The organism is Helicobacter sp. 23-1048, from assembly GCF_053654545.1.
The window spans coordinates 402589-517931 of the sequence record NZ_JBSIUT010000001.1; the positions used below are offsets into that span (position 1 = coordinate 402589).

111 protein-coding genes and 2 pseudogenes (2 of these 113 only partly in view) are annotated in these 115343 nt (G+C 39.9%); 51 read left to right on the forward strand and 62 right to left on the reverse strand.

The features are described from left to right. Together ACWIWK_RS02040 and aroQ are read right to left on the reverse strand one after the other, a co-directional pair. On the reverse strand, window positions 1–567 hold the 5' portion of the coding sequence (locus ACWIWK_RS02040; protein WP_454150369.1) for a M24 family metallopeptidase. It extends 492 nt beyond the left edge of the window; 567 of the gene's 1059 nt are visible here — the first part of the coding sequence; the start codon lies at window positions 565–567; its stop codon lies off the left edge, out of view. A 2-nt stretch (window positions 568–569) separates the two neighbouring features. After that, window positions 570–1058 (reverse strand): type II 3-dehydroquinate dehydratase, encoded by a 489-nt coding sequence (gene aroQ / locus ACWIWK_RS02045; RefSeq protein ID WP_454150371.1) that lies wholly within the window; start codon window positions 1056–1058, stop codon window positions 570–572. Between the two features lie 198 nt (window positions 1059–1256). Here aroQ and ACWIWK_RS02050 point away from each other — a divergent pair, with 198 nt between their 5' ends. Next, on the forward strand, window positions 1257–2243 hold the full coding sequence (locus ACWIWK_RS02050) for a CNNM domain-containing protein (protein WP_454150373.1): 987 nt from the start codon (window positions 1257–1259) through the stop codon (window positions 2241–2243). A 57-nt stretch (window positions 2244–2300) separates the two neighbouring features. Then, window positions 2301–3341 (forward strand): CNNM domain-containing protein, encoded by a 1041-nt coding sequence (locus tag ACWIWK_RS02055; RefSeq protein ID WP_454150375.1) that lies wholly within the window; start codon window positions 2301–2303, stop codon window positions 3339–3341. A 4-nt stretch (window positions 3342–3345) separates the two neighbouring features. Here ACWIWK_RS02055 and ACWIWK_RS02060 read toward each other — a convergent pair whose 3' ends face one another. Genes ACWIWK_RS02060 through gspM form a run of 3 tightly spaced genes read right to left on the reverse strand, consistent with a single transcriptional unit; the run spans window position 3346 to window position 5368 of the window. After that, window positions 3346–4419 carry a cation diffusion facilitator family transporter gene (locus ACWIWK_RS02060; protein ID WP_454150377.1) on the reverse strand — a complete coding sequence of 358 codons (1074 nt, stop codon included), beginning with the start codon at window positions 4417–4419 and terminating at the stop codon, window positions 3346–3348. Next, a complete protein-coding gene (locus tag ACWIWK_RS02065) occupies window positions 4419–4796 on the reverse strand; it encodes a hypothetical protein (protein ID WP_454150378.1) in 378 nt (125 codons plus the stop codon). Before ACWIWK_RS02065 ends, ACWIWK_RS02060 begins: the two co-directional genes overlap by 1 nt. 8 nt (window positions 4797–4804) lie before the next feature. Next, window positions 4805–5368, reverse strand: coding sequence for a type II secretion system protein GspM (gspM, locus tag ACWIWK_RS02070; protein WP_454150380.1), 564 nt, complete (start codon window positions 5366–5368; stop codon window positions 4805–4807). A gap of 247 nt (window positions 5369–5615) precedes the next feature. Between gspM and ccoN the strand changes: the two genes are divergently transcribed. The 13 genes from ccoN (at window position 5616) to ung (ending at window position 13543) form a co-directional block, all read left to right on the forward strand. Beyond that, the gene (ccoN, locus tag ACWIWK_RS02075; protein WP_454150381.1) at window positions 5616–7079 is read left to right on the forward strand and encodes a cytochrome-c oxidase, cbb3-type subunit I; all 1464 of its coding nucleotides are present in this window, start codon (window positions 5616–5618) and stop codon (window positions 7077–7079) included. A 17-nt stretch (window positions 7080–7096) separates the two neighbouring features. Beyond that, complete coding sequence (gene ccoO / locus ACWIWK_RS02080; protein ID WP_454150383.1) at window positions 7097–7816, forward strand: cytochrome-c oxidase, cbb3-type subunit II; 720 nt, start codon at window positions 7097–7099, stop codon at window positions 7814–7816. A 9-nt stretch (window positions 7817–7825) separates the two neighbouring features. Then, window positions 7826–8044, forward strand: coding sequence for a cytochrome c oxidase, cbb3-type, CcoQ subunit (locus ACWIWK_RS02085; RefSeq protein WP_454150385.1), 219 nt, complete (start codon window positions 7826–7828; stop codon window positions 8042–8044). A 13-nt stretch (window positions 8045–8057) separates the two neighbouring features. Then, window positions 8058–8939, forward strand: coding sequence for a cytochrome-c oxidase, cbb3-type subunit III (ccoP, locus tag ACWIWK_RS02090; RefSeq protein WP_454150386.1), 882 nt, complete (start codon window positions 8058–8060; stop codon window positions 8937–8939). A gap of 14 nt (window positions 8940–8953) precedes the next feature. After that, on the forward strand, window positions 8954–9157 hold the full coding sequence (locus tag ACWIWK_RS02095; RefSeq protein WP_454150388.1) for a DUF4006 family protein: 204 nt from the start codon (window positions 8954–8956) through the stop codon (window positions 9155–9157). 166 nt (window positions 9158–9323) lie between these two features. Beyond that, window positions 9324–10112, forward strand: a complete 789-nt coding sequence (locus tag ACWIWK_RS02100; protein ID WP_454150390.1) for a hypothetical protein — start codon at window positions 9324–9326, stop codon at window positions 10110–10112. A 9-nt stretch (window positions 10113–10121) separates the two neighbouring features. Then, a complete protein-coding gene (locus ACWIWK_RS02105; RefSeq protein WP_454150392.1) occupies window positions 10122–10739 on the forward strand; it encodes a hypothetical protein in 618 nt (205 codons plus the stop codon). Further along, window positions 10736–11056: a hypothetical protein gene (locus ACWIWK_RS02110; protein WP_454150394.1), complete on the forward strand. Its 321-nt coding sequence runs from the start codon at window positions 10736–10738 to the stop codon at window positions 11054–11056. Before ACWIWK_RS02105 ends, ACWIWK_RS02110 begins: the two co-directional genes overlap by 4 nt. Further along, entirely contained in the window at window positions 11056–11817 is a 762-nt protein-coding gene (locus ACWIWK_RS02115; RefSeq protein ID WP_454150396.1) for a hypothetical protein, read from the forward strand. The genes ACWIWK_RS02110 and ACWIWK_RS02115 overlap by 1 nt, the downstream gene beginning before the upstream one ends. A 13-nt stretch (window positions 11818–11830) precedes the next feature. Then, entirely contained in the window at window positions 11831–12211 is a 381-nt protein-coding gene (locus ACWIWK_RS02120) for a hypothetical protein (protein ID WP_454150398.1), read from the forward strand. Between the two features lie 63 nt (window positions 12212–12274). Continuing rightward, on the forward strand, window positions 12275–12505 hold the full coding sequence (locus ACWIWK_RS02125; protein ID WP_454150400.1) for a YdcH family protein: 231 nt from the start codon (window positions 12275–12277) through the stop codon (window positions 12503–12505). Between the two features lie 3 nt (window positions 12506–12508). After that, window positions 12509–12787, forward strand: a complete 279-nt coding sequence (gene gatC, locus ACWIWK_RS02130; protein WP_454150402.1) for an Asp-tRNA(Asn)/Glu-tRNA(Gln) amidotransferase subunit GatC — start codon at window positions 12509–12511, stop codon at window positions 12785–12787. A gap of 30 nt (window positions 12788–12817) precedes the next feature. Next, entirely contained in the window at window positions 12818–13543 is a 726-nt protein-coding gene (gene ung, locus ACWIWK_RS02135; protein ID WP_454150404.1) for a uracil-DNA glycosylase, read from the forward strand. 9 nt (window positions 13544–13552) lie between these two features. On the opposite strand, the gene mnmA is transcribed toward ung, so the two are convergent. Then, window positions 13553–14587 (reverse strand): tRNA 2-thiouridine(34) synthase MnmA, encoded by a 1035-nt coding sequence (gene mnmA / locus ACWIWK_RS02140; protein ID WP_454150406.1) that lies wholly within the window; start codon window positions 14585–14587, stop codon window positions 13553–13555. Window positions 14588–14759: 172 nt separating this feature from the next. Here mnmA and ACWIWK_RS02145 point away from each other — a divergent pair, with 172 nt between their 5' ends. From ACWIWK_RS02145 to infB, 8 genes are read left to right on the forward strand one after another with little or no spacing between them, the layout of a single operon-like run. Next, window positions 14760–15608: an ATP phosphoribosyltransferase regulatory subunit gene (locus ACWIWK_RS02145; protein ID WP_454150408.1), complete on the forward strand. Its 849-nt coding sequence runs from the start codon at window positions 14760–14762 to the stop codon at window positions 15606–15608. Window positions 15609–15617: 9 nt separating this feature from the next. Continuing rightward, entirely contained in the window at window positions 15618–16871 is a 1254-nt protein-coding gene (locus ACWIWK_RS02150; RefSeq protein WP_454150410.1) for an adenylosuccinate synthase, read from the forward strand. 23 nt (window positions 16872–16894) lie between these two features. Then, window positions 16895–17320 carry a flagellar FliJ family protein gene (locus ACWIWK_RS02155; protein ID WP_454150412.1) on the forward strand — a complete coding sequence of 142 codons (426 nt, stop codon included), beginning with the start codon at window positions 16895–16897 and terminating at the stop codon, window positions 17318–17320. Next, a complete protein-coding gene (locus ACWIWK_RS02160) occupies window positions 17317–18084 on the forward strand; it encodes a MotE family protein (RefSeq protein WP_454150414.1) in 768 nt (255 codons plus the stop codon). The genes ACWIWK_RS02155 and ACWIWK_RS02160 overlap by 4 nt, the downstream gene beginning before the upstream one ends. A 16-nt stretch (window positions 18085–18100) precedes the next feature. Next, complete coding sequence (locus tag ACWIWK_RS02165) at window positions 18101–18565, forward strand: tRNA threonylcarbamoyladenosine biosynthesis protein TsaB (RefSeq protein ID WP_454150416.1); 465 nt, start codon at window positions 18101–18103, stop codon at window positions 18563–18565. 15 nt (window positions 18566–18580) lie between these two features. Next, window positions 18581–19504, forward strand: a complete 924-nt coding sequence (gene thrB, locus ACWIWK_RS02170; protein WP_454150418.1) for a homoserine kinase — start codon at window positions 18581–18583, stop codon at window positions 19502–19504. Window positions 19505–19525: 21 nt separating this feature from the next. Beyond that, entirely contained in the window at window positions 19526–19756 is a 231-nt protein-coding gene (locus ACWIWK_RS02175; RefSeq protein WP_454150420.1) for a DUF448 domain-containing protein, read from the forward strand. Between the two features lie 36 nt (window positions 19757–19792). Continuing rightward, window positions 19793–22366, forward strand: a complete 2574-nt coding sequence (gene infB, locus ACWIWK_RS02180; RefSeq protein ID WP_454150422.1) for a translation initiation factor IF-2 — start codon at window positions 19793–19795, stop codon at window positions 22364–22366. Here infB and ACWIWK_RS02185 read toward each other — a convergent pair. From ACWIWK_RS02185 to ACWIWK_RS02225, 9 genes are all read right to left on the reverse strand, one after another. After that, entirely contained in the window at window positions 22363–23412 is a 1050-nt protein-coding gene (locus ACWIWK_RS02185) for a type II secretion system F family protein (protein ID WP_454150424.1), read from the reverse strand. The two genes, infB and ACWIWK_RS02185, sit on opposite strands and share 4 nt — an antisense overlap. A 12-nt stretch (window positions 23413–23424) precedes the next feature. Then, a complete protein-coding gene (locus ACWIWK_RS02190; RefSeq protein ID WP_454150425.1) occupies window positions 23425–24924 on the reverse strand; it encodes a GspE/PulE family protein in 1500 nt (499 codons plus the stop codon). Between the two features lie 6 nt (window positions 24925–24930). Beyond that, window positions 24931–26646 (reverse strand): pilus (MSHA type) biogenesis protein MshL, encoded by a 1716-nt coding sequence (gene mshL / locus ACWIWK_RS02195; RefSeq protein WP_454150427.1) that lies wholly within the window; start codon window positions 26644–26646, stop codon window positions 24931–24933. Between the two features lie 135 nt (window positions 26647–26781). Continuing rightward, the gene (locus ACWIWK_RS02200; protein ID WP_454150429.1) at window positions 26782–26994 is read right to left on the reverse strand and encodes a hypothetical protein; all 213 of its coding nucleotides are present in this window, start codon (window positions 26992–26994) and stop codon (window positions 26782–26784) included. A gap of 741 nt (window positions 26995–27735) precedes the next feature. After that, a complete protein-coding gene (pstB, locus tag ACWIWK_RS02205) occupies window positions 27736–28485 on the reverse strand; it encodes a phosphate ABC transporter ATP-binding protein PstB (RefSeq protein WP_454152007.1) in 750 nt (249 codons plus the stop codon). 16 nt (window positions 28486–28501) lie between these two features. Beyond that, a complete protein-coding gene (pstA, locus tag ACWIWK_RS02210; protein WP_454150431.1) occupies window positions 28502–29362 on the reverse strand; it encodes a phosphate ABC transporter permease PstA in 861 nt (286 codons plus the stop codon). 163 nt (window positions 29363–29525) lie between these two features. Next, a complete protein-coding gene (pstC, locus tag ACWIWK_RS02215) occupies window positions 29526–30470 on the reverse strand; it encodes a phosphate ABC transporter permease subunit PstC (RefSeq protein ID WP_454150433.1) in 945 nt (314 codons plus the stop codon). Window positions 30471–30479: 9 nt separating this feature from the next. Further along, complete coding sequence (locus ACWIWK_RS02220; RefSeq protein WP_454150435.1) at window positions 30480–30779, reverse strand: hypothetical protein; 300 nt, start codon at window positions 30777–30779, stop codon at window positions 30480–30482. Between the two features lie 4 nt (window positions 30780–30783). Beyond that, entirely contained in the window at window positions 30784–31677 is an 894-nt protein-coding gene (locus tag ACWIWK_RS02225) for a substrate-binding domain-containing protein (protein ID WP_454150437.1), read from the reverse strand. Window positions 31678–31943: 266 nt separating this feature from the next. On the opposite strand from ACWIWK_RS02225, the gene ACWIWK_RS02230 reads away from it, so the two are divergent. The 3 genes from ACWIWK_RS02230 (at window position 31944) to ACWIWK_RS02240 (ending at window position 36672) form a co-directional block, all read left to right on the forward strand. Beyond that, window positions 31944–32813 (forward strand): winged helix-turn-helix domain-containing protein, encoded by an 870-nt coding sequence (locus ACWIWK_RS02230; RefSeq protein WP_454150438.1) that lies wholly within the window; start codon window positions 31944–31946, stop codon window positions 32811–32813. Continuing rightward, entirely contained in the window at window positions 32755–34833 is a 2079-nt protein-coding gene (locus tag ACWIWK_RS02235; RefSeq protein WP_454150440.1) for an ATP-binding protein, read from the forward strand. The genes ACWIWK_RS02230 and ACWIWK_RS02235 overlap by 59 nt, the downstream gene beginning before the upstream one ends. Before the next feature lie 171 nt (window positions 34834–35004). Continuing rightward, entirely contained in the window at window positions 35005–36672 is a 1668-nt protein-coding gene (locus ACWIWK_RS02240) for a hypothetical protein (RefSeq protein ID WP_454150442.1), read from the forward strand. A gap of 92 nt (window positions 36673–36764) precedes the next feature. On the opposite strand, the gene ACWIWK_RS02245 is transcribed toward ACWIWK_RS02240, so the two are convergent. The 8 genes from ACWIWK_RS02245 to ACWIWK_RS02280 all read right to left on the reverse strand — a co-directional run bounded on the left by ACWIWK_RS02245 (window position 36765) and on the right by ACWIWK_RS02280 (window position 47366). Then, entirely contained in the window at window positions 36765–40592 is a 3828-nt protein-coding gene (locus tag ACWIWK_RS02245; RefSeq protein WP_454150444.1) for a type IIG restriction enzyme/methyltransferase, read from the reverse strand. A 141-nt stretch (window positions 40593–40733) separates the two neighbouring features. Further along, the gene (locus ACWIWK_RS02250) at window positions 40734–41546 is read right to left on the reverse strand and encodes an aldo/keto reductase (RefSeq protein ID WP_454150446.1); all 813 of its coding nucleotides are present in this window, start codon (window positions 41544–41546) and stop codon (window positions 40734–40736) included. Between the two features lie 165 nt (window positions 41547–41711). Beyond that, window positions 41712–43058: an MBL fold metallo-hydrolase gene (locus ACWIWK_RS02255; RefSeq protein ID WP_454150447.1), complete on the reverse strand. Its 1347-nt coding sequence runs from the start codon at window positions 43056–43058 to the stop codon at window positions 41712–41714. A gap of 35 nt (window positions 43059–43093) precedes the next feature. Then, entirely contained in the window at window positions 43094–43849 is a 756-nt protein-coding gene (locus ACWIWK_RS02260; protein WP_454150449.1) for an NAD(P)H-binding protein, read from the reverse strand. Between the two features lie 25 nt (window positions 43850–43874). Further along, entirely contained in the window at window positions 43875–45131 is a 1257-nt protein-coding gene (locus ACWIWK_RS02265; RefSeq protein ID WP_454150450.1) for an NAD(P)-dependent alcohol dehydrogenase, read from the reverse strand. 141 nt (window positions 45132–45272) lie between these two features. Further along, the gene (locus ACWIWK_RS02270; protein ID WP_454150452.1) at window positions 45273–46190 is read right to left on the reverse strand and encodes a carboxymuconolactone decarboxylase family protein; all 918 of its coding nucleotides are present in this window, start codon (window positions 46188–46190) and stop codon (window positions 45273–45275) included. Between the two features lie 98 nt (window positions 46191–46288). Then, the gene (locus ACWIWK_RS02275) at window positions 46289–46891 is read right to left on the reverse strand and encodes a sugar O-acetyltransferase (RefSeq protein ID WP_454150454.1); all 603 of its coding nucleotides are present in this window, start codon (window positions 46889–46891) and stop codon (window positions 46289–46291) included. A gap of 10 nt (window positions 46892–46901) precedes the next feature. Beyond that, entirely contained in the window at window positions 46902–47366 is a 465-nt protein-coding gene (locus ACWIWK_RS02280) for a cyclophilin-like fold protein (protein WP_454150456.1), read from the reverse strand. A 216-nt stretch (window positions 47367–47582) separates the two neighbouring features. Here ACWIWK_RS02280 and ACWIWK_RS02285 point away from each other — a divergent pair, with 216 nt between their 5' ends. Beyond that, a complete protein-coding gene (locus tag ACWIWK_RS02285; protein ID WP_454150457.1) occupies window positions 47583–48452 on the forward strand; it encodes a viperin family antiviral radical SAM protein in 870 nt (289 codons plus the stop codon). 11 nt (window positions 48453–48463) lie between these two features. Continuing rightward, complete coding sequence (locus ACWIWK_RS02290; RefSeq protein WP_454150459.1) at window positions 48464–49174, forward strand: NYN domain-containing protein; 711 nt, start codon at window positions 48464–48466, stop codon at window positions 49172–49174. A gap of 39 nt (window positions 49175–49213) precedes the next feature. On the opposite strand, the gene ACWIWK_RS02295 is transcribed toward ACWIWK_RS02290, so the two are convergent. The 4 genes from ACWIWK_RS02295 to ACWIWK_RS02310 form a co-directional block, all read right to left on the reverse strand. After that, window positions 49214–51979: an ankyrin repeat domain-containing protein gene (locus ACWIWK_RS02295; RefSeq protein ID WP_454150461.1), complete on the reverse strand. Its 2766-nt coding sequence runs from the start codon at window positions 51977–51979 to the stop codon at window positions 49214–49216. Between the two features lie 349 nt (window positions 51980–52328). Then, a complete protein-coding gene (locus ACWIWK_RS02300; RefSeq protein WP_454150463.1) occupies window positions 52329–52832 on the reverse strand; it encodes a flavodoxin in 504 nt (167 codons plus the stop codon). 181 nt (window positions 52833–53013) lie between these two features. After that, the gene (locus tag ACWIWK_RS02305) at window positions 53014–53445 is read right to left on the reverse strand and encodes a (R)-mandelonitrile lyase (protein ID WP_454152008.1); all 432 of its coding nucleotides are present in this window, start codon (window positions 53443–53445) and stop codon (window positions 53014–53016) included. An 87-nt stretch (window positions 53446–53532) separates the two neighbouring features. Then, a complete protein-coding gene (locus ACWIWK_RS02310; RefSeq protein WP_454150465.1) occupies window positions 53533–54558 on the reverse strand; it encodes an aldo/keto reductase in 1026 nt (341 codons plus the stop codon). A 575-nt stretch (window positions 54559–55133) separates the two neighbouring features. Here ACWIWK_RS02310 and ACWIWK_RS02315 point away from each other — a divergent pair. The 3 genes from ACWIWK_RS02315 (at window position 55134) to ACWIWK_RS02325 (ending at window position 57544) form a co-directional block, all read left to right on the forward strand. Then, the gene (locus ACWIWK_RS02315) at window positions 55134–56237 is read left to right on the forward strand and encodes a ComEC/Rec2 family competence protein (RefSeq protein ID WP_454150467.1); all 1104 of its coding nucleotides are present in this window, start codon (window positions 55134–55136) and stop codon (window positions 56235–56237) included. Further along, window positions 56230–56790 (forward strand): hypothetical protein, encoded by a 561-nt coding sequence (locus ACWIWK_RS02320; protein ID WP_454150468.1) that lies wholly within the window; start codon window positions 56230–56232, stop codon window positions 56788–56790. The genes ACWIWK_RS02315 and ACWIWK_RS02320 overlap by 8 nt, the downstream gene beginning before the upstream one ends. Before the next feature lie 67 nt (window positions 56791–56857). Further along, a complete protein-coding gene (locus tag ACWIWK_RS02325) occupies window positions 56858–57544 on the forward strand; it encodes an MT-A70 family methyltransferase (RefSeq protein WP_454150470.1) in 687 nt (228 codons plus the stop codon). On the opposite strand, the gene ACWIWK_RS02330 is transcribed toward ACWIWK_RS02325, so the two are convergent. Both ACWIWK_RS02330 and ACWIWK_RS02335 read right to left on the reverse strand, forming a co-directional pair. Continuing rightward, a complete protein-coding gene (locus tag ACWIWK_RS02330) occupies window positions 57541–58146 on the reverse strand; it encodes a MunI family type II restriction endonuclease (RefSeq protein WP_454150472.1) in 606 nt (201 codons plus the stop codon). The two genes, ACWIWK_RS02325 and ACWIWK_RS02330, sit on opposite strands and share 4 nt — an antisense overlap. After that, entirely contained in the window at window positions 58147–58362 is a 216-nt protein-coding gene (locus ACWIWK_RS02335) for a helix-turn-helix domain-containing protein (RefSeq protein ID WP_454150474.1), read from the reverse strand. Window positions 58363–58435: 73 nt separating this feature from the next. Between ACWIWK_RS02335 and ACWIWK_RS02340 the strand changes: the two genes are divergently transcribed. Continuing rightward, complete coding sequence (locus ACWIWK_RS02340) at window positions 58436–58561, forward strand: hypothetical protein (RefSeq protein ID WP_454150476.1); 126 nt, start codon at window positions 58436–58438, stop codon at window positions 58559–58561. A 256-nt stretch (window positions 58562–58817) separates the two neighbouring features. Here the strand turns inward: ACWIWK_RS02340 and ACWIWK_RS02345 are convergent, their stop codons facing one another. From ACWIWK_RS02345 to ACWIWK_RS02375, 7 genes are all read right to left on the reverse strand, one after another. Then, window positions 58818–59363 carry a ClbS/DfsB family four-helix bundle protein gene (locus ACWIWK_RS02345; protein WP_454150477.1) on the reverse strand — a complete coding sequence of 182 codons (546 nt, stop codon included), beginning with the start codon at window positions 59361–59363 and terminating at the stop codon, window positions 58818–58820. A gap of 121 nt (window positions 59364–59484) precedes the next feature. After that, window positions 59485–59913 (reverse strand): ribonuclease HI, encoded by a 429-nt coding sequence (gene rnhA, locus ACWIWK_RS02350; RefSeq protein ID WP_454150479.1) that lies wholly within the window; start codon window positions 59911–59913, stop codon window positions 59485–59487. Continuing rightward, window positions 59888–60994 carry a hypothetical protein gene (locus ACWIWK_RS02355; protein WP_454150481.1) on the reverse strand — a complete coding sequence of 369 codons (1107 nt, stop codon included), beginning with the start codon at window positions 60992–60994 and terminating at the stop codon, window positions 59888–59890. Before ACWIWK_RS02355 ends, rnhA begins: the two co-directional genes overlap by 26 nt. 43 nt (window positions 60995–61037) lie before the next feature. Next, complete coding sequence (locus ACWIWK_RS02360; protein ID WP_454150483.1) at window positions 61038–61871, reverse strand: peptidylprolyl isomerase; 834 nt, start codon at window positions 61869–61871, stop codon at window positions 61038–61040. A gap of 25 nt (window positions 61872–61896) precedes the next feature. Continuing rightward, entirely contained in the window at window positions 61897–62592 is a 696-nt protein-coding gene (locus tag ACWIWK_RS02365) for a CheB methylesterase domain-containing protein (RefSeq protein WP_454150485.1), read from the reverse strand. Window positions 62593–62601: 9 nt separating this feature from the next. Further along, a complete protein-coding gene (locus tag ACWIWK_RS02370; RefSeq protein WP_454150487.1) occupies window positions 62602–63441 on the reverse strand; it encodes a CheR family methyltransferase in 840 nt (279 codons plus the stop codon). A 55-nt stretch (window positions 63442–63496) separates the two neighbouring features. Further along, window positions 63497–64930 carry a Do family serine endopeptidase gene (locus ACWIWK_RS02375; RefSeq protein WP_454150489.1) on the reverse strand — a complete coding sequence of 478 codons (1434 nt, stop codon included), beginning with the start codon at window positions 64928–64930 and terminating at the stop codon, window positions 63497–63499. Between the two features lie 240 nt (window positions 64931–65170). On the opposite strand from ACWIWK_RS02375, the gene ACWIWK_RS02380 reads away from it, so the two are divergent. Then, window positions 65171–65998 carry a hypothetical protein gene (locus tag ACWIWK_RS02380; RefSeq protein WP_454150491.1) on the forward strand — a complete coding sequence of 276 codons (828 nt, stop codon included), beginning with the start codon at window positions 65171–65173 and terminating at the stop codon, window positions 65996–65998. 2 nt (window positions 65999–66000) lie between these two features. On the opposite strand, the gene ACWIWK_RS02385 is transcribed toward ACWIWK_RS02380, so the two are convergent. Together ACWIWK_RS02385 and tgt are read right to left on the reverse strand one after the other, a co-directional pair. Further along, complete coding sequence (locus ACWIWK_RS02385) at window positions 66001–66555, reverse strand: hypothetical protein (protein WP_454150493.1); 555 nt, start codon at window positions 66553–66555, stop codon at window positions 66001–66003. A gap of 70 nt (window positions 66556–66625) precedes the next feature. Further along, a complete protein-coding gene (tgt, locus tag ACWIWK_RS02390; RefSeq protein WP_454150494.1) occupies window positions 66626–67759 on the reverse strand; it encodes a tRNA guanosine(34) transglycosylase Tgt in 1134 nt (377 codons plus the stop codon). A 124-nt stretch (window positions 67760–67883) separates the two neighbouring features. Here tgt and ACWIWK_RS02395 point away from each other — a divergent pair, with 124 nt between their 5' ends. From ACWIWK_RS02395 to ACWIWK_RS02420, 6 genes are read left to right on the forward strand one after another with little or no spacing between them, the layout of a single operon-like run. Further along, window positions 67884–69374 (forward strand): TrkA C-terminal domain-containing protein, encoded by a 1491-nt coding sequence (locus tag ACWIWK_RS02395; RefSeq protein ID WP_454150496.1) that lies wholly within the window; start codon window positions 67884–67886, stop codon window positions 69372–69374. After that, a complete protein-coding gene (gene aroB, locus ACWIWK_RS02400) occupies window positions 69375–70433 on the forward strand; it encodes a 3-dehydroquinate synthase (RefSeq protein WP_454150498.1) in 1059 nt (352 codons plus the stop codon). It begins immediately after the preceding gene. A gap of 22 nt (window positions 70434–70455) precedes the next feature. After that, the gene (locus ACWIWK_RS02405; RefSeq protein WP_454150500.1) at window positions 70456–72183 is read left to right on the forward strand and encodes a mechanosensitive ion channel family protein; all 1728 of its coding nucleotides are present in this window, start codon (window positions 70456–70458) and stop codon (window positions 72181–72183) included. A gap of 46 nt (window positions 72184–72229) precedes the next feature. Beyond that, a complete protein-coding gene (locus ACWIWK_RS02410) occupies window positions 72230–73531 on the forward strand; it encodes a MiaB/RimO family radical SAM methylthiotransferase (protein ID WP_454150502.1) in 1302 nt (433 codons plus the stop codon). Continuing rightward, a complete protein-coding gene (locus tag ACWIWK_RS02415) occupies window positions 73494–75233 on the forward strand; it encodes an AAA family ATPase (RefSeq protein ID WP_454150504.1) in 1740 nt (579 codons plus the stop codon). The genes ACWIWK_RS02410 and ACWIWK_RS02415 overlap by 38 nt, the downstream gene beginning before the upstream one ends. Next, window positions 75214–75609 (forward strand): hypothetical protein, encoded by a 396-nt coding sequence (locus tag ACWIWK_RS02420; protein WP_454150506.1) that lies wholly within the window; start codon window positions 75214–75216, stop codon window positions 75607–75609. The genes ACWIWK_RS02415 and ACWIWK_RS02420 overlap by 20 nt, the downstream gene beginning before the upstream one ends. Window position 75610: 1 nt before the next feature. Here ACWIWK_RS02420 and ACWIWK_RS02425 read toward each other — a convergent pair whose 3' ends face one another. From ACWIWK_RS02425 to ACWIWK_RS02435, 3 genes are all read right to left on the reverse strand, one after another. Beyond that, complete coding sequence (locus ACWIWK_RS02425) at window positions 75611–76189, reverse strand: toxin-antitoxin system YwqK family antitoxin (protein WP_454150508.1); 579 nt, start codon at window positions 76187–76189, stop codon at window positions 75611–75613. Between the two features lie 84 nt (window positions 76190–76273). Continuing rightward, window positions 76274–78760 (reverse strand): hypothetical protein, encoded by a 2487-nt coding sequence (locus tag ACWIWK_RS02430; protein ID WP_454150510.1) that lies wholly within the window; start codon window positions 78758–78760, stop codon window positions 76274–76276. A 140-nt stretch (window positions 78761–78900) separates the two neighbouring features. Then, complete coding sequence (locus ACWIWK_RS02435) at window positions 78901–80109, reverse strand: tetrahydrodipicolinate N-succinyltransferase N-terminal domain-containing protein (RefSeq protein WP_454150512.1); 1209 nt, start codon at window positions 80107–80109, stop codon at window positions 78901–78903. Window positions 80110–80317: 208 nt separating this feature from the next. Between ACWIWK_RS02435 and ACWIWK_RS02440 the strand changes: the two genes are divergently transcribed. Further along, window positions 80318–80818 (forward strand): flavodoxin, encoded by a 501-nt coding sequence (locus ACWIWK_RS02440; protein ID WP_454150513.1) that lies wholly within the window; start codon window positions 80318–80320, stop codon window positions 80816–80818. Between the two features lie 60 nt (window positions 80819–80878). Here the strand turns inward: ACWIWK_RS02440 and ACWIWK_RS02445 are convergent, their stop codons facing one another. The 4 genes and pseudogenes from ACWIWK_RS02445 to ACWIWK_RS02460 all read right to left on the reverse strand — a co-directional run bounded on the left by ACWIWK_RS02445 (window position 80879) and on the right by ACWIWK_RS02460 (window position 86888). Then, window positions 80879–84001: an efflux RND transporter permease subunit gene (locus ACWIWK_RS02445; RefSeq protein ID WP_454150515.1), complete on the reverse strand. Its 3123-nt coding sequence runs from the start codon at window positions 83999–84001 to the stop codon at window positions 80879–80881. 166 nt (window positions 84002–84167) lie between these two features. Continuing rightward, window positions 84168–85583: a methyl-accepting chemotaxis protein gene (locus ACWIWK_RS02450; RefSeq protein ID WP_454152009.1), complete on the reverse strand. Its 1416-nt coding sequence runs from the start codon at window positions 85581–85583 to the stop codon at window positions 84168–84170. Window positions 85584–85586: 3 nt separating this feature from the next. Continuing rightward, a pseudogene (locus tag ACWIWK_RS02455) lies at window positions 85587–86201 on the reverse strand (PDC sensor domain-containing protein); the annotation flags it as partial. 99 nt (window positions 86202–86300) lie between these two features. Further along, a complete protein-coding gene (locus ACWIWK_RS02460; RefSeq protein WP_454152010.1) occupies window positions 86301–86888 on the reverse strand; it encodes an NAD(P)H-dependent oxidoreductase in 588 nt (195 codons plus the stop codon). Between the two features lie 156 nt (window positions 86889–87044). On the opposite strand from ACWIWK_RS02460, the gene ACWIWK_RS02465 reads away from it, so the two are divergent. From ACWIWK_RS02465 to groL, 5 genes and pseudogenes are all read left to right on the forward strand, one after another. Continuing rightward, the gene (locus tag ACWIWK_RS02465; protein ID WP_454150516.1) at window positions 87045–88328 is read left to right on the forward strand and encodes an NTP/NDP exchange transporter; all 1284 of its coding nucleotides are present in this window, start codon (window positions 87045–87047) and stop codon (window positions 88326–88328) included. Window positions 88329–88387: 59 nt separating this feature from the next. Further along, window positions 88388–88999 carry a nitroreductase family protein gene (locus ACWIWK_RS02470; RefSeq protein ID WP_454150518.1) on the forward strand — a complete coding sequence of 204 codons (612 nt, stop codon included), beginning with the start codon at window positions 88388–88390 and terminating at the stop codon, window positions 88997–88999. Between the two features lie 103 nt (window positions 89000–89102). Continuing rightward, window positions 89103–89270 carry a hypothetical protein gene (locus ACWIWK_RS02475; protein WP_454150520.1) on the forward strand — a complete coding sequence of 56 codons (168 nt, stop codon included), beginning with the start codon at window positions 89103–89105 and terminating at the stop codon, window positions 89268–89270. 224 nt (window positions 89271–89494) lie between these two features. Continuing rightward, window positions 89495–89761, forward strand: a pseudogene (gene groES / locus ACWIWK_RS02480) (co-chaperone GroES); the annotation flags it as partial. A 27-nt stretch (window positions 89762–89788) separates the two neighbouring features. Then, window positions 89789–91423 (forward strand): chaperonin GroEL, encoded by a 1635-nt coding sequence (gene groL, locus ACWIWK_RS02485; protein WP_454150521.1) that lies wholly within the window; start codon window positions 89789–89791, stop codon window positions 91421–91423. 88 nt (window positions 91424–91511) lie between these two features. Here the strand turns inward: groL and ACWIWK_RS02490 are convergent, their stop codons facing one another. The 14 genes from ACWIWK_RS02490 to ACWIWK_RS02555 all read right to left on the reverse strand — a co-directional run bounded on the left by ACWIWK_RS02490 (window position 91512) and on the right by ACWIWK_RS02555 (window position 105094). Continuing rightward, the gene (locus ACWIWK_RS02490) at window positions 91512–92048 is read right to left on the reverse strand and encodes an outer membrane beta-barrel protein (protein WP_454150523.1); all 537 of its coding nucleotides are present in this window, start codon (window positions 92046–92048) and stop codon (window positions 91512–91514) included. A gap of 358 nt (window positions 92049–92406) precedes the next feature. Next, window positions 92407–93033: an outer membrane protein gene (locus ACWIWK_RS02495; RefSeq protein ID WP_454150525.1), complete on the reverse strand. Its 627-nt coding sequence runs from the start codon at window positions 93031–93033 to the stop codon at window positions 92407–92409. Window positions 93034–93313: 280 nt separating this feature from the next. After that, window positions 93314–94279 carry a porphobilinogen synthase gene (gene hemB / locus ACWIWK_RS02500; protein ID WP_454150527.1) on the reverse strand — a complete coding sequence of 322 codons (966 nt, stop codon included), beginning with the start codon at window positions 94277–94279 and terminating at the stop codon, window positions 93314–93316. Between the two features lie 10 nt (window positions 94280–94289). Then, window positions 94290–95582, reverse strand: a complete 1293-nt coding sequence (locus ACWIWK_RS02505; RefSeq protein ID WP_454150529.1) for an ArsS family sensor histidine kinase — start codon at window positions 95580–95582, stop codon at window positions 94290–94292. A 93-nt stretch (window positions 95583–95675) separates the two neighbouring features. Continuing rightward, window positions 95676–96278 (reverse strand): energy transducer TonB, encoded by a 603-nt coding sequence (locus tag ACWIWK_RS02510; RefSeq protein WP_454150531.1) that lies wholly within the window; start codon window positions 96276–96278, stop codon window positions 95676–95678. Continuing rightward, window positions 96271–97056: an ABC transporter ATP-binding protein gene (locus tag ACWIWK_RS02515; protein ID WP_454150533.1), complete on the reverse strand. Its 786-nt coding sequence runs from the start codon at window positions 97054–97056 to the stop codon at window positions 96271–96273. The genes ACWIWK_RS02510 and ACWIWK_RS02515 overlap by 8 nt, the downstream gene beginning before the upstream one ends. A gap of 10 nt (window positions 97057–97066) precedes the next feature. Next, window positions 97067–98125 (reverse strand): FecCD family ABC transporter permease, encoded by a 1059-nt coding sequence (locus tag ACWIWK_RS02520; protein WP_454150535.1) that lies wholly within the window; start codon window positions 98123–98125, stop codon window positions 97067–97069. A gap of 8 nt (window positions 98126–98133) precedes the next feature. Beyond that, window positions 98134–98892 carry a class I SAM-dependent methyltransferase gene (locus tag ACWIWK_RS02525; protein ID WP_454150537.1) on the reverse strand — a complete coding sequence of 253 codons (759 nt, stop codon included), beginning with the start codon at window positions 98890–98892 and terminating at the stop codon, window positions 98134–98136. 8 nt (window positions 98893–98900) lie between these two features. Then, on the reverse strand, window positions 98901–99962 hold the full coding sequence (locus ACWIWK_RS02530) for an ABC transporter substrate-binding protein (RefSeq protein WP_454150539.1): 1062 nt from the start codon (window positions 99960–99962) through the stop codon (window positions 98901–98903). 124 nt (window positions 99963–100086) lie between these two features. Beyond that, window positions 100087–101964 carry a menaquinone biosynthesis decarboxylase gene (locus ACWIWK_RS02535; protein WP_454150541.1) on the reverse strand — a complete coding sequence of 626 codons (1878 nt, stop codon included), beginning with the start codon at window positions 101962–101964 and terminating at the stop codon, window positions 100087–100089. Next, window positions 101965–102435, reverse strand: coding sequence for a hypothetical protein (locus ACWIWK_RS02540; RefSeq protein WP_454150543.1), 471 nt, complete (start codon window positions 102433–102435; stop codon window positions 101965–101967). It lies immediately after the preceding gene. Beyond that, window positions 102425–102784: an AtpZ/AtpI family protein gene (locus ACWIWK_RS02545; RefSeq protein ID WP_454150545.1), complete on the reverse strand. Its 360-nt coding sequence runs from the start codon at window positions 102782–102784 to the stop codon at window positions 102425–102427. The genes ACWIWK_RS02540 and ACWIWK_RS02545 overlap by 11 nt, the downstream gene beginning before the upstream one ends. A gap of 2 nt (window positions 102785–102786) precedes the next feature. Beyond that, window positions 102787–104094: a glutamate-1-semialdehyde 2,1-aminomutase gene (gene hemL, locus ACWIWK_RS02550; RefSeq protein ID WP_454150547.1), complete on the reverse strand. Its 1308-nt coding sequence runs from the start codon at window positions 104092–104094 to the stop codon at window positions 102787–102789. Between the two features lie 79 nt (window positions 104095–104173). Then, a complete protein-coding gene (locus ACWIWK_RS02555) occupies window positions 104174–105094 on the reverse strand; it encodes a DMT family transporter (protein ID WP_454150549.1) in 921 nt (306 codons plus the stop codon). Window positions 105095–105218: 124 nt separating this feature from the next. Here ACWIWK_RS02555 and ACWIWK_RS02560 point away from each other — a divergent pair, with 124 nt between their 5' ends. After that, window positions 105219–105851: a LysE family translocator gene (locus ACWIWK_RS02560; RefSeq protein WP_454150552.1), complete on the forward strand. Its 633-nt coding sequence runs from the start codon at window positions 105219–105221 to the stop codon at window positions 105849–105851. A gap of 7 nt (window positions 105852–105858) precedes the next feature. On the opposite strand, the gene htpG is transcribed toward ACWIWK_RS02560, so the two are convergent. Beyond that, window positions 105859–107724 carry a molecular chaperone HtpG gene (htpG, locus tag ACWIWK_RS02565; protein ID WP_454150554.1) on the reverse strand — a complete coding sequence of 622 codons (1866 nt, stop codon included), beginning with the start codon at window positions 107722–107724 and terminating at the stop codon, window positions 105859–105861. A 262-nt stretch (window positions 107725–107986) separates the two neighbouring features. On the opposite strand from htpG, the gene ACWIWK_RS02570 reads away from it, so the two are divergent. Genes ACWIWK_RS02570 through ACWIWK_RS02580 form a run of 3 tightly spaced genes read left to right on the forward strand, consistent with a single transcriptional unit; the run spans window position 107987 to window position 112108 of the window. Further along, entirely contained in the window at window positions 107987–108160 is a 174-nt protein-coding gene (locus ACWIWK_RS02570) for a hypothetical protein (protein WP_454150556.1), read from the forward strand. Beyond that, entirely contained in the window at window positions 108096–110909 is a 2814-nt protein-coding gene (locus tag ACWIWK_RS02575; RefSeq protein ID WP_454150558.1) for a TonB-dependent receptor, read from the forward strand. The genes ACWIWK_RS02570 and ACWIWK_RS02575 overlap by 65 nt, the downstream gene beginning before the upstream one ends. A gap of 38 nt (window positions 110910–110947) precedes the next feature. Continuing rightward, window positions 110948–112108: a cytochrome-c peroxidase gene (locus ACWIWK_RS02580; protein ID WP_454150560.1), complete on the forward strand. Its 1161-nt coding sequence runs from the start codon at window positions 110948–110950 to the stop codon at window positions 112106–112108. A 34-nt stretch (window positions 112109–112142) separates the two neighbouring features. Here ACWIWK_RS02580 and ACWIWK_RS02585 read toward each other — a convergent pair whose 3' ends face one another. Next, the gene (locus ACWIWK_RS02585; protein ID WP_454150562.1) at window positions 112143–112904 is read right to left on the reverse strand and encodes a carbonic anhydrase; all 762 of its coding nucleotides are present in this window, start codon (window positions 112902–112904) and stop codon (window positions 112143–112145) included. Window positions 112905–113033: 129 nt separating this feature from the next. Next, window positions 113034–113711 (reverse strand): lysophospholipid acyltransferase family protein, encoded by a 678-nt coding sequence (locus ACWIWK_RS02590; protein WP_454150564.1) that lies wholly within the window; start codon window positions 113709–113711, stop codon window positions 113034–113036. A gap of 132 nt (window positions 113712–113843) precedes the next feature. Here ACWIWK_RS02590 and mqnE point away from each other — a divergent pair, with 132 nt between their 5' ends. Both mqnE and lpxC read left to right on the forward strand, forming a co-directional pair. Next, the gene (gene mqnE / locus ACWIWK_RS02595; protein WP_454150565.1) at window positions 113844–115010 is read left to right on the forward strand and encodes an aminofutalosine synthase MqnE; all 1167 of its coding nucleotides are present in this window, start codon (window positions 113844–113846) and stop codon (window positions 115008–115010) included. Between the two features lie 32 nt (window positions 115011–115042). Continuing rightward, window positions 115043–115343, forward strand: the beginning of a protein-coding gene (gene lpxC, locus ACWIWK_RS02600; RefSeq protein ID WP_454150567.1) for a UDP-3-O-acyl-N-acetylglucosamine deacetylase. 608 nt of this gene lie beyond the right edge of the window; 301 of the gene's 909 nt are visible here — the first part of the coding sequence; it begins with the start codon at window positions 115043–115045; the stop codon falls past the right edge of the window.

A 115343-nucleotide genomic window follows, 5' to 3' on the forward strand; every position in this document is an offset into this window, starting at 1 on the left:
GCCATTGGCATTGAGCGCGACAATGGGATTAAATGAGAGCTCATATTTTCCCTTATGGCTTAGGAACATTGAGGCAAAAAAGTGCATTTCGCGTTCGCTTAAATGGCGTTTTTTATCAAGCGATTTGGCGATAAACTCAAAAAACGCCCTAAAGGCGTGGCGGTTTAATTTTTGGGATTTAGCGATAAGGGCGATTTGCTCTTTATCTTTAATGATTCGGAGTTTTTGGTGGAAGTTTGGTGCAGGTTTTAGCTCACATTCGCTTGCACAAACCCCCGTATAAAGAAGCTTTGCAATGTAATTATAGAAGCTCAAACTCACCTCATTGGGGTTAAAATACAATTCCTTTATCCCCAATTTTTTTACCATATTGACAAAATCTGCACCCAATTCTTTGGATTCTACAACCTCTACACCTTTTTTTACACATTCCTTTGCTTCTGTGGCATAACGAGAATCTGTAATAAAAATCCGTATATCTCCCGCACGCAAGATAATGGCGTTATCACAACTAAAATTTGTTTCAAAATATTGAGCGTTTTCATCTTGGGTAAAGTAGTTTTGCACACTTATCCTTGATTGGTTTTGCTTTGTTGTTCTTGTTGGGCTTTTATCATAGCGATTTCGCTAAGGATTTGAAAAAGCGCGATAAGTCCTAAATGATACCCAAATGCACCAAATCCTGTAATCACACCCGCGCACACCCGCGCAGTAACACTTTTAGTGCGAAAATCCTCCCTAGCGTGAATATTGCTGATATGCACTTCCACCACAGGCACACCACAAGATGCGATAGCATCAGCGATGGCGATAGAAGTGTGAGAGTAGCCAGCTGGATTGATAATCACACCCGAATATTCTCCGCCTATGCACTCTTGGAGTTTATCAATAATTTCTCCTTCAAAGTTGCTTTGGAAAAATTCTATTTGCGCATTATTTTGTTGTGCTTGATTTTTTAGATTCTCGTGGATTTGTTCTAAAGTTACATTTCCATAAATGTGGGGTTCTCTATGTCCTAAAACATTGAGATTTGGACCTTGTAAAACTAAAATTTTCATTTTGTATTCTCCTAAAGGTGGCTTACAAACTCCCGCGCATTATAGCGTATTTTGCAAGCATTTGTGTATTTTTACACAAAAGGTATTTGTTGGAAAGAAAATTTTACGAAACAACAAAAATATTTTACAAATATAAGAGACTTTTAATTACAAATACTTTACAATAATTACAAATACTTTGGGATATTTGGAATCTAAATGGGCTTGCTAATTTTTTATTTTATACTCACGGTGTTTGTTTCTGCGACTTGTTCCGTGTTTGAGGCAGTGTTGTTTTCAGCTACTCCCTCATTTGTGGAATCTGCAGCCAAAAGGGGCAGAAGTGGCAAAATCCTACAACATTTAAAAGCAAATATTGATAATTCTGTGGGCGCAGTGCTTGTTATCAATATGTTTGCCAACACTATCGGGGCGGCAGCAGTGGGCGCGCAGTCTATGGAAGTGTTTGATGAGGAGTGGGCTGGAGTGGTGGCGATTATTATGACGCTTAGCATTTTGTATGTCGCAGAGATTATCCCAAAAACCTTATCCGCGCTGTATTGGAAAAAGCTCATTTTGCCTTGTTGTTATCCCTTAATAGTAATGTATTATATCGCCTTCCCATTTGTGTATATTTCGCGTGGGATTACATTTTTGTTTCGCAAGGATAATGTAACAAAAATGAGTCGCGATGAAATCCTCGCTCTAATGGAAATGGGGGAGAAAAGTGGCTCTCTTAGCGCACTTGAAATGGATGTGTTAGAGCATTTAATCTTGCAAAAAAATCTTTACACAAAAGATATTATGACTGATAAAAGTCTTGTTTTTAGCTTAGATTCTGATACGAGCCTAAAACAAGCCCTTGTAGAATCCAATAAGCGGACTTTTTCGCGTATCCCTCTTGTCTCTTATGATGAGCACGGCGCACAGAGCGTTTCTACACTTGCTCATCGCAAGCGCATTTTGCACGCTAATCTTAATGGCGAGGGCGAGCAACGATTGGATTGCATCGCCAAACCAATGCGCAAAGTTAAGGCAGATATGCCTGTGCTAGCTTTGCTTAGACTTTTTGTGATGAAGCGAGAACATTTGTTTGGCGTGGTGGAATCGAGTGCGACAGATTCTAATGGCGCGTTTGTGGGTGTAGTAAGTTTAGAAGATGCGATAAATGCCGTGCTTGGTGTGGGCGACTTGCAAAAGCATTAAGGAGATTGGCGTGAGAGTTTATAATGATAATTTTAGACGACAAGTGAGGTGCAAGCGATGACTTTGTTAATCATATATTGCTCGGTGGCAATCGTTTTTAGCTTCATTTGCTCTATTTTTGAATCAGTGTTTTTAACCACCACACAATCATTCGTAGAGAGTTATGCCAAAAAAAGCCCAAAAATTGGTGGATATTTAAAATACCAAAAGGCAAATATTGATGAGACAGAGGGCGCGATTTTGGTGCTTAATACCTTTGCGGTAACGGCGACAAGCACAGGCATAGGAATCGAGCTTGCCGAGCTTTATGGCGAGGAGTGGCAATTTATCGGGTCGAGTATTTTTGCGGTAGTAATGATTTATGTAACGGAGATTTTCCCAAAAACACTTGGTGCGATTTATTGGAAAAGACTTGTGCCTATTGTGTCGGTGTGCATTTATTATTTAAGCAAGGTAACCTTTCCATTTGTATATATAGCGAAGTTTCTTATGCGTGTGTTTTCGTTTGGGGCAAAAGATGGCACAAGCCGTGATGAAATCCTCGCGGCGAGTGAAATTGGCAATAAGGGCGGTGCACTTGGCAAGGTAGAGAGTGATATGGTGGGGAATCTGCTAGCATTGCAAAATATGCAAGTGGCGGATATTTTAACACCGCGCAAAGTCGTCTTTGCCCTGCGCTCTAATGACACCTTGCAAAAAGTTATCAACGAAAAGTATATTACGCCATATTCTTATATCCCTGTATTTGAGGAAGATAGCGAGTTTATTGTAGGCATTGTCTCGACACAAAAGATTCTCACTATCGCATTGGAAGGCGGGCAAAAAAGATTTGTGTCAGAGTTTATGGAATCTGTGGATATTGTGCCTGATGATTTAAGCGTAACAAAATTGCTTAATTTGTTTATGGTGAAGCGCGGGCGAATGTTTGTCGTGCAAGATAGATATGAGCAGTTTTTTGGAATCGTAACTTTTGAAGATGTGATTGAGGCGTTGCTTGGTGAAGAGATTGTCGATGAATTTGATGTGGCTAAAGATATGCAGGAGCTGGCAAAAGAGCGTCAAATTCGCAAAAAACATCAAACGCAAAAAAAATCATAGCAATCTACAACCATTTGGGGTTGGTGGTGAGGCTTACAGAGAGCCAGATTCTATAACTTGGAATCGCAAGGGTTGCCTCTATTTCCTCGCGAATGCTATCTAGGTGCGCCACAGGGACATTAAAGTCTTTGCCCACCAAAATATTTATCTCTATCATAAAGAATCTGCCTGATTTTGCCGTGTGTGTGTCATAATCACTAAAGCCATACCTTGCGCTCAAATGCTCCATAACCGCACTCACTTTTTCATCAAGCTCTTTTGGCGCGACCATTATTAAGTCTTTAAAGTTTGCGATGGCAATTTTAGTGGGGCTCACGCAAAGCAATACTGAAAGCACGCAAAGCAATGCGGGGTCAATGTATTTTGCGAGTGAGCGAGATTCTTTGAGGTTTGTTGTGTGTAGAATCTCAAGCGGATTAAAAAATACCCAAACCATACCAAAGGCGACAATCGCGCCAAGATAAAGCACACAATCAATTTGCCACTCAATATTATCCACCTTAATTAAATCAGATTCTAAGTGTTTGTATGCAATGTGTGTATAAATAAATAACGCCAAGCAAAAAACAAACGCACACACTCCATATATCGCCGCTCCGCCTACATCGACTTCATATCCACCACCAAATATGCTAGAAACCGAGCTTATAAAAGCAAACACGCACACAAAAATAAGCACCAATGATTTAAAAAGATTTACCATTGGCTCAAAGCGCACATAGCCGTATTGAAATATATCATCATCTTCTTTATAAATGTAGCGAGAGGTAATCACACTTAGCGCACCAAGCCCCACGCTTATAAGTGCGACAAAGCCATCAAAGATTATGGAGAGTGAGCTTATGACTATGCCAAAACCAATGCCAAAGATTGCTAGCACCAATGCGCTAAACATCGAAACTTTAAGCACTTTTTGTTCTTTTGTATTTTGCACTTTTGGACTGCTTGTCGCTTGCAAATGAGAATCTAAAGGGGTAAAATCCTTTTTTAGACGAATGGATTTGCCATAGTTTTTTACTCTGGCGAGTGTTTGGCTAAATGGTGTGCTGTGGGTTGATTGGGTGGAATCTTTAGCCATTACAGCCCGATTTGTTCTGAAATTTTGATACGCGCATTGTGCCCGTTTTTGTTAATAGTGATAGAATCTTGCGCAATATGCAAGATGACAAAATGTGGAGTTTGCCCGACAGGATACCAAGAGCCACTAATAAGAGCCCTTTTATTCATAATTGCCTCTAAAACCAACACGCTTGCTTTTTCTTGCTCATCATCATTATCTGCTATTGCTATTTCTTGCTTTGCAAAAGGATTGTGTGAGATAGTTTTTGGATTTTTGGTGTTTTGAAGTTTTTTACCCAAATCTTGCGCACACGCCTTATCACAAGCGATTTGCAAGTCTTCACAAAAACTCATACTAACGCACATCGCACTTGCTAGAAAAATTTTATACCACATTGTATTTCCTATATTCTCATATCTTGGATAAGCATTTCAAATATTAAAGAATCTTGCGCGCCAATCTCGATAAAATCAAGGCTCATATATTGTTTGCTTAGATTCTCAAGCGCAATAATAAACTTTGCCATATCGCCAAATTCGCCACTTCCTTTTAACACTATAATGCCAAGTGCTTCATTTTCAATTTGCACGGAGTGAATGCTAAGCGCGCTATTTTGGGCGAGCGTGATGATAGTCTCAAGATTCTCAAAAATGGTGTTGTTTGGTGTGTAGATGCTTTGTGCTAAGGATTGCAAGATTGCGTTAGATTCATTAAGTTTATCTATCATTAGAGTTTTGCTAGATTGGATAGAGCTTTGTGAGTGCAGAGCTTCGTTGTAGATATTTTGCAGAGCTTGGGTGTCCTCATTTGCTTGTGTTATAAGAATCTTGGTGTGCGTATTTCGCTCTTGCAGCGGGGTTATAAGATAAGCCAAACAAATACTAAAACACACCAAAAGCACGCAAATAAAAGCTAAGTGTTGTTCTCTTGGGCTTAAGAGTTGCCACTTGGTGTTAAAAAATTGCATTTTTACCCTTATGATAATTATAGAGTTTTGAGAATCCAGAGAGATTCTTTAATGGTTTTATTCCATAATTTTTATTATATTTTGATTTATGCAACAAAAAACATTCCATATTTTCATAATGTGTAGAGAAATTTTTACGCGTAGGACGAGGTTTTGTCTAATATTTCTAATATTTTTGATATTTTTCTATTTTACTTTTATAGAAAAAGTGCTACAATGCAAGGTTATCACAAATTAAGGAGTGGATATGCAGGAAAATGCTTTAGAATATGATTATTCCATAGCAAAGTTGTTTGTATTCTCTGTGCTTATTTTTGGGTTTGTGGGCTTGCTGATTGGTGTGATTATCGCCTTTCAACTTGCTATCCCTGAGCTCAATCACTTGGCTTCAGAGTATGGAATCTTTGGGCGGTTAAGACCATTACACACAAATGGGATTATTTATGGATTCACGCTTAGCGGTATCTGGGCGGCGTGGTATTATTTAGGGCAAAGAACACTTAAAATCAGCTACCTTGAGCACCCATTTTTGCGTGCTGTTGGACTTTTGCACTTTTGGGTGTATATCGTGCTAATGGCTTTAGCAGTGGTTTCGTTATTCGCAGGATTGACACAATCTAAAGAATACTCAGAGCTTGTATGGCAACTTGATATTATGGTGGTTGTCGTATGGGTGCTATGGGGCATTAGCCTTTTTGGTAGTATGGGAGTAAGACGCGAAAAGGTTATCTACATTTCGTTGTGGTATTTTATCGCTACATTTGTGGGAATCGCTACGCTCTACATATTTAATAACCTCGCTGTCCCAACAGCTCTTGTCGCTGGGGTTGGAAGTATTTTCCATTCTATCTCATTTTATGGTGGGACAAATGATGCGATGGTGCAATGGTGGTGGGGACACAATGCGGTGGCATTCGTCTTTACTTCGGGGATAATCGGGATTATTTATTACTTCCTTCCTAAAGAATCTGGACAAAGAGTATTCTCTTATAAACTTACGCTATTCTCATTTTGGGGACTTATGTTTATTTACATTTGGGCTGGCGGACACCATTTGATTTATTCTACTACGCCTGATTGGATTCAGACTTTGGGTTCGGTGTTTTCTGTGGTGCTTATTTTGCCTTCTTGGGGGACGGCAATCAATATGCTTCTAACAATGCGCGGGCAATGGCATCAAATTAAAGAATCTCCAATTATTAAATTACTCATTTTGGCTTCTACATTTTATATGCTTACCACGCTAGAGGGACCGATTCAATCTATCAAGTCTGTGAATGCGCTCGCGCACTTTACAGATTGGATTATCGGGCATGTGCACGATGCGGCACTTGGCTGGGTTGGATTCACTATCATTGTGGCGGTGTATCATATGGTGCCAAGAATCTGCAAGCGAGAGATTTACTCAAAAGGTCTTGTTGATTTCCAATTTTGGATAATGACCATAGGCATTATATTCTACTTCTCAAGTATGTGGATTGCAGGTATCACACAAGGTATGATGTGGAGAGCTTCAAATGAATATGGAAGCTTGATTTATAGCTTTATTGATACAGTGCGTGATATTGTGCCATATTTCTATATTCGCGCTATTGGCGGGACTTTATACTTGATTGGCTTTATTGTGTTTATCTATAATATTTTGATGACAATGACTTCAGGTAGAATCCTAGATAAAGAGCCGGCGAATGCTACGCCTATGGCAGCTTAAAATGAGGGAGGTTGAAGATGTTTAGTTTTTTAGAAAGAAATCCATTCTTTTTTACGCTTGCTTTTTTGGCGGTATTTGCTATCGCTGGGTTGGTGGAGATTCTTCCCGGTTTTGCTAAGACAGCGCGACCTATTGAGGGATTAAAGCCTTATAGTTTGCTTGAGACTGCTGGCAGACAAGTGTATATCAAGGAGGGTTGCTATAACTGCCACTCTCAGCTTGTGCGTCCATTTAGAGCAGAGACTGAACGATATGGAGCGATGAGCTTTAGCGGAGAATATGCGTATGATAGACCATTTCTTTGGGGTTCAAAGCGCACAGGTCCAGATTTACATAGAATCGGCGATAGAAAATCAAGCGATTGGCACGATGGACACATGTGGGAGCCTACTTCTCGTGTAGCTGGCTCGATAATGCCTTCATATAAGCATTTGTATAGCAAAAATGTTGATTTTGAGACAGCTTTTGCTGAGGCTTATACACAAAAAGTTGTTTTCAAAGTGCCTTATGACATTGAAGGTGGAGTGCAAATTGGCGCAGATGAGTATATCAAAGGACAGAGAGATACACTTGGCAAGGCGCAATCAATCTTTATGCAAGAGGCAGGAGTGGTTGTCGATGAAATGGTAAGTTCTGAGGTTAAGGAAGCATATAAAAATGGCGAGGTAAGAGAGATTGTCGCGTTGATTGCTTATATGAATAGTCTTAGCCAAAAACGCAGAACACCAAGCAAATAGGGGTTTGTTATGGATACACAAAGTGTTATTGTAGAGTTTATTACCAAGTATGCGAATGAACTTTATACAGGGATTTCTTGTCTTTTTGTGATTCTCTTGTATGGCTACATTTATCACTTGTATTCATCACAGGCAAAAGGCGAGAGAGATTATGAAAAATACGCAGACCTAGCTCTTAAAGATAATTTGAGTGATGCGCTCATAGAATCTAGAGAGACAAAAAAGTAAGGGAGGGAAGCAAATGCAATGGTTTAATTTAGGTGATAATGTAAATGCCCTAGCACTACTTGGTGCAGCGGTCATTTTGATACTAACGGTGGTAATTTTTGGTTTATATCTTAAAAAAATCAAAGATATGAAAAGCGAAGGCGAGGCGATAGACCACAACTGGGATGGAATCGGCGAATACACAAACGATATACCAATCGGTTGGGTAGCGTGCTTTATAGGTGTGCTTATTTGGGCATTTTGGTATTTTTTTGTGGGTTACCCACTAAAGAGCTTCTCACAAATCGGGCAGTATAACGCAGAAGTGCAAGAACATAATGCTACTTATGCGAGTAAATGGGATAGCCTTGATACCAATGAGCTAAAAGAAATGGGCAAGGGAATCTTTTTAGTCCAATGCGTGGAGTGCCACGGACCAAATGCTGATGGAATGGATAATAAAGCACAAAACCTTACCGCTTGGGGCAAAGAAGAAGGAATTGTTCGCACCATAAAAATGGGAAGCAAGGGACTTCTCAATGATGATGGAGATGAAATGGAAATGGCGGCACTTGATTTCATAGAAGACAAAGACGCTAAGGCTGTGGCGGCGTATATTATGCAAGAAATTTCTGCCATTAAAAAGACTAAGAATCCAGAGCTTGTAGAGCAAGGCAAGGTAGTGTATGAAGAAAATTGTGCATCTTGCCACTTTGCAGATGGCACAGGTAGAGTAGAGGGCGATATGATTGGAGCGGATTTGACCAAGTATGGCTCACAAACTTTCTTGCAAGAAGTGCTAAAGAGCGGAAAAAGAGGCAACATCGGTATAATGCCTTCTTATGATTATGCAAACTTTGCACCTAAGCAAGTAGAGGCACTCAATATATTCATTCAGTCGCTTGAAAGCGAATAATTAAGGAGGCTATGATGGATAAGTTATTTGGATTAAACGGATTGGCAGGATTTGCTTTGGCGGTTGTGGTATTGCTAAGTGTCGTTGCTTTTTTAGGGACTTGTGCGATTTTGACACAACAAGAGCAGGCGACAAATTTCTACAAAATAGAGAATCAAAGTGATATAAAAGAACGAGGCAACAATGTTGCTGACTTTTATAAAAATGTAAAGGAGTAACCTATGGGACTTAGTTTAATAGAAAAATTACTCGCTGCGCTCATTATTTTAATGATGCTCACAACGATTGCTATGCCATTTATTCCTGAGTTGTTTTTGCATTTAATCTAATACAGGTTGGGCTTTGAGAGTTATTTTGTTGGTGTTTTGCGCGTTTGGACTCTTCTTGAGTGCCAAAGATGCGCAACATAGATTGACTGATAGCTCTATGCGCCCTTTAGATTCTGCTGGATATGGGAATCTCGCTTCTTTAAGCAGGGATTTTACTCCAAACACACTTCCACATATTTTAAATGGCACCTCGATGCCTAGAGATGAGTATCTTATTGATGATGAGGGAGAGAGTAGCGAGTCTTTTGTCTTTAATCCTGACAACTTACTTGTGCCAAAGAGCGTGGATTTTGTGGAGCGATTAAGCGCGGAACTTTACCAAAAAACGGGTTTTGTGCTAAAAATTGCTCTTGTGCTTGACACAAACGCGACACTGCAAAAACTCCAAACACAATTTTTTGGTGATTTCCCACCAAGCGCAAACTATCAAGACAATGCACCCCAAGATTCTCAAGCGCGAAAGAATCTTACCAATTTGCTTTCTTTAAGTTTGCAAGAGCCCTATGCGTTATTTTTGTTTTTTGCCGATGAGAAAAAAATCGATATTATTCAAAGCCCCAAACTCTTTAATGATGAGTCGTTGTATTTTGAGTATATGGCACCGCTTTTACCACAAAAGGGCGAGGAGCTAGATTCTAAGCGTATTTCGGCGATTATGCTCAATGGATATAGCGAAGCGGCGGATTTGATTGCGAGTCATTATGATGTGAAGTTGGAGTTTAATATGCCACGAGATGAGAGTGGAAGCAGAGATTTTGTGAGGGTAAGTATGTATGTTATGTTGCTTATTTTGCTAGGCACGCTTGGATTTGTGTATATTACCTCAAGGTTTCGCTCAAAATAAAGGAAAAAAATGAACAAAAATTACTGGCCTATTGCTATTGTTGGGATTATTGTTTTTGGTATGGTGATTATTAGTGTGGGGGTGTGGATTGCTGTGAAAAATCCTGTGGTTGATGAGCGTATATTTGGCGAAAATAAGCGCGTGATTGATGAACATATCAACGATGTCCTTAGAGAACAACGATTTTTTGAGAATCTTGCTAGCGTGGCTTTTAGCACAGGTGGAGATACCATAGCGTTGCAAAATCCTTATGATAAGGCAAATACACCAAATATCTCAAACCACGCACCAGAGTTTTTTCGCATTCACCCCACAAATCCGTGCGTGATAGAGATTATTCCTAAACGCGTAGAGTTTAGCGATTTTGAGAGTGCGAGTGTGAAAGTGCATTTGAGCTCACTATCTGAAGGTTTTACAGATATGAGCACATTTAGCTTTGATGAGCAAAGTATTAGTGGGGCAACGCCCTTGTTGTATGGGTTTGTTCCTAATGATACCTTTTTGCTAAAAAGTGGCGTTTATACGATGGAAGTGAGCGTGCAACTCACCAAAAAGCCATTGCAAGGTGTCCCACACACGGACACACTCAATGCGTTTTTTACGACAAAGGTGGAGATTCTTAAATGAGGGTGCGCCATAGTCTTGCGTCTAAAGATTCTAAGAGCGGATTTGTTTTGATTGAGACTTTGCAAGGACTTGTTTTATGTGCTTTTGCTCTAAGTCTTTGCTTCGCGCTCGCACCATTTATGTCTCATAAGTTTGCCATTACACAAGCAAGTCTTGCAAGCGGTGCACTTTATCCACAAATCCTAAACACCCCATCGAGCAATTTGGAGCTTCATAGCGCAAATAAAACTTTTGTTTTCTCAAAACACACTTTAGAGAGGCAGGATTTGGCACTTCCTATTTCGCTTACTTATTTACACATTGTTTCTGTGCGCTAATGCAAAAATCTCGCCAAACCAAATCCATTTGTGCTATTTGTGCCTTACGCTCCCGCGCTTCACTCTCCATAGAAATGCTTTTTGCCATCATAATTTTTGGGGTTATAGGCGTTGTGTGTGCAAGTGTATCGCTAAATTTCACACGCTTTATCGCTCAAGGCTCACTTAGCAACGCCTTAGATTCTCACATCGCCATTTTGAAAATACAAAATTTGCTTGCTAAAAGTGTGGGACTTCATATCACACATAACGAGGCGCGTTTTTATATCCCAAATACGCAAAAACTCTTTGGTTATGGGGATAAAACCTTTAGCGAGGCAAAAATGGCAAACGGGACGCTTCTGCCAAGTATCCCGCTAAAAATCGCTCACATTAGCGATAAGACAGCGATATTTGCTTCTAGTGTGGCGCAACATACTTTTAGTGTTGATGAAAATATGTTGTTTGTGTGTGGAGATTCTGCAGGTGTGATGAGTGAGTTTATCACCCAAATTGTCGCAGTTAGTGCCGCTAAAAATGCTATTACGCTAAAATCCTCGCCACCAAAGAATTGCAAAATCGCCCTACCTTTAGAATCTCCACATTTTCATTTGAGCCATTCTCTTAACACACTTTGGCTAAATGGTGAAGTTTTGCTCAATGGAGTGAGTGATTTTAGTTTGACACTTTTGCCCTCAAATTTTTTGCACTTTAGATTCTGTGTTGCTCAAAAATGCTTTGAGGGTGGAAGTATCATTAACGCCCAAATCACAAGTTTATAACCAAAGGCATTAGATGGCACACAATCAATGGCACTGCACACACAAAAGGGCGTTTTCCACGCTTTATGGGGTATTTGTCCTTGTTTTTGTTTCTATGTGTGTGGGGTTTGTGGTGCTGTATTCACCTATTGCACCTATCGCTCATATTCACGCTAAGACACAGCTTGATTTGTATGAAAACTCCCTTTATGAAGCGACTTTAAACTGCTTAGACAATTTTGGTTTTGATGAGTGCAAGAATGTAGAATTTGTGTTTCCTCACAATTACACAGCCAAAGCAGTGATAAGCGACTATGATGGCGTGTATTTGCTTGATACTTTTGTAAGTTTGCAAAATCCCATTACCACCACACAACAAAGTATCATAAACCGACATATTGTGCTAAAAAAGTAGCGTTTTTATGATATTTTTTGCCAAAATATTTTACAATATGGTAAATTTTTTAAGGAGTGCGTAATGTTTCACGAATATAGAGATGAGGTAACCAAGCTAAAGACCAACAATGCACATTTTGCTAAGATTTTTGATGAGCACAATGAGCTTGATGATAGAATCACAAAGATTGAAAATGGCGAGGAAGTCCTCCAAGATATGGAGCTTGAAGTGTTAAAAAAACAAAAGTTACGGTTAAAAGATGAGGCGTATGCGATGATTTTAGCCTATCGCAAAGAACAAAAAGGCAACTAAAATATGCAAATCGATGACACACTGCTTGCTAAGTTAGAGCGATTGGGAATGCTTGAGATTAGCACGCAGAAAAAAGAGCAAGTCAAATCTCAGCTTAATGAGATTTTGAAGTTTGTAGAGAATCTCAACAATGTAGATGCCCTCTCTCAAACTCAAAAAGAGGATAAAAAAACTCCATTGCGTGCAGATGAAGCAGTGCAATCCCACATCGCAGCAGATGTCTTGGCGCATTCCCCGCACGCCAAAGATGGATTTTTTGTCGTGCCAAAAATTATTGAATAACCTCCATTGGTGTAAATAGAACCTAAACAAATGCGCTTAGATTCTATAAAATTACCCAATGAATGGAAAGAGTTGCTCCATAAAGAATTGCAAAGCGATGAATTTGAGCGCGTTAGAGCGCATTATTATCAAGCGTTGCAATCAGGCGCAACCATTTATCCACCACCAAGCCTTACTTTTAATGCTTTCAATCTCACGCTTCCTAAGGATATAAAAATCGTTATTTTAGGGCAAGACCCATATCACGGAAGTGTGCGGGTGCGTTTGTCTAGCGTAGATTCTCACAATGTTTGTGAAATCCCTCAAGCAATGGGATTATCTTTTAGTGTGCCAAAGCCTTTGCCTCCACCACCATCGCTTAAAAATATTTATAAAGAACTCGCTCAAAGCGTGGGCTTTAAGATTCCAACACACGGCGATTTAAGCGCGTGGGCAAGAAAGGGCGTATTTTTGCTTAATAGCATTTTAAGCGTGGAGGCACACAAGCCCACTTCACACAAGCATTTTGGTTGGGAGGGGTTTAGTGATAGCGTGATTAGCGCGATTTCGCTTCACTGCGATGGCGTTGTATTTTTGCTGTGGGGGAATTATGCTAAGAAAAAAGCCACGCTCATTGATGCAAGCAAACATTGTATCATTACCGCACCACACCCAAGTCCTTTGGCACAAGGATTTGTTGGCAGTGGAGTGTTTTTACAAGCAAATCAATACTTGTCTGCTACACAAGGCAGGGAGTTTGATTGGAGTGTAGAGTAATATGAGAATCTAAACAATCACACCACCACCAAGCACCACTTCTCCATCGTATGCCACTAATGCTTGTCCCTTTGCTACACCAAAGGCTGGTTCTTGGAGTTCTGCGGTGATAATATCATCTTCAAGGTGCAATGTTGCCTTTATAGGTTCGCTACGATAGCGGATTTTGACTTCGTATTCCCCGCCACTAAAGTCTTTTGGCAAGGAGCGATTTTGTGCTCTCACGCGCATTATTTTGAGTTCCTCTTTTGTGCCCGCGATAATTTCGTTGGTTTGTGGATTTATATCCATTACATAATGTGGTTCGTGTGCGCCAAAGACGCTAAATCCCCTGCGCTTTCCAATAGTGTATTGCATATAGCCTTTGTGTTCCCCGATTACTTCGCCTTTAGCGTTTTTGACTTTTCCTGTTTGCTCGACTTGTTCGTATTTTTTTAGTACATCAATATAATCACTTTCCACAAAACAAATTTCTTGGGAATCTTTATAAGTTTCAAGCGTGCCTAAAAATGGCAACATTTTTAGCGCAATGGGTTTAATATCGCTTTTTTTACGCCCACCAAGTGGAAAGATAATGGAATTTATAGAATCTTGACTGAGCGCGTAGAGAAAATAACTTTGGTCTTTGGTGGAGTCAAAGGCTTTTTGGATTCTCTTTATACCATTATAATCACAGATTCTCGCGTAATGCCCTGTGGCGATAAATTCCGCACCAAAGCCCTTTGCTTTTTCAAAAGCCAATCCAAATTTGATATGTGGATTACAAATAGCGCAGGGATTGGGTGTTTCTCCTCGCTTGTATGCCGCGATAAATTCCTCATATACGATTTGTTTAAACTCGCTTTGTGCCTCGATAATATGAAATTCTAACCCCAAATGTTTAGCGACTTTTTGGCAGTTTGCGATAAAGACTTGGTGTTTTGCCTCTTTGTCGTGCAATTTTAGATAAATGCCAATTACCTCATAGCCTTGCTCTTGCAATAAATGCGCACAATACGAGCTATCTACACCGCCACTCATTAAAAGTGCCACTTTTTTTTTCATTCATATTCCTTTGTTGTTTTAATGTTGTAGAGTTGCATTACAATAAATGGGCTTGGATTGTAAAATATTAAAGTAAATCTTGCTCGCCTAAAGCCTAAATCTTATAGCGCAAAGAGATTTTGTGCTATAATGCGAGATTTTGGAACAACAAAACAATAACAGGATAACTAAAATGATTTTAGAGCACGAGTTGCCTCAGGGTAGCAAGTTGTATTTTGGCAAATCCGCAAAGATTAAGCGCAATATAGAATCTTTAGCGGTAGAAATGCTACATAAAGAAGATTACAAAGAGATTGCTACGCCTACTTTTAGCTTTCTAAGCCATCAAGATGATTTTTCAAATCGCGATATGATTCGCATAAGTGGGGAGGAAAATCATCAAATTGTTTTGCGTTATGATAGCACCATTGATGCGATGCGCCTTATTACTAAGCGTATCGCACGAAGCTCAAGCCATAAAAAATGGTTTTATATCCAGCCTGTGTATGATTATCCCACCACAGAAATCCATCAAATTGGCGCGGAAAGTTTAGAATCTACATCGCTCACGCCCATTATTGAGCTTTCTACAAACATCATTAGCGCGTTTGATTTGCACCCTACTTTGCAAATTTGTAATCAAAAAATCCCCTTGCTCTGCGCTAAACACTTAAATGTGGATATTGAGTTTTTTAGCTCGCCAAATATAGAATCTATTGCCAAAAAGGCACATTTTCTCCAAGAGCTTGTAGAAGTGCATAGCAAACAAGACATTCAAAAGTGCCTTAACAATGTGCCAAATTTCCTTACCAATGAATTGCAATCAATGCTTGAGTGCGTGCAATCTTGCACTTATGAGCACATTATTTTTTCTCCATTGTTGTATGCGCCGGGAGGATATTATGAGGATTTGTTTTATAGAATGTTTTTAGATAACCAGATTCTTGTTATTGGTGGGCGTTATGTGATTTCAGATACGCCATCTTGTGGTTTTGCGATTTATACGGATAATGTCGTAGAGAATCTTTTAAAGATTGATTAGAGGTGAAGTATGGCAGATTTGGTTGTTGGGATTCAGTGGGGCGATGAGGGCAAGGGCAAGATTGTAGATTTGCTCGCTAAAGAATATGAATATGTCGTGCGCTGTGGTGGCGGGCATAATGCAGGGCACACTATCGTTTATAATGGCACAAAATACGCCCTACATTTAATGCCATCAGGGATTCTCTACCCACATTGTAAAAATATCATTGGCAATGGCGTGGTGATTAACCTTAAAGCACTTTGTGAAGAAATGGCAAATTTTGGAAGCATAGAGCAGTTACAAGGGAGATTGTTTATAAGTGATAAGGCGCATATCATTTTGCCTATTTATGAAGTGATTGATAAAGCAAAAGAGTCTTTTAAGCAAAAAGACGCTATTGGCACTACGGGTAAGGGCATAGGACCAGCCTATACGCAAAAAATCGCACGAAATGGCATTCGCGTCATTGATTTATACAATCCGCAAGTGTTACAAGCAAAAGTGCAAATTATCGTTAATGATTATGCGTTGTTGCAAGAAACATATAATTTTAGCTTGCCTAGCGTGGATAGCATTATGAAAGAATTGCGTGAGTATGCGCAAACAATTACCCCGCTTGTGAGCAACACCACCGAGCTTTTATGGGAGGCACAAGACCGTGGCGCAAAGATTCTGTGTGAAGGCGCACAGGGAAGTATGCTTGATGTAGAGCACGGCACTTATCCTTTTGTAACAAGCTCTAACACTTTGGCTTCAGGGGCGTGTAGTGGGAGCGGTCTTGCGCCAAAGGACTTAAAGCGCGTTATTGGGATTGTAAAGGCGTATTGCACGCGAGTTGGCAATGGGGCATTTCCAACCGAAGATTTGGGCGCAGATGGCGAGTATTTGCGCTCTAAGGGAGCAGAGTTTGGCACGACTACGGGGCGAGCGCGCCGTTGTGGGTGGTTTGATGCCTTAGCGGTGAAGTATGCTTGCAGGCTCAATGGTTGTGATGAACTTGCTGTGATGAAACTTGATGTTTTTGATGGGTTAGATTCTATTAAGGTTTGCACGGCATACCAACAAAATGGTAAGCACATTCACTCTATGCCCACAGATTTTAGCGATATTACTCCCGTCTATACAGAATTGCGCGGTTGGGATAGCGTGCAGGGCATTAGAGAGTTTAACAAACTTCCTAAAAATGCGAAAGAATATATTGCATTTTTAGAGAATCTTATCGGGGTAAAAATTTCATTTATCTCTACAAGTCCTGAGAGAGAAGATATTATTACAATCTAAACATTAAAAGATTTGGAGGCATAATGAGGACACCATACTCGCCATTAGTGGATATGAGAAAAACCGCACTCACCAACCACGAACATAAAATGATGCAAAATACTTTTGCTATCAATCAAACGCAGGGCAAAATTGATGCGCTTAATGCCGAAATCGCTATGATTAGATTCCCAGAATCTGGGGAATATAGCGCGTATAAAGCAATTTCTTATACGAAAAATACATTATTGCTTGAATTAGATTCTTTGCTTGGTGAGCTTGCTAATCTTAAGGCACAAACAAAAGTCCTGCAAGAAGAATACAGAGTGCTTAATATCGAATATGAAAAAATGCAATACCTTGAGACAAGGGAAATGGAGCGCAAAATGAAAAAACAAAAAAAATCACAGCAAAGAGCAAATGATGAAATGTCTATTTTACTGTATAGCAAAAAAGGGGGGATATTATGAGGTCTTATATCAAGCACATAGGATTATTAGGGATAGCGAGCGCAAGTGTCTTTGGCGCACCTGCAAATAACACAAACTTGCTTGATTGCAATATAATCTTTGAGCAACGCAAAGGTGAAATACGACAAGAATTGCAAGCCATTGATGAGCGACAACAAGCATTGCAAGTTTTGCAAAATGCCACCCAAGTCTTTTTAGACGAAAAGGCGCGCAAACTTCAAGCTCAAGAAAAAAATATTGATGAAAAAATCATCGAATTCCAAAAGGCAAAGGAATTCGCCCAAGCAGAGTTCAAAGCTCAAAGTGAGCAAGTAAGCCTTGATATGAAAGCAAGAGAAGAGTATGTCCAAGAGCTTATAGCGCGCAATGAGGAATTGTTAGAGAAGATTCAAAAAGTCAGCAATGATAAAGTTATCCAAACTTATATCCAAATGAAAGACGCCAAATCCGCTGCAATTATCTCGCAAATGAGCGAAGATGAGGCTGTGGAAATCCTCTCTAATATGGATTCTAAAGATATGGGAAAAATCCTTGCTAAAATGGACGACCAAAAAGCCGCAGCCATTACACAAAAAATACGCAACCCAAACGCTAAAAAGCCAGATGAGCTTCCAAAAAGCCCAGATGTGCCACAAATTGATATGAATGAAAATACAGATATTCCTAATGTAAGCACTTTGTCAAATGAATCAGAAAATGAGCAAGACAATGCAAATGAGCCCCAGCCCCAAGATTCTACGCAAGAAAATCCACAAGGACTCTAAACAATAAGGAATCATAATGGCAAGTTTGGTGTTAATAAGCATAAACTCTCCACTCATAGCAGGTTTGTATGAAAATAATACACTCATAAAACACTACGAAATACAAGGACACACAAGTGCCGCGCTAAATAGTCTTTTTGGCGATATTTTTGCGTCTCATATAATTATAGATTCTATCTTTTATGCCAAGGGACCGGGGCGATATAGCGCACTTAAAAGCACACATATTTTTTTACACACATTGAGCGTTATTAAAGGATACGCGCTTTTTAGCACTCAAAGTTTTTATTTTAATGATAATGCACCTATCCACGCTTTTGGGAAAAATTATTTTATGCAAGAAAATGGTAAAATCGTACTTAAGAGTGCGAGCGATAGCAATGTTTCTTTCGCACAAAATGGATTTTGTTTGCCAGCAGTGCTTAATCCACAAGATTTTGATAGGCAAAATGAACCACTTTATATTTTACCACCTGTGTGATTGTAGGGGGAGCGTATGTTAAAAATTATTGTGCCCGCCACAAGTGCGAATCTAGGACCGGGCTTTGATAGTTTGGGGTTAGCCTTAGGGTTGTATAACACGATTGAAATTACACCATCTGTGATTACGAGCGTGCAAATAACGGGCGAGGGCAAAAATTCTACACATTTAAGAACACACAATGTCTTTGTAAAAATTTTTAATCAAATTTTGGCGCGATATAATGTAAGGGCAGAATGCAAATTTTTATTTCATAACGAGATTCCTGTGGCGCGTGGGCTTGGTTCTAGTTCCGCAGTGATTGTTAGTGCGATTTATGCGGCTTTTTTGTTTATGAATCGTCCCATTGATAAGCAAGAGATTCTCAATATCGCCATAGAATATGAAAAACACCCAGACAATGTTACTCCCGCTGTATTTGGGGGATTTAATGTAGCGATTTTAGAATACAATGACCTTCCCAGAAGGACCAAAATCCAATTTAGACAAAATGTTGTCCATATTCACGCGCCTATTCCTAGCGAGATTCGCGCGGTGGTTGTCGTGCCTAATAAAAGTATGAATACCAAACTCTCAAGAAAAGCCCTTCCAAAACTCTACAATGCCAAAGATTGTGTGTTTAATCTCTCTCACGCTTCGCTTTTAAGTGCGGCGTTTCTCACGCACGATTGGGATAAACTCGCCATCGCAAGTCGCGATAAACTTCATCAAAACGCTAGAATGAAAAATTTTCCAATTTTGTTTAAGATTCAGAGCATTGCCTTGCAAAACGGCGCGCTTTTAAGCACATTAAGTGGTTCTGGCTCATCAATTTTAAGTATTTGCCACGCTCAATCAAGCAAACATTTAGCACAGATTCTCTCCCAGCATTTCCCTAAATACAAGGTTTTAGAGCTAGGCTTTGATAATGAGGGTGTGCGAAGAGTGCAAAAAGTGTAAATTTAGTAAGGTTTTGGTATAATGGCAAAACAAGTGCGAATGTGTGTGGTTTGTAAGACAAGATTTCATCAAAGCGAGCTCTGTCGATTGCAAGTAAAAAAGGACGCACAAAATCAATCCATTATAGGGTTTTTTAGTGGAGCGGGGCGGAGTTTTTATGTGTGTGAATCGTGCAAGGGCGCACCAAAAACACTTAAAAGTATTATGAAACGATTCAAAGCAATAAACGAAGATTTTAGCTTTGAGCGATAATGAAGTGCAATTTAGATTTGTAGGAGTAAAGAGAATATGGCAAAGGTTGAGAAGGTTCGATTAAGCGAAATCGGGCAAGAAGTTGGGAAAAGTGCCAAAGACGCATTTATAGCAGCAAAAGAACTAGAGATTGATGTAAAGACAGCTTCTTCTTCAGTTACCATTCAAGAGGCAGAGGTGATACTCAATTTTCTTATGACAGGAGAAAAGCCAGATTCACCCAAAGGAAAAGAATCACCAAAAACTCCCAAAAAATCTACGCCAAAAGAAAAAAAATCAACCAAAGACGAGGAGAGTAAAACCAAAAAAACACCTCCAAAAACGACAACCGCGCCAGCCCAAGAACAAGAAAGTGTAGAATCCAACCCCCAACAAGAGCAAAAGCAATCCCAAGAGAAGAGCTCGCGTCCCCCAACCCCGCTAGGGTTGCGTATCGTGCGTAGAAATCAAACACAAGAGGAGAGCCAACCAAAGCCAACCCCAAAGCCCAAGCAAAGTGTATTTATTAGTGCGCAAGAGCTTCTTAGGCAAACTGAAGATTCCCAAAATGCTACAAAAACCAAAAAGCCAAAGCCAAAATCTACTCCACAAAAGGCTCGCGATGGCGAACATACAATGGACATTAAAAGAGATATTGATTTTGAGCGCGATGAAGATGAGGAACAAAATGAAATTATGCTCCTTGATTTAAACGAACAACAACTGCGCGATGAAGATGAGGAAAATCGCATAAGGCAAGCCATCACTGATAGAGTGCAAGTGCATCGCAAAAGTCCGTGGATGAATGAGGGCTCTATACGAAGAGGAGGCAAAAAGCCTAAAAAATACACGCAAAAAGAAGAGAAAAAAGAGCTTCAAAGTGTGATTTCTATCCCGCAAGAAATCCGCGTGTATGAATTCGCCGAACGCTCGGGCAGAGAGCTTAAAGATGTGATAAAAGTGCTTTTTAATTTGGGTGTAATGGCGACAAAAAATGATTTTTTGGATAAAGATTCTATTGAAATTTTGGCAGAAGAGTTCAATATACAAATCAATATTATTGATGAAATGGCTGATTTGGTGGATATTTATGAGGAAAGTGCCACAGATTCTAACTTAAAAGAGCGACCTCCTGTGGTAAGCATTATGGGGCATGTAGACCACGGGAAAACTTCATTGCTTGATTATATCCGCAATTCTCGAATCGCAAGCAAGGAAGCAGGCGGGATAACCCAGCATATTGGCGCATATATGGTGGAAAAAAATGGCAAACATATTAGCTTTATCGACACGCCCGGACACGAAGCCTTTAGTAGTATGCGTGCAAGAGGTGCACAAGTAACCGACATTGCAATTATTGTCATTGCTGCTGATGATGGTGTCAAACCCCAAACTATTGAAGCACTCAACCACGCGAAATCTGCTGGAGTGCAGATTATCATCGCTATGAATAAAATGGATAAGCCAAATGTCAATCCAGATAAACTAAAAGCAGAATGCGCAGAGCTTGGATTTACACCCAATGATTGGGGTGGAGAATATGAATTTATCCCTATTTCTGCTAAGAGTGGCGAGGGTGTAGATTCTTTGCTTGAGACTATTTTAATCCAAGCCGAAGTGCTTGAGCTTCGTGCGAGATTTGAAGGAAGGGCGAAGGCTATCGTATTAGAGGGCAGTTTGGAAAAAGGAAGAGGTCCTGTGGCAAGTGTAATTGTCCAAAGTGGTGTGTTAAAAACGGGTGATTGTGTGGTGGCTGGCACTGCTTTTGGGAGAATCCGCGCGATGAGTGATGATATGGGCAAAACAATCACCACACTCACACCCTCAAGCGTGGCGCAAATTGTGGGATTATCAGAAGTGCCAAGTGCTGGGAGCGAGTTGATTGCGGTTGAGAGCGATGCGAAAGCACGCCAATACGCACAAAAACTTGCCTTATATTTGCGACAAAAAGAACTCAGCAAAAGCACAAAGGTTACTTTTGAAGAGCTTGGAGATATGGTGGCAAAGGGTTCGCTTAAGGCTCTGCCAATTATCATTAAAGCAGACACGCAAGGAAGCCTTGAGGCAATTAAAGCAAGCCTTGAAAAACTTAGTAATGATGAGGTGTATATCAATATCATTAGCGCAGGTGTGGGTGGGATTACCGAAAGTGATGTGAGCTTAGCAAGTGCGAGTGAAAATAGCTTTATACTAGGTTTTAATGTTCGTCCAACGGGTAGCGTAAAGGCAAAAGCAAAAGAACTTAGCGTAGAAGTAAAAACCTATTCTATCATTTATGCCCTTATTGAGGATATACAAGGGCTTATCTCTGGTATGATGAATCCAACTATCACAGAGGAAAACACAGGACAAGCCGAAGTCAAAGAAACCTTTACTATTCCAAAAGTTGGCACGGTGGCAGGTTGTATGGTGGTAGATGGTAAGATTGAACGCGGCATTAAAGTGCGCCTAATCCGTGATGGCGTGGTGGTGCATACAGGGCAAATTGCTTCACTTAAGCGATTCAAAGACGATGCCAAAGAAGTGGCTAAGGGTTATGAGTGTGGCATAATGCTAGAAAACTACAATGATGTAGCTGTGGGCGATGTGTTTGAAACATTTAGAGAAGTCGCTCACAAGCCCAAAATCTAAAATACATTTGCGCTCATATCCCACATCGGCACAAACACTCCTAATGCCAAAAGCACAATGAGCCCACCCATAAGAATACTAAGTAGTGGCTCTAGCATTTTTAAGGCATAGTCGGTTTGCTCGTTGATTTGTTCTTGGAGATTCTCATATACCTTTTTTAGCATAACGCTCAATTTAGCACTTTTTTCTCCAGCACTGATAAGAGCGATATTTATCCCATCTAGCAAGTCTAGCGCGACTATGGCTTGGCTTAGGCTTTGCCCGCTTTTAATGCGCTCTAGCACTTCTTTAAACCTTGCCTTTAGCGCGGTATTTTGGACAATGTCGCTTGATAAATTGAGGGCTTCATCAAGTGGCATTGCGCCCTGCAAGCAACAAAATAGCGAAAAGCAAAAACCTTGTGATTCTCGTAATTTATGGAGTTTGCCAAAAAACACCACGCGCAAAAAAATACTATCAAAAGCGAATCTTATATTTTCATTGCTTTTATATAAAGCACTTAAAATAGCTATCCCCCCACATAAAGCCACGCCAAACACTACCCCAAACACACTGAAAAAATCATACACCCAAAGCATTAGTCTTGTATAAATAGGCAAACTTACTCCAAGCTCTTCAAAGAGCATTACAAATGGCGGAATCACAAACCAAATAATGGCAAAAAATGCAAATATCATACTCACAAAAAGCATAAATGGATACATAAGTGCCTGCTTCGTTTTAGAAGCATTTTGTGCGCGTTTTTGGAAATAAATGCTTAGTGTATTGAGCACTACGGCTAGATTCCCACTTTTTTGCCCTATGCCGACAATCACACAGCTAAATTCACCAAAAACATTTTTATGGCGCAAGAGTGCTTCACCTAAGTTAAGCCCGCTTTTTACGCTTGTATGCAAATCTACAAGTATGCGCTCAAGCCTTTTGTTTTGACTTTGAATGGCACTAATGCAATCAAGTAGCGGGATACCAGATTCTATAAGCACGCTAAATTGGGTAAAAAATATATGCAAGTCTTTAGGAGTAATGCTTTGAAATCGCTCTAACATAGCTAGCCTGCCTTAGCACACTCTATAAATTTCATCAATACTACAAAGCCCCTCACTTAATACACGCTCAATGCTTTGCTTTAGGCTTATCATAGGGATTTTTCTGTGTTTATCTCCATTAAGAAATGCCTTAAACTCCTCACTTTGGGGGAGCACTTCACTAAGCAAAATTCTCCCACTAAACCCGCTATTATTGCAATACGGACACCCTCTAGCCCGAAAGAGTGTATCTGGCAGGGTGAGATGAGCACAAAGACTTGCGTATATTTGCTCGTTGTATTCATTATAAAAGTCTTTTTTGACTTCTATTTTGCAGTGGTGGCAGAGTTTGCGTGCCAATCGCTGTGAAATGAGAAGGAGCAAATTTTGTGATAAAGTCTCAATCCTCCCACCTAATGCTAAAATTCGCTCTAGCGCACCAAGCGTATCATTAGCGTGCAAAGTGGCAAAAATAAGATGTCCTGTGAGTGAGGCTTGCAATGCAGATTCTAGCGTTTGGGAATCACGGATTTCTCCTATCATCATTACATCGGGGTCTTGGCGTAATGCTCCGCGTAGAGCCTTTTGAAAACTGAAATTATATTCTTCATTAAGCAAGACTTGAATAAGTCCATCTATGCGGTATTCAATGGGGTCTTCAAGGGTGATGATTTTTTTGCTTTTATCGTTAATGCAATCAAGCATTGCATAGAGCGTGGTGCTTTTACCACAGCCTGTGGGACCTACGAGCAAAATAACACCGCTTGATTTATGCAGCTCTTTTTTAATAAGGTGCAATGATGGTGTATCAAAGCCAAGTTTATGGATTTGCAATCCCTTCGCACTCTTTGCTAAGATTCTAATCACTAGACTTTCTCCTCCAATATTTGGCATTGAAGAGAAGCGAAAGTCAAATTCTTCGTCATTAAAGACTTTAGAGAATCTCCCATCAAGAGAGCGTCTATTTTCACTCATATCAAGTTTGCACTCTAACTTTAATCTTGCAGAAAGCACGGCAAAGATTTCCTGCGATAGCTCAAAACTTTTTACCAAAATGCCATCAATGCGATTGCGAATGATGCCACCATTGGCGTTAAGTTCAATGTGAATGTCGCTAGAGTGTGATTGCAAGGCGTGCAACAAAATAAAATCAAGCAATTCTACAATTTCTTTGCTATTTTGTTCTGCGTTGTGTGGTTTGGGTATGGGGGTTGATGAGAGATTTGCAGGAGTATCTGTAAGCATTGCAAGCCTAGAGCGCAGATTCTTGCTTAGCACGATAAACTTTGCATAATCCCTCGCCTTTTGGTAAAAAAACAAAAAGTCCTTTATTTGCTCGCATTCAACGCGTAAATGTGGAAACTTCTTTTGCAAGTGAAATAAAATAGTTTGTTGTTTTTTTGCACTTGTGGAATCTAGCGCGATTTTTATGCTTGTCTCATCGATGCTATAAGCAAAACAGCGCATTTTATCGACAAAGCTAAATTCAAGCGCACCAAAGGCGTTAAAATCAATTTGTTCTAAAACTTTCATACACATTTATTCATCATTTGGCTCGTTTTCACGCGCTTCATTTTCAAGTGGCAATGGAGCAAATTCTTCATTATGCTGGGTTTGACTTATTGTAGAATCTATTTCTGTGGTTTCTTGCTTTGGAATAAGTGGAGTGAGGATTTGAAATCCATCTAACCCAGAATCTAGTGCGACCTTATCACTTGGATTCATAATTTTTGGCGAGATGACGATAACCATTTCTTTGGTGTTTTGCACATTTTTTCTCCAACTAAAGAAGTATTTTAATAGCGGAATTGAGCCTAAAATAGGAAGTTTTTTGGTGGTTTTTGTCTGTGTTTTATCAATGAGTCCGCCAAGCACGATTCGCTGTCCATCTTGGAGTGCGACAAGAGAAGAGAGGTGCTTGGTAGAGAGATTTGGCGGTGCAGATAGCGCGGTGGTTTGACTTTCTACCGAGCTGTCTTTTGTCTTGGTAATGGAGGGATTGATTTTTAAGATAATGCGATTGTTTTGAATGCTAGGCGTTACATCAAGCAAGATTCCAGCAAACACTGAAGGATAGGCTTGCGAGGCATTTTGCACAGAAGTGCCTTGAGTGGTGGTTTGATAAGTGGTGCTTTGAGAATAGCGCAATACACTCCCCACGCTAATGATAGCAGGTTGATTATTAAGGGTCAGCACTTTTGGATTAGAGACAGATTCTACTTTGCCATAAGTTTGTAAAAACTCTACAATACGCTCAATGCTTACCCCTTGAGAGAATATATTGATTGCATAGCCATTACCAGAATCGCTAAGCACGCCAGAGCTAGCACCATTTTCACTGCTTGGTGTAAGAGTGGAGAGATTTGTAAGGTTAAAAAACTGCTCCCAATCTATCCCATAAGTGCTTGAATCTGTGTGCTCGACATTAAAGATATTCACATCAATAAGCACTTGAGATTGCATTTTTACCGCTAAGGATTCTAAATACTTTTCCACCCTGCTTATTTGTGTAGAAGTGCCCGTGATAGTGAGAAGTCCAGCACCTTTGTTGATGATAATGTCTTTTTGTTGCTCGTTTGACTTTTGGATTGTAGGGATATACCAATCTCCGGGTCGATAGGCAATATTATAGATTTCATTCTCAAGTTCGCCCCAAAAGTCCATTTCATCAATGGAGTAGATTTTTGTCCCACTTTTGCCCGTGCTAAGAGTATGCCCTGCAGCCTTGTTAAGTGCCATTTTGTGCGCTTGAGAATCTTGGGGTAGCAATCCCGCATTTTGATAGTTTGAGTAGTTTGATAGGGTGTTATAGCTATTTAGGTTAGTTTGAGAATCTTGGGAGAAAAAGACATCAGTGTTACTTGAGCCTACACGCGCAGTGGAAATATAGTTAATCGCAAAGGTTTTGGTTTGCAATCCCCAAATCTTCACCACATTTTGGTTAAGCTCGTATTGTATATCGTTTTCTTTTAAAAGCACCTCCAGCACTTGCTCTAAGTTAGCTTTGTGGAATTTTAGTGCCATTTTTTTGGTGCTAAGGAGCTCAAGTGCTACATCTTGCGCATATACGATGCTCACACTGCATTCTGTGGCAATTTGGTGTAAAATTTTGGCTGGTTCGGTGTGTGCGCTTAGAGTAATATCGCAGGCAAAAGTATTTACAAAACATAAACTAACAATATTTATTGATTTTTTGAGAATCCATTTTAAACTATCGTGCGACAAAATCCCCTCCATTGGATTAAAGTTTTTCATTCTTAAAATCATTTATAAACAAAAAATATTCCAATTTCGTCCAAATTTATACAATATAAAATAATTTTGTAATTATATTTAGAGATTTTGGCTTTTTAAGATATGTGAGCAAATGCTTAAATATGGCAGACTTCTTTATAAAATGTCGCATTTCGCCACTTCGCAGACAAAAATCATCTCTTTGTGGTTTTTAAATTCTGTTTTGCCCGTGCTAAATGCTTTAAAATCAAATTCGTATTTGTGGGTTGTGCCGTGAGATTCTAAAATCTGTGTGATTTGCTCTAATGAAATTTTGTTTTGGCTTGAAGTTGATTTGGACGAATAAGTGTTATTATAAGTTACAAGCAAGATTTTGGCGCATTTGGCATTTTATCGCGTGAATTATTTTGCAAGCAGCATTAAATTGTTCCATAATGCTTTATTTGATGTCTATAATCTTACAAGGTTGGGAAATTCATCATTTACCACTTTTACAAAATAGTCTTTATTGTGCTATTGAAGTTATAGTCTATCCATTTTTTTGCAAACATTAAACGGCAAAATGACATTTAAAATTTAAAATTACGCAAATGATTTAAATTTAAGCAAAAATTAAGCAGGGGGGGGTAAAATATTCCTAGCATCTGTTAAATATGACAAATGCAAGATTATATGAAAGGAGAATACACTATGAAATACGATGTATTTTATCGTAGTGGTGGCAAAGGTGCTGGTTATCCTAGCACTACTGGCAACCCATCTGGTGGTGGTCGCGATAATGGACCAAGACCGGGTAAATAATTAAAACAACAATTAAGCAACATTTAAATGTTGCAGTGCGCATTATTTAGGATTAAGTAATGCGCTTAAAACATTATTTAGATACCTGACATATCTTAATTTTCCTCGTTCCAAAAATATCTCTATCCATTTCATGGAAAAGACTTTGCTCGATAACCCCACCAATCATTTCATAATCAAAAAATCAAAATCTTTCACGTGATTTACATATTGATTAGAATCAAATTTTTGGATTTGCGCCTGTGTTAAAAGTGTAAATTTTCGCGCTAGCAAAGTGCAAGGCAAAGTCTTGCAACGACAATCCCAAAATCAACCAAATCGCCCCGCGATATAATCCCTTGTCTTTTTCTCTTTAGCTTCATCGCTAAAAATCACTTTGGTTTTGTTAAACTCCACCACTTCGCCTAGCCAAAAAAACGCCGTTTTATCGCTGATTCGCATTGCTTGTTGCATATTGTGCGTAACGATGATGATAGTGTATTTGGTGCGCAAATCTTTGATAAGCTCTTCGATTTTTAGCGTAGAGATGGGGTCAAGTGCAGAAGTTGGCTCATCCATCAAAATCACTTCGGGGTTTATCGCTAACGCCCTTGCGATACAAAGTCTCTGCTGTTGCCCTCCGCTTAGAGATAACGCAGAATCTTGCAACCTATCTTTGAGCTCATCAAAGAGCGCGACATTTTTTAGGCATTTCTCTACGATTTCATTGAGTTTAGCTTTGTCCTTGATGCCGTGTGTTTTGGGACCAAACGCAAGATTTTCATAGATACTCATAGGAAATGGATTTGGCTTTTGAAACACCATTCCCACCTTTTTGCGAAGCAAATTGACATTGTAATTTTTATAGATATTTTTGTCGTTGAGTAAAATCTGCCCCTTAATCTTGCAACCCTCCACAAAGTCATTCATACGATTGAGGCTTTTTAGCAGTGTGGATTTCCCACAGCCACTAGGACCGATAAATGCGCTAATCTCATTTTCTTGCAACTCCAAATTGATATTTTTTAGCGCACGAAAATTGCCGTAATACAGATTCATATCCTTGATTTTAAACGCCACGCCCATTTTTGTCTCCTTATTTTTGCAGTTTTTTCACTGCGAGATTTGAGAGCAGGTTTATCCCCACCACGATAAAAAGCAAGATTACCGCTGTGGAGTATGCCTGCTCGATATATAGCCCCTCGCTTAAAAGCGCGTAGAGATGCACGCTTAATGTCCGTCCAGAATCTGCCACTCCCGCTACCTTTGCCACGCTCCCTGAAGTATAAAGCAATGCCGCGCTCTCCCCGATAATGCGCCCAACGCCTAAAATCACCCCGCTTAAAATCCCGCTTAACGCACAGGGCAACACCACGACAAAAATCGTTCGTAGTTTGCCCGCACCCAGCGCGAAGCTCCCCTCTTTGTAGGCACTTGGGACGGATTTGAGCGATTCTTGTGTGGCTGTCAAAATCAAAGGCAAAATCATCACCGCCAAAGTCAAAGCCCCCGCAATCATACTCACGCCCATTTTAAAATAAATCACAAAAGCTAAAAATCCAAAAAGCCCATACACAATGCTAGGAATCCCCACTAGCACTTGTGAAGCGAGGTTTATCACTCCCACCACCGCGCTATTTGGCTTGGCGTATTCTTGCAAGAAAATCGCCCCAAAGATTCCAAAAGGAAGCGCAAAGCACAGCGACAACGCAATCATAAAAAGCGTGTTGATAATCGCAGGTGTCATCGAAGCATTTTCACTCGAATACTCCCACTCAAAGAGCTCCGCGCTTAAAAACGGAATGCCTTTTAGCAAAATGTAGCCCACGATAAGCGCGATAGTGGCGAGTGTAAAGCCCACGCCTATAAACATTATCCCCCGTAAAAAGAGCGAGAGAAAGTCCTGCGCCTTTATGGTGGCTATCATTTGTTTGTCGATTTTGTCTCTAAATCCCATTTAATCGCCCCTTTTTAGATTTTGCTTGTCATTGCGCTTACAATGACAAAAACACATTGTCATATTGAGGTTTCGCTAGAAACCGAAATATCTCTAGATTCTAGAATGTAAAAAGAGATACTTCGAGCTTTTGCTCTTAGTATGACAATGGAGCGTGTAAGCCCTACGCCCTTTTCTTTATTGCTAAAAAACACGCGTTGATGAGCAAGATAAACACAAACAGCACCGCACTTGAAGCAATGAGCGCGTCTCTATGAATCCCGCTTGCATAGCCAAGCTCTAGCACGATATTTGTCGTCATCGTCCGCACACCATCGCTTATGCTTTGTGGTATCACGGGTTGATTCCCCGCGATTACGATTACCGCCATAGCCTCACCGATAGCCCGTCCTATGCCTAAAATCACACTTGCTAAAATCCCACTTTTTGCATCTCTTAGCACCACAAAAAACACTGCCCGCTCCACACTCGCCCCTAGCGCGATTGCGCCCTCAAAGTAGCTTTTACTCACCGCCTCAATGCTACTTTTTGACACCAAAATTATGGTGGGTAAAATCATCATTGCAAGTAGCACAGACGCACTTAAAAGCCCCTTGCCATTTGTCTCAAAGATTTGAGAGAAAAACGGCACAACCACAATAAGCCCAAAAAATCCATACACAATGCTAGGAATCCCAGCCATTAGCTCAACCAAAGGCGTTAAATAGCGATTTTGTCGCGAAAAATACGCTAAATACACCGCACATAAAATCCCAAAAGGCACGCCAAAGGCAATCGCTAATCCCGTTACATAAATGCTCCCCACAATCATAGGGAAAATCCCAAAGACTTCGTTGAGTGGCTGCCACACATCGCCTAAAAGAAAGTCGCCAACGCCAATGCGATAAATCGTAGGAATCGCATTGCCAAACAAAAACACGCAAATCACAATAACCGCGAGGATACACACAAACGCACTAAAGCCAAACATTACGCGCATTATGGATTCTAAGCTACAACACTCACGCGCAAATTGCTTTGCTTTTGGTGCGTTTTGGTGATGTTTGTGGGCTAAAAATCTCTGCAAGATTTTGCCCTGCTGTTTGAGCGTTTTTTTCTTTTTTGGCATTTTGGATTCCTAGTTTGTGTCAATTTTTCTGCTTTTATAATTTGTCATATTGAGCGCAAGCGAAATATCTCTAGATTCTAGAATCTTCTCTTTAGAGATACTTCGATTTTGCAAGCAAAATCTCAGTATGACAAAATACTCATCATTGCGAGATTTTGCGCTAAGCAAAATCGTGGCAATCCACCCACTCCCTAGCCCCCTCTTCGCAAGGCGGGGAAGAAAAAAGTCCCTCCCCTTGCGGGAGGGATTTAGGGAGGGGTATTTTGTTTGCCAAAGCAATCCCGCTTTGTCATCGCTTAGTAACGACAAAGTCTTACTTCACTTCTTCCCATTTGGTAACTTTCCCGCTAAAAATCTCTTTGACTTGTTCCTTGCTTAAGCTAGTGATTTTGCTTTGTGGATTGACTATCACGGCTAGCCCATCGATTGCTAGCACTTCGGCTTTTAGCCCTGTGCTTAGCTCGCCCTCTTTTAGCTCACGGCTTACCATTCCTATGTCTGCGATTCCCTGCAGGACAGAGTTTATCCCTGTGGTAGAATCTGATTGCAAAATCTCAATATTTACGCTTGGATTTTGCGCTTTATAGGCTTCTTTGAGCTTTTCCATTAGCGGAGTGATTGAGCTTGAGCCCGCTACTACGATTTTGGCATTTTGGATTTTACCACTTAGCTTTTTGCTCGCTACTTTTTTGACATCGAGCGGAATGTATCCCGCCTTGCTAATCACTTCAGCATTTGCCTTGCTAAAGTCTAAAAAATCCCGCACCAACGCGAGTTTCTCTCCGCTTAAACCTTTGGTTACGACATTAAATGGGCGCGAAATCGTGTATTTTTTAATCTTAATATTTGCTACACTTGGTTCAACGCCATCGATTTTTATGCCTTTTACCATTGGTTTTAGCGAGCCTAGCGAGACATAGCCTATGGCGTTTTTGTCCTTTGCGATGCTTTGAAGCATTACGGCAGTAGAGTTGGTAATCTCTGCTTTTAGTGTCGTGGTATCGACTTTTTTATCGCCCTTTTTCTCAAGCAATCCAAAAATCTCCACAAACGCCCCGCGCGTGCCCGAGCCATCTTCGCGTGAGATGACATTGATTTTGCCTTTTTGTTCTGCCGCTTTTAGGCTATTTAAGCCAAAACACATTGCTACTAAGGCGATTAAGCCCACCATTTGCGCGATTTTTGTTAATTTTACAATCGCTTTCATCATTTGCTCCTTTTTGTTTTAAGATGTTGCGAAGTTTGCGTAATGCTAGCAAACGCGATATATCGCGCTTAGATTGCAATACATAACCAACACGAGCGAAATCATAACAACGCAATGTAAGAGCAACACACAGGGTTTTGTAAAATCTTTGTAAAATCTGCTTTTGCTAGAGATTTTGGATAAGAAAAAAGGCTAAAATTTCAACCAATCCTACGAATGCCAAAAAAAGCAAACATAAAAAATGGAAAATAAAAAATGGAGGAAAAATGGCACAAGATACAATACTAACGCACAATATAGGGCAAAATCTAACCCAAAACGCCTATAATCAAAACGGGCTACAAAATAGCGCGCAAGATGGCAATCCCGCGACAAAAAAGACGCAATATAACACCCAAAATCAAAACACTTTGCCAAACACGCAAAATCCCGCAACAGGCAAGACACATAACGACCAAAATCTTATCTATATCTTAGAAGATGATGAGCATATCGCCGAGCTCGTAGCCTACGCGCTCAAAAATCAGAATTTAAATTCTGTGATTTTTGAAGATGCGAGCAGTCTTTATCAAGCCCTAAAGAGTGAGATTCCAAAGGTGCTTGTGTGTGATATTATGCTGCCCAATGAGAGTGGCTTAGAAGTGATACAAAAACTGCGTGCAAACCCAAAAACAAGCGGAGTGGCTATCATCGTGCTTAGCGCGCTAGGAAGCGAGTATGATAAGATTAACGGGCTAGATTTGGGCGCAGATGACTATCTCACAAAGCCCTTTTCCGCCCTAGAGCTAATCGCACGCATAAAAGCCCTAATGCGCCGAAGCAACGCCACGATGAAAAAGGGCGAAATCTTGCAATACAAAGGGCTAAAAATACAGCCAAACTCACACAAAATCAGTGTCGATGATTCCCCATTGCACCTCACAAGCAAGGAATTTGAGCTACTCCTCCTGCTTTTTACCCACCAAAATAATATTTTTAGCAAAGATGAGTTGCTCGAATCTATCTGGGGATACAGCGTGGAAAACACGCGCACAGTGGATATGCACATAAGCTCGCTTCGCACAAAGCTAGGGATTTATGGCAAATGTATCACCAATATTCGCTCTGTGGGGTATCGCTTTGATGAGGTTTTATAAACGCGTTGAAAAAAAAAGTAGCAAAAACACTTATAGCCAAGACGCCCAAAATCTAATAAACCCACAAAACCCTAAAAATCCTCCAAACCAACCTAGCCAAACCCCCCACACAATGCAACATAACCCAAATAACCAAAACAATCTTAACCAAAATCCCCACAAAAACTACAAGCCAAAGAATCTATCGCGCAGGCTTGTGGCGTGGATTTTTGGGCTTATCGTGGCGGTGCAATCTCTTAGCATACTTATTAGTGCGGTGTTTTTGCACCAAGCACACAGAGAGGAGCAATTTAGCGAGCTAGAACAATACGCAAACAAACTCGCAATATCGCTAGAGCAAAGCCTTGCGCAAAATCTCTTTGACAAGCTAGATTCGCCCTATCGTGTGAGTGTGATTGCGCTAAATGGAGAAGTGATTTTTGATAATAGGCTTGATATTGCAAGCCTTGATAATCACTTAGAGCGCGAGGAAGTGCAAAATTTAATGCAAGGCAGGGGCGATAGGGCAGCGCGCCTTTCAGATTCAGAATTGAGAGAAAATCTCTATTTTGCGCGCTTTGTGGAGGCAAATCTAGATTCTCACGCTCAATCTAGGACACAAACGCTCATTTTACGCATTAGCGAGGAAAAAGACTCGCTTTTTGTCGTGCTAAAAGATTTTGCGCCACTTTTTGGGACACTGCTACTTTTTAGCGCGATTGTGAGCGTGGCTCTTGGCATTTTGCTTGCACGCAAAATTTTGCACCCCATCAAAAATATCGATTTGTCCCACCCCATTCGCACCAATCCTTACACCGAGCTACATATTTTTATGCAGCGCATCTCCAAGCAAAAAGGCAAAATCAAAAAGCAACTAAAGCGCATAAAGCAGGGCAAACTGCGCTTTGAGCTTATCACGCAAAATATGAATGAGGGCTTTTTAGTCCTTGATAGCGCGGGCAACATCACGCAATGCAATGAAAAGGCGTTGCAGATTTTGCGCCTCACACCAAACATACGACATATCAATATTTTTGCGTTTTTGCGTGAGTTTGGCAATGCGGTGCAAAATAGTATAGATTCTGGAAATGAAGCCTTTGAAATCAGCATAAATGAGTATTTTTGCCACACGATTTGTATGCCGATTTTTGTGAAAAACAACCTTAAGGCGATAATGATTTTGCTCTTTGATAAAAGTGCTAAGCGCGATATTTTGGCGTTGCGAAAGGAGTTTAGCGCAAATGTAACCCACGAGCTGAAAACGCCACTATCTGTGATACTCACAAGCAGTGAAATGCTCTGCAGTGGGCTTGTGCAAGAGCGCGACAAAGACGCTTTCATCGCTAAAATCTACGCAGAATCAAAGCGACTTTTGGGGCTGATTGATAAGATTTTGAAAATCTCGTTTTTGGATAATGCGCTAGATAAAAACGGCGAGCAAAAAGAGCGCGTGAAGCTCGCAAATGTGGTAAAGCAGATTTTGCCAAGTATTGAAAATTTAGCGCGTGAAAAGGGGGTAAAATGCGAGTTTATCGAGCGTGGAGAGTTTGCAGAGTGCGGCGAGTTTGTAGAGCGCGAAATGGGGGCACAAGAGATTTTAGGAATCCCTGCATTGCTTGAAGATATGGTGTATAATCTGTGCGAAAATGCGATTAAATATAGTGGCAAAAATGGCGTGGTAAAAATCATTGTGGAGCACGAGAAAAATGTTGAGAAAGATGTTGAGAGTGGGGAAAATGGCGAACAAACGAGCAGGACTTTGGGCGAAAATAGCGCAAATGGTAAAAATGGCGTAAGTAGCGATAATAGCGTGGTTTTGCGCGTGGTGGATAATGGCATAGGAATCGCATTAGCTGAGCAAGAGCGGGTTTTTGAGCGATTTTACTGCGTGGATAAGTCGCGGAGCAAAAAGCTAGGTGGCAATGGCTTGGGACTTGCCATAGTCAAGCGCATAGCCAAAATCCACAACGCCAAAATCTCCGTGCATAGCGAACTAGGCAAGGGAAGTGAGTTTGTGGTAAGGTTTTTAAGTAGCACCTAAAATCACCATATTTACTTGTTGGTATCGCAAGAATCTCACAATTTTTAGATTACCAAAAATCGCAGATTTTAGCTTGGATTTTATCTTTGCCTGCTATCATTTTATTGTTTTTCAAACGCAATTTTTGCGTGATTTTACGCTTGCGTGATTTTCTTTATCAAAAGGCATATTATGAGATTTTTTTCTTTGCTAATGTTTGTGGTGGCATTTATGTGTGGCAATGCAAGTTACTCTCCCCTCAAAGCCACCACGCAAGAATCTCCCTCGCAAGAAGCGCATTTGACTACCAAAGAATCTTCGCCATTTTTCTTACACACCGATGATTTGCTCTCCATCGCCGCGCTTACAAACGCGGATTTGCAAGATTCTCCATTCCTAAAAGATTTGCAAGCCAATCAAGCAGTCATTGCCATTTCAGATTTTAACTCTTTAAGCGAGTATCCAATCGATATAGAATTTCTCGCTCGCGCCGTGTTAAAAGACATTCTTGCTTCTAAAACACTTCGCCTTAGCAACGCCATTTCAGGCAACGCGCTACAAAGCGACAAAATGCTTGATTCTATCCGCGCTATGAGGAATAATAGCGAGTTTGGCGACATTATCCCAAAAGGCTCTCTTTTGCCGCCGAAGTATTCTTTGAGTGCGAGAATCTCAAGTCAAGCTAAAGCCCTATCAAGCATCAACAGCGTGGAGTATAGCTTTATTTTTAGCATTGTAAATTTGCAAAATGGCTTAGTGGAGTGGGATTATATCGAGCGGATAAAAAAGAGTGCTAAAGCCCCTCTGCCTAATTTTAGAGACGCAAAAATCACGCAATCCAAATACGGGCAAGCCTGCCTAAAATCCCCCCAAAGCAAAAAAATAAGCCTAAGCACAAAAGAATCTTGCGAAGTGGCGATTATTGAAATCTGGCAAAATAGCTTTGCTAGTATCCCTGCAAACAAAGCTATGCTTTTATACGAATACGCAAAAACAGGTTGCGCTCTAAAATCTGCTTTTGCGTGCAGGGCGTTAGGCGTGGCGTATAAATATGGCATAAAAGAAAATCTCAACACCATCGCAGAATTTAGCGGCAAAGACTATGGGCTAGCCTTAGATGAAAAAGAGCATATTTTATTGCAAGTGGATTTTGCCAAAGCAAAAAGCGCGTATAGCAAGTCGTGTGATTTGCGTGATGGCGGGGGCTGCTATAATCTCGCCCTAATGCAATATCATAGTGAGAATCAAGACTTACAAAAAGCGAGTGAGTATGCAAGCAAGGGGTGTAAGTATGGATTTAGCGATGGTTGCGAGCTAGCAAAAGAAATAGAGCAAGCCAAGAGTGAGAATCTAGAGCCAGAGGCTCTCACAAAAATCGCGCAATGTGAAGCCAATATCCCGCAATCTTGCGTTTCAGTGGCGTTTAACTATCATCACGGATTGCAAGGTGCGGTAAAAAACCAAACAAAAGCATCGCAATACTACAAAAAGGCTTGTGATTTGGGGTATTCGCATTCGTGCTATATCTTAGGAATGTATCAAGTGCAAGGCTATGGGCAGGGCGCAAAAGATATGCGCGAAGCTCTAAAAAATGTGCTAAAAGCGTGCAATGCCGACCCTGTGCGAGAATGTGAGGCAATCAACAAACTAGACCCCACAAAAAGGACACAACAACAATGCGTAACGCAAGGCAAGCTAGTCGCAGGAAGTGCGTGCCTAAGTGCTGGAGGGTTTTTTGAATCTGGCGTGGGGGTAAAAATGGATACAAATGAAGCGTTGCGAACTTATAAGCGGGGCTGTGATTTTGGCGTGGATATGGCTTGCGAGGCGTATAAAAATCTAAAAGAGCGCGTGCGCTAAATGGTGGCAATGACGGCGAGAAGCGCATAAGCAAAAATCTAAAATGCTTGCGCCAAAAATTCTTGTGCAATGACAGCTTTAAAATCTAGATTCTAATCCGTCCTAAATTCAATTTCATAATTTATGATAAAGTCCATTTCTTCTTGTGTCAAATCATACAGTGGGCAGATTAGCCTATCGATTTCATCGATGATATGCTTTGATTTGCGGAGGCGGTATTCTTTTGTGCCTGTGGAGGTGAAGTTTGATTTTTTCTCTATGTCGGCTTGAAGTTTTTTGCCGAGTTTAGCAAGATTTGCAAGTATTTGTTTGTTTAATTTTGGGATAGGGAATCGCTCAAATTCGTGCATATAGCTATCTCTGTGATTAGAATAAGCACTTCTAAACCAATAAAAAAGATTGCTTGTCATTAAAGCAACGATTGCATTAGAATTTTTTACTTCAAAGCTGTTTTCTTTGGTAGATTTTGTAGAATAATTTGTGAATAAATTATAATATCGATTGCCCGAAGTGCGATAATAGATTCTCTCTTTGCCTTTCATAAAGGATTTTAGCGTTTGTTTTTGGGCATAGAGTTTTTTCATTATGACTTTTTCAATCGGCAAACTAATTTTACAAAACGCCCCTTCTCGCACAAATTCAATACTATTTATAAATTGTTGAGCTTCTATTAGCTCTTTTAGAGTTTGGCTAGAATAGCGTTTATTTACTTGCGTTGTAAATAGTTCTTTTGTGGGTGAGAGTGTTTTTATGATGCTAATGACTGAGACTTTTTGCTCGGCACTAGGGAATACTTTTGCGGGTCTATCGCCATAGCTACTCACTCGTATAAATTCGCAATTTTCTAAAAGCATTTTATGCAAATCAATATTTGATTTGCTACTTGTAATGCTAAGTGGCACAATGTAGGCAAGATTGCCGTGTTGCTTAATGAGATTAAAGCCTTTTTCGATAAAGAGTTTGTAAGTATCGCCCGTGTCGGCGTATTGATACTTCCATTGCTCTTTTGGTAGTTTTTTGTTTTGGCAAAAATCTTTTTGTGCTTTATTTAGCAAATCGCCATAGGGAGGATTGCCCACTATCAAATCAAAGCACATAAAATCCCCATTTTTATCCAACACTTCGGGGAATTCAAACCGCCATTCAAAATACGATTTTGCCTCTTTTGAGATAGATTCATAGGCTTTCATAGAATCTAGCAAGGCGATAAAATCTCTCTCCACAAATCCTCGTGGCTCGTTTGTAATGCCAAGTGTTTTGTGGTAATTAAACGCGATTAGGTAGTCGTTTAGATTTTTACGCGCTTCTTGCAATGCTTTTGGATTGGCGTTTGGCAATGTTGCATTATCGATTCCGCCATAGCCATAGGATTTTAGATAGTTTGCAAGGGTGCTTTTAAATTCTCGATATGCGGGGTGCGTTTTGACAAAAAGGCTTAAAATAAATTCTTTTGCAGATTCTATATTGCGTTTGTGTAAGCCCCGTAAATCCTCGTTTGTTTCGTTTTTATATGCGTTTGTAGCGTTTTTATAAGATTGTATTTGTTTGGGTAATTTGACTTTCAAATCATCTAAAATAGATTTTATTTCGGCGACTTCTTCATCGGATTCGCCTAGTTTTCTATCTTTGTTTAGCAGGGCTTTTAGCTGGGATTCTAGCTTTTCTTTGCTAAAATTTATGTCTATGTTTGAGATAAGAGAGTTGCCACATTTTATGTTTATATCGATATTTGGGAGGGTTTGCATTTGGTGGATTGTAGAATCTAAATTTTCGTTGAATCCATCGTTTGAATCTGTCAAATAATAGCTATTTTTTAGCAATTCTATCCACAAGCGCAATTTGCAAATCTCCACAGAATTTGGATTTATATCCACGCCAAAGAGATTATGTTCGATGATAGATTTTTTTAAGTTAAAAAGGGCTTTTTGGATTTTGTGATTTGGCTCATTTGGGCTTTGTGGCTTGGTGTAAGTAAAATCGCTTAAAACTAGCTCATCGCCGATAATATGCAACTCTTTGCTTAAAATGCTAGAATCTAATAGCCCTAACTCATAATAGATTTTTATCATCTCATTGAGCGCAGAGACTAAAAAATGTCCGCTCCCAACGCTCGGGTCGCAGATTTTTATGCTTTTTAGCGTGGCTATGTGCTTTGCTATTATGGATTCTCTGTCGTTATGAGGGTTTTTGTCGTTGTGAGGTTTTATTTTTACGGATTGCAACCCACCCCCTTTGTCCCCCTCCGCAAGGGAGGGGGAATTTTTGGCATTTTTAAGCCCCTCCCCTTGCGGGAGGGGTTGGGGTGGGGTAGATTTGACATTCGTATTTCTAGCGTGGCGTATTTCGCGGTAGATTTCGTATTCTATGTCGGCTATATTTTTGCATTGCCATTTGGGATTTGCTTCATTAAATCTTTGCACCACGACTTGTTGCAAATTTTCCTCGCATATATACGCGCTAATTGCACTTGGCGTGTAAAAAGAGCCATCTTTATACGCATTTATGCGCTCAAATACATTGCCCAAAATGCTTGCATTTATCAGCGTGTCAGCTTCGTATTCCTCGCCACTGCCAAAATCATAGCTATCCAAAAAATCTAGCAAGTAGCGCAAAAGCGGGATTTTAGCGACATTTGAGATTTTGGATTTTTTGTTGTATTCGCTGTATGGGAGCAATTCTTTATCATTGCTTAGGGCGCGTATGTGAATGAGATTTTGCTCGATTTTGCTTGGATTAAACAGCGATGAGTTGAGATAGGGCATAGCAAAAAATGGCGAACTTACATCGCGCTCATCGTGTGGCTTGGCAAAGACTTCAAAAAAGAGATTTTCTAAACTTTGAAAATCTTTTATATTTCTAATATTTAGGAATCTATGCGGGTTTATGCTTTGATTTTGCTTGGGATTAAATCGCACTAAATTTGCTTCGATGAGTTTTAAAAACAAGATTCTATTTAACCACAAAATAATAAGTGAGATAATGTTTTCTTGGGTTTTATCTGCTTCATCAGGCAATGAATCGATTATGTTGTGATAGAGTGTCCCGCTGACATTATTTGGGATAATGGTGTTTTTATTTTTATCCTTGCTCCCATCTAGGACTTTTAAGCCCAAAATATAAAGCAACTCTTTATAAAATGCTTCGTTAATGTCGTTTTTGTGGATATATAATTCAAGCAAAAATTCTGGCGAAAACGCCTTGACAAAGGGTTTAATCTCGCTTAAATCCTCTGAATCTAGCACTTTTTGCAAATCCAAATACAGCGGTCTAAATTCTGCGTTAAAATGCTCGCTAGCTAAATATTCTTTTAGCTCATTATAAAAATCCTCGTTTGTCTTTTGCGCTATTTTTTCTATTTTTAAATCCGTTTGCTTTGTCAAAGATTTGTATTTGCCATAAAGATTGTTTTTGATATGCTCATCTTTGTATAAATATCTCTCAAATTCGCTCTCTTTAAAAATGAAAAATCGATAAAAATCCGTGATGATAATATACTTTATCTCAAACCTTGCCCCACTCTCTAAGCAACGCTCTTTTTCACGCAAATAATACAAAATCACTTCGTGCAACGCCTTTTTGTTGTAATGCTCCGCACTTATCATTTCATTTGCATTGCTTGGCTTTTTTGCTTCGATAATCACTGCGATATTATGTTCTTGCATAAGGGCTAAATCAATCTCACTTTTGCCCTGTGATTTTTGCTTGATAGCGGTGCTAAAGCCTAATGATTGCAATAATGGCGTAAGCGCGTTTGCCACCAAATAATCCTCGTTTTGACTCATAAGTGTTGGGAGATAATGATTGATTTTTTGTTTGAACTCTTTGTATTGTTGCTCGGGGACTTTGGAGTGGTAATACAAATCGCCCCCAAGAAAACTCGCAATCTCTTGAAGCGACTCTCTTATGTTTAGTTGAAGCATTTTTGTGTGCCTTTTGTCAAATTTGGCGCATTATAGCATTATTTTGTTTGATTTTCTTAATGGTGCAAGGTTGCAATAGATTGATAGCAACTTACTTAGAATCTGCGATTTTGGCACAATTATAGATTCTAAACGCGACTTTTAACTATCCCAGCCAAATTGTGATTTGCCCGTATCTAGCGCGCTCATTATCATCATATCGCTCCTATCAAGCGCAAAATCAAAAATGCTAAAATTCTCACGCAGTCGCGTAGTGTTCGCGCTTTTTGGGATAGCGATAATGTCTTGTTGCACCAAAAAGCGCAACGCCACTTGTGCCACAGATTTGCCGTGCTTTTGTGCGATTTGTAGTAAGGTTTGATTATGAAAAAAATCTTTACGCCCAGCCACAAATGGACTCCACGATTGAAGCCTTGTGTCAGTGGCTTTCATCACCTCTCGCAGTGCCTTTTGCTGATGAAAGATATGCGTTTGGCATTGATTTATAGCAGGTTTTATCTCGCATTTTTTCACAAACTCCGCACAATCATTTTTCTTAAAATTTGAGATTCCAAGTGCTTTGATTTTGCCCTCTTTGTAGAGTTTTTCCATTGCCTTATACATTTGCTCTGCGTTTTTATAAGTATCGTGGATAAGCAATAAATCCAAATATTCAAGGCGCAATTTTTGCATCGACTCATCACATCGCCTAAAAGTCTCATCATAGCTCATATTGCTTGAAAGTTTGGTGGTGATAAAAAATTCACTTCGCTTTATGCCAAAATTTGCAATAGATTCTGCCATAGCGTTGCCCACCTCGCGCTCATTGTCATACATTTGCGCGGTGTCTATGAGCCGATAACCGATTTTGATTGCCTCGCTTATCGCTATTTGCCCACTTTTGCCTTGTAATCCATAAGTGCCAAGCCCTAAAATTGGCATTTTGATGCCATTATTTAACTCTAAATATTCCATTGTCGCTTCTTTTTTGGTTGAATGTTATGTGAATCTTGCGACAACTTCTTTAAGATTTGCCATTTTACGCCTTTAAAATTTAAATTTTAAAAACGCAATTATAAAAGATGATAGTAGCTATCTATCAATAGTGAATCGCAAATTTTAACAAAAAAAATCTGCAAATTATTTTGGATTTGCATTTACTTCTCGCCACCACGCGCTAAAATCGTCCTTTTTATACTCACTCCACAAAGGGACGATTTGCCCAACTTGTGGCGTTAGAAGCAAAAAATCAAATTTATTTTGTGTTTTGCCCTGCAAATAAAGCGTGTAAATTTGCTCCAAAGGCTCGCTCCATTCGTGCGGTGCAAGGCGAAATTTAGAGTTATGCACGGGCATTATCGCTTTTGCGTTTAGCTCTTTTGCGATTTGTAGATTTTGGTGAGGAAATGTGTGGATTTGTCCCCACTGCGGATTATACTGCCCATTTTCCAAAAATGCCAAGTCAATTGCGCCAAATCTTTTGCCAAACTCTGCAAAATGCGCCCCATAGCCACTATCGCCACCGATAAAGATTTTTTTGACTTTGGATTTGCGCAAATCTTGCGAATCTTTATGGCACGAATCGTGTGAATCTGTCGAATCTTTGGAGTGCAAATCTCGCAAATCTTGCGGATTTTTGCTTTGTGATTTGTGTGAATCCGCGCCATATTCCACCAAAAAACTCGCCCACAAACTCTTATTTTGGTCTAGCAATCCCCTGCCTGAAAAATGTCTAGCGGTTAGGCAATGAAAGCGCAAAGCCCCAAAATCCACGCTAAATTCCACATTTTCGCCCCAATCTAACTCCGTGATTTTATCCTCACTAATGCCCCACGCTTTGAGATATTTTCCCACGCCAAGCGGGACAATCGCGTGTTTTATTTTGGTTGAGAGTGCGCGAATGGTGGATTTGCTTAAATGGTCGTAGTGATTGTGCGTGATGATTAGAAAATCCACGCTAGGAATATTGCTAGGCGCGTAAATATCAGCCCCGTGAAATGGGCGAATGACAAAAGGCACGGGCGCGGCATTGTCATTCAAAATCGGGTCTATTAGTAGCCTCTGTCCGCCCAAATTTAGCATATACGAGCTATGCCCTAACCACACGAAACTATCGCTTTTTTGCATTTCACTCAAATCGCTTTTGGTGCTAGGAATCACGGATTTTGGCATTTTTAGCAAGGACAAAATCGCTTTAAATTTGCTTTGGGACTCGCTTGAATCGCTTGATTTGCATAGCTTTTTTATCTCTAAATCGCCAGATTCGCGCCCCAAATCGTTGCATAAATCCGTCATTATAGGCGTATCCTCGATATTTTTTGCTACGCCATTCACAAAATGTGGCGAATTTGCGATTCGCGCCTTTGTGTCCTTTAAATCGCTCATAAAAATGCCCTCCATATTTATCCACCAAATCGCCATAATCACACACAGCAAGGCAAAAACGCCAAGTATATATTTAAAGATTCGCCATAGTTTTTTACGCATTATTTTTTCTTTCCATTTGTGAATCTATTAAAAATCTATTTGGTGGGTTTATTTATCCCAAAGCTCTCTCTCACACCAAAATTTGGCTCTAAAGCTAGGCGAATAATTAAGTGCGCTATGGATTTGCGTGAGATTTTTGCGTCAGGATTTTTAAAGAGTTCGCATTTTTTGGTTAGCTCATAGTCGATTTCATCAACGCTAGAAAACCACTGCCCACGAATGATTGTGTAATCTAATCCGCTTTTTTCCACTGCTTTTACCGAATCCACATAGTTTTTTGGTGCGCCCGAATCGCCCCAGCTACCAGATGGAATCTCTTGGCATTCCTTTTGATGAACGCCATAAGTTGTCATCCAAATGATACGCTTCACACCTACTTCTTTCATTGCTTCTGTAATGCTTTGTGCCATTTTTACTAAATCGCTCCCTGCGAGATTTGCATAGACGACATTGACATTTTTCATTGCATTTTTAAGCGCGTTTTTGTCAGTCGCATCGCCTTCAATTAGCGTGATTCGACTTGGATTTTGCTGTGCCACTTCTGCCAAACGCGCAGAATTGCGCAAATATAGCTTTAGATTTGCATTTGTGCTTTGCAAAAAGCCTTCAATCGCCCATTTTGCCACGCTACCATTTGCACCAATGATTAGCACATTTACGCTTTCACCCCTATTTGCGCTATATTTGACAAATTCATCTTTATCCCAACTTACCGCATTTGCGCTCACTCCACATACAAAGGCAATCATCGCGTCAAATGCGTATTGCACTAATTTTAGCATTGTTTCCATTTTTTATCCTTTTATTTAAAAAATGTTAGCTTAGAGTTTTCATATCAATGACGAATCGAAATTTCGCTTCGCCTTTGGCGACTTTTTTGTAGGCATTATCAAGTTCGCTGATAGGGATTAGCTCGATTTCAGGGTAGATATTATTTTTCACGCTAAAATCTAGCATTTCTTGCGTTTGCTTTATGCCACCAATCAGTGAGCTATAAATCTTGCGTCTAAATTGCCAAATCATCGCATTTGCGTCTAAATGAGGATTATCTTTTGGCGATGGCAGTCCTACGATAGCCATTTCTCCATACATTTTTAGCATTTTTTGATAGGCGTTTATGTCGTAGTGATAGGGGATAGTCGAAATGATAAAGTCAAATTCATTTGTAATTTGGCTAAACTCTTTATCTTTGACATTGATAAATCGCTTCGCGCCTAGTTTTAGCACCGATTCGCGCTTATCGACTATGTCAAATCCCGTAACTTCCGCGCCTAATGCCACCATATATTTCACTGCTAAATGTCCTAGTCCGCCTACACCTGCAACGGCGACTTTTTGTCCCTTTTTGACTTTGCTAAACATTATAGGCGAATAAGTCGTAATCCCAGCGCAAAGCAGGGGTGCGACTTTTTCAATTTGGGCTGATTTTGGGACTTTTATGGCAAATTTTTCGCTTAGCACATAGTTGTTTGAGTAGCCACCATAGGTGTTTTCCCCGCCGTGAAAGACATCTTTGCTATTGTAGGTAAAGACGGTTTTAGCATTGGTGCAGAATTGCTCTTCGCTTCTTTTGCACGCTTCGCACTCACCACAGCTATTTACCATACAGCCGATTCCTGCGTAATCACCGACTTTAAATTTGCTGACTTTGCTTCCCACTGCGACTACGCGCCCTGCGATTTCGTGCCCGGGGACTATGGGATAAGTCGGTGCGTGGTGGTCTCCAGCCACTGAATGCAAGTCGCTATGGCAAATCCCAGCGTAGAGAATCTCTATCAAAATATCTCTCTCGCCTAGCGGGTGGCGCGTGAAAGTGTGGGGCTTAAATGTGAAATCCTTGCTAAAAGTTGCGTAGCCTTTAGAATCAATCCGCGCTCCGCTTTTTGCCTGTGCTATTGCCTTATCTGTGCCGATGATTTGGGATTTGCCTAGATTTTGTCCGCTTGTTTGGGCTGCATTTGCATCGCTAGCAAAGAGTGCTGAGCCTCCCAAAATCGCGCTTACACCAAGCGCACCCATTTTTGCAGAATCTGCGATAAACTCTCGTCTTTGTTTGTTTTGAATCGTTTGCATACTTGCTCCTTTATGATGTATTGAAAATCTCGATTCGAGATTTGTCGCAATTATAAACCCTGATAGCAACTCTAAGTCAAGGGGAAAAACGCAAATTTTTCAACGATTTTATAAAAAATACAAAAATTGCGTAGCAAGATTTTACCCCTTTGGCAATGCACTTAGCGCGTTTAGCGCACGCGGATAGCCGATATAGGGAATAAGCGCGGTAATGGTAGCAATGAGTGTAGCTCTGTCATTGCCCATATTAAGATTGCCTTGTATGTGTGCTTTGACTTGTGTGTCTGCCCCGCCGATACTTGCGACAAAGACAAATGTCAAAAGCTCGCGGAATTTCAAATCAAGCCCGCCTCGCGTGTAAAAATCCCCAAAACAATGCCCGCTTAAAAATGTGCGGATATGTTTTTCATCGTTTGGAGCGGAGGCATTGCCTTTATCGATTGCCTCCCCAAAGATTGCTCTTTGCACTTCTAGCCCTTTTTGGACGCGATTTTCTCGCGTGGTGGTGGCTCTAGATTCTAGAGGCATTGGGATTTTGCGCTGTTTAAAGACTTCATTTGTAGCGATGATAAATTCTAGCCCCTTGCCCATTCCAATGTATGGCGTGGCTTGGTAGCAGATTTCTTTTATCGCGCTAGGATACACGCCCGCATTGAGACTAGCATTAAGCATATTTTTATACTCGCTTACTCCTTGCGTGGCGATAAGCGCACCAAGCGTTAGCATAAGTCGCTCTTTTTCCTCTAAATTTGTGTGGGAAAGCACTTCATCAAAGGCAAAATTTGCGTATCGCTCTAAAAATTCTGCGTCATTTTGCGCTAGCTCACTTGCGCTAAAGTCCTTGCCAAAATATCGCTCTAAGTTTAATTTTGCTGTGTTTGTGAGGTTCATAGATTCTCCTTTGGATAGATTTTGGTTTGCGCTGTTATCGCTACACGCATTGAAGCTCGCTCCCGCTAGGGTTGCCACGCCAAGCACGCCGGCGACTTTTGCGCTATTTTTGATAAAATCTCGCCGTTTTGTGCTTGTGAGATTTTGATTTGAGTTTAGATTTTGCATACTTACTCCTTTAAAATTTAAATTTTAAAACGCGTTTTTTAAGTCTTGCTAAACTTGCATTTGCCAAAGATTTGCGCATTATAGCTCATACAAAACTTTTATATATTTTTGATGATTTTAGCGGGATTGCCACCGACTATGACATTTGGTGGGACATTTTTAGTTACCACCGCGCCTGCTGCGATTATGGAGTTATCTCCGATAGTTACATTTGGGCAAATAGTCGCGCCGATTCCTATCCACACGCGGTTGCCGATTTTGACAGGTTTGCAAAATGTCGCTTGACGATTGTAGGGATTAAAGTCGTGGTTTATGGTAACGATATTTACCTTTGGCGCGATAAATGTCCCTTCGCCCACTTCAATCCCACCTCTATCCATAAAGGTGCAACAAGTATTGATAAACACGCCTTTTTCTAAGGCAATATTGCGTCCAAAATCCGTGTAAAATGGTGGCATAACCCACACACTAGAATCTAGCACATAGCCAAAAAGTTCGCTTAAAATCTCAAGCGTTTCCTCGCGGGAGCGGTAGCCAGCATTGAGATATGCGACTATTTTTTGCGCATTGGTAATCGCTTTAAACATTTCCTCCCAGCCACAACTTTGATAATTCACTCCCTCGCCACGCAAATCTTTCGCAAAAATTTCATTGCTAAAATCCACGCTATCTAAACCCAATAATTCTTTAAGATTTTCCATTTTTTGCCCTCTATTTTACTCTCTCAAATGTAATCACAAAGCCATCTTGTTGCGCTTTGATTTTTTCTATCGTTTGCGAATCCACGCTTCCAAAGCGCACAAGTCCGCTATGAAATGGTTGCTTTTCATAGAAAATCCCCAAATTCCCCCACGGGCTAAAATAAAACAAATCCCCAACTTGCGGATTATAGCCATTTAGTCCGTTTGTATTTAGCCCTCTTGGCAGGGCGGGCGAGATTTTCTCTTTGCCTACATAGTCGCGAAATTCTAAACTCAAAGGCAAAAGCGCGTAAAAATCACGCGTAGCGGGATTGTCCTCTAGCTTTACTTGTGATGTTGCTATGCCACTTTGTAGTTGAAATTTTAGCTCTATTATCATTTTGCTATCCTTATGCTTAGATTCGGCGTTCAAAGGCATTGCGATAAACACGATAAACGCCAAAAATCTAGCAATTTTTATGATAAATTTTTGCATACTTGCTCCTTTGAATGTCTTTGTTTTTAAAATTTAAATCTACATTTGCGTATTATAAACCCTGATAGCAACTCTAAGTCAAGGGGAAAATCACAAATTTTTCAACGATTTTGCAAAAAATGATTTTTTCTTGTCCTTTTGATTTCCTATATATTTTTTGTCAATTTTTACATAATTGTGTCGTCCAAAAAGACAAAATCAAAAAAAGGAGACAAAATGGACAAAATTGTCATAAATTGGCATATCACAGAGGAATGCAATTATGTTTGCAAGCATTGCTTTGTCAAATATGCAAAATCTACACTCGCTATCGTGTCAGATTCTCTGCAAGATAGCGAAAATCTTTTGTGCAAAGTCTATAAGGCGTTTAAGCGTGAATATAGTGAGATTCGGCTAAATATCGCTGGTGGTGAGCCACTGCTTGTATCAAATCTTAGCCTTATTTTGCAAAAAGCTAAAGATATAGGCCTTGAAGTATCACTTATTAGCAATGCTTCGTATTTGGCACGCCCAAATATTGGCTTGAATGGCTGGATAGAGCAAAATGCCAAATCATTATCTATGCTTGGTATGAGCGTGGATAGTTTGCAACACAACACAAATATCAAAATTGGTAGGTATGCCAAAGTTGGCAACACGCTACAAACACTACAACCCTATGAGATTTTGCAAATAGCAAATGATTTAAAGCGGTGCAATGAAAATCTTAAAATCAAAATAAACACGGTGGTTACAAACCATAATTATGCGGAATATTTTGGAGATTTTATTAGCGTGCTAAAACCACATAAATGGAAAGTCTTGCAAGCCCTAAGTATAGGCACGCAAAAAATATTTTGCACGGACTTGGAATATAGAACATTTTTGGATAATCACAAGGATTTTGCAAGTTTCATTTCAGCAGAGTCAAAAAGCCAAATGACAAATTCTTACATTATGCTTGATTGTTTTGGGAGATTCTATCAAAATGAACATTCACACTATTCATATAGTCCTAGTGTGCTAGAAATGAGTGATGATGAGATTTTGAAATATGCCAACTTTGATAAAGTAAAATTTCAAAATAGATACAGAGTTGGCGCATAAAGGAGGCTAAAATGAGCGAGAATAAAAAAATGGCGGTGTATTTTGATTGTGAAAATGTGTCAGCGGATTTTGTTGATTTTGTGTTTGAATTTTTAAAACCTTATAATGTCATCGCAAAACACGCATTTAAGGATTGGAGCAAGGAAAACTGCTGGAATCAAGCATTGCTAGAAAAATATGCTATCACGCCACAACAAGTTTTTAACAATAACTTTGGTAAAAATGGAGCTGATATAGCGATAGCTACGGAGGTAATGGAAGAGATACTAAGTAAAAAAGTTGCCCAAAGCATAGTGCTTGTCTCAAGTGATAGTGATTTTACGCATTTAACACAAAAAATACGAGCAAATGGGATAGAGGCTATCGGCTTTGGCGAGTCAAAAGCTCCAAATCGACTACGAAATGCGTATAATATTTTTATAGAATTTCCACCAAAGAGCGACATTGTAGAGGAATCACAAAATAAAGCCTTATTTGCAAAATCCAAAACCTTAACATTGAATGAGGGGGAAAAACTCTCATTGCTTATTCAAGCCATTGAGGCAATGCACAAAGATGGCTGGTGTAATATGGCTAAAATAGGGGATTACTTAAAATGTCAATCTCTAAGTGTGGAATCCTTTGGGGAAAGCTGGAAGGAAGTGCTTGGGCGATACCCTCATATTTTTACGCTAAAACACACAGGCAATCAAAACACCACTTTGCAAGTGGGATTAAAATAGCTATAAAACCCTATAAGATTTGATTCTTATAGGGTGATTTTAGTGCCGAAGTTTTATCATTAACTCTACATTATGGTTTTTCTCTGCATAGTCATAAGCAGTTTTGCCATCATCTAATTTAAGAGTTTTATCCGCGCCTTTTGCTAAAAGTTTTTCAACCAAAATTGGCTCATCAATTTTGGTGGCATAGATAAGTGGTGTAAAATTATATAAATTCTCTTGGATAATATCCACCTTATCACAATGCTCCACAAGCAAATCAAATATTTGATAATAATTTGCTAAATTTTGTTTATGATAGTTAGTCATTATTGTTTGCCTTTGAGTATCTTGAACCATTTGTGCTTTTTGTTTTTCAAAATCCATAAAATATTCATCATCAAATGTTGCATTACTGCTTATACCTACTAGATTTTTGATTTGTTGTTCTGTCAAATTATTCATTCCATAGCCAAGATACACTTTTTCATTTGCAACTGCAATCTGCGAGATACACCAATAAAGTGGGGACATATCGTCCATACTACAAGTTTTTGATTCTAAATCTACCCCATTTTCTATCAGTAATTTAACTAACTCAACTAACCCTCTTTCAATGCAAAGAGATAAAATCGTTTCTCTTCTTTTAATAAGCCTTGCATTAAGTGTTTCTTTGGAACATTTGGGGATAAGCAATTTTGCAATTTCAATGTGTGCAGTTTGAATATGAAGTGGAATTGACATTCCGCTTATACAATAAAATAATACACTTGAATTATCACTTTTACCTAAAATATTGACATCTGCACCAGCTTCTAAAAGTTTTTTCACAGATTCTATATCTTTCATCAAACAGCAGTGCATAAGCTGTGTAGTTAGATTTGGATATTGCGTAAGAAGTTTATTGGGATTTTTAAAATCTATTTTTATATTTTCTAATTTGTCTTTAGTTGCCATAAAAAAATTGGGTGTAATGCTTGTAAAACTAGGATTTTGAAATTTTTTCAACTTTTTTTGCATTTTGAGACTCTTTTTATCAACCAAAATACCCACATATTTTTGAGATTGTACCGAGTTACCCATAGTAGCACTAGGATAAAGATGACAAAAATATCCCTCAAATTTCTTTTGTTCATCAAGCAAAAAATGTTGAGAAAAATGATTGTCATCGAACAAATTGCTAATAAGATTTAAAAATACTGCTTCTTTATAAAATTTTGTAAAATCACTTTTGGCATTATTTAAGTCCAGCTTCTTTTTGTCTGTCAGTCGTGCCGAAACTATTAGCCCCTCTTTGATGACAAATTTTACATTGCCACCTATAATATTTTTACCATATTTTAAGGCTTTGAGATAGTATTCATTTGCTTTGTCTAACTCTAATTTTTGCGCGTAAAATCTCGCCTGCATAAAGCAAATATAGGGGTCCTCGCTAATATCATATTTTTCTTGCACTTTTTGTAGGGCTTTTTCAAAATTTATTTCATCATTAGGTTGTTTTTCTTTTGTGGGCAAGGTTAATGGGAGTAAATATTTGATGAGTTTCGCATATTGCATAAAGTTCGCATTAAGGCATTTCTCTAATAATTCTTTGTCTGGTATGTTAGCTTCACTTGGTTTAAGAAAAGATTGCACTCTATCGTTGAAATATGCTTGCCAATCTTTCACATCAAAATCATTAGTGTTTTGCGGGACAAAATATCGCACAGGTAAGAAAAAATCGACATTATCGAAAAACTTTTTTTCGTCAATTTGTGTTATAACGGTAACAAATTCTTGGATATTTTTAAAATATTCTTTTTCTTGTTGTTTTAATTTTGCACTATATTTGCCCTCCATTCCAAATTTATGTAAGCAAAAATCAAAAAATGGATTTGAAAAATAAAAATATAAATATTTACGCAAAGTTATAGAAGTAGATTTTGGTAGCTTTTCGCTCATTGCATCTATCATAGCCTCAAAAGCTACAATATCTTTTGTTTGCGATAGTATCACCATTTGTTGAAAATCTATTATGCTAACCAACCTAAAATGCTCTACCAATAAATCTGCCAAATCCACACCAAAATACTCTTTTGCTTTACCATAAAGTGATTGAATCACCTTAGCGATTTTTAGCAAAACTTCAATCTGTCTATTTGATAGATTTTCGCAGTATTCTCCGATTTTTGCGATGATTTTGATATGCTCTAAACTCGGGGGATTTTTGCCATTTAGCCAATTATCAATGTCTTTATTGATAGAATCATAACCGATAATTTTTTCTTTATCCAAGATTTCTTTAAGAGAGGATTTGAATGATTTTGTAGGATTTTTTGCTAAAAATCTGCATTCTACAAAACTCAAATACTTCGCTATTGCACTTTTGGAATCACTAGGCAAGATTCTATCGATGATAAAAGGCTCTAGTTGAAAGTTTCTCTCGCTACTTGTGGTGCTATCAGCAATAGCGTGTGCCACAAAAGGGATAAAAAACACGCTTGCCGAAATAAAATCTAACTGCTTTTGACTTGCCCCCAAAGTCTCAAAATAGCTTTTATATTGACTATAATAGCCCAAACATTCTTTGATTAAAACGCAAAAGAATGCAATATTTGCTAAATCTTGCTCGCTTTCTTGTCCGTCATCTATGCTAAAAATCTCTTTTACAATAGCCTCACATACTTTACCTAAAACTTTTACATATTTCTTTGTGCTATCGCGCTCTTTTCTAAATCGCTCCCAATCTTTGCTATTTATGCCACTGATACTTTCCACACTAAAATCTAGTCCATCACGCACTAAATCTACCATAAACCCATTACTTCTATGCTCTGCAAATTTCATTTTGTTTTCCAAATCTATCCCTTCACCTTTGACTTTACCTACAAATGCTAAAAAATCTTTTATGAAATTTTGTGCGAGATTTTGCAAATGCCTAAATTGTTATCTCTAATTTTTACTACTAAACTTCTTAGCTGTTTGCTCATTCCTAATATGACAAATCTATCCTCGCTACTTGGGTGATTTTTATCATAAATCACTCTCGCACACTCATCGCCAACACACTCTTTACTTATTCAAAATCTATGTCGTGCTTAGCGAGATTACTTTGTGATTTTGCGCTGTCCCATTCAAAATTTATCATAATGATATTGTATATTAAATGTTACAAATTTCACTACACAATTTATTTTTAATCCTGCATAATTCCCGTGCTATTTAGCCATTTGCGGATAGTGGATTTGTTTGCCCCGAAGTTAAATTTCGCTCCCTCTAGGACTTTGGCATTTGGCACGAGCTTTTGTATCTCGCGTGGCGCAGAGCCTAGCTCACTCCCACCGCTCGTGCAAAATGGCAATATAATCTTGCCACCAAAATCGCTTGATTCTAAAAAGCTAAACACCACAGGTGGCGCGCTATACCACCAAATAGGAAATCCTATAATGACAACTTCAAAACGCGCTATGTCGATATTGCCCGCAAGAGGAGGGCGCGAGCGTTTGTCCTTGCACTCAATCGTGCTTCTACTTTGCTCATTTGTCCAATCCAAATCCGCGCTTGTGTAAGGCGTTGTGGGCGTGATTTCATACATTTCACAAGATTCTACGCCCTGCATTTCCCCCGCTACCTTTGTGATTGTCTGTGCGACTTCTTTGGTAATCCCACTCGCGCTAAAATACGCCACTAAAATATTCATACTTACTCCTTTAAATTTTAAAATTTCAATGTATTTTTGTCATACTTGAGATTTTTTGCAAAATCGAAGTATCTCAAATCATAGATTCTAGAATCTAGAGATTTTTGGGCTTAAAAGCCTTAAAAATCACAAGGTAGAGATATTTTGGTTTTATCCCTCAATATGACAAAAACTCCAAAATTTACTTTGCCTTTTTTAGCGCGGATTTGTATTCCTCATCGCTTAGTTTTTCTAGCCATACGACATTTTGCCCATTTTTCACACCTGTGATGGCGATATGCGCGCCATTTTGCTTGTCAGTCGCGCCGTGCCAATGCTTCACATTTGGCGGACAAAGGATTGTATCGCCCTTATGTGCGATTTGCACTTCGCCATTTTCGCTACCTGTGATGATTGTGCCTTGTGTAACGATGAGTGTTTGTCCAGCGGGGTGGGTATGCCACGCAGTGCGCGCACCCTTGCTAAACTCTACCAATCCCCCGCCAAACGCCCGATAAGGCGCGTCTTTAAAAAGCGTTGTTATTTTGACTTTGCCGCTAAATATCTTATCATTGCCTTCAAATCCGCCCAAACTCCCCGCTTTGAGTAATTCTTGCTCTGCTGCATTTACCATACTCAAACCTCCTAAAATCACGCATAGCGCGATAAATTTGATAGATTTTGCTCCATTTGTCATTGTTGCCTCCTTTGCTACAAATCGCTATTTCGCCTTATAATTTGCCAGCCATTTTACGCGCTCAGGGTCTCTGTGGTCGATAAATTGCGTCTTGCCCGTGTCTAATTTAGCGATTTTTGTTTTGTCTTCTTGCGTGAGTTTGAAATCAAACACGGCGAAATTCTCTTTCATTCGCTCAAGTCGCGTAGTTTTAGGAATCACCGCGATATTGCGCTCGATTAGCCAGCGCAAGATGACTTGTGCGGGGGTTTTGTCGTATTTTTCCCCGATAGATTGAAGCACTTTGTTGCTAAACATTTCACCTTTGCCCTCTGCGAAACTCGCCCAGCTCTGCACCGCAACACCTAAATCATTGTTGATTTTTTGCTCATCAACTTTTTGAAAAAGCGGGTGCAATTCGATTTGATTTATCGCAGGTTTTATGTCATTAAACATACAAAAATCCGTGATTGTATCGGGGTAAAAATTACTCACGCCAATCGCGCGAATTTTGCACTCTTTGTGTAGCTTGCTCATCGCCCGCCACGCGCCGTAAGTGTCATTATAAGGCTGATGAATAATGTATAAATCAACATAATCCACGCCTAACTTTTTGCAACTTAAATCAAACGCCTTTAGCGCGTCCTTTTGGTTTGTGTGGCTTATCCATAGTTTTGTTTCGATAAAGAGTTCATCACGCTTTATTCCGCCATTTAGCGCGGTTTTTATCGCCGCGCCTATGCCCTCCTCGTTTGCATACGCCTGTGCGGTATCAATCAAACGATAGCCCACGCTAATCGCGTCTTCAACGCATCGTTGCACTGCATTATTTGGAATCTGATAAGTCCCATAGCCCAAAATTGGCATTTTCACGCCGTTATTAAGTTTGATAGTTTGCATACTTGCTCCTTTTTGATTTGGTTTTGCTTTGTTTTGATTTTGGTTTGTCGCACCTTTATTTGAATGCGCCATTACGGGCGCAACGCCTGAAGTCATAGCCATACTCGCTAGGGCGATTTTGCCCGAAGTTTTGAGAAACTCTCGCCGTTTAGAATCGCTTGTGTTTTGCATACTTGCCCCTTTATAATGTCTTTGTTTTTAAAATTTAAAAGCTAAATTTGTCGCAATTATAAACCCTGATAGCAACTCTAAGTCAAGGGGAAAAACGCAAATTTTTCAACGATTTTGTAAAAAAGTCTAAAAAAGTGCAAGAAAGCGCGTAAAAATCTACAACATTTCTATGCTACAATCATTTGCATTTATCACATTTTTTCTTGCGCTAGATTTTGTGGATTTTGTGTTTAATTTTTGGTTGCTACTAGCAAAATTGGTTTTGATTTGACTGCTTAAGCAAACTTAATTTTGCGTTGTTCGGGCTTATATTTGTGCGAGTAAAATTTGGCAATCTAAAGTCATTTTTGATTGCTTCATTTGAGTTTTAGTCTATCGTTTATCATTTTAAAGTAAGGTTTATATAGCTCACAGCTTAGCCATTTGCGTTTAAGATTTTCGCATAGAATTATTTTTTGCTCTTATCAAATAGCACAAATACATTGACAACTAGGCACACCAAAGTCGGTGCAAGAAAATTTTTATGGAAAATTTGATATAATTGCGTTATATTTTTTATTTTGTGAGGATAGACAATGAGTGGCTTTGGCTACGAAATAGATTTTTTGCCTGTTGGAAACGGAAATAAAAGCGGAGATGCAATAGCTATTCGCTATAGCACACAAAGCGATTATAAGGTTATGGTTGTCGATGGTGGCACAAAAGAATCAGGGCAAAAATTAGTAGAACATATAAGAGAGTATTATGGCACTCGTGTGGATTATGTGGTCAATACACATCCCGACCAAGACCACGCATCAGGACTCACCGAAGTTTTGGAAAATTTAGAGGTTGGAGAATTATGGATTCATAGACCTTGGGTTTATGCAAAAGATATTATAAATTATATTTATAATAATCCTAACTTGTGGATAGATGGCAGAGTTACAGCAAAAAGTTTTGAAGAAAGGCTTAGTGGAGATTATTATAAATACGCAAAAGAATTGGAACTTATAGCAAAAGAAAAAGGAATTAAAATAAATGAACCTTATGAGAGTAGCAAAATTGGAGAATTTATTGTTTTGTCCCCTAATATAGAGTGGCATTTACTTGATTTAATACCAAATTCAGATAAAACAAAAGAAATACAATCTACGGAAGATTCTAAACCTAACTTTTTAACATTAGGTTTAGAAAAACTTTTTAGTATAAGTGAAACTTTAGGAATTGAAACATTAAGAAATAGTGGTGAAACAAGCAGAGAAAATGAAAGTAGTGTAATTTTGTATGCAAATTTTAATAACAAAGGTGTTTTATTAACGGGCGATGCTGGAAATGAGGCTCTGCAAAATGCTTATGATTTTGCTACAAGTATAGGCATAAACATATCTCAAAATTTGCAATTTATTCAAATTCCACATCACGGAAGTAGGCGAAATGTTAGTCCAAAAATTTTAAATCAAATTATAGGTGCAATAGGAAAAAAGGAAAAAGAATCCGTAACAGCTTTTGTTTCAGCTGGAAAAAATGATACAAACCACCCAAGACGGGTTATTACCAACGCTTTTATTCGCAGAGGTTGCAAGGTAATAGAAACAAAAGGTAGCACAATTCATCATCATCGCAATATGCCTGAAAGAGAAGGTTGGACTACTGCAACGCCAACACCATTTTATGACAAGGTAGAGTCCTATGACTGACCTAAAACAGCTTTTAGATTCTTATAATCTTTGTGCGAGATTCGCACCGGGATTTTTATTTATAACAGCTGTGTATTTTTTGCTTGAGTATGATGTTGAAATTTTGCAAAGCAATAGCATTGTATTTATTATTTTATTGTTTATCTTATCTGGCGTTTGTGGTTTTTCGTCCGCTGCTATTATTAAAATTATAGAGAAATTATTATGGAAAATTAAAAATCCAACTATTTTATATTTAAGTCTATTTGAAAAAGATATTTACAAAACTTTATTCAAAAAGCATAACAATGACAATAATATAATAACTTACCTTTTAGAAATTACACGAGGCGATAATAAACTTTTTTGGAAAAATGTTTCTTATGGATTTTTTAGAAATTCTATTCTTTTATCTTTGGTGTGCTTATATTTTTCACATTCTACTTCATATTTTAATTTAAATTTGTGCGTTTGTGCTGCTATCGTAGTGATGATTTTTATCTGTTCTTTTTATTATACTGAACAAATGATTAAAAGCTACCAAGAAAAGACTTACAAAGAGAGAAAGAAATAATGCTAACTAAATTAAAAAGTCACTTAGCAAGCGCATTAAACACATCAATATGCTAGGAGTTTAGGTTATGGTTAGCTTATTTGATAATTCTACAAATACAACACAAGAGCAACCAAAAACAGGCTATTCTGTCTATAAACTTACAGCACAGCAAAAAAGCAAAAAAAATATGCTTAATGATTTATTTCCGCCATTGCCAAGTAAAAAATATGACATTATCTATGCTGACCCACCGTGGCATTACAATGGAAAATTGCAGTTTGATAAAAGCAGCAAGGACAAAGAAAATATAGATTTTAGTAAAAATATTTTTATAAGCTCAGCTTCTTTTCAATACCCCACGCTAAAAATTGAGGAACTAAAAAAGCTACATTTGTCCCAAATTGCAAAAGATGATTGTTTGTTGTTTATGTGGTCATCTAGTCCGCATTTGGAGCAGGCTATTTCTTTGGGACGACATTGGGGATTTGAGTATAAAACTGTGGCTTTTGTATGGGATAAGATGAAACATAATCCCGGGCAATACACGCTTTCTTATTGTGAATTGTGTTTGGTGTTTAAAAAAGGTAGAATCCCAAAACCTAGAGGTGCGAGAAATATCAAACAATTAGTTAGGGTTGAGCGCACACTACATAGTCAAAAGCCAATAGAAGTGCTACAAAATATAGAAAAAATGTTTCCAACACAAGACAAAATTGAGCTATTTGCAAGAAAGAAGCAGACAGGCTGGGAATCTTGGGGATTAGAATCTTAAATAAAAAACTTTTGAAAATAATCTGTAAAATGTTTTGTTATCAAATCATTAGAATCTTCATTGCTCCATAAAGAAAAGTGTCCCTCAAATCCCTTAAACCAACAAAAGATTTCTCTTGTCCTTTTTGGGTCTCTAGCAATATCTCCTTGAAACACAATCCAAAATGGCAATGGACTATTTGTCAAACCGCCTGCATTTCTCATTATTTCTAATAATCCCGGTGTAAATAATTTACACGCCCTTTCGTGTGCATTACCCCTACCTGCACTCATATCTTTCCCCTCAACCCAACCATCTTGCCTTTTGACTTCGATATATAGTATCTTGCCATTGCTTGTATTTATTATGGCATAGTCAGGTGAGATTCCGTGCTTTCCATATCCGTTTGGTGGATTATAAATTTTAGATGAGATATTGTGTGGCAGTGTAATATTTTTGTAAATGTTATTTAATTCTTTTGGTTTTGCTATGATTTGAAAGTCTTGTAAAGAGGTTTTAAAAAATTCGCTAAACACTGCAAAAAATCGATTTTCCGCCGTGATAGCTTTTTCTCCGCTGATATTTTGCCAATTTTCCCTGCCTTGCAATTCCTTTTTACCCATTTAATTATCCCCTAACAGCACTTCAATTTTCACACCCAACGCATTAGCGATTTTTTCTAAACTCACAAGTGTGAGATTTTTTTCTGCCCGCTCAACCATACCTATGTATGTCCTATGCACACAGGCTTTGTCTGCCAACTGCTCTTGGGATAAGCCCTTGCTTTGCCGTATATTGCGTATGTTGTTGCCAACTTTTATGTTAATTGCGTGTTTCATACATAGAATGCTACTAAAAAACATACTATAATTCTACATACTAAAGTTAGCATACAATACGAGAAGCACTCGTGTGGAGTTTTTACGCGCACAAAATGGGCGTGTGGATTTTATAGAGCTCGATTATCCGCGATTTAAAAGCCACAAAAACAACACCCAAAAATCCATTAAAGAATTTGTGTGGATTTTGCAACGATAAAATGATATGACAACTAAGGCAAAAAAACGCGTGCGGGAGAATGCGGGAGAAAGAATTTGCTTGCTTTAAATTTTAAAATTTCAATGCTGTTTGTCATTGTGAGAATTTGCGACCTGAAAAAAGTTGCAAAATCGTGGCAATCTCAAACCAAAAATAACAAAACACAAGCACGACTCTAAGTCAAGGGGGAAAACGCAAATTTTTCAAACAAATGATAAAAATTGCGAAAAATGTAAAAATCTAACTTTTAGCGTTATTAGGTTTTGTCTTTTAAGCCCATTTTTAGTTGCTTTATCGCCCACGCATAGTGGCTAGAAGTGCTTGAAATCATATATGAGGCGAGCGCATTTGTCCCTGTGAAGCCAAAATGCCCCTTGCCAAATAGCTCATCGTTGCTAAATTGCTCGGCAAGGTTTATAATCCTGCTATGACTTGATTGTAGAGAGTCTAGCGCGTCTTGCAAACTCGTGCTTTGGTGCTTTTGCCAAATCTCTACATTGAGCTGTGGGTAAGTGCGCCAATTATACGGGGGAGGCAAAAATGGCGCAATCTCTGGCTTTTGTGTGAATCTTTCGCCCTCGCGCTCCACATTATTGATGATAAAATCCTCTAGCATTGTATGCCATTCATAGAGGTGGATAAGCACATCGCGGGCATTTTTATCGCGTGCATTATCACGCAGTGGGCGGGCAAAATCCCTCTCCAACACATCGTTAGACGCGCTTTGGATAAGCCCCAAAAGCTTGGCAAACTCATCACGCATCGCTGATAATAGCTCATCTTTATTGCGCGGGCGGGGCATATTTGTTTCCTTGTTGTTAGATTTAAGCTAGATAAAAGGGCTAGATTCTTGCATTTTGTGCGAATCTAGCGCAAAATCACAGACATTGTATCATAAAAGACCATAGATGACAATCGCAAATCTACTCATCTTGTTGGGCTTTTAGGGCTTGGGCTTTGGCGATAGCATCACATTGCTCATTAAGTGGCACTCCCGCGTGTCCTTGCACCCAATGCGCGATAATGGTATGGGGCTTTGCGACTTGTAGGTATTTTTGCCATAGTTCGGGGTTTTTTACTTTTTTGAAGTGTTTTGCTTCCCAATTTCTAAGCCAAGTGTTAATCCCCTCTACGACATATTTTGAGTCGCTGTATAAATGCACTTCACAAGGCTCTTTTAATGCACTGAGAGATGCAATGACAGCTTGGAGCTCCATTTGGTTGTTTGTGGCGAGCTTTGCATTGCCTTGCACGATTTTTTGAACGCCATTAAACTCTAAGATTCCACACCAGCCTCCAGCACCCGGATTGCCAAGTGATGAGCCATCACAATACAGGGTTATGCGTTTCATTGTCGCACTCGGTGAGTTTGCTTATGACTTCAAGGCTTGCGATGGCGTTACAATTTGGACAGCGCGCGTTATAAAATGGCAAGATATGGTTGCATTCATTACAACGATATTCAAAGCGCAAGTCAGCCTTGTGTTTTGAATATTTTTGTAAGAGTGCGTAGGTTTCTAAATGAAATTGTTGTGTATTTGAGAGTTGGCTTGTATGTGTGAGATTGTCTTTTGTGGGCTGTTTAAGCCAGCCTTTTGCTTGATAGATTGCTTGAATGTGTGGATTTTTTATGTGTTCAAAAGGCACGCTTTTTTTTTCACTTTTCCAAAAAATATCAAAAAGATTCTTTATATGGGTTGCTTTCATTGCTTCTTGCCAGAAAACCCCCATACTTAAATCTCTGCATAATTCCAATATAACGCGCTCAAGTTTAGGAAAAGTATTTTTTATTTGCACGAGATTTTTGCACTTTTCACTAATGCTTTGTGTGCCCTCATAAATCACCAAGCATTGCAGATATGCGCGGGTAAGCGCGATATAATCCATATATTGTGTGGTGTTTGGTTGCTTGCCTTGCTCGCTTTGCCCATAGACTTCTTCTAGTGTATCTAGCGCGTGGAGCGCGTTTTGATGTTCGCCCAAGTGTTCATACACTTTAAGCAAACAATCAAGAGATTCTGTGTTGCGTGGATAGATTGAGAGAATCTCTAAAAACACTTCTTTTGCTCGTTGCAAAAATCCAGCACTCATATACGCGTTGCCTAACTCATAGAGAATCTGCACCTTTTGCTCTGAATGCGCGGTGTGTTCAAGCATACTCACATAGATTTTTATCGCTTCTTTGATATGTCCGCTTTTAGTATAGCTTCTGGCGATGAATTCTAAAGTTGGAATGGGGTTGTTGCTTAAGGTTAAAAATTCCTCCACACCATCTTGTAGTCCTAAAAATTCATAGGATTTTTTGAGATTGTCAATACAATCTAGCCGTTTTTTTTCGCGCCATTTGTTACGAATGAGGTCAATGCCAACGGCGCAAGCAATGATTCCAAGCAATAAGATGACACCAAAAATCGGGTCTTTATACCATTGCATAGAGCCTCCATTTGTTATGCAAGAGATAGTCTTTTACGATTCGCTATTCTCGTAAATATACGATTTTTGCGCTTGAGCGCACCTTTGCAAAGTGCTCTTGGATAATGCCTTGCTCTCTTTGTGCCATTATGCGTTGATTGACTAGGGGCTTTGCCTCTTCAAAACTCATTAGTTTGTGCCCCTTTTTTTCTATAATAAAAAAACTCACCAAAATATTATTTCCAGCATTGAGCACAGGAGTGAATTGACCCTTTGGTGTGGAGGTGAATATTTGGGCTATTTGGTTGTTGAGTGAAGCGATGGAAATCTCCTCCTCTTGCTTTTCCACACCGCTAAAGTTTTTTTTGCGTTCTTTTATTGCTCTTTGAAGCAGGGCATCATCATTGCTACTATAACGCATTACTTTTACGCTAGATGGCACTTCAAATTGGCTTTTATGCTTGTTATAGTAGGCAAAAAGCTCGTTTTCATCGGTGATATTGACATTGCTCGCGAGGATTTTTTGCATTAGTTCGCGTGTTTGGAGTTCTTTTTTGAGTTCAGCGCGATAGTCTTGGTAACCTATGCCATCTTTAGCGAGCTTAGAGATAAGCGCGCTTTTGGTAATGCCACTTGATGTGGCAATCCTAGTGATTTCATCATCAATTTTAAACTCATCAATGGTGATTTTAAATCGCGCAATTTCATCATCTTTTAGTCGTTCGTTGATAAGCAAATCAATGGCTTCTTTTTTGCCAATTTTTAGTTCTTGTTGGAGCTTTTTAATCTCATTTATTGTGATTGCATTCCCATTAACTCTAATCGCTACACCTGCTATCACGCTCGCATTACAAAGATTAAACACCCCAAAAAGCAACACCACATTAAAAAACTTCATTAGATTCTCCTTATAATTTAGGCAATTAAATGTCATAAGTTCCTGAATCATCGTCATCTTTATGCACATAATCTTTAAAGGCGATGATTTTTTCAATGATTTTATTTAAATCAAGCACAAGCCTTGCTGCACCAATTTCTATGGCTTTTTTAGGCATTCCAAAAACCACACAGCTTTCTTTGCTTTGTGCGATAGTGAGCGCACCATTATCAAACATTTCTTTTAGCCCAATGCTCCCATCATCGCCCATTCCCGTGAGAATCACACCAAGCGCATTCCTCCCTGCTGTGTTATTTGTGCTACGAAATAAAATATCTACGCTTGGTTTATGGCGTGAGATTCTAGGACCTTCTAGGGGTTTTGCTGTGTAGTGCCCACCTTCATAGCCAAGAGATATATGCGCATCACCACCAGCGAGATACGCACAAGATTCTTTCAGTTTTATTTTTTGGGTTACTTCACTTACCTCAAGGGCGGAGTTTGCATTCAATCGTTTGGCAAATGAAGTGCCAAAAGTGCCCGGAATGTGCTGGACGATAACAATCGGTGGCAAGCCCGTAGGGAGCGCACTAAAAATACTGCTTAATGTCTCCACACCGCCTGTGCTCGCACCAATGGCAATAAGTTTAGGACGCAACAAATCCTTACACGGCTTGCTAGGCATAAGCACATCGGGGTGGAGCTTTTGGCTTGGGTTTTGTATTTCGCTCTCTGGTATCATTGCCTGTCCTTAAGCATTACGCTTAATAAAGATTTTATGCCCAAGTCGTTCGGTGGTGTTGGCGATATGGTAGAGCGATTCTGAGTGTCCGAGATAAAAAGTCCCATCAGGTCTTAATAAATCAAACAATCGTTCTAAGATAGCAATTTGGTCATCTTTTTTGAAATAAATCAACACATTGCGACAAAAGACAATATCAAATTCTTCACTTTTAAATGGATATTTGGAATTAAAGAGATTGAGTGTTTTAAAAGTTATGATTTTTTTAAGGTTATTTTTTGCTTTCATTACGCGTTCTTTTGGGCTTATATCATCAATGTCAAAATACTCTTCTAACACAGAATCTACCCATTTAGGATATTTTTCTAATTGAGGATTGACTTCATATACCCCCTTTTTTGCAAGCTCTAGCATTTGGGTATCAATATCTGTGGCGACAATCTCAATATCAGCCGAAGAATTATACACTTGCTTAGCGTAAAGTGCAGTGAGTGCAATGGTATAAGGCTCTTGTCCGCTCGAAGAAGCACAACAATAGATTTTGATTTTTGGCTGATTGCGAAAAAGCTCTGGCAATGCGCGGTCTAACATATCATCAAAATGAAAACTTTCTCTAAAAAAGTCCGTTTTGTTGGTGGTAAAAACATTGACAAAGCATTCTTTAACGCTTTCATCTTTATCTACTTTTTGGAGCAACTCTCCAATATTATCGTGCGCCACTTCTTTGGCAAGTTTGTAGATTCTGTTTTTCATCATTGAAGCTTTAGAATCGTCAATGTGGATACCACAAATAGCGTAGATTTTGTCTTGCACGGCTTTTAATTCTTTGGGTGTAATGCTCTCAATCACTATTTCCCCTTATGTTATTTTAGTTTTGGTGAGATAGATTCTACAATAATTTTGCTTATTTAATGACAATAGTTTTTGTGCCACTCCTTGAATAGACCAAAATGCGCTTGTTTTTGTTTTTGTGCTTTGCTACGGCGGCACTAAAGTCGTTTAATCCTCTAATGGTGCTATCTTCAATTTGTGAGATAATGTCTCCCACTTCAAATCCAGCTTTTTGTGCTGGAGAATCTCGTTTGATTTCTACCACAATCACTCCTTGTGTATCATTTGGGATTTGATAGCGTCTGCGCACATTTTGTGTGAGTTCCCCCACACTTAACCCATCAATGCCAGAAAGCGTTAGGCTTTGATTGTTTGATGGGAGCGGTGTTTGGTTGCTTGCGCGTTTTTCTTCGGTGAGCTCGCTAAGTGTTACTTGCGCTGTGCGCTCCTGCTTTTCGCGAATATATTTTATGCTTACTTGCTGTTTTGGAGGGAGCATTCCTATGGTGTTTTTAAGTTCTTGGGCGGATTTAATTTTTTTCCCATTGACTTCGATGATTAAGTCCCATACGAGCATACCAGCCTTTGCTGCTGGGCTTTGAGGCTCTATGCTGATGACTAATGCACCATCTCTGCGCCCATAAGTGTTTTTTAAATCCTCCCCTACATCTTGGATTCCCACGCCTAAGTAACCTCTCGTAACAGAGCCTTTTTCGATAAGTTGCTTAGCGATTTTTTTCACCATTTCTGATGGAATGGCAAATCCTACGCCGTGATTCCCACCTGTGCGGGATAAAATGGCTGTGTTAATGCCAATAAGCGCACCCCGAGAATCCACCAGCGCACCGCCTGAATTTCCCGGATTGATTGAAGCGTCTGTTTGGATAAAGTTTTCATAGTCGTTAATGCCAATGCCACTTTTATTAAGCCCTGAGACTATCCCCTGTGTAACGGTCTCTCCCACGCCAAATGGATTCCCAATGGCAAAGACAATATCTCCCACCATTACTTTATCAGAATCTGCGAAGCTAATCACAGGCAAATTGGTTCTATTGAGTTTGATTACTGCTAAATCACTTCGGGAATCTGAGCCAATGACTTTAGCGGTGTATTCATTATTGCTCCCTGAAAAACTCACTAAAATTTTATCTGCACCTTCGATGACGTGGTGGTTGGTGATGATATAGCCATCTTTAGAGATAATCACGCCACTACCAAGAGAGCGGTCGATTCTATCGCGCGGAATCTGTCCATATATGTCTCCAAAAAACTGCTGAAAAAACGGGTCATCAAACATTGGGTGATTTGGCATTGCGTTAGAAACTTGCTTTTGAGTAGAGATATTCACCACAGCCTTAGTCGCATCACCTAAGGCAGACGCATAAGATTGAATGGTTTGTGATGAGGTTGCTGGATTACTGCGATTTTGCACAGCTGGGGCATCTTTAAACTCAAACGCATAAATGCCCCCAAAGACAAGTGTGCTTAGAAGAAGAATTTTTTTCATTGTGTTGCTCCTTTTTTATGGAAGTAGATTCTCAATAAATCATTGTTTGTGGTTATTACGAGAATATTTTAATGCCCTTTCTTAAACGAAAAGTAATACAAAATATGTGTTTTTATGGAAGCAAATGAGAAAAATTGTAAAAGTGGCACAAAAAATGTATGTGGATTTTGTATATCTTATGCGTAGAATCTGCTAAACTTAGCATTAAGAATAAGGAGATTCTACTACAAGGCGGTAAGTATGGAGACAAAACGCGTTAATTTTAGTTCTGTTCCCGGACTAAGTATTGAGATTCCAGCACACTTTAAGGGTATTTATGATGGCGATGGGGTAGTGAAATACTTCCCAATGAAGAAGTTTAATGCACTCATTGCTAAAAACTATCGCAGGAAAAATGCCGAATATGCTTTTATTGAGCTAAAAGACTGCATTCAAAAAGAAAATGTTTCATTTGCACGCAGTATGCGCGAGCATTGCGAGGCAAGCGATTTGTATATCGAACAAAACATTTTAAGCCAAGAAGAAGATAAGTATTCTTTTAATTTCCAATGCCTTATTGCTAAAAGTCAAGGAAGTGAGCACATCAAAAAATCTGGCTATTTTTTTGTAAGTCTGCGCGATAGCTTTAATTTGAAAATTTTTATGCAAAACCTCACACAAGATAAATTTTGCAGTTATGTGTATTCAAAAGATGGCAAAGAATTTGTAAAAATAGATACAAGCAATGGTGAAGTCATCGATAAATATGAGTTTCCCACACATTTTTTAGACACAAACATTTTAAGCGCATTGCGTGAAATAACCGCGTATCTTTATACCATTGATAGGACTTATGTCAAAATGACTTCTTTTGTTGATTTGTTTGTGCTTTATAAGCAAAATTGGGATTACAATGGCAAATTTATCGGCAAGCAAAACTCGCTAAAAGATGAAGAGCTTGGTGAAATTGAGCCATTGAAGTATAAAGAGAGGATTCCACGCATAGTTATCCCACAAGAGGCTAATGCGAATTGGGAAAATCGCGAAAAAGAGCTTTTAAAGATTAACTCCACGCTAAAATGGGCGTAGCTTTAATACGCATCAAGCATATCAATGTTTATGCGTTGATATGCTCTATTGCGATACTTTGCTACAATCTCCTTTATGACTTTACTTTTTTGCAAAGAGCCTTTGATGTAGTCGCCACCTTTTATTTCTTTATAAAACTTTGCTATTTCTATAAATTCATACAAAAACGCATTCATATCACTCTCAAATTCGACTATCTCATATTCTCGCACTAAGGCGGTTTTGCTCTTATTTTTTGGACTTTGAATGTATGCTCGTATTGGTCGCTTAATAACGCCCGGTATTCCTAGCTGATTTTCAAAGCATAATCTTTCATATATCTCTTCTTGGTAGGTCTCATTAGAGATTCTGCCCTTAGTTTTAAGTTTACAGAGCAATTCTATTTTAGAATCTAGCTCTTTTAGCCATACTCTACACGCATTATCATTGACTATCAAAAGGACTTTTGTTATATGTTCTGTAATGGTAAATTCTAAATCTTCCCATTTTTTTATAAAGTTCATTCGCCTTAGGGGAAGGGCTATAATGTTACACGGCAATTCATCTAAAATTCGCATTTGTTACTCCTTGTATCTTGTAATATTATATTTAATATAAACAAAATACCATTGCCCTTGTTTAAATATTTTACACATCATTAGAGTTGAGTTGAGCAAGTGTGTCTTTTTTAAACCGCGTGAAATCCCCATTGATGATTGCTTTACGGGCATTTCGCACTAAAGTAAGATAAAATCGTAGATTATGAATAGTGGCGAGGCGATGATAAGTGATTTCATTAGCACGGTAGAGGTGGTGTAGATACGCGCGTGAGTAATTCGCGCAAGTGTAGCATTGGCAGTATTCATCAAGTGGGGTGGCATCAAGTTTAAAGCGCGGACTTTTAATGTTAAGTTTGCCAAAAGTGGTGAAAATCGTGGCATTACGCGCATTTCTTGATGGCATTACACAATCAAACATATCCACCCCACGCTCGATTGCCTCTAAGATATTCTGCGGTGTCCCAACGCCCATAAGATAACGCGGTTTATCCTTTGGGATAAATTCTATGCAAGATTGTATGGTGTCATACATTTCTTGGGCACTTTCTCCTACGGCTAATCCACCTATGGCATATCCATCAAATTCGCTTAATGCACTTAACTCTTGGGCGCATATTTTACGGAGCTCAAAGTCCGTGCCACCCTGCACGATAGCAAAAATATGATTGCTTTTAGCTTTGCCCTGTGCTTTTTGTGCCAAATGATAGTGCAATGACTGCTCCGCCCAATCTAGCGTCCTTTTTATAGAATCTTGCAAGCGTGAGAGCGGTGCTGGTAACCCGACCAAGTCATCAAGCACCATCATAATATCGCTATTTATGGCGTATTGAATATCAAGCACTTTTTGTGGCGTGAAAATATGTTTGCTCCCATCAATGTGAGATTTAAACTCAACGGCGTTTTCTAAGACTTTGACATTATCATTAAGGCTAAATGCTTGGAATCCACCACTATCGCTTAAGTAATTTCCATTAAAGTTAGCAAAGTTGTGAATCCCACCGAGTGTGCTTAGATTCTCAATTCCACAGCGCAAGTAAAGATGATAAGTGTTTGCCAAAATGATTGGAGCATTTAAGTGGGTGGCAATGTCGTTGCTATCAAGAGCTTTTATACAGCCCTGTGTGCCCACAGGCATAAAAATGGGCGTTTGCACCTCTCCGTGTGAGAGGCGCATCGTGCCAGCGCGCGCGTGAGAATCTGTATAATCAACAAAAAAGTCCATCGTATTCCTTAAACAACAAAACAAAAAGCCATAAGTTTTAGGGCACTAAGATTGCATAATTTTGCTATAATCGCGCTTCTTAATAAACTTAAAGTTTGTAAATTTTTTCTCAAGGTAAAGTAATTTGAAAAAAACACTTATTCTAGCAGATGGCATTGTAGCAAAAATTTTCATTCAAAAGGTTGTGAGTCAGTATTTTGACAACAATCCTTATGTTATTATTGCCAAAGATTGCGCCACTTTGCCAAGTGAAATGCCAGATGTGATAGAATCTCATTTGCTTGATTATACTTCAAAGTTTCGTATAAGCGAGGTTTTTAGTAGCGATATTCAAGATATTTTTATTATCATTGAGAATCCCACAGAGCGATTTGTGCTTTATCGCATTATCCGCGAGATTAGCCCAAAGACGCGTATCGTGCTCTATAATAACCACGAATTTACCATACATACTAAAGACAACACAGAGAGCGCGACTCTCTTGCGAGAAGATTTGCGTTTAAATGGACAAAATGACGCAAATCTGGTGGTGATAGATTCTGAGAATTTGGTGGCAAACCGCCTTACGCAACGACTTGCTAATGTCCCTGTTATCCCAAGAGGCTTTGGATTAGAGCAAGGTGAGATTATGGAGGTCGCCGTGCCACCGGGTAGCATTTTTACTTATCGCTATATTGGTGCAATCGAGCAAAGAAAGTGGAAAATTGTGGGAATCTATCGCTTAGGTGAGCTTATTTTGTCTCGTAGAGACCTTGTAGTCTTGCCAAATGATGTGCTCTTAGTCGCTGGAGAAGCAAAAGTGCTCTCTGAGGTGTATCGTTTGGCAAAAAGTGATATTGGGCAGTTTCCCTCACCTTTTGGACGCGATATTTTTTTGTATATTGATATGGCGATTTCTAGTGAGAGTGAAGCATTTGTGTGCATTGAAGATGCGTTATTTCTCCATACACATCTTAAAAACAATCGCCTTGTTGTCCAAGTGTTAAATCCTACTAATCGTGCGTTTTTAGAGCGACTTAATGCTATCAATGGCGAGGGAAGTCCAAAAGTAGAGGTCAATATCATTTATAATACAAGCAGTCTAAGCGCGCAGATTCAAAAAGATTCTGCTAAGCGACTTGGGCTTATTGTGGTAAATAGCGATATTTTTTCTCTTGTAAAAAATAGAGAGGCACTCTATCAATGCGCATTGCCCGTGCTAAAAATAGGCGCAAAACGCTTAAGCAAGGTAAAAAAGAGTTTTCTTATCGTGGGAGAAGGCTTGCAAAAGAGCGAAAACATTGCTTCGGTGATGTTTGATATTTCTAAGCAACTTAATATCACTTCTCGATTCTATGATTTTGACCCAGATTCTGCCCATCAACACGATATTATCTCGCATATTGAAAGCGTGGCAAAAGTCTTTAATGCAAAGCCAGAAATTTTGTATTCCTCCACGCAAAATCCCATTGTATTGTTAGCACAAAGTGATGAAGTAGTGCTACAATTTCTCCCATTTGATGTGGGTATTACCAAAAGCACGAGATTTTCCTTTCTTTCGATGGATTCTTATCGACTTTCGCTTGGTTTGGAGCGAGACCCACAGATTTTTATCCCACTTGGTAAAGGATTATAAATGCGCACCATATCTATACGCACACCATCAGCCCAATACCCCGTGCAAATTGGGAAGAGTAATGATTTAGAACCAATTACACATAATGGCAAGGTGCTTATTGTTACAAACCCAAAAATTGCTGGGTTGTATTTGCCTGCGATTATGGAAAAGATTGAAGCAAAAGAAGTTTTTGTCTGCACTATCCCTGATGGCGAGGAATACAAAAATATGCAAAGTATCGAGGCAATCTTGCAGAGTGCCTTTACTCATCGCTTAGATAGAAAGTCGCTTTTCATCGCTTTAGGTGGTGGCGTGATAGGCGATATGGTGGGGTTTGCTAGTGGGATTTACCAGCGAGGCGTGGAGTTTATCCAAATCCCAACTACGCTTTTAGCGCAAGTGGATTCTAGTGTGGGCGGGAAAACAGGCGTAAATAACGCTTTTGGCAAGAATCTTATCGGAGTGTTTCATCAACCAAAAGCCGTGTTTATCAATACGGATTTTTTACAAACACTTCCAAGCAGGGAGTTTAGCGCAGGGTTAGCAGAGATTATCAAAATGGCGGTGTGCTTTGATAAAGATTTTTTTGCGTTTTTACAAGAGCAGTTGTGTAATCACTCTTTGCAGGAGTTTTGGAGCGATTATGAGAATCTTCAATACACCATTGCCAAAAGCGTTGAAATAAAAGCCAAAGTGGTGGAGCAAGATGAAAAAGAAAGTGGGATTCGCGCAGCACTTAATTACGGGCACACTTTTGGGCACGCTATTGAGAATCTCACTCATTACACAACCTATCTACACGGCGAGTGTGTGGCGATTGGAATGTGTTTAGCAAATGCTTTAGCGCGAAATCTTGGTTTATTAAGCGCAGATGAGGAAAAAAGTATCAAAAGTTTGCTACAATCGTGCAATTTACCAACACACTTTGATATTGCTCAAAAGGAAGCGTTTTATGAGCGGTTGTTTTTGGATAAAAAGAGCACACATCGTGCCATTACTTTTGTGTTGCCAAATCATATAGGTGGCGTGTGTATGCGCAATGATATAGATAAGCAAGCAGTGCTTAAGATTCTCTAATTTTACGATAAAAGGGCAGTCGGTGAAAAAAATAAAAATTGTTGTTTTGTCATTGTTTCTCGCGTTTGGTGGTGTGAGTGCTGAGGCTAATATCACCAAAAATGAGCCCCAACAGCCAAATCAAAACCAAGACAACAAACTTTTTATAAGCGAGCAAGATTTAGAAAAAACACTCAAACAAACTTCCCAAGCCCTAGAAGCAAAAAGCATTAACAACGCGTGGTTTAAACAATACTCCAACATTAAGACATACAATATGCTTGAGAGTGATATTGCTCAAATAGAGCGCAGTATCAAAGAAGCCAAAGAAAAAAGAGATGTTTCTAAGATTAACCAGCTCAAAGGCACGCTTACTACCATTCAAAAACAACGCGAGATTCTGCGAGTGTATGCGGATAATCCTTACGCACAACTTTTAGAGCCACCAGAAATTAAAGATGAGCCACATATCACAAATCCTATACTTATTGTGAGTGGATATTTGTTTATCAAAGAACTCAAAGAAAACCAGCACACCCTCACTCAAAGCGAGGAAAGTCTCCAAGAACTTCTTAATCTTGTTTTATTGGAGTTTGATACACTTTCTTCGCTAAAACTTATCACCAAAGATGTAAGCAAGCAAAGAGAATATGAAAATGCAAGCAATGAGATTGAGCAAATGATACAATCCTTGCAATCCGCACAAATGATTTTTAAGACTTCTAACACAGTGTATTTTAAGAATATCGAAGATGTTATTATGCGATTAAATAGCGAGATTAAAGCGCAATTTATTAAGATGATTTATATTGGCGTGAGCATCGCATTTATCTTTATTATTGCTTTTTTTGTGAAGGTCGCATTGCGTAAATATATCACAGATTCTAAACGCATTTATACTGCAAGCAAAATCATCAATTTTTTTAACCTAAGCCTTGTCGGGCTTATTTTCCTTTTTGCGTATTTGGAGAATGTAACTTATGCTGTGGCGATTGTGGGTTTTGCTTCGGCTGGTTTAGCCATTGCAATGAAAGATTTGTTTATGAGTTTGCTTGGGTGGTTTGTCATCGTGCTTGGCGGAAGCGTGCATGTGGGTGATAGGGTAAAAGTCATTAAAGATGGGGCAATATATGTGGGCGATGTGCTTGATATTTCGGCATTGCGTATTACTATTTATGAAGATGTAACACTCACTTCATATTTGCAAAATCGCAGAGCAGGGCGCATTATCTTTATCCCTAATAATTATATTTTTACCACCTTGCTTGCGAATTACACTCACGCTGGGATTAAGACGGTATGGGACGGGGTAGATTTTAGCATTACTTTTGATAGCAACCATAAAAAAGCTCTAAAAATTGCCACTGAGATTGCCAAAAAATACTCTAAAGGATACACCGAAGTAACCAAAAAACGAATGGAGCACATTAAAGATAGATTCTCATTGCGCAATATGAATCTAGAGGCGCGGGCATATTGTATGATAGAGCCAAATGGCATACGAATTTCACTCTGGTATCAGGCGAATGCGTATTCTACGCTTGGCATTAGAAGCGCGATTTCAACGGAAGTTATCGAGGCGATTTTGCAAGAAGATGACATTCATATCGCTTACCCAACGACTAAAGTCGTGCCCACAGGAAGCGATGGACGAGGAAACAAACCCTTTTATGAGCCACTTAATCTTAGTGAGGCAAAAAAGAAACGCAAAAGAGGCGCACCTGAGCCTATCGATGAAAGAAAAGATGATAGCTCGATTTATGGAGTATAGATTCCCATTTGCAAAACAAGCGAAACAACACACATATTGAGGATAAATGATGAAAGTATTTTTTAAAACCTTTGGCTGTCGAAGCAATCTCTTTGACACACAAGTAATGATAGCAAACCTCAAGGAATATGAATGCGTGCAAAGCGAGCAGGAGGCAGATATTATTGTGATAAATTCTTGCACCGTTACAAATGGTGCTGATGCGGGCGTGCAAGGCTATATTAACAAATTTAAAAACGGAGATAAAAAAATTTTTTTTACAGGTTGTGGTGTGCAATCAAAAGGGCAACCAAATTATGAGCGCAATTTGTTGCAAGGGGTATTTCCCCATAGTCTTAAGGAGCAAATTAACACGCTATTAAGCCAAAAGGAGCGGTTTTTCTACCCAGAGAGTGCTCCTAATCACATTGATTCTACCATTGTGGAATCATTTGTAGGCAAGCAAAGGGCGTTTATTAAGATTCAAGAGGGTTGTGATTTTGCGTGCAGTTATTGCATTATCCCCAGCGTGAGAGGCAAGGCGCGCAGCTTCCCTAAGCACGCAATCTTAGAGCAAGTTAGGCGACTTGTGGATTGCGGCGTGAGCGAGGTGATTTTAAGCGGGACAAATGTGGGGAGTTGGGGAAAAGACTTGCAAAAAGAGAATCTTGCTACTTTGTTGCGCGAAATTTTTGCTATTTCTGGGCTAAAGCGCGTGCGAATAGGAAGTTTAGAGCCTAGCCAAATAGATAGCGAGTTTTTAGACATAGCGATGCACGAGAAGTTAGAGCGACATTTGCATATTGCCCTGCAACACACAAGCAATACAATGCTTGAGATAATGAATCGTAAAAATCGCGTGCAAAGTGATTTAGCACTTTTTGCCCACTTGCAACAACAAGGCTTTTTTTTGGGCACGGACTTTATAGTCGCCCATCCGGGCGAGAGCAAGGCAATATGGGAGGAAGCATTGGCGAACTTTAAGACATTTAAACTTACGCATTTGCACCCTTTTATTTACTCGCCTCGCGTAAATACTCCCTCAAGTATGATGAAAAACACCACCAAAGGCGATGAAGCAAAGGAGCGATTGCATTTGCTTAAAAATTTGGTAGCACAAGAGAATCTAAAAGCACGACAAAAACTCGCACATTTGCAAACCCCGCTCAAAGTTTTGATAGAATCTAGTCGCAAAGACACACATTTTGATAGCCATTGTGCTAAGGGAGTGAGTTTCGTGGGCTTAGACCAATATTTTAACAAAGTTATTATTTCGTGCGATACACCTAAGGCTAGCTTGAAAGTCGGTGATTGGGTGGAAGTCAGAGAATATGAAGTCAGCAAAGAGGGCACTTATGCAAAAATCTAAGAATCTTATCGCTTTTATCATAACGCTGTGCGTGATTATACTCCTTATAGTGTTTTGGATTTTTCGAGATGATACGAAGTTGTTAAGTCCTTATGAGTTTGCTCAAATTATTGAGAGAACTCCGCCATACAAGCTGGTCGTGCAAGATGATATGATGTATTTTAGCGTGGAAAACCAAAACTACAAAGTCGCTAGGGATAGCATTGATTTGCACACGCTTAATCCAAGAATCGCTGTGAGTGTGAAGCCAAAAAGTGGAGGATTCTTAGATGAGGTTGGGCTTTTTGTGCTTATTTTTATTGGGCTTGCTGTGATAGTTAAGGCGATTTCAATGCTTTTTGCCCGTCCTCCAAAAGAGCCAATCAAAAGCGCGGACAATGGCATAAATGGGCTTGATATAAACGCAAATAATTTAAGTGGGACGATTGGGGGGAAAAATCAAAGTGTTTTAGATAATGATTTTTTACAGCCAAAAAATCAAAGTGTCGTTACTTTTAAAGATGTGGCTGGCATTAGTGAAGTCAAAGAGGAGCTTTTAGAAATCATTGATTATCTTAAAAATCCCAAAAAATACCAAGATTTGGGAATCTCTTTGCCAAAGGGCGTGCTTCTTATCGGTCCTCCCGGAGTTGGCAAGACAATGATTGCTAAGGCAGTGGCTGGAGAGGCAGGCGTGCCATTTTTATATCAAAGTGGCTCAAGTTTTGTGCAAATTTATGTGGGAATGGGCGCAAAGCGTGTGCGAGAGCTCTTTATGAGGGCAAAGGCAAAAAGCCCTAGCATTGTCTTTATCGATGAGATTGATGCAGTCGGTAAGGCGCGTGGAGGGAGCAGAAATGATGAGCGAGAAGCGACATTAAATCAGTTGCTTACAGAAATGGACGGCTTTGAAGATTCTAGTGGTGTGATAGTCATTGGCGCGACTAATAAAATTGATGTGCTTGATGAGGCACTTTTGCGTCCTGCACGCTTTGATAGGAGAATCTATGTGGATTTACCAGATGTAAGTGAGCGGGAAAAAATCCTTGAAGTGTATTTAAAAAACAAAAAATATGATTTTGATAAAAACGAAGTGGCGCGCTTGTGTGTGGGCTTTAGCGGAGCGGCTATTGCTGCATTGGTTAATGAAGCTGCGCTAAACGCACTAAGGCGTGGGAGTTTTGTTATCCAAAAAGAAGATATTTTAAACACCAAAGATAAGGTGCTCTCAGGCAAGAAAAAAGTGCTAAGCTTTAGCGAGGAGGAAAAAAATATCCTAGCTACTTATCAAAGCGCAAAAGCCCTAAGCGCGTATTGGTTGGATATTGATTTTGATAAAATTTCGCTCATTAGCGAGAGTTTTAAGCAAATTGATAAAGAGCTTGTAAGTAAGGCAGAAATGAGTAATAAGATTAAAATGTATCTTTCTGGAAGCGTGGCGGTGGAGATGATATATAATGAAAGCTTTAGCAACGCAAAAGAGGATTTAGATAAGGCAAAAGAAATCGCCTTCCAAATGTGTGAGCAATATGGAATGGGCAAACATATTATGCCAGAGAGTGGCGATGTGGTGGAGATTTTAGAAGATTCCAAAAAGCAAATGCAAGAGTTCTTTGCCAATGCTAAGCCATTACTTTCAAAACTTTCAAATATCTTGCTTGCAAATGAAAAACTCCACAAAGAGCAGATTAAAGATTTGCTTGATGAAAACTACTTCGCCTAACTTCACCATTAGCGATGAGAATCTCGCCTTTGAGCGCACCATTGCTTTTGTTGCTATGCGTTATGAGAACAACCCTTATGTGCGCATTGGCAGGGATTTTACTGTGTTTAGCGAGGCATTAGATTCTATCAACGCTAATAAGCGCATTATGAGGTGCATTGGGATTTTTTCACAAAAGACACTTAAAGTGTTTATGCAATCTTTAGCCAACAGGCAAAATGCGCTTGATACACTTCGATGCTTGCACGCAAAAAAAGTGGCATTAGAGCTGTTTTTGTGCGATTGTGAGAGTTTTTTGCCACCAGCTCTTTTGGGGTTGCAAGCATATTGCCAGCTTTTTTGTTTTAAATGTGGCGATACAACCACAGGTATTTAATTCAATTTCTTGCGAGAATCTCTCGCTCCTCTACTTGTTTTCCATTTTCATAGCGGATAGTTTTTTTGAGTTCGCCTAGTGGCGTGTAAAATTTAGAAGTGCCCACCAAAAGGTCATTTTGATATTGTTCCTCGCTTTTTATCGCGCCGTAGTAATAGTATTGTATAAGTTCTCCATTTGCCTTGCCGTGAGTGAAGTTAAGCTCTCCTCGCAGTTGCCCATTACTATAAAAATGCTTTGTAAGCCCGTGTTGCTTGCCATCTAAGAAGTGGATTTCCCACGCAAGCTCGCCATTGACATAATATATTCGCACCACTTCACCTATGCCTTTTGGAGCTTTTTGCACGATTTTTGGTAGAGGGGGGTTCATAGGGGCTGGTTTTTGCACTTTTATTGCTGGCTCTTGTGGTTTTGGCTTTTTGGGTTTTGGTTGTTCTTTTGGCTCTTGTGCTTGGGCATACGATTCATTTGATGGGACGAAGTTCCACGCAGGCGCAGCACTCATATCATATTGTGTTTGCAAGCACGCTACAAAGCTCAAAGTAAAGACAAGCACACCGCCAATACACAATCTAACCATAACTGAAGCCCTTTACTCAAAATGTGGCAATACTACCACAAATTTCGCAAAATATGCGACAATGCTATCAAAATCATCGCCTTTTTAAAACCATTTTACATATTTTACGCTTAGGCTATGGGATTGACCGCCATTATATGCAAGCCCATTATAACTCACGCCAAGCTCGCTTACTCTACTTATAGCGCGTGAAAAGCTTGCATCGACATTGGCATAAAAAAGAGGCAAGTAGATTCTCGCTTCATCGCTAAATATACCATTTTGGAATTTTAATGTGGGTTTGTTGTTTGGAGAATACCGCCCACCAACAAGAATTGAGTAACGATAAAACTGCCCTATGGCTTTGTAATATTTCATACTTGCGCTTAGTTGTGGTAAATGCACATTGTGCGTTGGATAGACCTCATTTGCTAGCGCGCCTTTTTCAATCTCAAAGCCAGCAACTCCCATCAAATCATAGCTTACTCCAAGCTCGGGGGCAATGTAACTCACAGAATCAAAGTAATACGCCATTCCCCCTCGCACTGCGCCACCGATATGGTAGGTAAAGGTGCTTGCATCATAAAGGTTTTTGTTTTCTTGGGCGTTGATTGTAAGATGCGTTAAAGTGCTACGAAGATTGGATTTGAGGTAGAATTGTTTGTTTTCATCTGATTTTAGTAGCTTAATGTGCGCCATTCCACCTTGCGCCACATTAGCACTCAAAGTCGCATCAGCAACGCTCAGTTGCGATGTTGTGGAATTATACTCATAGCCTAAATACACAACGCCAATACCCAAATGTCCAAAATCACGCTGAACTCCAGATATAGCTCCTCCCGCGTAGGTGTGAGATTTGGTGTTATTCACGCTAAGATTCCCATACAATCCATAAGGAATGGCAAATGTGCGCTTTTTTTGCCAATTTGAAGTGTCAATTTTTTGGGCTTGTGTATCTTTGTTTGTTTGCTCCTTGCTTTCTTGTCTTTTGATAGCTGTGCGGTAGAAGTGATGATAATTGATAGAATCTAAGATATTTTGGATAATCACAATTCGGCGTGTGTCGTTAAGTTGGATAGATTGCAGAGCACTCGCACCAAAGGAGTTTGACGCATTTGCACCCAAGCTAAAGCCATTTCTGCCGGGCACATCAAAAAGCTCTAAGCCTTGCGTTGGTGTCAAATGGCTAAAGTTTATACTGCCCGCGGGCGCATTTAATATGACTTTATCATAGCTATACACACCATCTTTTTTATTCACATTTGCCCCAAGTGAAACTTTAATAGCACCGGGCTGGATAATTAGATTCCCTACATTGGCATTCATATAGAGGTGTTCGTCATTCATACCCTGTGCGGCGAAAGTATGGCTATTCCATATATCATAGTTATTATGCAGGGTGATACTAAAGTCCTCAATGTTAAGATTAGTAATAGAGCCGTTGATATGAGCGTTTGTATTGGGGTTATACCCGATATTTTGGTAAAGTGTGAGATTGGTGATAGTTCCACCTGCATTGTTGAGACGCGACACATTTGTGCTTGCTGTGAGATTGGTGATAGTCCCACCAGAATTAGTAAGATTAGTGATAGAGATATTTTCTAGCGTTTGGACTACTCCACCGCTTATATTAAGGGTGGGAAGTCCTTGTTGCGGATTGCTTATGAGTGCGACATTCCCGCCACTCACATTTATAGTGTTTATAGTGTTATTGGTTATACGATTGACATTTCCACCGCTGATGGTAAAGGTTGTAATTGTGTTGTTGCTTACATTATTGAGCGTCCCGCTCTCGTTTCTTACTTCACTTATAGTGCTTGATGTAAGATTATCTAGCCTCCCTCTTTGTCGTATGTCAAACACATTGACGCCTGTAATGCTTGTGATAACACCACTTGGCGCGTTTTCGATATTAGCCACATTGCCTTTTGTAGAGGTGATATTTGCTATTGTGTTGATAGTCCCTTCGTTATAGATTCTATCTACGAGGTGATTTCCAGCCACTCCACTAACCCCGCTTATAACTCCTCCTGCGTAATTATTCAGCACACCTAAGTGCCCAAACCCATTTCTCCCTATGACAACTCCCTCGCCTAGTATTTGTCCGCTATTTAAGATTGTCCCAAGATACCCACTGACATTGATTCTCCCATAACCATTTCGGTTGATTATCCCTCCATTATCTACGCGGAGAGTTATAAGCTGTGAAGCTGTCCTACTTGTGCCAATGTATAAAGAATTGCCATCAGAGCATATAGGCGTAACACATTGAATAGAGCCACCACGCCTCACGGCGATTTCCTCTACGATATTATTCCTTGTGGTGCCCGCATAGATTCCCAACACAGAGATTTGATTGACTACTTCTACTCTAATTTTATCGCCCGTTTGAGTATAAGCAGAATCACGGATTTCCAAGCGTCTAAGAAAATTTGCCACCGCGCCATCATTTCGCCAAGTGCCACTTCCATCTCGAATTATTGTTGAATTATTCGTAAGCGTTTTGTTCCCAGCACCACCCTGCCATTGGTTATAGCTTGCAAACAAAAAGCAAGGGATACACAACAAAATGCCAAACCAGATAACGCGCATATTCTTTAATAAATCCTAAATTGTTTTAATTCTTTAAATGTAAAATTTAGGTATTATAGCTAAAAAACGGGGGGGGGGGGGGGTAAAAATTGGAAATTTTAGGTGCAATTTAAGCAAATAGGCTTTGTGTAGCCTATTTGTTAATGTAAGTCTTTGTTGAGTTCAATTTGACGATTTGAGCGAAATGCAATCATTCGCCCACTTTTAGAATCTTGGCGGAAGTGTAAGCCGTTTTTGCCACTTAGCTCACGCCCTTTGTAGAGCCCATTTGGATTGATACTAAAGTCCTCATTTATTTGTGCGATTTTCTCTGCCTCTGCTTTGTCGATTTCAAACACCGTGCCAGCAAGCACAGCAATCCCACCATCGACTATGCAGCCATCGCCTAGACTTATGCCTGTAGAGCTATTTACGCCAAGTAGGCAGTTTTTACCAATGCTAATGGGCGCACTATTTCCCCCGCTAAGCACGCCTAGTATGCTCGCGCCACCGCCTACATCGCTTCCCTCGCCCACGATGACACTAGAGCTGATTCTGCCTTCATTCATACACGCGCCAAGCGCACCTGCGTTGAAATTCACATAGCTAGCTCCGGGCATTTGCGTGTAGCCACCGCTTCCTAGATACGCACCAAAGCGCGTTTTAGCAGAATCTAGCAAGCGGATATTGTCATATTGTGGGACTACTTGCATAAGATAGCGCGGGAATTTATCCACAAAATCGATATGTGGGAACTTACCACGCATTTTAAGTGTGATTTCATTTTGGCGTAAATACGCTAATTCATAGGGCTTATTGCCACTCCAAGCGACATTGCTAAGAAGCCCAAAGATTCCATTAAGATTAAGCGAGCGCAGAGGAGCTTTGCCAAGTGAGAGGGCAAGGAGCTTCATATACGCACTCTCCACACTTGCGCACTCTTCATCGGCATACAGCACACAGAATCTGTATTTTGCTTCGCCATTTTTGGTGGTGAGTTTGTTTTTAACCAATGCCTTTTGGAGCTCCAAAAGCACTTGGATATTTTTATGTGTGCTTATATCGCTTAGAGCTTCGCTTAAAAATGGCACATAGAGCTCTAATGCCTTTTTGATAAAGGCTTCATTCACGCCATACACCGCTTCACTCTCATTTTGAGAAATGAGGCAATCCCCAACCTTAGCCGCGCTTAAAAGCACCGCAAAACTCCCTAGATTCTCGCCTTGCCAATTGAGCACAGGATAAGTGGCATTGAGCACTTTGCCCGCTTCTATCTTGCCAATATCTACCCGTGCGATGCCAAAGCCAAGTGGCGCACGATAGCTAGAATCTTTTTGAAATTTATCTACAAATACTTTAAAATCTTGCATAGTTTTCCTTTAATTAAAATTCTATATTGCGTTGGAGAATTGGGATTGTAACAAAAATTGCATAATCTTTGTGTGAATTTTGGTGTGATTATTGCAAATGTTAAAAAATTTTTATACAATCCCAAACATTAAGTAGAGCGTTTAAAGATTCTATCTTAAAATGACTTCTATCTTAAAATCATAATTTTACACTTCAAAGGAGTTAGTAATGAGTTCAGTTGGAATCTTTTATGGGAGCGATGGCGGAAATACACAAGGTGTAGCGGACAAAGTAGCAAAGGCACTAGGTGGCGATGTGAAGCTCTTTGATGTAGCAAAGGCGCAAAAAGAGGATTTGCTAGGACTTAGCAACCTTATCCTAGCGACACCAACTTATGGTGCTGGCGATTTGCAAGATGATTGGGATGGCTTTTTAGGACTTTTTGGCGATGATGACTTTGCGGGTAAAACAATCGCGCTTGTTGGCTTGGGCGACCAAGATACTTATAGCGACACTTTTTGCGATGGCGTTTTTCACATTTATGAAAAAGTAAGCAAAAAGGGCAAAATCATCGGGCAAACTTCAAAAGATGGCTATGACTTTGATGAGAGTCGAGCGGTAGTCGATGGCAAGTTTGTAGGGCTTGCGATTGATGAAGATAATCAAGGCGACCTCACTGATGAGCGCATACAAAATTGGGTGAATGCTATTAAAGGACAATTCGCCTAAATCCCCACAAATCCAATACAATTTAGAGAATCTCTTGCAAGAGATTCTCTAAATCCTCCCTTATTTCATTTTTTCTTTTATTTTTGCGTGCAAAAGTTCCCCAAAACGCGCTAAGTAGCTATAAAATAATGGCACGAAAAACACCGCGATAAATGTCGCTGCGAGCATTCCGCCGATTACTCCCGTGCCGATAGAATGCCGTGAGAGCGCGCCCGCGCCACTAGAGAGTGCCAAAGGCAACACGCCTAAGCTAAAGCATAGCGAAGTCATCACAATGGGGCGAAAGCGCAATTTTGTCGCGCTAATAGCAGAATCAATAATGCTTAATCCCTCTTTCTCGCGCAAATGCGTGGCAAATTCCACGATTAGTATCGCATTTTTAGCACTCAATGCAATCAAAACAAGCAAGCCTACTTGGAAATATATGTCATTATCTAGCCCGCGCAAAAATGTCGCCAAAATCGCGCCAAACACACCAAAAGGCACGGCACTTAGCACCGCTAGGGGCATTAGCCATTTTTCATACTGCGCGACAAGAATCAAAAACACAAATATAAGCCCAAAGATAAACGCCACACTGCCACTGCTAGAGCTCGCCCTCTCTTGGTAGCTTGAGCCCGCATAGGCTATGTCATATTCAGGTGGCAACACCTCACTTGCGACTTCTTCTAGGGCTTTCATCGCTTCCCCGCTAGAATACCCCATATTTAAAAACCCCTGAATCTGCGCTGCGGGGAAAAGATTAAATCGATTGATGATTTCAGCCCCCACGATGCGCTTAAAAGAGATAAGCGAGCTAAGCGGGATTAAATTATTATCGCGCGATTTTACATAGATTTTGCTTAAATCCTCTGGCGAAGTGCGGTAGCTAGAATCTGCTTGCATCATCACGCGAAAAGTCCTATCAAAGGCTTCAAAATTATTGACATAATAGCTCCCAAAAGTCATTTGCATTGTGGAAAACACATCGTTAATATTGACATTGAGCGCGCTTGTGGCTTCTCTATTGAGCTCTACTTCGTATTGAGGCGTATCCACCGCAAAGCTCGTAAAAATCCTGCTAAATTCTGCCCTCGCACTTGCTTTGGCGATGATTTCATCGACATATCGCTTGAGTTCTTGTGCTGAGCCTCCGCCCCTGCTTTGTATGTAGGCATTTACCCCGCTAGAATCAAGCCCGATAATCGTGGGGGCTTGCCCGATGATAAACCTCGCATTTGGGTAAGCATCAAGCTCTTTTTGCACATCGCGGATTATTGCTTTGTCGCTTTGTCCCTTTCCTTTGCGCTCACTCCAATCAATAAGCCTCTCAAATGCGATTCCGCCGTTGTTTTTAAAGCTCCCTGCCAAAAAGCTAAAGCCTGAAATCGTAGTTTGCTCGGCGATTAGTGGATTTTGCTGCATTGTGCGTATGAGGTGTTTTTGCGTTTCAATAGTGCGAGAGAGTGCGCTCCCCTCTGGCAAAAGCGTATGCACGGTTATGATTCCCATATCTTCGTTTGGCACAAGCGAAGTTGGCGTGTTTTTAAATAATCCAAATGTCGTTAGCACAATCACGCCAAAGAGACACAGCATTAGCAAGCCTCTTTTAAGCGCACGAGCAAGCGAAATCGAGAATGTAAAGGTAAGTTTTTCAAAAAAGAGATTAAAGATTCTAATAGGCTTAATGGGCTTAGTATGCCCGCCTTTAAGAAATAGCGCGCAAAGTGCGGGCGTGAGCGTGAGCGCGACAAAGCCTGAAATCACCACCGAAACGACAATGGTAATGGCAAATTGGCGATAAAATTCCCCGCTAAAGCCACTCATAAAGGTTACAGGCAAAAATACCGCGCTTAGCACAAGCACGATGGCAACTACGGGTCCTGTAATCTCGCGCATAGATTCTATGGTGGCTTCTTTCGCGCCTAAGTGCTTTTGGTGCATTATGCGCTCGACATTTTCGATGACGATAATCGCGTCATCGACTACGATTCCGATGGCTAAAATAAGCCCAAAAAGCGTTAAAAGATTTATGCTAAATCCAAAGGCATACAGCCCCGCAAAAGTGCCGATGATAGACACAGGGATAGCAATCACAGGGATAATAGTCGCCCTAATATTGCCCAAAAACACATAAATCACAAGCACTACAAGCACGATAGCTTCGATAAAAGTCTTTATCACTTCATTTATGCTTGCGGTGATAAATTCTGTGGGACGATATGGGTTTGAGTAGCTCATACCATCGGGGAATTTTTGGCTTAAGAGTGCCATTGTTGTATTGACATTGTCGGCTACTTCTAGCATATTTGCTCCGGGCTGAAGCGTGATACGAATCGGCACGCTAGGCGTAGCGTTATAATAATTATCCGTGAGATAATCTCGCGCTCCTAGCTCCACACGCGCCACATCGCGCAGTCGCAACGCCGAGCCATCAGAATTTGCACGGATAATGATTCTCTCAAACTCCTCTGGCGTGGATAAAAGCCCTTTGGTGATAATGCTATAAGTAAATTCTGCTTTTTTCACAGGCTCTTTGCCAAAATGTCCGGGCGCAAATTGCGCGTTTTGCTCTTGGACTTTGCTTAGCACCTCTAAGGGTGAAAGGTTGTATTGTTGGAGTTTATCTGGCTCTAGCCATATCCTCATCGCATAATCTTGCAAACTCCATAGCTCCACGCCTCCCACGCCTTGTATGCGCTTGAGCTCATCGATGACATTGAGCAAAGCATAGTTTGCGATAAAAAGCTGGTCGTGCACGGGATTGTTAGAGTAGAGATGATACATTCCAATAGGCGCGGTGGAGCGTCTCTCCACCGTTACGCCTAGTCGTTGCACTTCGCTAGGGAGCTGTGATAAAACGGCTTGCACGCGGTTATTGACATTTACAAGTGCTATGTCTGGGTTTGCGTCATTGCTAAAATATACGCTTATGCTAAGCTGTCCTGCCGAACTAGAGCTAGAACTCATATAAATCATATCTTCCACGCCATTTACGCTACTCTCAATGATACTCGCTACGCTGGTGGAGAGCGTTTTGGCACTAGCACCGGGATAATTTGCATTGATAGTGATTTGGGTGGGGACGACTTTTGGGTATTGCTCTATGGGGAGTGAGCGCATACAAAGCAACCCTGCGATGATGATAATGATAGCCCCCACGGTAGAGAACGCGGGGCGGTTTATGAAAAATTTGGAAAACATTTGTGTGGATTCTCCTTGCTTGGTTTTAAAATTTAAATAGATTTACGCTGTGTCTTGGTGCTTAACGCAAAATTTGCAACACACAAAATCTAACAATACAATTATAAAACCTGATAGCAACTCTAAGTCAAGGGGGAGAAGTGAAATTTATATGATAATCTTTGGGTTAGAATTTCTTTTTGCGCACATCGTTGAGAATCTCCGCAGCAATTCCATCAATGGCGTTGCTGACATTTTGTGAGTTATTAGCAATTTGGACATTTTTTAGCGTAATTGCTTCTAATTGCCCGATAGATTCGTTGATTTGTGTGATTCCTGCTGCCTCCTCCTTGATAGATTCAGAGACATCATTGATACTTTGCACGAGCAAATTGACATTTGCTTCGATTTCGCTCAATGATTTGGCGGTTTTTTCTGCGAGTTTTCGCACTTCATCAGCCACTACGGCAAATCCTCGCCCGTGCTCGCCCGCTCGTGCAGCTTCAATCGCGGCATTAAGTGCGAGCAAGTTTGTCTGGTCGGCAATGTCTCTAATCATTCCTATAATGTTTTTAATGTCCTCTGCTTGGCTTGTAACCTGATTTGTTCTATCGGTTACATTTTGCATAGAAGCCGTAATTTGCTCAATGGCACTTGCAGATTTTTGAATACTTGCTGATTGCGAGTTTGTGCCTTCTGTGAGGTTGTTAATCGCATCTTTTAGTTCTTTGCTCTTAGATTCTAAGGCATTTGCAGAATCTAGCGAGGCTTGAAGCATTTTTCTAATTTCAGCACCTAGCGTATTTGTTACACTCTCTACGCGTCCTTTTGCATCCTCTAGTTGCGCTGTAAAATCAAGGCTAGTATAAGAGTCAAAGACACTTTCAATGGTGTTGGTGTTTTTGCCAATTTTTGATTGCAAAATTTCTAGCATAGTGTTAAGCACATCTTTGAGCTCTGCAAGTTTTGGGTGTGCTGGGGTGGCTTGAATGCGTGCGGTAAAATTCCCATTTTCTACTTCTTTTGCAGTTTGTGCAGCTTGGCTAATCGCTAGGCTATCTTGCTCTAAAGATTGCTTTGTCTTTTTGATATTATCATTGATAGCCATAGCAATCGTGCCAAATTCATCTTTAGAGGTAATATTAAGCATTTGGGTTTGTGTTTTTTCGTGGTTGAGGTAGGCAAAAAATGCCAAAATTGCATTTGAAATGTGATTGAGGGGCGAGAGCAAATAATTGATAACAAGATAAAGGATAAATCCAGCGACAACAGCAAAGCCAAGTCCGAGTAAAAACTGCAAGATTCCTAATTGTGTAATGGGGTCGTGAGTGTTTGCGAGAGGATTCATACTACAAAGTGTGTAGAGCGCAAATTGCGTATCTTTGGAGGTCTTGCATTGTGCAAGTTGCACCACTCCGTTATGCTCGATAGTAAAATCCTCAAAATCCGCAGTAGAATCTGAAATCTTGCGAATTTGTTGAAAAAACGGGTCTTCTTTAAAAATCAACTCGTGGTTACTTGCCGCAAATGGGATATTATTTTCACCCATAATGAAAATATCAGCATTATTTTTGGCTGCAAAATCATCAAAGTGCTCTTGCATCGAAGAGAGCGGTATATCCACCCCAGCGACAAAAACAAGCGCATTATCTTGGAATATTGGATACACATAAGAGACTACGGGGATATTTAACCCCACATCAATATAGACATCTGTTTGAAACAACCCCTTTTTCTCTACCGCTCCAATATACCAAGGGCGTGTGGTTACATTAAAATCTACATTCCACTCCCCACCGATAATGCCAAAGTCTTTGTATGGTTGATTCTCAAAAATAGTGTTTGTAACAATTTCACCACTAGGCAAACCAATATAGCTCGCCGATGTCCTTGAGGCTTCTTGGTGGAGTTTAAAGATTGGTCCTGTGGTGTGAATCACATCGTTTTTGGAGTGCAGTTTGGAGGAGGGGATTTGCTCTAAGATAGTTACAAGCGATTGTATGGAGGCTTTAGAATCTTTGTTGATTTGCTCAATAAGCATATCCACGACACGCAATTCATTCGCCTGTGCTTGTATAGCAGATTGCAGGGCATTGGTTTTATTCATTTTCCAAGTGATAATGCTCACCGCAAACATACTGCAAACGGTGATAGCACTAGCAATGAGTGCAACCTTTGTTTTGACTTGCATTGGCTTCCTTGCAACGAGATTGAATTCCATATCCAAACAAAAGTCTTATTGTAGTATTTTTTTTTACAAAAAACAATACAAAAGAATAATTTTTTACGAGTTATTATTGTGATACAAATTTTATATTGCTTATCTAAAATTCTCTCGTATATGCGCTATTAGCTTGCGTTCCCATTCCTCAAAATTTGGGTTTTTATGCACATCATTTGCCATAAAGCTCGGCAAAAAGCGACTAAATCCCAAAAATTCAAAAATCTTATAGGTGTGCATAAATAGCTCATCTACACCGCGCCCATCAAAAAACTCTCCCACTTCGTTAAACGCATACAGCGGGGCATTCCAAGAAGTGCTTAACATCATCGCCTTACCAGCACACAGCCCACCACTGCCATAGCGTTTGTTTCTATCATTTTTGCTACGCCCATCACTGCTATACAAAATCCCAGCAGCCTCAGGTCCTATGGCTTCATCAAAATATTTTTTCACAATCCACGGCTCACCCATCCACCAGCCCGGGAATTGCAAAATCACGCAATCCGCCCATTTCCATTTTGCCACTTCACTTTTTGGCTCATAGCCTTGCGCTATATGCGTGATTTGCACTTCTATGCCGAGATTTTTTAGCTCACTTTGCATTATCGCACAAAACGCTTCATTTAACTTGCCTTTAGATTCTCCATATTCCATACCGCCATTTAGAATCAAAGCTTTTTGAATTTTGCTATTAAAGTCGTGTTTCATCGCGATTCTCCTTAAAAGTCTTTTTTGTATTTTGCAGAGTATAGCATTTTTGGTAAAACCAAGTTGGCAATTTTGCCGTTGTTGCTATTGGCAAAAACAATATACAATCGCATTAAAATTTAAAGGACTGCAATGAAAAAATTACAAATATTCTACAAACTCTTTAGCCTAAAACAAGGCGAATTTAAGATTCTCTCTCTATCATTTGTTTTTATTTTTGCGATTTTTAGCTCTTATTCTTTGCTTCGCCCTATTCGTGATGCGCTGGGGCTTACAGGTGGTGTGTCAAATCTAAAATGGCTCTTTTTAGGGACATTTGGTGCGTGTATAGTTGCTTCACTTGCGCTTATGTGGCTATCTACGCGGGTTAAACGGCGATTTTATATCGACTTTGTGCTGGTATTTTTTGGGCTCAATTTGCTTATCTTTTATGGTGCGATGAAGGGAATCGCCCCTAAATCAAGCGAATATCTGTGGCTTTGTCGGGTGTTTTATATTTGGGTGAGCGTGTTTAATCTCTTTGCGTTTTCTAGCGCGTGGAGCTTGCTAAGTGATATTTTTAGCAAGGAAGCAAGTCAAAGACTCTTTGGCATTATCGCGGCTGGGGCAAGTCTAGGCAGTATCGCTGGGGCGGCAAGTGTGAAGTTTTTAGTCGAGCATATTGGTGTAAGCAATATTATTTTTGCCTCAATGATTTTGCTAGGAATTGCGTTAATGCTAAAATATGCGATGATTGCTGAACTCAAACGCTTTGAGAGCGACAAATCTTTAGCGCGATTTGATAAAACAATCGGCGCAAAAAATCCCTTTGTCGGATTCTCACTTATCATCAAATCACGCTATTTGCTGACACTTTGCGCCTTTATTTTGCTACTTACAAGCGTATCAACCTTTCTTTATATGGAGCAAGCGCGAATCATAAAAGCACTTTTTCCCACGCCTGAAGCGCAAAGTGTCGCCTTTGCAAATATCGATTTAATAGTCCAAAGCCTCTCACTCTTTATCCAAATCTTTCTCACCGCCAAAATCGCGCAGTTTTTTAGGCTCACCACAATGTTAGGTGCGCTTGGATTTATCGTGGGAGTAGGCTTTATTGTGCTAATATTCACGCACCCTGCGTTTTTGCCATTTATCATCGTAATGTGTGTGCGCAGAGTGGGCGAATACGCGCTAGTCAAACCCGCAAGGGAAATGCTCTTTGTCCCGCTAAGCGGCGATGAGAAATACAAAGTCAAAAGTTTCATAGATACGGTGGTCTATCGTGGTGGAGACGCATTATCTGCGCAAGTGGAGGGGATTTTTGCAAGTTTTGGCATAATGGTGGTGCTCCTTGTAGGCGCGGTGATTAGCTTTGTGTGGGGGACTTTGGGAGTGTTTTTGGGACAAAAATACCACAAACTAGAAAGCCCATCTTAAAAATTTACGAAGTTTTGTTAGCATTGCTTCTTTAAAAATTTTGATTTTAAGGAGCAAAAATGACTTTTGAAGAATCCTTGCAAGCGCGACACGCGTGCAAAAAATTTAGCGATAAGAAAATCCCAAGTAAAGATTTAGAGGCGATTTTAGAGGCTGGGCGATTAGCACCCAGTGGCTATGGCTTTGAGCCGTGGAAGTTTGTCGTGGTGGGCAAAGAGCATAGCGCAGAGCTAGCAAAAGCCTGCTACTCCCAAGAAAATGTCGCCACTGCAAGCCATAATATTGTGATTTTAGGGCGAATGGATTTGCGTAGCAAAGATGAGTTTGCGCGCAAGCAGGTTCGGCGATTTGCCACAGATGAAGCGCATTTTGAGCAGATTTTGGGAATCTACACAGGCTGGGCAGATGCGTTGAGCGATGAGCAAATTTTTCACTTTAGCCAAACCCAATGCCACCTCCCGCTAATGCAAATGATGAACGCCGCGATATTTAAGGGCATTGATTCGTGCGCGATTGGCGGGTTTGAGCGTGATAAAGTGGAGGCGTTTTTGGGCGTGAAAAAGCCCTTTGGCGTGGCGGTAATCCTCTCACTTGGCTATGGCGCAAATCCACCAAAGCACAGCAAAAAGCGACAAGAAAAAAGCGAAGTAGTGGAGTTTTTTACAAAATAGCACAACACTATTTAACATTGCCACATTTGCAAACATTAGCCAAATCTTTGTAGTGGCAGTGATAGGGATTTGGCAAGAACTGTAGCGATTTAGTAATTATTGAATGTGGCATTTGCATTCTGTGAATCTAGATTATATTCTCCCTATTTCGCACAGGCAAACCCCGCAATTAAAGAATCTCCTTGTTCCAAACACTATTGATTTTCACAATATCACAAAACACCGCGTTAATTTGTGTTTGCTGGCACAGCTTGATGTCGTGGCAGTTTAAGACATAACATTTTGTTTAGAGTTTTGTCGTTGCATCGAGCTTGCAAGCGAGAAAATATGGGTTTTATTCCATTACTTACATTTTTATTGTAAATAATATTTAGTCTATTACACTAAATATTATTTATTCATTTACTATAAGATATTGACTTGTTTAACAAAATATTATACAATTTACGCACTTAAGATTTTTAAGTGCTAAATTTTACTAAAAAAGGAGCAAATATGAAATTCAAACCACTTGGAGAGAGAGTTCTTATCCAAAGACAAGAAGAAGATACCAAGACAAGTTCAGGTATCATTATCCCTGATAATGCAAAAGAAAAGCCACTAATGGGCAAAATCAAAGCCATTGGTGATAAGGCAGCTAAGGAATACCCCGCGCTAAAAAATGACCAAACGGTTGTTTTTGAAAAGTATAAGGGTAGTGAGATTAAGCTCGATGGCGTTGAGTTCATCGTCTTAGAATCTAATGATATTTTAGGTATTATCGAATAAATCACAACAAAGGAGAAAACTATGGCAAACAAAGAAATTCATTTCTCAGATTCTGCGAGAAACAAACTTTATGAGGGCATTAAACAATTAAATGATGCTGTGAAGGTAACAATGGGACCACGCGGGCGCAATGTGCTTATCCAAAAGTCTTATGGTGCGCCAAATATCACTAAAGATGGCGTGAGCGTGGCAAAGGAAGTCGAGCTTGCTGACCCTATTATGAATATGGGCGCACAGCTCGTAAAAGAAGTCGCTAGCAAGACTGCTGATGCAGCTGGTGATGGCACGACTACGGCGACCGTGCTCGCACACGGAATCTTTAAAGAGGGCTTACGCAATATCACCGCTGGTGCAAACCCAATCGAAGTCAAGCGTGGTATGGATAAGGCAGCACAAGCTATCATCGATGAGCTTAAAAAGAGTAGCAAAAAAGTCGGCGGTAAAGATGAAATCGCTCAAGTTGCTACCATTTCTGCAAACTCTGATGAAAAGGTTGGTAATTTAATCGCTGAAGCAATGGATAAAGTCGGCAAAGACGGCGTAATCACCGTTGAGGAAGCAAAGGGAATCAACGATGAACTAACCGTAGTTGAGGGAATGCAGTTTGATAGAGGTTACCTCTCTGCGTATTTTGTAACTAATGCTGATAAAATGATTGCTCAGCTTGAAAATGCCTATGTGCTTTTAACAGACAAAAAAATCTCTAATATGAAAGAGATTCTGCCAATCTTAGAGGCGACAATGCAAAGTGGCAAGCCACTTTTGATTATCGCTGAGGACATTGAGGGCGAGGCTTTGACTACTTTAGTGGTAAATAAACTTCGCGGTGTGCTTAATGTCTCTGCGGTTAAAGCACCCGGCTTTGGCGATAGGAGAAAGGCAATGCTCCAAGACATTGCGATTCTCACAGGTGGTGAGGTCATAAGCGAAGAACTTGGCAAAAGTTTAGAGACCGCGAGTTTGCAAGATTTAGGACAAGCAGCGCGCGTTGTCATCGATAAAGACAACACAACCATAGTCGATGGCAAGGGTAGTGCAAAAGCGGTCAAAGACAGAATCGCGCAAATTAAAACCGAGATTGCTAACACCACGAGCGATTATGATAAAGAAAAGCTCCAAGAGCGACTTGCTAAACTTAGCGGTGGTGTGGCAGTCATCAAAGTCGGTGCGCCAAGCGAAGTGGAGATGAAAGAGAAAAAAGATAGAGTAGATGACGCACTTAGTGCGACAAAAGCAGCGGTTGATGAGGGCATTGTCATCGGTGGTGGCGCGGCTCTTATCCACGCGACTAAAAAGGTGAATCTAAAATTAGAGGGCGATGAGCTTATCGGCTATGAAATCATTAAACGCGCGATTAAAGCTCCGCTTGCTCAAATCGCACGAAATGCGGGATTTGATAGTGGCGTGGTGGTCAATGAAGTGCAAAATGCAAAAGACACTATCGGCTTTAATGCGGCTAAGGGCGAGTATGTGGATATGTTTAAAGCTGGGATTATCGACCCGCTTAAAGTCTCTAGAATCGCATTGCAAAATGCAGTCTCTGTCTCAAGCTTGCTTCTCACCACAGAGGCGACAATCAATGAGATAAAAGAGGACAAACCAGCCCCAGCAATGCCTGATATGGGCGGTATGGGAGGAATGGGCGGAATGATGTAATCCGCCATTTTAGATTCTCTAAAACTTCTTAGTCCTAAAGAGAGAATCTCTCTTTAGGCAATCCTTATAAAATCAACTTCTTTAATGTTTAAAAACTAAAGACATATCGTGCAACCATATTGTAAGTATTTTGGTAATCCAATCTTCCCGTTGTAGCACCCTCGAATATGTTATTTGCAAAGAGTGGCATACGCAATGCTATTTCAATGCCGTGATGAGAGGCAATGTTTGTGCGTAATCCTACATTAAGTGCGAAATCAAAGCCATTTTTATTAAATGTCGTAGCGAGAGCTCTCATTGCGGGAAATGCTCTGTTTTCCCAAGTGTTGCCACCAAGACCAAGCCCAATAGAACCACCAAAACTCACACTCTCAGTGCTTATAAAATTCCCCAAGAAATCCACATTTGCGCCATAGTTAGTTAAACGGAGTGTATCCCCTTGCTTGCTAAAATTATTAAAAGAAACATTGGCATAATATCTCAGTCCAATTTTGGGACTAAAAAACTTCTTATATCCAAAGCTAAGACCATATCGTTCCCCTGAGGCTATCCTAGTATCTATGCCTTGTTGAGAAGTGCGCTCTCCTTTAAAATCGCCTCGACCTACTTCTATTCCTACAAACACGCCACTTTCCTCTGCTATTGCTATGTTTGTTTAGAGCAAGGTTTATCATTGCTTTATTCATTTTTAATTTCCTTTGAATGTTAATTTTTGCTTAAATTATAAGCACTGCCACACATTTATACCTACCCGCACCCCCAAAAAAATAACTTAAAAATGGAGATAAATTTGTGCAAAATTACTTTTTGTAAAATCAAATCAAGACAAAATGATAGTTGTGAATGTAAAAAAGTTCAAAGCAAGAATGTGCGATAGATTGGAGAATCTAGACACTCTTTTTACTATGAATTTTAGGGTATCTAGATCCTTGATTGCTTTTAAAGCAACTTCTAAAATTTAACACTTAAAAAATACACTATCCCTAAAAGCTAAAAATATATCGAGCAGTTACGCTGTAACTGCTCGAAAAATCAACTTTTGAGTCGAGTGCTGCATCAAAAACGGTATTTGCTAAAAATGGCACTCGCGCGGCTATTTCAATGCCGTGATGGGAAAAAAGATTTGTGCGCAAACCTACATTAAGTGCGAAGTCAAACCCTGTGGTGCTCACTTTTAGTCCCAAATCTTTGGCATCGGTGAGAATCTGATTAAACCAAGTGTTTGCACCAAGTCCAATACCAACAAAAGCACCAAAATCAAAATGTTCTGTTGCTATAAAGTTACCCAACAAATCAACATTAGCACCATAGTTAAGGAAGCTAGTGAGCTCTTCGCCACCCGTTCCACCACTTACACCTAAACTTTGTTGGAATGATATATTGGCATAATATCTTAGTCCAATGTGGGGGTTAAAAAATTGCTTATATCCAGCAACCAAACCATATCTCATTGCATCTTCTGTTTGGGTTGCTAATGCTCCTGCAAGCTGTCCTGTGATTCCAATGTCGCCATAGCCAACTTCTGCTCCGACAAACACGCCACTCTCTTCTGCCATTACTCCACTTGCTAAAGCACTAGCCAAAGCAAGGCTCATAATTCCTTTTTTCATCTGCTCTCCTTATGGATTGAATTTCTGCCTGTTTTTTTTTACAAACTTTAACAATTAAATTTCACGCTTGGCGCGCAAGTTTAATGTTTAAAGATTCTCAATCAAACAAAACATTGGGAGGAATTCTATCTACCCCCCCCCTTAAATACAGCTTAAAAAATAGAGGAATTTTGCAAAAAAACGCTTCTTTTTACAAAAATACAAAAAATAGCAAAACCCCCTTAAAATTCAAGGGAATTTTTGCGTAAAGCTAGAGGAGCGGAATTGTAAATGTAGCAGTTTAGAGAATCTCAGCGAGCTCTTTGGTGTGATAAGAGATAATTATATCCGCCCCAGCGCGCTTAAAGCCAAGCAAAGTCTCAAGCATAACCTTTTGATAATCAATCACACCCGCTTTTGCAGCGGCTTTTAGCATAGCGTATTCGCCACTGACATTATACACCGCGAGGGGTAAAAGTGCGCGCTCTCTAATATCACGCACAATGTCTAAAAATGCCAAAGCAGGCTTCACCATTAAAATATCCGTCCCCTCTTTTTCATCATTTAAGCTCTCTAGTATGGCTTCTCTGCGGTTTGCTGGGTCTTGTTGATAAGTCTTCCTGTCGCCAAAGCTCGGCGTTGAATCTGCCACATCGCGAAATGGACCATAATACGCGCTGGCAAATTTGGTAGAATACGCCATTATTGGGAGATTGACAAAGCCCGCTTTATCTAGCCCATAGCGCAATGCGCCTATGCACCCATCCATCATTCCGCTTGGGGCTATCATATCTGCGCCACTTTGGGCGAGTATTTGAGCTTGCTTGACTAAGATTTCTAGCGTGGCGTCATTATCCACACTTTGAGTTTTTTCATCGATGATTCCACAATGTCCGTGGCTGGTGTATTCACAAAAGCACAAATCCACAGTTACAAACATTTGTGGGAATGCCCGCTTGATTTCTCGCAATGCCACCGCGACAATGCCATTTTCACTTAACGCACTTGAGCCAATAGAATCTTTATGCGAGGGAATGCCAAATAAAATGATATGAAAAATTTTAAGTTTGCAGAGATTCTCCACTTCTTTAAGCAATTCATCGATACTAAGTTGAAACACGCCCGGCATTGAGGGAATCTCATTCCTAATGCCTTTGCCCTCTATGACAAAAAGCGGATAAATAAAGTCCTCTAAGCGCAAATGTGTCTCTCGCACGAGATTGCGTGAGTGTTCATTTAGTCGTAATCTGCGAAGTCGTGCAAACATTGTCTCCCCCTTAGAGTATGTGTTTATCAGCAAATGGTTTTTGTGGGTGGTTTTTAAGGTTGCAGAAATTATCCACCACGCAACCTTTAATCATAAAAATATTTTTCCCATCTTCGTGGAAATATTTTAGCGCAAAATTTTGGTTATCAAGTGTGTTTTTAATGATATACATTCCTAATCCAAAACCGCCTTGATGACTCTTTTTAGAATCTTTAAAGTAGGGTTTGAAATATTCAGTGATTTTGTGTTTGAGTGGTGCGCCTAGATTCTCAATATAAAGGCAATCATCTTTGGTATAAACACACACCTTGCCATCGGTGGAGTATTTTATCGCATTATCAAGCATATTTTTTGTCGCAAGACTAAAAAGCTCAAAGTCCGCCTTAATGAGCGCGTAGGGAGATTGTAGAGTGATTGGGCTTTGTGTGTTTGTGTCAATGAGGAGCATTTGTTCGTTATGCTCGATTAAATGTTGGAGTAAAAATTCGCTTTTTTTGATTGTGTGTGCTTTGGAAGTAAGTTGTTCGAGTTTGGCAAATTCGTTAATAAGCTCATTTAGCCGACTAAATACCGAGCATAATCGCTCTTTTTGCGCTTCGCTCTCAAGCATTTCAGCAGCGATTCTTCCTCTTGTAATTGGCGTTTTAAGTTCGTGCATTATAGAGCGCAAAAATAAAAATCGCGCCTCATTAAGGGCTTTAATTTTATTGGAAAATTTGTAAAATTCATTGGCGAGCAAGTCAATTTCATCTTTTGGATTTTTTTTAATGGGGATATAGTCGCTTTGATGTGATGAGAGTGTGGCTATTTGCGCACGCAGTGTGTTAAGCGGGATTAAGGCGCGGAGTAGTAAAATAAAGACAAAGGTCAAAATAATAATCCCTGCAAGCGTGATAAAATACAAACTTTCGTAAGAATGCGTAATGGTGTCTTTGTATAAAATCGCCTCTTCGTGGTTTTCTAATAAAATGTAGATTCCATTGGTTGTCTTACGCATTTTTGCCACCGTGCCAAAGAATCCGGGCGGGAGTTTATCTTCTTCTTGCAGTCGCTCTTTGAGTATGTCCTGCGTTTCTACAAATCCAAGCTCACGCAAGTATCGCTTGACAATATCCGCACCACCGCCAAATGCTCCAATTTGGTTAATGGTGGTAATGATTTGGTTGTATTTTATGTCGCGGAGTTCTTGCTCATCTTCAATTTTATCTTTGATAAAAAAGTAAGAAAATGCAAAAAAAGCAAGCAAGGCAGCGATAAATAAAAAAGTGATTTTAAAAAATATCGAATGCCAAAAGCGATTCATTGTCGTGCCTTTTTAAAATATTTATGCCAAAGATTGTAGCAAAAATGCGTAATGCTTTTTACAAACTTGCATTAACATTTGTGATTCTAACACTTAGCGTTTTATATTATAATTTAGACTTGTGCGTATTATGCGTTCATTTTGTGGTTTGGGAAAATTTCTAGAGGCTTTTTTTAGCGTCTTTAGCGCGTGCTTATCAAGTGTATCAAGCCCACTGCTTTGCGTTATATGCTCATTTATTATATTTCCACTTGTTGTGATAGAAAATTCCACTGCTACCATACCCTTAAGCCCCATTGCTGAGAAATTTGGTGGATATTTATGCTCTTTTAGAATGATGTTTTTAATTTTTAGCGCGTATTCATCATCTTGGGAATGAGAGTTTGCTATTTGCTCTGGGCTTTGTGTGGTTTGTTGTTGTGGGTTTTGTGTAGAATGAGTAAGAGAATCTTGCTCCTTTGTTGTTTCTTGCCTTGGTTTTTGGATTGGTTTGTTGAGCTCTAATTGTTTGTAGTTCTTGTGCGTGGAGGGCTTAGATGCGCTTTGAATCTGTGATAAAGCAATGCTAATGGTATGTTCGCTTGGAGTATTTGGGGTGATAATGGAGTGATTGCCTAGCAAAAAATAACAAAACGCTCCCACATAAAGGACAAGTGCAATGCAAAATGCAAGGAGATTATCGTTGTTTTTAGTCATTGTGAGATTCTTTGTGATTGAATATTTGGCAAAAGTATCGCCCATTATTTGGCAAATCTATGCGCGTAGAGTGTATGTCATAGAGCGCGTTAATGTGAGATTCTCTTAGTGCATTATCCGCATTATCATACACCAAAGTGCAACCTTGTTTTATCATTAACACCTTATGTGCGATGAAGCATTGCTCGGGGTGATGAGAGGTGAGCAAGATAGTTTTTTGCAAGGATTTAATAATCTCAAGCAACTTAAAGGAATAGGATATATCAAGCGCACTCACGGGTTCATCAAGGATAACAATCTCGCTCTCTTGGACAAGCGCGCGTGCGATGAGCCCAAGTTGCCTTTGCCCGCCACTTAGGGTTGTGAAATTATTATAGGCTAAATGTGCTATGCCAAATCGCTCCAAAACTTCTATGGCTTTTTGCTTATCTTGCTTGGAGTAAGAAAAGAGCGGAGCGCGAGCAAATCGCCCCATTATCACTATTTCAAGCAAACTAAATGGCAGACTTGTGTAGTGAATCTGGGGCACATAGGAGAGGAGCTTTGAGCGAGCGAGATTTGAGAGGCGCGCAGATTCTAAGCCATTAAGCAAAATATGCCCACTATAATCAACTATGCCTAAAATTGCTTTAAGCAAAGTGCTTTTGCCCGAGCCATTCGCACCCAAAATACACACAATCTCACCTTTTTGCACGCTAAAGTTTATGGTATGCAAAATGGACTTTTTTTGCAAACTTACACTAAGGTTATCAATGTTTATAATGCTAGATTCTCGCATTGTATCCCTTTTAGACTAAACGCTTTTTAGTGATAAAAAGCACCAATGCAAAAATGGGAATCCCAAAGAGTGCTGATAAAATGCCAATGGGGATTTCTGTGCTGCTTACACTGCGCGCCAAAGTATCACAAAAAAGCAAAAAAAGCCCCCCAAAAAGTGCGCAAAAAATAAGCATAAATCGGTGTGATGCGCCGATTAAAAATCTTGCAATATGTGGCACAACAAGCCCTATCCAGCCAATAAGCCCGCCAAGCGCGACACTACAACTCGCTAAAAGTGTGGCTATCACAATAAAGAGCAATCGCACTCTGCGCACATTTACACCTAGCGCAGAGGCACTTTCATCATCAAGATTGATAATATCAATATGACGCGAAAAAACCAACGCACAAATAAAACTTAGCACAAATACAACGCTAAGAATGATTAAGGCAGTTTGCTTAATGTGTATGTGTGCTAAAGAGCCCATAAGCCAATACACAATATCTGGCAAGGTATTGTATGGGTCGGCAAGAAGCTTTAACACACTCACTCCTGCGCCAAAAAATGCTGAGCTAATCACACCACCCAAAATAAGCATAAGCACACTTTTATATCCATCAAAGACAAAAGAAAGGAGCATTGCCACGCACATTGCCAAGAATCCAAAAACAAAACATAAAAGCTCAATGCCCACCATACTAAAGCCTAAAACCATTCCAAGTGCCGCACCAAAACTCGCACCATTAAGCACGCCTAAGATTCCGGGTGAGACAAGAGGATTCCCAATCACGCCTTGATAGAGCGCACCAGAGAGCGCGAGTGCTGCACCAATAATGATAGCACCAAGAATGCGTGGCAGGCGAATAGAATGTATCACATAGCTTTCTTTTGTAGTGTCTTGGGGAGAATCTATACTAAATAATAGCTTAAACACACGCTCATTTGCAATCTCATAATTTCCTAAAGTAAGCGCGTATATGCTTAGAGCACACAAAAGCACGCATACAACAATAATGGAGAAAATTTTTATGCGAATGCCTGTGTCTTTTTGCGTCTGTGTATTTTTAGGATTCCATATCTTTGGCATTGCGTGCCTTAGATGTGAGAATCTTTAGCGATATATGCGATGCCAATTTCGCGTTTATGCGTATAGGATACTTCGCCATTTTGTGCGTGAGAGCGCACATACTCTGCGATGAGTTTTTCGTTTGGCACGCCATTATGTACGCGCACATTAAATATCATATCCTCAATGGCTTTTTCAACGCTACTTGTATGCAGGAAGCTCGATTCCATAAATTTATGCGGTGGAATCTTGTAGCCAAGCTCATCAAGCCATTGCAACACTTCTGGCAATCCTGTGGGAAGCTCAAGCTCTAAATTATGCTTTTGTAAAATTGCACTCGCAAATGGAGATTCCCTATATCGTCCCCAACCCACATAGCAAAAACACTCTTTACACATTTCTAAGGCTTTTTTAAACCCTTGTTTGTTATTCATCGCTGGAGTCATCGAAGCAAAGGCAATGTCAAAACTTTTTGTGGGTGTGAAATCCTCCCATTTCGCGCAAATGGTATGAATGTTATCACCACCAAGCTCACTTGCATCTTCTTGTAAAAATTTTAGCATTTCCTCCGCGCAATCTACACCTGTGATTTCTTTTGCTTCAGTATAGAGTGCGAGGCTAAATCGCCCATTCCCGCAACCAATGTCAATGATATGCTTATTTGTGAAATCCGCACCATTTGCTCGAAAAAAATCTAAAATCTCAAGTGTATCTTTGGCTGGAGTTTTGAAGCGCGGATAATTTCGTGCTTTCATATTCCACACATCGGCTATATGTTTGTTTTGCATTTTTCCTCCTATTGTCCTCTTGCTTTGTATCGTTCGCCGTGCCCGAAGATTCTCTCATAGTTTGCGCTATCAAGGGGTTGCAAAAATTGCTCAAAAAAGTCAAAAATAAGAGAATCTATTTCCTTTTGGCTTAATAATTCAGGATGCACGCGAGAAAACGCCCAAGGCACACCAAGAATCTGCATTATGCTAGGTGGCTTCATTAGCCAATTACTTGGCGTTGAGGGGGCGTAATAGACCTTTTTTTCTCGCACAGCGCGTAAGTTCTGCCAATCTTGTGTTGGATTTTGTAATATATCTTGGTAAAGTCCAATTTCGCGCACAAAGATAATGTCTGGGTCTTTTTTGAGTAAAAACTCAAAGTTTATGCTTGAGATATGCTCCATTTTGCCTAATTCTTCGCAAGAGAGGACATTTACCCCGCCTATTTGAGAGACTAAATCACTTGGTTCATCTTTGCCACATTGGCTTTGTAAGCCATCAACTCCTTGTGCGAGATAGACTTTAGGACGATGAGTGATTTTAGCGCGCAAGGCATTGAGGGTTTTTTCACTCGATTCTATAAACGCTATAAGCGCGTCTGCTTTCTCTTTAATATCTAACGCTTCTCCTATGGCTCGTATGCTTTGGGGATATTTGGTGCTATCAAATGCGGGGATTTTAATAGTTTTTATCCCCGCGCTTTCATAGGCTTGTATAACTTCATCTTGTGTAGATTCTAAGAAAAACACAATATCGGGTTGCAGGGCGAGTATTTTTTCATAGCTTGTTCCCTTGCCACCAGCGTGCATTCCTAATATGGGTAGTTGTGCCACGCCTTTAGGCATAAGCGTAATGTCTTCAGGGTAGGGCTCATAATTTAGTCCAATAAGTCCTTGTGGATAAAGCAATTCAAGCATCACAGTGATAGGCGGTGCAACCCCAAAGATTTTAAGTGTTTTTTCTTGTTCGCTAGATTGCTCGCTTTGTTGCGTTTCTTGTGGCGTTTGCTCATCTTTATCCCCACACGCACTAAAGCCCACAACCAAAAGCATACTAAAAAGTGCGCCATAGAGCCATTTAGCATTCATATCTACTCCTTTTAAGCTGATAGATTCTCTCTATCATTGGTGAATGGTAGCATTTTCTCTATAAAATTTTACTTAATATATAAAAAATTATAGTATTTTTACAATATTTTGGCGTTTTACTTTGTTAATGGTGTTTAAATCCCGTGATTTGATAATAGCGCAAAAAGTCATCATCTCCATCTTGCAATAATCCTTTTTGCCTTAGACCATCGATGATAGATTGCGTGCAGTCCGTTTCTTTGGGCCACTCTCGCTCATAGCCATCAGCCTTGCTTTTATCGCTCGCATCGATAAAAACCACACCACTCTCCACCCAAATATCGCGTTTAGCATCAATGTTATTTGTAATACGCCAAGTTAGCATATATGGATTGCTTAAATCATTTTTGTGCCAATCAAGCACAAAAACAATCTTTAGATTCTTTGCAAGTTCGCCTAATGGAGTGCTTTGGAAAAGTGCTTTGAGACTTTTGTCCTTTTTTTGCACGCCTAGTATGCAGATAGGATTGCGCGTATCGGTGAAATATTGCTCTAATGAATGGATAAATGGGAATCTTTGGCGCAAACATTGCAGTAAATCATCATTAGAGCGTAGGATAAAATTCGTATCTTGTGCCTTTTCCTCACCTAATGTTTGCACGCCAAGTTTGCCACCAAAGGCAAAATTTGGGCTTGAATGGTCGAGTGCATCACAGATTCCCTCGCTAATAAGCAAGGAATCCAAACCAAATCTATTAAGCACATAGCGAGCAAGAGCCTCATAATCTCGCAAATTAGGCGCGTCTTCATCGACAAAAATCGCGTGTTTGACAAAGCTCATTTGTCCAACTCCCCAAAATGCGTGCATAAGCTGCATAGCGTGTGCGGGGTATTGTGGGGCGATGCGCGCAAAGATGAGGTTATGAAACACGCCACACTCGGGCATAGAGTAATCAAGCAATCCGTGTGCGGTTTTTTGAAGTAGGGGCAGAAAGACACGCTCGGTTAAATATCCCATATATTTGTCTTCTAGTGGTGGTTTCCCCACCACAGTGGCAGGATAGATAGGATTTTTTTTCATTGTGATAGCACTTACTTCAAGCACAGGATATGGCTCTATGGGGGTGTAAAATCCTGTATGGTCGCCAAATGGTCCCTCTTCGCGCATATCATTGGGATTTACCCAGCCCTCAATGACAATATCTGTGTCATAAGGCACGCAAATATCGTTAGTAAGGCATTTAACCACGCGAGCATTTTTCTCACGGATAAAACCATAAAGCAATAACTCATAGATTCCTATGGGTAGCGGGGCTTGCCCGCACCAGATATACAGTGGGTCGCCACCAAGCGCAATACTTACAGGCATTTTTTGATTTGCCTTTTTATAGTCGTTAAAAAAATGATTAGAATCTTTGTGAATTTGCCAATGCAAGCCAAGATGAGATTTATCATACACTTGTAAGCGATACATTCCTAGATTTTTTTTCTCTCCATCTAAAGAGTGCGTATAGACTTGCCCCATCGTGATAAACGGCCCTCCGTCATTTTCCCAAGTGGTTAAGATAGGGAGTTCATAGAGGTTTATTTCTTGTTGTCTTACTTCTTGGCAAGGCGCAGTGCCTTTGTGAATTTTGGGAAAAATATGGCGCAAGGCATAGAGTTCTTTGAGTTTTAAGAGTTTGGCTAAAAGCGTTTTTGGCGGGCTGGCGTTAAGCAGAGATTCTATGTGTTTGGCAATGATGTCTGGTTGTTTTTGGATAAGGAGGTTTAGCCTTTTGTGTGAGCCAAAGATATTCATAAGCACAGGGATTGTAAATTTTTTGTTGGTTTTTGTGTCGATAGGGTGAGTGAAAAGCAGTGCTTTAGAATCTTTTTTCTTTACTTCAATGTATGCAAGATGTGGGATTTCAAGGTATATATCAAGTGGTTTGTCAATGATTTTTAGTTCATTATGGTCGCGTAAAAATTCTATAAGTTTTTGCGTGTTGCCAAAGTCTTTGAAATCATTTGCCTGCTTCATTTAGGCGACCTTTATCATTATCACTGCGCCAAGCAATGTCGCTACAAGTCCGCTTCCAATGCCAAAAAGCAGTGCTTGAGGTTGCATTAAATGCACCTCAATAAGTGCTAAGATTCCTATGATTAGCACGATGTAGCTAAGCATTCGTAGAAATGAAAGGCTTAATCTCGTGCCAACAATAAAGCGCGAAGAGAAGGGAATCTTTTGCTTGTTTTGTTCTTCTTGCGTATCATTAGATTCTTCATCGACACAATCTTTTGTTGTGTTTGTATCGATATTTTGCGTTTGGAGCTGTTGGGATTTGATTTGACGCAAGATTCCGATAAAAGAACTCCCACAAACCACACTAAAAGCAACAAAACCAAACCCAAAACTACAAAGAGAATCTCTCCCAAAAAATGCACAAACAAATGTGCCACAAATGCCAATGCCAAACCACATTGCGATACATACATTGCGTTTATTTGTCATAAGGACCCTCATCATCTTCATCATCAATGTGTTTGTTATGTGCATTGTATGCGTAGCGCGGATTATCTGCTAGGCTATCGAGCTCTCTTTTATGCCGTTTGTATGCCTTATATACATTTAAAATCGCTGCTGCTATGCCCCAAAAAATCCCAAGCCATAGCAACCAACCAATATCGGTGAGTTTTTTTAACAACCACCCAAGCCCGAACCCAAGCAACACAGCTACCACCATAGAAATCCCAAGACTTAAATCATACGCTCCTTCTACGACCTTAGCAAGGCGAGGTTGCGATTCACAATCTTTAGCATTTGTGTTTTCTTGTGATGGGTTTGTGCGATTGTTTGGCATATTTACACTCCTTGAGCGATTTCTAAAAAGCTCTCTCTTGCGGCATTTATGCTAAAGTGTATTTTATCTTCTCCCATTGCCGTGCAGATAAATCCTGTTTCAAATTGCGAACAAGCCAAATACACACCTTTTTTAAGCATTTTTTGATGAAAGAGCGCGAAAGTTTTTGTATCGCTTTGTTTTGCGTCATCAAAGTTTTTTACAGGATTTTGATTGAAGAAAAATCCAAACATTGAACCACGAACGCACACTTGCAATGGGATTTTAGCCTCTTTTGCGCCATTTTGGAATCCGCAAGTAAGTTTGTTGGCGAGATTCTCCAGGTTTTTATAAATGTTTGGATTGCGTTTGAGTTTCATAAGTGATGTGAGACCTGCGCTTACAGCGATTGGATTCCCGCTGAGCGTGCCTGCTTGATACACCGCTCCCACAGGCGATAAGAGTTTCATAATTTCATCTCTACCACAAAACGCAGCGAGAGGCATTCCCCCGCCTATGACTTTACCAAAAGTCGCCATATCAGGCAACACATCACAAAACTCTAAACTCCCACGCAAGCTAGCACGAAATCCACTCATCACTTCATCAAAGATAAGCACCGCACCAAATTCATCACAAAGATTTCGCAATGCACTTAAAAAATCCCTATCCGCAGGCACAAGTCCCATATTTCCAGCGATTGGTTCGATGATGACGCACCCCACACCACTACTATTGTTTTGACTTATCTCAAAGCATTGTCTTACAGAATCTATATCATTATAACGCGCTACTAAAGTGTGTTTGCTTATGTCGCTTGGCACACCGGGCGAACTTGGATTCCCAAAAGTGGCACAGCCACTCCCCGCACTCACAAGCAAACTATCGCTATGCCCGTGATAGCAACCATCAAATTTGATAATATCATCTTTTTTGCTGTATGCTCTTGCTACTCGAATGGCACTCATTGTCGCCTCTGTGCCAGAGCTTACAAGGCGCACTTTATCAATGCCATCATAAATGCTTATGATTTGCTTTGCCAAAGCGGTTTCAATCTGTGTGGGTGCGCCAAAACTAAGTCCATTTTTGGTCGCTTCTAATACGCTTGATTGTATATCATCATCACAATGCCCAAAAATAAGCGGTCCCCAACTTTGCACAAAATCAATATATTTGTTGCCATCTTCATCATAAATATACGCCCCTTGCCCTTTTTTAATAAATGGTGGCACGCCACCGACAGAATTAAACGCTCTCACAGGTGAATTTACACCACCTATAATGACTTGTTTTGCCTCGTTAAAATCATTGATACTTTGGACTAGATTCATATATTCCCCTCCAACATTAAAGTTTTTAGCATTATAATTTGGCTTGGCTTAAAATTCTAATAATTTTGATAAAATCTTTTTAAGTTTTAGCCCGCACAAGGATAAGTCCTCCAGCGATAATCCCACCAATGCCAGCTAGCACCATAGCACTTGGGAAACTATCGCCCAATATTAAGCCCAAAAACATTGAAAACACTACATCTAAATATCCCACTCCAGCGATAATCCCAGCTTTTTTTGCTACGCCATAGGCTTTGGTGATATGAAGTTGATACAACACCCCTAGCACACCCATAACTACAATGATAATCCAAGACTGAGCACTTGGTATCGCAAATGGAGCAATGAGAAAGTCAAGATTCTCTACATATATGCTTGGTGCGTAATATCCAGCGAGCATTGAAAGCAGTGGCATCAGCGTGCCAACCACCAAAAAAGAAAATACAATTTGTTCAGTGGCATAAAACTTCCGCAATCGTCTCGCACTCGTAAGTGCCAACGCACTAAAAAATCCACTCATCACGCCAATAATGGTGTTTTTCATATCAAATCCTGTGTGAGCGTCATCTTGCACCCAAGGATGTGAGACAAGGAGCACACCTAAAAATGCTAGCGCGATACCAAAACTTCCTCTAAAACCAATTTTTTCATCAAAGAGGATAAAAGCGATGAATGCAATAAAAATGGGCGAAGTTTTTTGGAATGCGAAAGCCCCACCAAGAGAGATGTGTGAGACATTGTAAAAAAATAAATACAGCGAAACCGCCCCCGCAAATCCACGAAATATGAGTAACCAAAAATGCCCGCCTATCTTATGAAATCGCAATCGCCAAAGCAAATACAGCATACAAATACAACCAATAAAGTTGCGGAAAAACACCACTTCAATCGCGGGCATTTCATCGCATACAATCTTCGCGCACGCTCCCACTAGAGCAAACTCAAGGCAGGCTAAAATCATAAAATATAAACTCAAATGATGTTTTATGACCCTTAGCATTATAACCCCTTGAAATCCTTGTAGATTCCAAGAATTATAAAACAAAAATATCAATCTAAAACATATAAAACAAAAAGTATTTTATGCTACACTTTTGCGAATTTAACGCATTGTGGGGAGCAGTATGGAATCTTTAAGCCTTGTGAGTGTTTTTGTGGTTGGGTTTATCGGCGCGATAACACCCGGACCAGATATTTTGCTTGTGCTTCGCTATGGATTAAATTTTGGACTTAAGTATAGTATTAGCGCGTTTTTAGGCATCGCGAGTGGTTGGGTGATTTTTTTAGGCGCGATTTATTTGGGATTATCAGTATTTTTAAACACGCCAATATTTCAGTTGGTTGTGAGCTTTGTTGGGGGGCTGTATTTGGGGTATTTGAGCGTGTGTATGCTTCGTGCAAAAGTCGATGAAAAAGCCCTGCAAAACCAAATTGATAAAAAAGAGCATATTCCTAAGGGCGTGGTGTATTCTTATTGCAAGGCATTATTTATTAACCTCTCAAACCCAAAGGCTATCCTCTTTTTTACCACTATTATCGTGCCATTTATGGGTGTGGATATTGGCACACCGCTTTTAGTGCTTTACATTTCTCTTTGCACGCCTTTTTGTCTTGTTATTATCGTGGCAAATTTCGCACGCAAACTTGTAACGCCTCGAGTTTTTGTGTGGATTGATAGAATCTGTGGCGTAGTGTTTGGAGCATTTGGGGTGTTTTTGTTTTATGGTGGGATTTTGCTGGCAATGGATATGGCATAGAATCTCTTTATAGAGATTCTATAATAAGTGTGTTTATGCGTTCGCTAAAGTCTTTGGCGTCTTGTAAGTTTTGTCCTTCTGCTACAAGTGCGCTATCAAAGAGCAAATGTGCGATTTGAGCGATTTTTTGCTCTTTGATTTTGCCATTTTTGAGTTTAGCAAAAATGCTATGATGAATGTTAAGCTCAATGTCTGGTTTAGATTGTGGGGCTTTTTGTCCCATTTGGGCGAGGAGTTGTGCCATCATTGGATTATCATTTTGGCGTATAATGCTTATGGGCGCTTGTTGCATAAGGCTTGTAAGTGTGATTTCTCCCACTTTTTCACCTAAGGCATTTTTAAAGCCCTCTAAGATTGTTTCAAACTCTTTTTTTGTTTTTTCATCGATTTGTTCATCGCCAATTTCGCTTAGTGCGTCTTTGGTGCTAATGTTTTTTAGTGGCACTTTATCGTATTCGCCAATGCTTGGGATTACCATTCCATCGATTTCATCGCTTAAGAGAAGCACCTCAAAGCCTTTATTGTGGAATTTTTCTAGTAATGGTGAGTGTTTGAGAATCTCTTTATTTTCTCCAAGCAAGTAATAAATGCTTTTTTGGTCTTTATTCATAGAATCTTTGTAGTCTTTAAGCGAGATAAACTCACGCGTATTGCTCTCAAAGCGCAAGAGTTCTAAGATTTTTTCTTTATTTTCATAATCGCTATAAAGTCCCTCTTTAAGCACCTTACCAAATTGAGTATAAAATTGTTTAAAAATTTCCTCTTTTTTGGTGAGGTTTTTAATCTCGCTTAGGATTTTTTTTGTGCTCGCAGATTTAATGTTTGCGAGAATCTTGTTTTGTTGCAAGATTTCTCTACTAACATTAAGTGGCAAATCCGCACTATCAATCACCCCACGCACAAATCGCAAATATGGCGGCAAAAGTTCTTTATCATCATCAGTGATAAACACGCGTTTGACATAGAGTTTTATGCCACTTTGATAATCCACTCGGTAAAGGTCAAATGGCGCATTTTTAGGAAAGTAAAATAAAGTCGTGTATTCTAAATTCCCCTCCACTTTGGTATGCACATAATGCAGTGGCTCGCCATTATCGTGCGCAAAAGATTTATAAAATTCATTATAATCCTCTGGCTTTAACTCTGCTTTTGGTAATGTCCAAAGAGCTTTTGCCGAATTTATTTGCTCGATTTTATCCTCTGTATTTTTGCCTTGTTTTTTGCTCTCTTCTTCGCTAAGCGTTTCGGTGAAATGCAAAAAAATTGGGAATCCAATGTGTTGAGAGTATTTATCGATAATGCTTTGAATCTCCCAGCGCGAAGCATAATGCTTTTGGTCTTTTTTAAGATAAAGCGTGATATTTGTGCCAAATTCCTCTTGCACGCATTCCCCGATTTCATACTCACCCTTGCCCTCGCTTATCCACGCATACGCTTTATCCTCACCTGCCTTTTTGCTCTGCACCACCACTCTGTCTGCCACCATAAAGGCGGAGTAAAAGCCCACGCCAAATTGTCCAATAAGTGCAGAATCTTTTTTCTTATCTCCACTTAGTTGTGAGAGGAAGCTCTTTGTCCCAGATTTTGCGATTACGCCTAAATGCTCTTTCATATCCGCTTCATTCATACCAATGCCATTATCACTAATGCTAAGCGTGCCCTTTTTCTCATCAAATTGAATATCAATGCGCGGAGTAAAAGTAAGATTTTTATATTTTTCATCACTTAGTGTGAGATAAGAGAGCTTATCAAGTGCGTCAGAAGCGTTGCTCACTAGCTCGCGTAAAAAGATTTCTTTGTGCGAATAGAGCGAGTTAATCATTAAATCCAAAAGTTGGGTAATTTCTGTTTCAAAATGGTGTTTCGTTGCCATTGCAAACTCCTTGAATGATAAATTTTAGTGCATTGTAGCAAAGAAAAGTAACACAACCCAAAACTTTAGTTTATTTTATCAATAATCCTTATATAGAATCTATAAACTTTTATAAATCAAATCACTAAATATTTACGCATAAAAATCCAAAATGGTAGCAATTATTGCCAAAATATTAAAATATTTTAGCATTTAAGCGAGTTTTTATTTTAGATTTATTATAATCAATCCCAATTCTATAATTATCATTAAGGATTTATTGGTGAGAAATACCACTATTTTATTTAGATTATCAATAGCCACTCTTAGTTTATGTAGTGTGGTATTTGGAGATTCTATTTCGCGTCAAAGCATTATGTATTTCGCTCAAAATGAGCAAGATTCCACAATGGCAAACACAAACAACTCTGCCCCCCCCCCCTCAAGGAGAAAATAGCAATGGCAAAACCGATGAGAAAAATTTACAAAAAGTTCAACTTGGCAAAAGCACAGCCATCGCAGAGAGGGAGTTTGAAACTTATAACTCAGGAGCACAAGTGAATCGCCATATATTAGAATCTATCCCAAATGGCAATGGCGATATTGGAAGCGTGCTAAAGATTTTGCCAAATGTGCAGTTTGATAACGCACAAGGTAAATCCTCTACTGCAGGTGAGATTGACTTAGCGAGCATAAGCATTTCAGGCGGGCTATTTTTCCAAAATAATTTCCAGCTTGATGGCTTTAATATCAATAACGATATAAATCCTATGGGAAACAAAGTCTTTGGGAGCTCTAATCATCAACAATGGGGGAGCACTGCTTCGCAAGGCTTGCCTGTGGATACAAGCCTGCTCGATTCTATCACCGTGCTAGATAGCAATGTAAGTGCGGCGTATGGACGCTTCACAGGTGGCGTAGTGGAGGCAAATGTGCGCAAACCACGACAAGATGATGGCGGTATCAAAGGCTGGCACGGCAATATTAGTTATCAAATCACGCAGGGCAATGCAATGCCTAATGCGTTTTCAATGACGCGATACCATATCCACGAGCTTGAGTGGGAGAATTTCATAAACTCCACAAGCGAGTATTATCAGCCAGAGTTTATCAAGCACGCCATTAGAGCAAATGTGGAGGGCTATGCTACCAAAAATCTTGGCATTATCGCCTCTTTTAGCACGATTAGGAGCTATATCCCGCTATTTGCTTATACAAACACATATAGTGCAGGCACAGAGGCAGGGGGCAAAAAAGAACAAAAGCGCGTGAGCGATGATTATTACATAAAAGCACATTATACTCCAAACGAAAAACTCACTATCGAAGCAAATATAGCGTATATGCCTCAAGATAACACTTACTATCGTCCCAATGTCAAAGACAGCTATTTTGATTTACAAAGCGGGGGAATCCAAAGTGGGGTTAAAGCACTCTATCAAGCCTCCATTGGCTTATTAACCACACAAATTGGCTACAACTTTATGCAGAGCAGTCGTGATTCTCAAAGCAATTTTTGGGCGACTTGGCGATATAGCGAGGGTGATAAAAATTGGGCGTATTCACCCACCACGACTAGACGCACAGTCTCTCAAGGTGGCTTTGGCGATATGGAGCAGACTTCTCATACTCTAAATTTTAAAAGCGATTTTGACTTTGAGGAGTTAGAGATTTTGGGCATTACGCATAATTTCAAAGTTGGTGGCGAAGCAGGGTTTAATAGTGCTATGCGTAATCGCGCAAATGGATATTATATTTTTAGTGGGTATAATCTAAATGGACTGGGCACAACTTATGTCGCTAATCTAAATGGTGGCTCTTGTGGGGTGGATTCTCTAGGGCTTACATCTTGTTCGGAGGCGACTACGAATTATGGTGGGGCGAATTATAACGAAACTTGGCAGGGGCAGTATTTCAATCAAGTGCGTGCTCACGCTCCGGGCAAAAATGTCTTTAACACGCTCTCGTATGGAATCTACGCAGAAGACGATATGGGGTTTGATTTAGGCAAAGTAGGCGAGCTAAGCACAAGACTTGGGTTGCGTTTAGATGGAGATAATTATATGAGTAAGCACACACTTGCCCCGCGATTTTCTACAAGCTATAAAACGCCCGTGAAGCAAGATTGGCGCACGCAATTAACCTTTGGAGCAAATCGCTACTATGGGCGCAATATGCTTACTTATAGAATCTATGATGCTGATAATGCCGAGCAAAGTTTGAAGTATTATTATCGCACCAGTGCGCAAAGTGATTGGATTTTATCAAGCGCAGACCACCCGATAACTTCTACGATTTTTAGCAAACTCAAAGTCCCCTATGATGATGAGCTAATGGTTGGGATAACACAGAATCTAGGGATTTTTAGCGTGAGTGTAAAATATATCCACCGCGATGGCAAAGACCAAATCTATCGCACAAGGCGAGATTCTAGCATTCCCCGTCCTGATGAATCGCATTCTAGTAGTAGCTATATTTATAGTAATGGTGGGAAATCTCGCACCGATGTCATAGCACTCACTTTGCAAAATATAAAGCCAATCATCACGCAAGGAATTGCGCATAATTATTTGTTTAGCTTTGATTATACGCAAAGCAAACGCGATTATAATCCCTATCTTACAAGCACGGATTATAATGCAAATTTATTTGATGTAGTGCTGTGTGAGGGCAAACTCGCTTTTTATGGGCAGTGCTTTGAGCAACCTGAAAATTTCGTGCGTCCTTGGACACTGCGCCTTACTACCACGCACGCCTTTGTGTTAAAGCGCACCAAATGGATTATCAATAATTTCTTTCGCTTTCGCAGTGGGTATAATAGGCGATTGCAAATTTGGAATAAGCAATATAAAGACTACCAAACAACTCGCCCAAACATTTATCAGCAATATCAAGGACCGGGCTTTGATGCGAATTTTGATTTTTTAGACCAGTATGCAACTAGAGAGATTAGGTGGGCGTTTAATTGGGATATGCGAGTGGGCACAGAATATCTCATCACAAAAAGCGGGCACACAATTTATGTCAATGTGGATATAAATAATGTGCTTAATTTACGCAATGAGACGACACTCACCACAGGCAGTGCGAATCTAGATGGCGGTGGCGATGTAGCAAGTGCATATAATGCAAATGCGCTCAGCTACACCGCAAAGGCGTATGAGTTAGGTAGGCAATTTTGGGTGCAGGTGGGGTATAAGTTTTAGGCTATAAATTCAACTTACAAAACAACAAAGGAGCAAAAATGAAGAAAATCGGTGTGGTAATAGTATTTTTATGGTGTGTTGGCGGGCTTTTTGAGCTAGTGGGTGCGGAATCCAAACCAAATATCAACAAACTTCGCGCAATGTATAGCAACAAAGATTCTAGTAAATGGACTAAAGCACACATTGATGAGCGAATCTTGCGTGAAATTGCAAAAGATTTAGGGTTGCCAAATCATACAGATAAGGGCAATGAGGCAAAAATCCGCGCTCATATTGAGCTAAGGGCACTACCCTTAACGCCACCTTATCCGCAATCTAATCCCTTTAGCGAGGAAAAACGCGCTTTGGGCGAAAAGCTCTTTAACGACCCGCGTTTATCAAAAAGCGAGCAAATTGCGTGCGCCTCTTGCCACGATAGATATTTAGCCTTTGGCGATGGCAAGCCATTAAGCCACGGGCATAATAGACAGGTAGGACGCAGGAATGCGCCAAATATTATGATGAGTGCTTTTAGCACGGAGAATTTTTGGGACGGGCGGGCAAAAGATTTGGAATCTCAGAGCCTCTTTCCCATTGCCGACCCAAAGGAAATGGCAAGCACAGCGGATAAAGCCGCTAAAAAACTTAATGGCATTAAGGAATATAAAGATGAATTTCAAAAGGTCTTTGGCACGCGTAAAATCACTAAAGAGTTAATGGCACAGGCTATTGCCACTTATGAGCGAAGCCTTATGCCAGCTCAAACACGCTTTGATTTGTTTTTAAACGGGGAATCTAAGCGATTAACCGATAAAGAAGTTTTAGGCTTGCATATTTATCGCACTAAAGCACAATGCCTTAACTGCCACAATGGCGTGGCACTCACGGATAATAAATACTATAATTTGGGCTTGCATAATTATGGTAGAGAGGGCGAGGATTTAGGACGATATGAGGTTACAAAAGACCCTCTTGATATGGGGAAGTTTAAGACTCCCACACTGCGCCGTGTCGCGTTGAGTGGTCCATATTTTCATAACGGAAGTTTTCGCTTTATGCGAATGGTGCTAATGCACTATAATATGGGATTTTTTGGCGGGAATCCAACGCCAGAGCAAAAAAACGACCCACTTTTCCCAAAAACAGACCCGCTTATTCGTCCTCTTGGGTTAAATCTTGAGGAATTTGAGGCATTAGAAGCATTTATGAATGTGTTGTAAGATTCTGTGAAATATCACAGAATCTTTTGAATCGTTATGGTTGGACAAAAGTAACTACTCTGCCGTTGATTGGTTGTATAGGGCGAGCGTTTTGCTTGAGGATTGCTCCAAGTTGTTCAAGTTGCTTTGCAGATGCTTGGATAGTATCTTTCATAACGACCCAAGTTACATTGCCACTGCAAGGCGGAGTAGTCAAACTCCCTTGAAATGTGTAATACGCACTTTTGCTTGGCAATAAAGTGCTAAGCGAAATTCCTTTTAGCTTAAGTGGTTTTGTGTCATTGAGCTTTTTTGGTGTAGCCTTTAGTAGTGCTTCTAGCGCACCATTTTGTTCGCCATCTTGGATAAACACGCCGACCACAAGCAAGTTGCCATCAGTATCCTTATGCACTAAATGCACTTCAGCAGGATACGCCTTGTCATTTATTTGATTTTCAGATGGGGTATGGAAATGCAACTGCACGAGCTCATAAGATTTATTGTTAAAGCCTAGTGCCCCAGCATTATCAAATCCAACTTGCAATGTATGTCCGTTATTTACGATGTCTCGCGCTTTGCTTGCATAAGAATCTTCAATAGCAAAGTTAGGATTTGCCTTTGCCTTTTTTGCCTTAGATTCTACGATGTTGATTGGTGATTGGAGCTTTTCTGTCTTGCACGCTGCAAAACTGCTATCCAAATCCCCCCATTTTGCTGGACCCTCATCGCCTGTATATCCCCAATGTGTGTGATTCTCTGCTAGAGCAAATCCACACAAACACGCCACGAAACCTAAAGTTTTGAGAACTTTATTCATAGGAAACCTCCAATACATTAAAATGAAAATACGCTGATATAGTATCTTTTTTTTTACAAAAATACGCCTAAAATTTGATGGATTGGTTATATAAATGACAATATATTTATACAAACTCCATTATGTAAGTTATGAATTTGTCGGCATATTGCCAGAATCTGGTGCATCCATTTTGTCTTTAAAGATTTTTTTTGCTTCTTGTAGGCTTAAGTTATCCACTCTAAAACTTTCTAACGCATAAAATTCAATTTTACAAAAAGGTTTTGGGATAATAAATTTATCCCAAGTCTTAAGTTGCCAATATGCGCTACATTTCACGCGCAATGGCACGATTGGCACGCTAGCTTTTTGACTCATAGCGATGATTCCATCAGCGATAGAGTGGCACGGACCTCTTGGACCATCGGGCACGACACCCACATCATAGCCATTTTTTAGTAGTTTTAAAGAATCTATGAGCACCTTTAGCCCACCTTTAAAGCTCGAGCCTCGCAATTCTTTAAGCCCAAAGTAAGTGCAAAGTTTTGCCATTGGCTCGGCATCGAGGTGCTGTGAAAAAATTATATGGAAATTTTTCGCCCTTTGTGGGTTTAGCTTTTTTAGACGCGGTTTAAAGTAGAGTAAAAAAAGGATTGGGAGCATTAGGATTTCGCCGTGCCAAAAGCCAATAATAAAATTTTGCTTAAAGATTTTTTCATCAATATAAAAACGATGACGCGTGAAACAATATAATATCCATATAGCGATAAATCCAAGTGGTGGTATCAGCACAGCAGCGAGTTTGCGCCGAAATTCTCTTAATTCCATTGTTGCCTTTCATTAGTCATTGTATAAATGTGGTATGAAAATCGCATTTATAAACACATAAATTGTAGCTAAAGATTTACATAAACGCGTTATTTTATGATGAAAATTATCATTTAACAAGGACAACAAAGAATGCGTGCCAAAGAGTCAAAAGAAATTTTACAAAAAGCCATAAACAACGAGAATCTCAAAGCAAGCGAGTTGGTTAAACTCTATGAACTTGATATTTTTACGCTTGGTGAGGCGGCAGATTCTATCCGCACGCAAAAATTTGGCAAAAAAACTTTTTTTAACATTAACCGCCATATTAACCCAAGCAATATTTGTGCGGATATTTGCAAGTTTTGTGCGTTTTCAGCCCATAGAAAGAATCCAAATGCCTACCAAATGAGTTTAGGGGAGATTATCAGTCAAGCATATAATTCCTATCAAAATGGTGCAAAAGAAGTGCATATCGTCTCAAGCCACAATCCAAACTATTCGTATGGGTGGTATATGGATATGTTTAAAGAAGTGCGTAAGGCTTGCCCAGAGATTCACATAAAGGCAATGACTGCGGCAGAAGTGGATTTTTTAGACAGGAAATTTAACAAAGGCTATAAAAGAGTGCTTGAGGATATGGCAGAGGCGGGCGTGGATTCTATGCCGGGTGGTGGTGCGGAAATCTTTGATGAAAAAGTGCGCGCATACATTTGTAAAGGCAAAGTAAAATCTCATAGGTGGCTTGAGATTCACCGATATTGGCATTCGCTTGGGAAGATGAGTAATGCGACAATGCTCTTTGGGCATATAGAATCCAAAGAGCATAGAATCGACCATATCCTGCGATTAAAAGATTCTCAAAACTCTAAAGAGCGCGTAGAGAGTAAAAGTGGAGGATTTAATGCTTTTATTCCATTGCTCTATCAAAAGCAAAACAATTATCTTAGGGTGGAGAATTTCCCAAGCGGACAAGAGATTTTAAAAACAATCGCCATTGCACGCATAATTTTACAAAATATCCCACATATTAAGGCATATTGGGCGACTTTAGGGCTTAATCTCGCCCTTGTCGCGCAAGAATTTGGCGCAGATGATATGGATGGCACGATTGAGCTTGAGAGTATCCAATCTGCCGCAGGAGCAAAAAGCAAAAACGGAATCACAAAGCAAGAGATTATCTCCCAAATCAAAAGTGCAGGGTTTATCCCTGTGGAGCGAGATTCTTTATATAATGAAATTTGTGATTACACACAGGATATACCACAGGCGACACGCACAAACATATCGCTAAGTGATAGCGCAGGGAATGTGGGCTAAAGTGCAAGAGGCAGAAAATTAAGGAGGCAACAATGAAACAAAAAACTATCGGCAAAAAAGTTGAATTAGTGGGAATCGGATTGCACAAAGGCGTGCCTGTCAAAATGACGCTAGAGCCATTAGCTCCAAATAGTGGGATTGTGTTTTATCGTAGTGATATGGGTGTGAGTATCCCGCTATGCCCTCAAAATGTGATAGACACGACAATGGCAACGGTGCTCGCCAAAGATAACGCGAGGGTTTCAACCATTGAGCATTTGCTCTCAGCCATTCACGCACACGGAATCGATAATCTCAAAATCACCCTTGATAATGAGGAAGTGCCTATAATGG

Bases quoted from the DNA above. Each gene is read 5' to 3' on its own strand.
- ACWIWK_RS02245 (WP_454150444.1), bottom strand. From the start codon at position 40,592: ATGCTTCAACTAAACATAAGAGAGTCGCTTCAAGAGATTGCGAGTTTT.
- ACWIWK_RS02155 (WP_454150412.1), top strand. From the start codon at position 16,895: ATGAGGACACCATACTCGCCATTAGTGGATATGAGAAAAACCGCACTC.
- ung (WP_454150404.1), top strand. From the start codon at position 12,818: ATGCGCTTAGATTCTATAAAATTACCCAATGAATGGAAAGAGTTGCTC.
- ACWIWK_RS02535 (WP_454150541.1), bottom strand. From the start codon at position 101,964: ATGAAGCAGGCAAATGATTTCAAAGACTTTGGCAACACGCAAAAACTT.
- ACWIWK_RS02230 (WP_454150438.1), top strand. From the start codon at position 31,944: ATGGCACAAGATACAATACTAACGCACAATATAGGGCAAAATCTAACC.
- rnhA (WP_454150479.1), bottom strand. From the start codon at position 59,913: ATGAAACGCATAACCCTGTATTGTGATGGCTCATCACTTGGCAATCCG.
- mshL (WP_454150427.1), bottom strand. From the start codon at position 26,646: ATGAAAAACTTTAATCCAATGGAGGGGATTTTGTCGCACGATAGTTTA.
- gatC (WP_454150402.1), top strand. From the start codon at position 12,509: ATGCAAATCGATGACACACTGCTTGCTAAGTTAGAGCGATTGGGAATG.
- ACWIWK_RS02365 (WP_454150485.1), bottom strand. From the start codon at position 62,592: ATGATACCAGAGAGCGAAATACAAAACCCAAGCCAAAAGCTCCACCCC.
- ACWIWK_RS02095 (WP_454150388.1), top strand. From the start codon at position 8,954: ATGGATAAGTTATTTGGATTAAACGGATTGGCAGGATTTGCTTTGGCG.
- ACWIWK_RS02300 (WP_454150463.1), bottom strand. From the start codon at position 52,832: ATGAATATTTTAGTGGCGTATTTTAGCGCGAGTGGGATTACCAAAGAA.
- hemB (WP_454150527.1), bottom strand. From the start codon at position 94,279: ATGTTTGCACGACTTCGCAGATTACGACTAAATGAACACTCACGCAAT.
- ACWIWK_RS02465 (WP_454150516.1), top strand. From the start codon at position 87,045: ATGAAAAAATTACAAATATTCTACAAACTCTTTAGCCTAAAACAAGGC.
- ACWIWK_RS02540 (WP_454150543.1), bottom strand. From the start codon at position 102,435: ATGACAAATAAACGCAATGTATGTATCGCAATGTGGTTTGGCATTGGC.
- groL (WP_454150521.1), top strand. From the start codon at position 89,789: ATGGCAAACAAAGAAATTCATTTCTCAGATTCTGCGAGAAACAAACTT.
- ccoN (WP_454150381.1), top strand. From the start codon at position 5,616: ATGCAGGAAAATGCTTTAGAATATGATTATTCCATAGCAAAGTTGTTT.
- ACWIWK_RS02050 (WP_454150373.1), top strand. From the start codon at position 1,257: ATGGGCTTGCTAATTTTTTATTTTATACTCACGGTGTTTGTTTCTGCG.
- ACWIWK_RS02240 (WP_454150442.1), top strand. From the start codon at position 35,005: ATGAGATTTTTTTCTTTGCTAATGTTTGTGGTGGCATTTATGTGTGGC.
- ACWIWK_RS02345 (WP_454150477.1), bottom strand. From the start codon at position 59,363: ATGCCCCGCCCGCGCAATAAAGATGAGCTATTATCAGCGATGCGTGAT.
- ACWIWK_RS02145 (WP_454150408.1), top strand. From the start codon at position 14,760: ATGATTTTAGAGCACGAGTTGCCTCAGGGTAGCAAGTTGTATTTTGGC.
- ACWIWK_RS02545 (WP_454150545.1), bottom strand. From the start codon at position 102,784: ATGCCAAACAATCGCACAAACCCATCACAAGAAAACACAAATGCTAAA.
- ACWIWK_RS02250 (WP_454150446.1), bottom strand. From the start codon at position 41,546: ATGGAATATTTAGAGTTAAATAATGGCATCAAAATGCCAATTTTAGGG.
- ACWIWK_RS02560 (WP_454150552.1), top strand. From the start codon at position 105,219: ATGGAATCTTTAAGCCTTGTGAGTGTTTTTGTGGTTGGGTTTATCGGC.
- ACWIWK_RS02475 (WP_454150520.1), top strand. From the start codon at position 89,103: ATGTGGCATTTGCATTCTGTGAATCTAGATTATATTCTCCCTATTTCG.
- ACWIWK_RS02420 (WP_454150506.1), top strand. From the start codon at position 75,214: ATGAAAACTACTTCGCCTAACTTCACCATTAGCGATGAGAATCTCGCC.
- ACWIWK_RS02175 (WP_454150420.1), top strand. From the start codon at position 19,526: ATGGCAAAACAAGTGCGAATGTGTGTGGTTTGTAAGACAAGATTTCAT.
- ACWIWK_RS02105 (WP_454150392.1), top strand. From the start codon at position 10,122: ATGAACAAAAATTACTGGCCTATTGCTATTGTTGGGATTATTGTTTTT.
- ACWIWK_RS02285 (WP_454150457.1), top strand. From the start codon at position 47,583: ATGGACAAAATTGTCATAAATTGGCATATCACAGAGGAATGCAATTAT.
- ACWIWK_RS02435 (WP_454150512.1), bottom strand. From the start codon at position 80,109: ATGCAAGATTTTAAAGTATTTGTAGATAAATTTCAAAAAGATTCTAGC.
- infB (WP_454150422.1), top strand. From the start codon at position 19,793: ATGGCAAAGGTTGAGAAGGTTCGATTAAGCGAAATCGGGCAAGAAGTT.
- ACWIWK_RS02275 (WP_454150454.1), bottom strand. From the start codon at position 46,891: ATGGAAAATCTTAAAGAATTATTGGGTTTAGATAGCGTGGATTTTAGC.
- ACWIWK_RS02150 (WP_454150410.1), top strand. From the start codon at position 15,618: ATGGCAGATTTGGTTGTTGGGATTCAGTGGGGCGATGAGGGCAAGGGC.
- ACWIWK_RS02355 (WP_454150481.1), bottom strand. From the start codon at position 60,994: ATGCAATGGTATAAAGACCCGATTTTTGGTGTCATCTTATTGCTTGGA.
- ACWIWK_RS02115 (WP_454150396.1), top strand. From the start codon at position 11,056: ATGCAAAAATCTCGCCAAACCAAATCCATTTGTGCTATTTGTGCCTTA.
- gspM (WP_454150380.1), bottom strand. From the start codon at position 5,368: ATGCAATTTTTTAACACCAAGTGGCAACTCTTAAGCCCAAGAGAACAA.
- ACWIWK_RS02335 (WP_454150474.1), bottom strand. From the start codon at position 58,362: ATGAAACACGCAATTAACATAAAAGTTGGCAACAACATACGCAATATA.
- ACWIWK_RS02255 (WP_454150447.1), bottom strand. From the start codon at position 43,058: ATGCGTAAAAAACTATGGCGAATCTTTAAATATATACTTGGCGTTTTT.
- aroQ (WP_454150371.1), bottom strand. From the start codon at position 1,058: ATGAAAATTTTAGTTTTACAAGGTCCAAATCTCAATGTTTTAGGACAT.
- ACWIWK_RS02320 (WP_454150468.1), top strand. From the start codon at position 56,230: ATGACTGACCTAAAACAGCTTTTAGATTCTTATAATCTTTGTGCGAGA.
- ACWIWK_RS02260 (WP_454150449.1), bottom strand. From the start codon at position 43,849: ATGGAAACAATGCTAAAATTAGTGCAATACGCATTTGACGCGATGATT.
- ACWIWK_RS02185 (WP_454150424.1), bottom strand. From the start codon at position 23,412: ATGTTAGAGCGATTTCAAAGCATTACTCCTAAAGACTTGCATATATTT.
- ACWIWK_RS02525 (WP_454150537.1), bottom strand. From the start codon at position 98,892: ATGCAAAACAAACATATAGCCGATGTGTGGAATATGAAAGCACGAAAT.
- tgt (WP_454150494.1), bottom strand. From the start codon at position 67,759: ATGGACTTTTTTGTTGATTATACAGATTCTCACGCGCGCGCTGGCACG.
- ACWIWK_RS02530 (WP_454150539.1), bottom strand. From the start codon at position 99,962: ATGAATGCTAAATGGCTCTATGGCGCACTTTTTAGTATGCTTTTGGTT.
- ACWIWK_RS02235 (WP_454150440.1), top strand. From the start codon at position 32,755: ATGGCAAATGTATCACCAATATTCGCTCTGTGGGGTATCGCTTTGATG.
- ACWIWK_RS02085 (WP_454150385.1), top strand. From the start codon at position 7,826: ATGGATACACAAAGTGTTATTGTAGAGTTTATTACCAAGTATGCGAAT.
- ACWIWK_RS02360 (WP_454150483.1), bottom strand. From the start codon at position 61,871: ATGAAGTTTTTTAATGTGGTGTTGCTTTTTGGGGTGTTTAATCTTTGT.
- ACWIWK_RS02265 (WP_454150450.1), bottom strand. From the start codon at position 45,131: ATGCAAACGATTCAAAACAAACAAAGACGAGAGTTTATCGCAGATTCT.
- ACWIWK_RS02585 (WP_454150562.1), bottom strand. From the start codon at position 112,904: ATGAATAAAGTTCTCAAAACTTTAGGTTTCGTGGCGTGTTTGTGTGGA.
- htpG (WP_454150554.1), bottom strand. From the start codon at position 107,724: ATGGCAACGAAACACCATTTTGAAACAGAAATTACCCAACTTTTGGAT.
- mqnE (WP_454150565.1), top strand. From the start codon at position 113,844: ATGCGTGCCAAAGAGTCAAAAGAAATTTTACAAAAAGCCATAAACAAC.
- ACWIWK_RS02190 (WP_454150425.1), bottom strand. From the start codon at position 24,924: ATGAAAGTTTTAGAACAAATTGATTTTAACGCCTTTGGTGCGCTTGAA.
- ACWIWK_RS02125 (WP_454150400.1), top strand. From the start codon at position 12,275: ATGTTTCACGAATATAGAGATGAGGTAACCAAGCTAAAGACCAACAAT.
- ACWIWK_RS02330 (WP_454150472.1), bottom strand. From the start codon at position 58,146: ATGGGTAAAAAGGAATTGCAAGGCAGGGAAAATTGGCAAAATATCAGC.
- ACWIWK_RS02520 (WP_454150535.1), bottom strand. From the start codon at position 98,125: ATGCCAAAGATATGGAATCCTAAAAATACACAGACGCAAAAAGACACA.
- ACWIWK_RS02325 (WP_454150470.1), top strand. From the start codon at position 56,858: ATGGTTAGCTTATTTGATAATTCTACAAATACAACACAAGAGCAACCA.
- ACWIWK_RS02410 (WP_454150502.1), top strand. From the start codon at position 72,230: ATGATGAAAGTATTTTTTAAAACCTTTGGCTGTCGAAGCAATCTCTTT.
- ACWIWK_RS02110 (WP_454150394.1), top strand. From the start codon at position 10,736: ATGAGGGTGCGCCATAGTCTTGCGTCTAAAGATTCTAAGAGCGGATTT.
- mnmA (WP_454150406.1), bottom strand. From the start codon at position 14,587: ATGAAAAAAAAAGTGGCACTTTTAATGAGTGGCGGTGTAGATAGCTCG.
- ACWIWK_RS02415 (WP_454150504.1), top strand. From the start codon at position 73,494: ATGAAGTCAGCAAAGAGGGCACTTATGCAAAAATCTAAGAATCTTATC.
- ACWIWK_RS02555 (WP_454150549.1), bottom strand. From the start codon at position 105,094: ATGCTAAGGGTCATAAAACATCATTTGAGTTTATATTTTATGATTTTA.
- ACWIWK_RS02505 (WP_454150529.1), bottom strand. From the start codon at position 95,582: ATGAATCGCTTTTGGCATTCGATATTTTTTAAAATCACTTTTTTATTT.
- ACWIWK_RS02375 (WP_454150489.1), bottom strand. From the start codon at position 64,930: ATGAAAAAAATTCTTCTTCTAAGCACACTTGTCTTTGGGGGCATTTAT.
- ACWIWK_RS02165 (WP_454150416.1), top strand. From the start codon at position 18,101: ATGGCAAGTTTGGTGTTAATAAGCATAAACTCTCCACTCATAGCAGGT.
- ACWIWK_RS02425 (WP_454150508.1), bottom strand. From the start codon at position 76,189: ATGGTTAGATTGTGTATTGGCGGTGTGCTTGTCTTTACTTTGAGCTTT.
- ACWIWK_RS02160 (WP_454150414.1), top strand. From the start codon at position 17,317: ATGAGGTCTTATATCAAGCACATAGGATTATTAGGGATAGCGAGCGCA.
- ACWIWK_RS02280 (WP_454150456.1), bottom strand. From the start codon at position 47,366: ATGCAAAAATTTATCATAAAAATTGCTAGATTTTTGGCGTTTATCGTG.
- ccoO (WP_454150383.1), top strand. From the start codon at position 7,097: ATGTTTAGTTTTTTAGAAAGAAATCCATTCTTTTTTACGCTTGCTTTT.
- hemL (WP_454150547.1), bottom strand. From the start codon at position 104,094: ATGAATCTAGTCCAAAGTATCAATGATTTTAACGAGGCAAAACAAGTC.
- thrB (WP_454150418.1), top strand. From the start codon at position 18,581: ATGTTAAAAATTATTGTGCCCGCCACAAGTGCGAATCTAGGACCGGGC.
- ACWIWK_RS02120 (WP_454150398.1), top strand. From the start codon at position 11,831: ATGGCACACAATCAATGGCACTGCACACACAAAAGGGCGTTTTCCACG.
- ACWIWK_RS02430 (WP_454150510.1), bottom strand. From the start codon at position 78,760: ATGCGCGTTATCTGGTTTGGCATTTTGTTGTGTATCCCTTGCTTTTTG.
- ACWIWK_RS02580 (WP_454150560.1), top strand. From the start codon at position 110,948: ATGAAGAAAATCGGTGTGGTAATAGTATTTTTATGGTGTGTTGGCGGG.
- ACWIWK_RS02445 (WP_454150515.1), bottom strand. From the start codon at position 84,001: ATGTTTTCCAAATTTTTCATAAACCGCCCCGCGTTCTCTACCGTGGGG.
- pstC (WP_454150433.1), bottom strand. From the start codon at position 30,470: ATGCCAAAAAAGAAAAAAACGCTCAAACAGCAGGGCAAAATCTTGCAG.
- ACWIWK_RS02385 (WP_454150493.1), bottom strand. From the start codon at position 66,555: ATGCGAATTTTAGATGAATTGCCGTGTAACATTATAGCCCTTCCCCTA.
- ACWIWK_RS02060 (WP_454150377.1), bottom strand. From the start codon at position 4,419: ATGGCTAAAGATTCCACCCAATCAACCCACAGCACACCATTTAGCCAA.
- ACWIWK_RS02470 (WP_454150518.1), top strand. From the start codon at position 88,388: ATGACTTTTGAAGAATCCTTGCAAGCGCGACACGCGTGCAAAAAATTT.
- ACWIWK_RS02380 (WP_454150491.1), top strand. From the start codon at position 65,171: ATGGAGACAAAACGCGTTAATTTTAGTTCTGTTCCCGGACTAAGTATT.
- ACWIWK_RS02305 (WP_454152008.1), bottom strand. From the start codon at position 53,445: ATGGTAAATGCAGCAGAGCAAGAATTACTCAAAGCGGGGAGTTTGGGC.
- ACWIWK_RS02450 (WP_454152009.1), bottom strand. From the start codon at position 85,583: ATGCAAGAGCACTTTGATGATTTTGCAGCCAAAAATAATGCTGATATT.
- ACWIWK_RS02575 (WP_454150558.1), top strand. From the start codon at position 108,096: ATGAGCAAGATTCCACAATGGCAAACACAAACAACTCTGCCCCCCCCC.
- ACWIWK_RS02055 (WP_454150375.1), top strand. From the start codon at position 2,301: ATGACTTTGTTAATCATATATTGCTCGGTGGCAATCGTTTTTAGCTTC.
- ACWIWK_RS02510 (WP_454150531.1), bottom strand. From the start codon at position 96,278: ATGACTAAAAACAACGATAATCTCCTTGCATTTTGCATTGCACTTGTC.
- ACWIWK_RS02295 (WP_454150461.1), bottom strand. From the start codon at position 51,979: ATGAAATTTGCAGAGCATAGAAGTAATGGGTTTATGGTAGATTTAGTG.
- ACWIWK_RS02590 (WP_454150564.1), bottom strand. From the start codon at position 113,711: ATGGAATTAAGAGAATTTCGGCGCAAACTCGCTGCTGTGCTGATACCA.
- ACWIWK_RS02065 (WP_454150378.1), bottom strand. From the start codon at position 4,796: ATGTGGTATAAAATTTTTCTAGCAAGTGCGATGTGCGTTAGTATGAGT.
- aroB (WP_454150498.1), top strand. From the start codon at position 69,375: ATGCGCACCATATCTATACGCACACCATCAGCCCAATACCCCGTGCAA.
- ACWIWK_RS02270 (WP_454150452.1), bottom strand. From the start codon at position 46,190: ATGCAAAATCTAAACTCAAATCAAAATCTCACAAGCACAAAACGGCGA.
- ACWIWK_RS02495 (WP_454150525.1), bottom strand. From the start codon at position 93,033: ATGAAAAAAGGAATTATGAGCCTTGCTTTGGCTAGTGCTTTAGCAAGT.
- ACWIWK_RS02315 (WP_454150467.1), top strand. From the start codon at position 55,134: ATGAGTGGCTTTGGCTACGAAATAGATTTTTTGCCTGTTGGAAACGGA.
- ACWIWK_RS02310 (WP_454150465.1), bottom strand. From the start codon at position 54,558: ATGCAAAACACAAGCGATTCTAAACGGCGAGAGTTTCTCAAAACTTCG.
- ccoP (WP_454150386.1), top strand. From the start codon at position 8,058: ATGCAATGGTTTAATTTAGGTGATAATGTAAATGCCCTAGCACTACTT.
- pstA (WP_454150431.1), bottom strand. From the start codon at position 29,362: ATGGGATTTAGAGACAAAATCGACAAACAAATGATAGCCACCATAAAG.
- ACWIWK_RS02515 (WP_454150533.1), bottom strand. From the start codon at position 97,056: ATGCGAGAATCTAGCATTATAAACATTGATAACCTTAGTGTAAGTTTG.
- ACWIWK_RS02225 (WP_454150437.1), bottom strand. From the start codon at position 31,677: ATGAAAGCGATTGTAAAATTAACAAAAATCGCGCAAATGGTGGGCTTA.
- ACWIWK_RS02440 (WP_454150513.1), top strand. From the start codon at position 80,318: ATGAGTTCAGTTGGAATCTTTTATGGGAGCGATGGCGGAAATACACAA.
- ACWIWK_RS02290 (WP_454150459.1), top strand. From the start codon at position 48,464: ATGAGCGAGAATAAAAAAATGGCGGTGTATTTTGATTGTGAAAATGTG.